General features: G+C 69.9%; 114 protein-coding genes and 1 tRNA gene (2 of these 115 running past the window's edge). 64 read left to right on the forward strand and 51 right to left on the reverse strand.

Features of this window, described 5'->3' with window-relative positions; genetic code table 11:
- From ACIOTO_RS11065 to ACIOTO_RS11075, 3 genes are all read right to left on the reverse strand, one after another.
- A protein-coding gene (locus tag ACIOTO_RS11065; protein ID WP_400857840.1) for a cysteine hydrolase family protein crosses the window boundary here: on the reverse strand, positions 1–103 show its 5' portion. 455 nt of this gene lie to the left of the window's left edge; 103 of the gene's 558 nt are visible here — the first part of the coding sequence; its start codon is at positions 101–103; the stop codon falls past the left edge of the window.
- Positions 100–1542 carry a purine-cytosine permease family protein gene (locus ACIOTO_RS11070; protein WP_400857842.1) on the reverse strand — a complete coding sequence of 481 codons (1443 nt, stop codon included), beginning with the start codon at positions 1540–1542 and terminating at the stop codon, positions 100–102. The genes ACIOTO_RS11065 and ACIOTO_RS11070 overlap by 4 nt, the downstream gene beginning before the upstream one ends.
- A 65-nt stretch (positions 1543–1607) precedes the next feature.
- Entirely contained in the window at positions 1608–2891 is a 1284-nt protein-coding gene (locus ACIOTO_RS11075) for a M18 family aminopeptidase (RefSeq protein ID WP_400857843.1), read from the reverse strand.
- 262 nt (positions 2892–3153) lie between these two features.
- On the opposite strand from ACIOTO_RS11075, the gene ACIOTO_RS11080 reads away from it, so the two are divergent.
- Positions 3154–4017: an EamA family transporter gene (locus ACIOTO_RS11080; RefSeq protein ID WP_029261075.1), complete on the forward strand. Its 864-nt coding sequence runs from the start codon at positions 3154–3156 to the stop codon at positions 4015–4017.
- Here ACIOTO_RS11080 and ACIOTO_RS11085 read toward each other — a convergent pair whose 3' ends face one another.
- Positions 4018–4674, reverse strand: a complete 657-nt coding sequence (locus ACIOTO_RS11085; protein ID WP_029261076.1) for a response regulator transcription factor — start codon at positions 4672–4674, stop codon at positions 4018–4020. It lies immediately after the preceding gene.
- Positions 4675–4900: 226 nt separating this feature from the next.
- Here ACIOTO_RS11085 and ACIOTO_RS11090 point away from each other — a divergent pair, with 226 nt between their 5' ends.
- Positions 4901–6046: a histidine kinase gene (locus tag ACIOTO_RS11090; protein ID WP_400857844.1), complete on the forward strand. Its 1146-nt coding sequence runs from the start codon at positions 4901–4903 to the stop codon at positions 6044–6046.
- A 251-nt stretch (positions 6047–6297) separates the two neighbouring features.
- On the opposite strand, the gene ACIOTO_RS11095 is transcribed toward ACIOTO_RS11090, so the two are convergent.
- On the reverse strand, positions 6298–7041 hold the full coding sequence (locus ACIOTO_RS11095; protein WP_400857845.1) for a GntR family transcriptional regulator: 744 nt from the start codon (positions 7039–7041) through the stop codon (positions 6298–6300).
- Between the two features lie 169 nt (positions 7042–7210).
- Here ACIOTO_RS11095 and ACIOTO_RS11100 point away from each other — a divergent pair, with 169 nt between their 5' ends.
- The 6 genes from ACIOTO_RS11100 to ACIOTO_RS11125 all read left to right on the forward strand — a co-directional run bounded on the left by ACIOTO_RS11100 (position 7211) and on the right by ACIOTO_RS11125 (position 13744).
- The gene (locus tag ACIOTO_RS11100) at positions 7211–8140 is read left to right on the forward strand and encodes a phosphate/phosphite/phosphonate ABC transporter substrate-binding protein (protein WP_400857846.1); all 930 of its coding nucleotides are present in this window, start codon (positions 7211–7213) and stop codon (positions 8138–8140) included.
- Positions 8141–8249: 109 nt separating this feature from the next.
- Entirely contained in the window at positions 8250–9080 is an 831-nt protein-coding gene (gene phnC / locus ACIOTO_RS11105) for a phosphonate ABC transporter ATP-binding protein (RefSeq protein WP_262001407.1), read from the forward strand.
- A complete protein-coding gene (gene phnE, locus ACIOTO_RS11110) occupies positions 9077–10804 on the forward strand; it encodes a phosphonate ABC transporter, permease protein PhnE (protein ID WP_400857848.1) in 1728 nt (575 codons plus the stop codon). Before phnC ends, phnE begins: the two co-directional genes overlap by 4 nt.
- Positions 10801–11940 (forward strand): TIGR03364 family FAD-dependent oxidoreductase, encoded by a 1140-nt coding sequence (locus ACIOTO_RS11115; protein WP_400857849.1) that lies wholly within the window; start codon positions 10801–10803, stop codon positions 11938–11940. The genes phnE and ACIOTO_RS11115 overlap by 4 nt, the downstream gene beginning before the upstream one ends.
- The gene (locus ACIOTO_RS11120) at positions 11937–12644 is read left to right on the forward strand and encodes a phosphonatase-like hydrolase (RefSeq protein WP_400857850.1); all 708 of its coding nucleotides are present in this window, start codon (positions 11937–11939) and stop codon (positions 12642–12644) included. The genes ACIOTO_RS11115 and ACIOTO_RS11120 overlap by 4 nt, the downstream gene beginning before the upstream one ends.
- 11 nt (positions 12645–12655) lie before the next feature.
- Positions 12656–13744 (forward strand): alcohol dehydrogenase catalytic domain-containing protein, encoded by a 1089-nt coding sequence (locus ACIOTO_RS11125; RefSeq protein ID WP_400857851.1) that lies wholly within the window; start codon positions 12656–12658, stop codon positions 13742–13744.
- 23 nt (positions 13745–13767) lie between these two features.
- Here the strand turns inward: ACIOTO_RS11125 and ACIOTO_RS11130 are convergent, their stop codons facing one another.
- A complete protein-coding gene (locus ACIOTO_RS11130; RefSeq protein ID WP_400857852.1) occupies positions 13768–14268 on the reverse strand; it encodes a CinA family protein in 501 nt (166 codons plus the stop codon).
- 35 nt (positions 14269–14303) lie between these two features.
- The gene (locus tag ACIOTO_RS11135) at positions 14304–14783 is read right to left on the reverse strand and encodes a hypothetical protein (protein ID WP_029261356.1); all 480 of its coding nucleotides are present in this window, start codon (positions 14781–14783) and stop codon (positions 14304–14306) included.
- Between the two features lie 187 nt (positions 14784–14970).
- Here ACIOTO_RS11135 and ACIOTO_RS11140 point away from each other — a divergent pair, with 187 nt between their 5' ends.
- From ACIOTO_RS11140 to ACIOTO_RS11150, 3 genes are all read left to right on the forward strand, one after another.
- Entirely contained in the window at positions 14971–15318 is a 348-nt protein-coding gene (locus ACIOTO_RS11140) for an ATP-dependent DNA ligase (RefSeq protein ID WP_105710515.1), read from the forward strand.
- A 125-nt stretch (positions 15319–15443) separates the two neighbouring features.
- Positions 15444–16328: an SDR family oxidoreductase gene (locus ACIOTO_RS11145; RefSeq protein ID WP_400857853.1), complete on the forward strand. Its 885-nt coding sequence runs from the start codon at positions 15444–15446 to the stop codon at positions 16326–16328.
- A 42-nt stretch (positions 16329–16370) separates the two neighbouring features.
- Positions 16371–17288, forward strand: a complete 918-nt coding sequence (locus tag ACIOTO_RS11150) for a DMT family transporter (protein ID WP_105710513.1) — start codon at positions 16371–16373, stop codon at positions 17286–17288.
- On the opposite strand, the gene ACIOTO_RS11155 is transcribed toward ACIOTO_RS11150, so the two are convergent.
- Together ACIOTO_RS11155 and ACIOTO_RS11160 are read right to left on the reverse strand one after the other, a co-directional pair.
- The gene (locus tag ACIOTO_RS11155) at positions 17260–18039 is read right to left on the reverse strand and encodes a YidC/Oxa1 family membrane protein insertase (RefSeq protein ID WP_400857855.1); all 780 of its coding nucleotides are present in this window, start codon (positions 18037–18039) and stop codon (positions 17260–17262) included. The genes ACIOTO_RS11150 and ACIOTO_RS11155 overlap by 29 nt on opposite strands.
- 66 nt (positions 18040–18105) lie before the next feature.
- Positions 18106–18378: a DUF6412 domain-containing protein gene (locus ACIOTO_RS11160; RefSeq protein WP_029261361.1), complete on the reverse strand. Its 273-nt coding sequence runs from the start codon at positions 18376–18378 to the stop codon at positions 18106–18108.
- Positions 18379–18474: 96 nt separating this feature from the next.
- On the opposite strand from ACIOTO_RS11160, the gene ACIOTO_RS11165 reads away from it, so the two are divergent.
- Positions 18475–19599 carry an NAD(P)H-dependent flavin oxidoreductase gene (locus ACIOTO_RS11165; protein ID WP_400857856.1) on the forward strand — a complete coding sequence of 375 codons (1125 nt, stop codon included), beginning with the start codon at positions 18475–18477 and terminating at the stop codon, positions 19597–19599.
- On the opposite strand, the gene purU is transcribed toward ACIOTO_RS11165, so the two are convergent.
- Positions 19596–20447 carry a formyltetrahydrofolate deformylase gene (purU, locus tag ACIOTO_RS11170; RefSeq protein WP_091027524.1) on the reverse strand — a complete coding sequence of 284 codons (852 nt, stop codon included), beginning with the start codon at positions 20445–20447 and terminating at the stop codon, positions 19596–19598. The genes ACIOTO_RS11165 and purU overlap by 4 nt on opposite strands.
- 85 nt (positions 20448–20532) lie before the next feature.
- Here purU and ACIOTO_RS11175 point away from each other — a divergent pair, with 85 nt between their 5' ends.
- Together ACIOTO_RS11175 and ACIOTO_RS11180 are read left to right on the forward strand one after the other, a co-directional pair.
- The gene (locus ACIOTO_RS11175; protein WP_400857857.1) at positions 20533–21747 is read left to right on the forward strand and encodes a cation:proton antiporter; all 1215 of its coding nucleotides are present in this window, start codon (positions 20533–20535) and stop codon (positions 21745–21747) included.
- Positions 21744–22214 (forward strand): glutaminase, encoded by a 471-nt coding sequence (locus ACIOTO_RS11180; protein ID WP_400857859.1) that lies wholly within the window; start codon positions 21744–21746, stop codon positions 22212–22214. Before ACIOTO_RS11175 ends, ACIOTO_RS11180 begins: the two co-directional genes overlap by 4 nt.
- Before the next feature lie 15 nt (positions 22215–22229).
- Here the strand turns inward: ACIOTO_RS11180 and ACIOTO_RS11185 are convergent, their stop codons facing one another.
- Genes ACIOTO_RS11185 through ACIOTO_RS11200 form a run of 4 tightly spaced genes read right to left on the reverse strand, consistent with a single transcriptional unit; the run spans position 22230 to position 25654 of the window.
- A complete protein-coding gene (locus tag ACIOTO_RS11185; protein ID WP_400857861.1) occupies positions 22230–22946 on the reverse strand; it encodes a GMP synthase in 717 nt (238 codons plus the stop codon).
- A 35-nt stretch (positions 22947–22981) separates the two neighbouring features.
- Positions 22982–23722 (reverse strand): substrate-binding domain-containing protein, encoded by a 741-nt coding sequence (locus ACIOTO_RS11190; RefSeq protein WP_036303143.1) that lies wholly within the window; start codon positions 23720–23722, stop codon positions 22982–22984.
- Between the two features lie 10 nt (positions 23723–23732).
- Positions 23733–24041: a hypothetical protein gene (locus ACIOTO_RS11195; RefSeq protein ID WP_105710504.1), complete on the reverse strand. Its 309-nt coding sequence runs from the start codon at positions 24039–24041 to the stop codon at positions 23733–23735.
- Positions 24041–25654, reverse strand: a complete 1614-nt coding sequence (locus tag ACIOTO_RS11200; RefSeq protein WP_400857862.1) for a PspC domain-containing protein — start codon at positions 25652–25654, stop codon at positions 24041–24043. The genes ACIOTO_RS11195 and ACIOTO_RS11200 overlap by 1 nt, the downstream gene beginning before the upstream one ends.
- A 153-nt stretch (positions 25655–25807) precedes the next feature.
- On the opposite strand from ACIOTO_RS11200, the gene ACIOTO_RS11205 reads away from it, so the two are divergent.
- Complete coding sequence (locus tag ACIOTO_RS11205) at positions 25808–26974, forward strand: PspC domain-containing protein (protein WP_400857863.1); 1167 nt, start codon at positions 25808–25810, stop codon at positions 26972–26974.
- The gene (locus ACIOTO_RS11210; protein WP_215070350.1) at positions 26967–27626 is read left to right on the forward strand and encodes a response regulator transcription factor; all 660 of its coding nucleotides are present in this window, start codon (positions 26967–26969) and stop codon (positions 27624–27626) included. The genes ACIOTO_RS11205 and ACIOTO_RS11210 overlap by 8 nt, the downstream gene beginning before the upstream one ends.
- 37 nt (positions 27627–27663) lie before the next feature.
- On the opposite strand, the gene ACIOTO_RS11215 is transcribed toward ACIOTO_RS11210, so the two are convergent.
- Together ACIOTO_RS11215 and ACIOTO_RS11220 are read right to left on the reverse strand one after the other, a co-directional pair.
- Positions 27664–28071, reverse strand: coding sequence for a DapH/DapD/GlmU-related protein (locus ACIOTO_RS11215; RefSeq protein WP_029261372.1), 408 nt, complete (start codon positions 28069–28071; stop codon positions 27664–27666).
- A gap of 103 nt (positions 28072–28174) precedes the next feature.
- Positions 28175–28915 (reverse strand): alpha/beta fold hydrolase, encoded by a 741-nt coding sequence (locus ACIOTO_RS11220; RefSeq protein WP_400857864.1) that lies wholly within the window; start codon positions 28913–28915, stop codon positions 28175–28177.
- 73 nt (positions 28916–28988) lie between these two features.
- On the opposite strand from ACIOTO_RS11220, the gene ACIOTO_RS11225 reads away from it, so the two are divergent.
- Entirely contained in the window at positions 28989–29684 is a 696-nt protein-coding gene (locus ACIOTO_RS11225) for a helix-turn-helix transcriptional regulator (RefSeq protein WP_400857865.1), read from the forward strand.
- A 27-nt stretch (positions 29685–29711) separates the two neighbouring features.
- On the opposite strand, the gene ACIOTO_RS11230 is transcribed toward ACIOTO_RS11225, so the two are convergent.
- The 7 genes from ACIOTO_RS11230 to ACIOTO_RS11260 form a co-directional block, all read right to left on the reverse strand.
- Positions 29712–30485 carry a DNA-formamidopyrimidine glycosylase family protein gene (locus ACIOTO_RS11230; RefSeq protein WP_400857866.1) on the reverse strand — a complete coding sequence of 258 codons (774 nt, stop codon included), beginning with the start codon at positions 30483–30485 and terminating at the stop codon, positions 29712–29714.
- Positions 30485–31333, reverse strand: a complete 849-nt coding sequence (locus ACIOTO_RS11235; RefSeq protein ID WP_400857867.1) for an EI24 domain-containing protein — start codon at positions 31331–31333, stop codon at positions 30485–30487. Before ACIOTO_RS11235 ends, ACIOTO_RS11230 begins: the two co-directional genes overlap by 1 nt.
- A 19-nt stretch (positions 31334–31352) precedes the next feature.
- A complete protein-coding gene (locus tag ACIOTO_RS11240) occupies positions 31353–31619 on the reverse strand; it encodes a Txe/YoeB family addiction module toxin (protein ID WP_029261377.1) in 267 nt (88 codons plus the stop codon).
- Positions 31616–31864: a type II toxin-antitoxin system Phd/YefM family antitoxin gene (locus ACIOTO_RS11245; protein WP_400857868.1), complete on the reverse strand. Its 249-nt coding sequence runs from the start codon at positions 31862–31864 to the stop codon at positions 31616–31618. The genes ACIOTO_RS11240 and ACIOTO_RS11245 overlap by 4 nt, the downstream gene beginning before the upstream one ends.
- Positions 31865–31907: 43 nt before the next feature.
- Positions 31908–36512 carry an ATP-dependent helicase gene (locus ACIOTO_RS11250; RefSeq protein WP_400857869.1) on the reverse strand — a complete coding sequence of 1535 codons (4605 nt, stop codon included), beginning with the start codon at positions 36510–36512 and terminating at the stop codon, positions 31908–31910.
- A gap of 127 nt (positions 36513–36639) precedes the next feature.
- The gene (locus ACIOTO_RS11255) at positions 36640–38331 is read right to left on the reverse strand and encodes an ABC-F family ATP-binding cassette domain-containing protein (protein ID WP_400857870.1); all 1692 of its coding nucleotides are present in this window, start codon (positions 38329–38331) and stop codon (positions 36640–36642) included.
- A 247-nt stretch (positions 38332–38578) separates the two neighbouring features.
- Positions 38579–39235 (reverse strand): alpha/beta hydrolase, encoded by a 657-nt coding sequence (locus ACIOTO_RS11260; protein ID WP_400857871.1) that lies wholly within the window; start codon positions 39233–39235, stop codon positions 38579–38581.
- Between the two features lie 72 nt (positions 39236–39307).
- Between ACIOTO_RS11260 and ACIOTO_RS11265 the strand changes: the two genes are divergently transcribed.
- The 7 genes from ACIOTO_RS11265 (at position 39308) to ACIOTO_RS11295 (ending at position 46661) form a co-directional block, all read left to right on the forward strand.
- Positions 39308–39913, forward strand: coding sequence for an NUDIX hydrolase family protein (locus ACIOTO_RS11265; RefSeq protein ID WP_105710493.1), 606 nt, complete (start codon positions 39308–39310; stop codon positions 39911–39913).
- A 123-nt stretch (positions 39914–40036) separates the two neighbouring features.
- Complete coding sequence (locus ACIOTO_RS11270) at positions 40037–41521, forward strand: APC family permease (RefSeq protein ID WP_029261383.1); 1485 nt, start codon at positions 40037–40039, stop codon at positions 41519–41521.
- Between the two features lie 30 nt (positions 41522–41551).
- Positions 41552–42322 (forward strand): gamma-glutamyl-gamma-aminobutyrate hydrolase family protein, encoded by a 771-nt coding sequence (locus ACIOTO_RS11275; RefSeq protein ID WP_262001382.1) that lies wholly within the window; start codon positions 41552–41554, stop codon positions 42320–42322.
- A gap of 23 nt (positions 42323–42345) precedes the next feature.
- On the forward strand, positions 42346–43110 hold the full coding sequence (locus ACIOTO_RS11280; protein ID WP_400857872.1) for an SDR family NAD(P)-dependent oxidoreductase: 765 nt from the start codon (positions 42346–42348) through the stop codon (positions 43108–43110).
- Complete coding sequence (locus ACIOTO_RS11285) at positions 43107–44480, forward strand: glutamine synthetase family protein (protein WP_400857874.1); 1374 nt, start codon at positions 43107–43109, stop codon at positions 44478–44480. Before ACIOTO_RS11280 ends, ACIOTO_RS11285 begins: the two co-directional genes overlap by 4 nt.
- Before the next feature lies 1 nt (position 44481).
- A complete protein-coding gene (locus ACIOTO_RS11290) occupies positions 44482–45924 on the forward strand; it encodes an aldehyde dehydrogenase family protein (RefSeq protein WP_400857875.1) in 1443 nt (480 codons plus the stop codon).
- A gap of 14 nt (positions 45925–45938) precedes the next feature.
- Positions 45939–46661 (forward strand): FadR/GntR family transcriptional regulator, encoded by a 723-nt coding sequence (locus ACIOTO_RS11295; RefSeq protein ID WP_051662290.1) that lies wholly within the window; start codon positions 45939–45941, stop codon positions 46659–46661.
- Positions 46662–46682: 21 nt separating this feature from the next.
- Here the strand turns inward: ACIOTO_RS11295 and ACIOTO_RS11300 are convergent, their stop codons facing one another.
- A complete protein-coding gene (locus ACIOTO_RS11300; RefSeq protein WP_400857876.1) occupies positions 46683–47750 on the reverse strand; it encodes a threonine aldolase family protein in 1068 nt (355 codons plus the stop codon).
- 54 nt (positions 47751–47804) lie between these two features.
- Between ACIOTO_RS11300 and ACIOTO_RS11305 the strand changes: the two genes are divergently transcribed.
- Positions 47805–49283: an MFS transporter gene (locus ACIOTO_RS11305; RefSeq protein WP_400857877.1), complete on the forward strand. Its 1479-nt coding sequence runs from the start codon at positions 47805–47807 to the stop codon at positions 49281–49283.
- A gap of 9 nt (positions 49284–49292) precedes the next feature.
- Here ACIOTO_RS11305 and ACIOTO_RS11310 read toward each other — a convergent pair whose 3' ends face one another.
- Together ACIOTO_RS11310 and ACIOTO_RS11315 are read right to left on the reverse strand one after the other, a co-directional pair.
- Complete coding sequence (locus ACIOTO_RS11310; RefSeq protein ID WP_400857879.1) at positions 49293–49952, reverse strand: SDR family NAD(P)-dependent oxidoreductase; 660 nt, start codon at positions 49950–49952, stop codon at positions 49293–49295.
- A 131-nt stretch (positions 49953–50083) separates the two neighbouring features.
- A complete protein-coding gene (locus ACIOTO_RS11315) occupies positions 50084–51523 on the reverse strand; it encodes a DUF6421 family protein (protein WP_400857880.1) in 1440 nt (479 codons plus the stop codon).
- A 72-nt stretch (positions 51524–51595) separates the two neighbouring features.
- On the opposite strand from ACIOTO_RS11315, the gene ACIOTO_RS11320 reads away from it, so the two are divergent.
- The 3 genes from ACIOTO_RS11320 (at position 51596) to ACIOTO_RS11330 (ending at position 53474) form a co-directional block, all read left to right on the forward strand.
- The gene (locus ACIOTO_RS11320) at positions 51596–52054 is read left to right on the forward strand and encodes an Lrp/AsnC family transcriptional regulator (RefSeq protein ID WP_091029359.1); all 459 of its coding nucleotides are present in this window, start codon (positions 51596–51598) and stop codon (positions 52052–52054) included.
- Between the two features lie 103 nt (positions 52055–52157).
- Complete coding sequence (locus tag ACIOTO_RS11325) at positions 52158–52448, forward strand: DUF4287 domain-containing protein (RefSeq protein ID WP_029260861.1); 291 nt, start codon at positions 52158–52160, stop codon at positions 52446–52448.
- A 51-nt stretch (positions 52449–52499) separates the two neighbouring features.
- Positions 52500–53474 carry a 1,4-dihydroxy-2-naphthoate polyprenyltransferase gene (locus ACIOTO_RS11330; protein WP_029260862.1) on the forward strand — a complete coding sequence of 325 codons (975 nt, stop codon included), beginning with the start codon at positions 52500–52502 and terminating at the stop codon, positions 53472–53474.
- A gap of 15 nt (positions 53475–53489) precedes the next feature.
- On the opposite strand, the gene ACIOTO_RS11335 is transcribed toward ACIOTO_RS11330, so the two are convergent.
- Positions 53490–53789, reverse strand: coding sequence for a DUF4229 domain-containing protein (locus tag ACIOTO_RS11335; protein WP_029260863.1), 300 nt, complete (start codon positions 53787–53789; stop codon positions 53490–53492).
- 9 nt (positions 53790–53798) lie between these two features.
- Complete coding sequence (locus ACIOTO_RS11340) at positions 53799–54725, reverse strand: hypothetical protein (RefSeq protein WP_400857882.1); 927 nt, start codon at positions 54723–54725, stop codon at positions 53799–53801.
- Between the two features lie 403 nt (positions 54726–55128).
- Between ACIOTO_RS11340 and ACIOTO_RS11345 the strand changes: the two genes are divergently transcribed.
- The 5 genes from ACIOTO_RS11345 to ACIOTO_RS11365 all read left to right on the forward strand — a co-directional run bounded on the left by ACIOTO_RS11345 (position 55129) and on the right by ACIOTO_RS11365 (position 60999).
- Positions 55129–56109, forward strand: a complete 981-nt coding sequence (locus tag ACIOTO_RS11345; protein WP_400857884.1) for a glycosyltransferase family 2 protein — start codon at positions 55129–55131, stop codon at positions 56107–56109.
- Entirely contained in the window at positions 56106–57452 is a 1347-nt protein-coding gene (locus tag ACIOTO_RS11350) for a polysialyltransferase family glycosyltransferase (protein ID WP_400857885.1), read from the forward strand. The genes ACIOTO_RS11345 and ACIOTO_RS11350 overlap by 4 nt, the downstream gene beginning before the upstream one ends.
- A 17-nt stretch (positions 57453–57469) precedes the next feature.
- Complete coding sequence (locus ACIOTO_RS11355; protein ID WP_400857887.1) at positions 57470–58657, forward strand: cytidylyltransferase domain-containing protein; 1188 nt, start codon at positions 57470–57472, stop codon at positions 58655–58657.
- A 93-nt stretch (positions 58658–58750) separates the two neighbouring features.
- A complete protein-coding gene (locus tag ACIOTO_RS11360) occupies positions 58751–59623 on the forward strand; it encodes an N-acetylneuraminate synthase family protein (RefSeq protein ID WP_029260868.1) in 873 nt (290 codons plus the stop codon).
- Positions 59620–60999: a DUF6716 putative glycosyltransferase gene (locus tag ACIOTO_RS11365; protein ID WP_400857888.1), complete on the forward strand. Its 1380-nt coding sequence runs from the start codon at positions 59620–59622 to the stop codon at positions 60997–60999. The genes ACIOTO_RS11360 and ACIOTO_RS11365 overlap by 4 nt, the downstream gene beginning before the upstream one ends.
- A gap of 9 nt (positions 61000–61008) precedes the next feature.
- Here ACIOTO_RS11365 and ACIOTO_RS11370 read toward each other — a convergent pair whose 3' ends face one another.
- Positions 61009–61614, reverse strand: a complete 606-nt coding sequence (locus ACIOTO_RS11370) for a TetR/AcrR family transcriptional regulator (RefSeq protein ID WP_400857890.1) — start codon at positions 61612–61614, stop codon at positions 61009–61011.
- Between the two features lie 102 nt (positions 61615–61716).
- Between ACIOTO_RS11370 and ACIOTO_RS11375 the strand changes: the two genes are divergently transcribed.
- Together ACIOTO_RS11375 and ACIOTO_RS11380 are read left to right on the forward strand one after the other, a co-directional pair.
- Positions 61717–62427: an SDR family oxidoreductase gene (locus ACIOTO_RS11375; RefSeq protein ID WP_400857892.1), complete on the forward strand. Its 711-nt coding sequence runs from the start codon at positions 61717–61719 to the stop codon at positions 62425–62427.
- Positions 62428–62458: 31 nt separating this feature from the next.
- Positions 62459–63454 carry an NADP-dependent oxidoreductase gene (locus tag ACIOTO_RS11380; protein WP_400857893.1) on the forward strand — a complete coding sequence of 332 codons (996 nt, stop codon included), beginning with the start codon at positions 62459–62461 and terminating at the stop codon, positions 63452–63454.
- A 123-nt stretch (positions 63455–63577) separates the two neighbouring features.
- On the opposite strand, the gene ACIOTO_RS11385 is transcribed toward ACIOTO_RS11380, so the two are convergent.
- The gene (locus ACIOTO_RS11385; protein ID WP_105710476.1) at positions 63578–64357 is read right to left on the reverse strand and encodes an ABC transporter permease; all 780 of its coding nucleotides are present in this window, start codon (positions 64355–64357) and stop codon (positions 63578–63580) included.
- Entirely contained in the window at positions 64354–65418 is a 1065-nt protein-coding gene (locus ACIOTO_RS11390) for an ABC transporter ATP-binding protein (protein WP_400857894.1), read from the reverse strand. Before ACIOTO_RS11390 ends, ACIOTO_RS11385 begins: the two co-directional genes overlap by 4 nt.
- 62 nt (positions 65419–65480) lie before the next feature.
- Here ACIOTO_RS11390 and ACIOTO_RS11395 point away from each other — a divergent pair, with 62 nt between their 5' ends.
- Both ACIOTO_RS11395 and ACIOTO_RS11400 read left to right on the forward strand, forming a co-directional pair.
- A complete protein-coding gene (locus tag ACIOTO_RS11395) occupies positions 65481–66467 on the forward strand; it encodes a helix-turn-helix transcriptional regulator (RefSeq protein WP_400857895.1) in 987 nt (328 codons plus the stop codon).
- Between the two features lie 87 nt (positions 66468–66554).
- Positions 66555–66630 (forward strand) — tRNA-Met (locus tag ACIOTO_RS11400).
- 34 nt (positions 66631–66664) lie between these two features.
- Here the strand turns inward: ACIOTO_RS11400 and ACIOTO_RS11405 are convergent.
- From ACIOTO_RS11405 to ACIOTO_RS11445, 9 genes are all read right to left on the reverse strand, one after another.
- Complete coding sequence (locus ACIOTO_RS11405; protein WP_400857896.1) at positions 66665–66856, reverse strand: hypothetical protein; 192 nt, start codon at positions 66854–66856, stop codon at positions 66665–66667.
- A gap of 71 nt (positions 66857–66927) precedes the next feature.
- Positions 66928–67818 (reverse strand): siderophore-interacting protein, encoded by an 891-nt coding sequence (locus ACIOTO_RS11410; protein ID WP_400857897.1) that lies wholly within the window; start codon positions 67816–67818, stop codon positions 66928–66930.
- On the reverse strand, positions 67815–69632 hold the full coding sequence (locus tag ACIOTO_RS11415; RefSeq protein WP_400857898.1) for an ABC transporter ATP-binding protein: 1818 nt from the start codon (positions 69630–69632) through the stop codon (positions 67815–67817). The genes ACIOTO_RS11410 and ACIOTO_RS11415 overlap by 4 nt, the downstream gene beginning before the upstream one ends.
- Positions 69625–71259 carry an ABC transporter transmembrane domain-containing protein gene (locus ACIOTO_RS11420; RefSeq protein ID WP_400857899.1) on the reverse strand — a complete coding sequence of 545 codons (1635 nt, stop codon included), beginning with the start codon at positions 71257–71259 and terminating at the stop codon, positions 69625–69627. Before ACIOTO_RS11420 ends, ACIOTO_RS11415 begins: the two co-directional genes overlap by 8 nt.
- A complete protein-coding gene (locus ACIOTO_RS11425) occupies positions 71256–72044 on the reverse strand; it encodes an ABC transporter ATP-binding protein (RefSeq protein WP_105710471.1) in 789 nt (262 codons plus the stop codon). Before ACIOTO_RS11425 ends, ACIOTO_RS11420 begins: the two co-directional genes overlap by 4 nt.
- Before the next feature lie 11 nt (positions 72045–72055).
- Positions 72056–73159, reverse strand: a complete 1104-nt coding sequence (locus tag ACIOTO_RS11430; protein ID WP_400857900.1) for a FecCD family ABC transporter permease — start codon at positions 73157–73159, stop codon at positions 72056–72058.
- Positions 73156–74241 (reverse strand): FecCD family ABC transporter permease, encoded by a 1086-nt coding sequence (locus ACIOTO_RS11435; protein ID WP_400857901.1) that lies wholly within the window; start codon positions 74239–74241, stop codon positions 73156–73158. Before ACIOTO_RS11435 ends, ACIOTO_RS11430 begins: the two co-directional genes overlap by 4 nt.
- Positions 74238–75305, reverse strand: coding sequence for an ABC transporter substrate-binding protein (locus tag ACIOTO_RS11440; protein ID WP_400857902.1), 1068 nt, complete (start codon positions 75303–75305; stop codon positions 74238–74240). The genes ACIOTO_RS11435 and ACIOTO_RS11440 overlap by 4 nt, the downstream gene beginning before the upstream one ends.
- Positions 75306–75474: 169 nt before the next feature.
- Positions 75475–76317, reverse strand: coding sequence for a helix-turn-helix domain-containing protein (locus tag ACIOTO_RS11445; protein WP_400857904.1), 843 nt, complete (start codon positions 76315–76317; stop codon positions 75475–75477).
- A 117-nt stretch (positions 76318–76434) separates the two neighbouring features.
- Between ACIOTO_RS11445 and arfB the strand changes: the two genes are divergently transcribed.
- Both arfB and ACIOTO_RS11455 read left to right on the forward strand, forming a co-directional pair.
- Entirely contained in the window at positions 76435–76875 is a 441-nt protein-coding gene (arfB, locus tag ACIOTO_RS11450; protein WP_400857906.1) for an alternative ribosome rescue aminoacyl-tRNA hydrolase ArfB, read from the forward strand.
- Between the two features lie 23 nt (positions 76876–76898).
- The gene (locus ACIOTO_RS11455; protein ID WP_105710465.1) at positions 76899–77198 is read left to right on the forward strand and encodes a hypothetical protein; all 300 of its coding nucleotides are present in this window, start codon (positions 76899–76901) and stop codon (positions 77196–77198) included.
- On the opposite strand, the gene ACIOTO_RS11460 is transcribed toward ACIOTO_RS11455, so the two are convergent.
- Both ACIOTO_RS11460 and ACIOTO_RS11465 read right to left on the reverse strand, forming a co-directional pair.
- On the reverse strand, positions 77185–78501 hold the full coding sequence (locus ACIOTO_RS11460) for a Fic family protein (protein WP_400857907.1): 1317 nt from the start codon (positions 78499–78501) through the stop codon (positions 77185–77187). The genes ACIOTO_RS11455 and ACIOTO_RS11460 overlap by 14 nt on opposite strands.
- Positions 78502–78561: 60 nt before the next feature.
- Entirely contained in the window at positions 78562–79176 is a 615-nt protein-coding gene (locus ACIOTO_RS11465; protein WP_400857909.1) for a TetR/AcrR family transcriptional regulator, read from the reverse strand.
- A gap of 71 nt (positions 79177–79247) precedes the next feature.
- On the opposite strand from ACIOTO_RS11465, the gene tet(42) reads away from it, so the two are divergent.
- Genes tet(42) through ACIOTO_RS11480 form a run of 3 tightly spaced genes read left to right on the forward strand, consistent with a single transcriptional unit; the run spans position 79248 to position 81943 of the window.
- A complete protein-coding gene (gene tet(42), locus ACIOTO_RS11470) occupies positions 79248–80561 on the forward strand; it encodes a tetracycline efflux MFS transporter Tet(42) (protein WP_400857910.1) in 1314 nt (437 codons plus the stop codon).
- Between the two features lie 51 nt (positions 80562–80612).
- Positions 80613–81569, forward strand: coding sequence for a hypothetical protein (locus tag ACIOTO_RS11475; RefSeq protein ID WP_400857912.1), 957 nt, complete (start codon positions 80613–80615; stop codon positions 81567–81569).
- Entirely contained in the window at positions 81566–81943 is a 378-nt protein-coding gene (locus ACIOTO_RS11480; protein WP_400857913.1) for a GntR family transcriptional regulator, read from the forward strand. Before ACIOTO_RS11475 ends, ACIOTO_RS11480 begins: the two co-directional genes overlap by 4 nt.
- A gap of 35 nt (positions 81944–81978) precedes the next feature.
- Here the strand turns inward: ACIOTO_RS11480 and ACIOTO_RS11485 are convergent, their stop codons facing one another.
- From ACIOTO_RS11485 to ACIOTO_RS11495, 3 genes are all read right to left on the reverse strand, one after another.
- Positions 81979–82821, reverse strand: coding sequence for a nucleotidyltransferase domain-containing protein (locus ACIOTO_RS11485; protein WP_400857914.1), 843 nt, complete (start codon positions 82819–82821; stop codon positions 81979–81981).
- 75 nt (positions 82822–82896) lie between these two features.
- A complete protein-coding gene (locus tag ACIOTO_RS11490) occupies positions 82897–84975 on the reverse strand; it encodes a bifunctional lysylphosphatidylglycerol flippase/synthetase MprF (RefSeq protein WP_400857915.1) in 2079 nt (692 codons plus the stop codon).
- A 34-nt stretch (positions 84976–85009) separates the two neighbouring features.
- The gene (locus ACIOTO_RS11495) at positions 85010–85816 is read right to left on the reverse strand and encodes a tyrosine-protein phosphatase (protein ID WP_400857916.1); all 807 of its coding nucleotides are present in this window, start codon (positions 85814–85816) and stop codon (positions 85010–85012) included.
- Between the two features lie 140 nt (positions 85817–85956).
- On the opposite strand from ACIOTO_RS11495, the gene ACIOTO_RS11500 reads away from it, so the two are divergent.
- Together ACIOTO_RS11500 and ACIOTO_RS11505 are read left to right on the forward strand one after the other, a co-directional pair.
- Positions 85957–86583, forward strand: a complete 627-nt coding sequence (locus ACIOTO_RS11500) for a hypothetical protein (RefSeq protein ID WP_400857917.1) — start codon at positions 85957–85959, stop codon at positions 86581–86583.
- On the forward strand, positions 86580–87122 hold the full coding sequence (locus ACIOTO_RS11505) for an RNA polymerase sigma factor (RefSeq protein ID WP_400857918.1): 543 nt from the start codon (positions 86580–86582) through the stop codon (positions 87120–87122). Before ACIOTO_RS11500 ends, ACIOTO_RS11505 begins: the two co-directional genes overlap by 4 nt.
- A 14-nt stretch (positions 87123–87136) precedes the next feature.
- Here the strand turns inward: ACIOTO_RS11505 and ACIOTO_RS11510 are convergent, their stop codons facing one another.
- A complete protein-coding gene (locus ACIOTO_RS11510) occupies positions 87137–87787 on the reverse strand; it encodes a DsbA family protein (RefSeq protein ID WP_262001349.1) in 651 nt (216 codons plus the stop codon).
- 70 nt (positions 87788–87857) lie between these two features.
- The gene (locus ACIOTO_RS11515; RefSeq protein WP_400857919.1) at positions 87858–88286 is read right to left on the reverse strand and encodes a hypothetical protein; all 429 of its coding nucleotides are present in this window, start codon (positions 88284–88286) and stop codon (positions 87858–87860) included.
- Positions 88287–88360: 74 nt separating this feature from the next.
- Between ACIOTO_RS11515 and ACIOTO_RS11520 the strand changes: the two genes are divergently transcribed.
- Genes ACIOTO_RS11520 through ACIOTO_RS11530 form a run of 3 tightly spaced genes read left to right on the forward strand, consistent with a single transcriptional unit; the run spans position 88361 to position 91234 of the window.
- Complete coding sequence (locus tag ACIOTO_RS11520) at positions 88361–88711, forward strand: PLD nuclease N-terminal domain-containing protein (protein ID WP_029260899.1); 351 nt, start codon at positions 88361–88363, stop codon at positions 88709–88711.
- A gap of 14 nt (positions 88712–88725) precedes the next feature.
- Positions 88726–90375 (forward strand): 2-succinyl-5-enolpyruvyl-6-hydroxy-3-cyclohexene-1-carboxylic-acid synthase, encoded by a 1650-nt coding sequence (gene menD, locus ACIOTO_RS11525; protein WP_400858088.1) that lies wholly within the window; start codon positions 88726–88728, stop codon positions 90373–90375.
- 16 nt (positions 90376–90391) lie between these two features.
- Positions 90392–91234 (forward strand): PPK2 family polyphosphate kinase, encoded by an 843-nt coding sequence (locus ACIOTO_RS11530; RefSeq protein ID WP_400857921.1) that lies wholly within the window; start codon positions 90392–90394, stop codon positions 91232–91234.
- A 6-nt stretch (positions 91235–91240) separates the two neighbouring features.
- On the opposite strand, the gene ACIOTO_RS11535 is transcribed toward ACIOTO_RS11530, so the two are convergent.
- The gene (locus tag ACIOTO_RS11535; RefSeq protein WP_400857922.1) at positions 91241–92494 is read right to left on the reverse strand and encodes an isochorismate synthase MenF; all 1254 of its coding nucleotides are present in this window, start codon (positions 92492–92494) and stop codon (positions 91241–91243) included.
- A 56-nt stretch (positions 92495–92550) separates the two neighbouring features.
- Here ACIOTO_RS11535 and ACIOTO_RS11540 point away from each other — a divergent pair, with 56 nt between their 5' ends.
- The 5 genes from ACIOTO_RS11540 (at position 92551) to ACIOTO_RS11560 (ending at position 97439) form a co-directional block, all read left to right on the forward strand.
- A complete protein-coding gene (locus ACIOTO_RS11540) occupies positions 92551–93114 on the forward strand; it encodes a hypothetical protein (protein WP_400857923.1) in 564 nt (187 codons plus the stop codon).
- A 56-nt stretch (positions 93115–93170) separates the two neighbouring features.
- Positions 93171–93830, forward strand: coding sequence for a class I SAM-dependent methyltransferase (locus ACIOTO_RS11545; protein WP_400858090.1), 660 nt, complete (start codon positions 93171–93173; stop codon positions 93828–93830).
- A gap of 47 nt (positions 93831–93877) precedes the next feature.
- Positions 93878–94939: a polyprenyl synthetase family protein gene (locus tag ACIOTO_RS11550; RefSeq protein WP_029260905.1), complete on the forward strand. Its 1062-nt coding sequence runs from the start codon at positions 93878–93880 to the stop codon at positions 94937–94939.
- A gap of 56 nt (positions 94940–94995) precedes the next feature.
- Complete coding sequence (locus ACIOTO_RS11555; RefSeq protein ID WP_262001344.1) at positions 94996–96369, forward strand: FAD-dependent oxidoreductase; 1374 nt, start codon at positions 94996–94998, stop codon at positions 96367–96369.
- Positions 96370–96431: 62 nt separating this feature from the next.
- The gene (locus ACIOTO_RS11560) at positions 96432–97439 is read left to right on the forward strand and encodes an alpha/beta hydrolase (protein ID WP_400857924.1); all 1008 of its coding nucleotides are present in this window, start codon (positions 96432–96434) and stop codon (positions 97437–97439) included.
- A gap of 7 nt (positions 97440–97446) precedes the next feature.
- On the opposite strand, the gene ACIOTO_RS11565 is transcribed toward ACIOTO_RS11560, so the two are convergent.
- The 3 genes from ACIOTO_RS11565 to ACIOTO_RS11575 all read right to left on the reverse strand — a co-directional run bounded on the left by ACIOTO_RS11565 (position 97447) and on the right by ACIOTO_RS11575 (position 99303).
- A complete protein-coding gene (locus tag ACIOTO_RS11565; protein WP_029260908.1) occupies positions 97447–98079 on the reverse strand; it encodes a GntR family transcriptional regulator in 633 nt (210 codons plus the stop codon).
- 290 nt (positions 98080–98369) lie between these two features.
- Entirely contained in the window at positions 98370–98858 is a 489-nt protein-coding gene (locus ACIOTO_RS11570) for a YajQ family cyclic di-GMP-binding protein (protein WP_017829222.1), read from the reverse strand.
- 13 nt (positions 98859–98871) lie between these two features.
- The gene (locus ACIOTO_RS11575; protein ID WP_400857925.1) at positions 98872–99303 is read right to left on the reverse strand and encodes a hypothetical protein; all 432 of its coding nucleotides are present in this window, start codon (positions 99301–99303) and stop codon (positions 98872–98874) included.
- Positions 99304–99488: 185 nt separating this feature from the next.
- Here ACIOTO_RS11575 and ACIOTO_RS11580 point away from each other — a divergent pair, with 185 nt between their 5' ends.
- From ACIOTO_RS11580 to fusA, 12 genes are all read left to right on the forward strand, one after another.
- A complete protein-coding gene (locus ACIOTO_RS11580) occupies positions 99489–100697 on the forward strand; it encodes a maltose ABC transporter substrate-binding protein (protein WP_105710447.1) in 1209 nt (402 codons plus the stop codon).
- 67 nt (positions 100698–100764) lie between these two features.
- Complete coding sequence (locus ACIOTO_RS11585) at positions 100765–102369, forward strand: ABC transporter permease subunit (protein ID WP_029260911.1); 1605 nt, start codon at positions 100765–100767, stop codon at positions 102367–102369.
- Position 102370: 1 nt separating this feature from the next.
- Complete coding sequence (locus ACIOTO_RS11590; protein ID WP_400857926.1) at positions 102371–103303, forward strand: sugar ABC transporter permease; 933 nt, start codon at positions 102371–102373, stop codon at positions 103301–103303.
- 68 nt (positions 103304–103371) lie between these two features.
- The gene (locus ACIOTO_RS11595; RefSeq protein ID WP_029260913.1) at positions 103372–103704 is read left to right on the forward strand and encodes a PadR family transcriptional regulator; all 333 of its coding nucleotides are present in this window, start codon (positions 103372–103374) and stop codon (positions 103702–103704) included.
- The gene (locus tag ACIOTO_RS11600) at positions 103701–104354 is read left to right on the forward strand and encodes an HAAS signaling domain-containing protein (RefSeq protein WP_029260914.1); all 654 of its coding nucleotides are present in this window, start codon (positions 103701–103703) and stop codon (positions 104352–104354) included. The genes ACIOTO_RS11595 and ACIOTO_RS11600 overlap by 4 nt, the downstream gene beginning before the upstream one ends.
- A gap of 76 nt (positions 104355–104430) precedes the next feature.
- Positions 104431–104583, forward strand: a complete 153-nt coding sequence (locus ACIOTO_RS11605; RefSeq protein WP_156027125.1) for a hypothetical protein — start codon at positions 104431–104433, stop codon at positions 104581–104583.
- A gap of 114 nt (positions 104584–104697) precedes the next feature.
- The gene (locus ACIOTO_RS11610) at positions 104698–105741 is read left to right on the forward strand and encodes an ABC transporter (RefSeq protein WP_400857927.1); all 1044 of its coding nucleotides are present in this window, start codon (positions 104698–104700) and stop codon (positions 105739–105741) included.
- Positions 105742–105809: 68 nt separating this feature from the next.
- Positions 105810–106244 (forward strand): hypothetical protein, encoded by a 435-nt coding sequence (locus ACIOTO_RS11615; RefSeq protein ID WP_400857928.1) that lies wholly within the window; start codon positions 105810–105812, stop codon positions 106242–106244.
- Between the two features lie 66 nt (positions 106245–106310).
- Complete coding sequence (locus tag ACIOTO_RS11620) at positions 106311–106958, forward strand: hypothetical protein (protein ID WP_029260917.1); 648 nt, start codon at positions 106311–106313, stop codon at positions 106956–106958.
- A 238-nt stretch (positions 106959–107196) separates the two neighbouring features.
- Entirely contained in the window at positions 107197–107565 is a 369-nt protein-coding gene (gene rpsL, locus ACIOTO_RS11625) for a 30S ribosomal protein S12 (protein WP_017201609.1), read from the forward strand.
- 5 nt (positions 107566–107570) lie between these two features.
- Positions 107571–108041 carry a 30S ribosomal protein S7 gene (gene rpsG, locus ACIOTO_RS11630; RefSeq protein WP_017201608.1) on the forward strand — a complete coding sequence of 157 codons (471 nt, stop codon included), beginning with the start codon at positions 107571–107573 and terminating at the stop codon, positions 108039–108041.
- Positions 108042–108128: 87 nt separating this feature from the next.
- On the forward strand, positions 108129–108800 hold the beginning of the coding sequence (gene fusA, locus ACIOTO_RS11635) for an elongation factor G (RefSeq protein ID WP_029260918.1). The gene runs 1443 nt beyond the window's last position; the window shows 672 of its 2115 coding nt (coding positions 1–672); its start codon is at positions 108129–108131; its stop codon lies beyond the right edge, outside the window.

The following is a 108800-nucleotide window of genomic DNA, read 5'->3' on the forward strand; positions in this document are numbered from 1 at the left end:
CCTCGGCGAAGAACGGCGAGCCCCAGGCGGAGTCCGCAGAGGCGAAGATCGCCTGCGGATCGATCACGACGAGCCAGGCGTCGTCGGGTGCCCGAGCGGTCACGCGTCCTCCTGGCGCCGGATCTTCCCGGCCCTGGCGAAGTACGTCACCAGGAACGACAGCACCAGCGCGAAGAACACTCCGAGGTTCGCGTACGCCCAGGCGCCGTCGGGCCCGCCGACGAGGAACAGCAGGTAGCCCTGCCAGTTGTTCCACGGCGCATCCTCGGCGAAGCCGTTGAGCACCAGCCCCCAGCCGATCGCGCTCGTCACGACCATGGTGCCGATCGAGGTCCAGTCCCACGCTCCGTACCGGCCGCGGCTGTCGAACAGCGCCTCTTCGTCGTAGTCCTTCTTCCGGCGCAGGATGTCGGCGATCAAGATGCCCGCCCACGAGGCGAGCGGCACGCCGAGCGTGATCAGGAAGCTCTGGAACGGGCCCAGGAAGTCGGTCGCGAAGAACACCACGTAGATGGTGCCGATCGTGAGGATGACGCCGTCGATCGCGGCGGCAGAGGGGCGAGGGATTCGGATGCCGAGGCTCAGCAGGGTCAGCCCGGACGAGTAGATGCCGAGCACCGCACCGGAGACGAGGGCGAGCACGGCCGTGAGGAGGAAGGGCACGAGCACCCACACCGGCAGGATCGAGGCGAGGGCGCCGATCGGGTCGGCGGCGATCGCGTCCATGAGGTCGTCGTTCGACCCCCCGAGCAGGAGACCGAACACCACCAGGATCACCGGGGCCACCGATCCGCCGATCGTGTTCCAGGCGACGATCGCTCCGTCGGATGCTGTGCGCTTCTGGTACCTCGACCAGTCGGCGGCGATGTTGATCCAGCCGAGCCCGAACCCGGTCATCACCATGACCAGCGCGCCGACCACCTGGCCGATGCCGCCGTCGGGGCGGGCGAGCACGGCTGCGAGGTCGATCTGCGGCGCCGCGAGGATGATGTACAGCACCGTCACGATGCCGGTGACCCAGGTGAGCACCGACTGCAGCTTCATGATCGTGTGATAACCGAGCACGGATGCCGTCACGATGAGGGCGGCGACGATCACGGTCGCGATGATCTTCAGCGCGATGCTGTCGCCGTCGCCGCCGAGCTGCGTGATCACGGTGGCGGTCGCGAGCACGGCCATGATCGCGAGGAACGTCTCCCACCCGATCGAGGTCAGCCACGAGACGATGCCCGGTACCTTCTGTCCGTGCACGCCGAACGCCGCACGCGAGAGCACCATGGTCGGCGCCGATCCGCGCTTGCCGGCGATCGCGATGAGCCCGCAGAGCAGGAAAGACACCACGATGCCGATGACCGAGACGAGCGTCGCCTGCCAGAACGAGATGCCGAAGCCCAGGACGAATGAGCCGTACGACATGCCGAACACCGACACGTTCGCCGCGAACCAGGGCCAGAAGAGGTCGCGCGGCTTCGCGGTCCGCTCGGATTCGGGGATGATCTCGATGCCCGCGCGCTCGATCAGGGCCGGCTTGATGTCCGTCATGGTCACATCCTGGCACTGCCGGGAGGCGGTCGGGCGGAGTTCTCGAGCCAGATCCTGCCCGCGGGTCAGCCCGCGAAGAACGACTGCGCGGTGCGCGTGAGGTCGTGCAGGTCCGAGACCCCGGCGAGCTCACGCGCGGAGTGCATCGAGAGGATCGGGATGCCGACGTCGACCGTGCGGATGCCGAGCCGTGTCGCGGTGATCGGGCCGATCGTCGATCCGCAGGGCACGCCGTTGTTCGACACGAACTCCTGGCCGGCCACACCGGCGCGCTCGCACCAGGCCGACCAGGATGCCGCGCCGACGGCATCCGTCGCGTACCGCTGGTTCGCGTTGATCTTCAGGATCGGACCGGAGCCGAGCACCGGCTGCACCACCGGGTCGTGCTTGGCCGCGTAGTTCGGGTGCACCGAGTGGCCGACGTCGCTCGACAGGCACCACGACGAGGCGTACGCCTGCCGACGTTCGGAGTCATCCGCCCCGAGCCCGGCGTACAGGCGCTCGAGCACGTCTTCGAGGAACGGGCCGGCCGCGCCTGAGCGCGACGCCGAGCCGAGCTCCTCGTGATCGAAGGCGGCGAGCACGGCGATCGGCCCACCGGCCGCCGGTTCGTGCGCGGCGAGTGCGACCACACCGGCATGCACCGAGGCGAGGTCGTCGAGGCGGCCGGAGGCGAAGAACGCGCTGTCCTTGCCGAAGACGGCTCCCCGCGCGGTGTCGGCGACCACGACGTCGTAGCCGCGGATGTCGGCGGCCGACACATCGGCGGATGCGGCGAGCTCGGCGAGGATGTCCGCCTCGCTCGGGTCGCCGAGTCCCCACACCGGCTGCGTCTCGGTCTGCTTGTCGAGCGCGAGCCCGTTGTTGACGCCCCGGTCGAGGTGGATCGCGAGCTGGGGGAGGCGCAAAAGCGGCCCGGTGTCGGCGAGCACCACGCGGCCGTCCGCCAGCGCCAGGCGTCCGGCGAGGCGCAGCTCGCGGTCGAGCCAGGAGTTCAGCAGCGGGCCGCCGTAGACCTCGACGGCGGCCTGCAACCACCCGCGCGAACCCGTCGTCGGCTGCGGCTTGAGCTTGAAGCCGGGGGAGTCGGTGTGCGCACCGAAGATCTGCACGGGAGTCGTCGCGGTGGCATCCGCCGGCACGACCCAGGCGATCGTGGCACCGTCGCGCACGACCACGTAGCGTCCACCCGCCTGGACGGGCCAGGCCTCCTCCTCGCGGAGCGGCGTGAAGCCGGCGTCTTCCAGCCGTCGAGCGACCTCCGCCGCCGCGTGATAGCTCGAGGGGGAGGCGGCGACGAAGTCGGCGAGGTCCTCGGCGTGGGCGAGTGCGACCGGGGTGACGGGCATGGCGGGCCTTCCTGGAGACGAGCGGTCCTTCGAGCGTAGCCGGGGTGATGCGCGGGTCCGCTTCCTGCCACGGGCTGTCGTTTCCCGGCCGTTCATCCCGGAGGGTTAGGCTCGTCTCGATAGCGCCTAGGGTTCCGGGGTCCACACCCGTCTGGTCCGAGCGGCGCCACGGTCCTCCTCCGTAGGAGGGCCGTCATCTGACAGGACAAAAGCCCGGAGGACCCTGTTCGTCGCGCCGTGCGCCGGACGGAAGGGTCTCGTCGTGTCTCCTCTCGCGTTCGTCCTCGTCTTCGGGGCGGCCATCGCCCATGCCGCGTGGAACATCATCGCCCACGGCGTCAGCAGAGCGGGGTCGCCGTTCCTCTGGTGGGGCGCGGTCGGCAGCACGCTCGTCTGGATCGGCGTCGTGCCGTTCACGGGCGGTTTGGGAACGGATGACCTCGGCTCCTTCGCGCTCGGCGTGACCGTCTCGGCCGTGCTGCACGTGGCCTACATGACGGTGCTGCAGCGCGGCTACCGCGAGGGCAACCTCTCCACCGTGTACGCGACGGCACGGGGCACCGGGCCGTTCCTCTCGGTGATCGTCGCGGTGCTGCTGCTCGGGGAGCGGCCCTCCATCGTGGCGCTGATCGGGGTGGCGGCCGTGATCGTCGGCGTCGTGGCGATCGGCCTGGTCGATCGGGGGACCGGCGCTGGCTCGCGGCGCATCGATCCCGGCATCCTGTTCGGCCTGCTCACCGGGGTCGCGATCGCCGTCTATACGATCTGGGACGCGCACGCGGTGCGGACCTGGAGCCTTTCGCCCGTCGCGTTCATGGTCGGAACGAGCCTGCTGCAGGTGCCGTTCTACTCATTCGCGGTGCGCCGTCGATGGGATGCCGTCTGGGCGCTCGGGCGCGCGCAGTGGCGGCGGATCCTCGTCTTCGGCATCCTGTCGCCGCTGTCGTACATCCTCGTGCTGACCGCGATCCAGATCGCTCCGGTGGCGCTGGTGGCGCCGCTGCGCGAGGTAAGCGTCGTGCTGGTGAGCCTGTTCGGGGTGTTCGCGCTGCGGGAGTCGCGTCCGGGCTGGCGGATCGCGGCTTCGCTCGTCGTGGTCGCGGGGATCGTCCTCCTCGCGGTCTGATCAGCGGAAGCTGACGAGCCCGGCGTGCGCGGCGGTGACCAGGATCTGCACGCGGTCGCGCAGGTGCCACTTCGACATCATGCGTCCGAGGTGCGCCTTCACCGTGCCCTCGGAGACGATCAGCGCCTTCGCGATCTCGGCGTTGGACATGCCCTTCGCGAGGCAGTTCAGCACCTCGGTCTCGCGATCGGTGAGAGGTTCGAGGGCGTCGGCGTCCGCGGCGACGGGGGTGGAGTCGCGCACGTGCTTGATCAGCATCGACGCGATCCGCGGAGACAGCGAGCTCGCGCCGCTGTGCACCTCGCGCACACCCGTGACGATCTCTTCGGCGCTCGAGTCCTTGAGGAGGTATCCGGAGGCGCCGGCGCTGAGCATGGGGAGCACCGTGTCGCTGCCGTCTAGCGTGGTGACCGCGAGCACGCGGACGTGCGGCCAGCGTTCGGCGATCACTCCGGTGGCTTCGATGCCGTCCATCTCGGGCATCTGGACGTCCATCATCACGACGTCGGGCTGCTCGCGTTCGACCGTGGCGATCGCTTCCACGCCGTCCTCCGCCTGGGCGATCACGGTGATCTCGGGGTCGCGGGAGACGAAGTGCGACAGCGCCGAGCGGACCAGGGGATCGTCATCGACGATCACGACACGGATTTCCTGCATGGGGGAAGCCTAACGGCGCGGGCGACAGGTGATGACGGTGTAGACCTTTGGCTAAAAACCTCTAGACGAGAGACAGATGTGCGCTCCGCGATTCGCCGAGAAGATGAATACAGACATCGACGAACGACTACAAAATGGAGGTGAACGTTATGACTTTCTGGCAGCAGGTTGGCAAGTTCTTTGGTCTCCACAACTAATCTAGTTGGCAAATAGGAGATAGTGAAGCATGGCCTTTGACCACTCGACCCGGGAACCCGCGGACACACTCCGCCTTACCCGCGGCGAGAAGCTCAGTGCGATAGAACGCATCGTCGTTCTGGTGATCGTCTCGATCACCATCGCCGCAGACGTCATCGGCTTCTTCACCACACCGGGTGTCAACCCGGTCGCTCTCTTGGTGAGCGTCGCGTCCACAGCTGTGTTCGCGCTCTATCTCTGGAAGCCCCTCATCGCGACATGCGCCCTCGGCGTCGTGTTCGCACTGTCCTTCATCCCTGGAGCAGAACTACAGGTCCTCACAGCCGCCGCCGTTTCGGCAGCTCTCGTCATGAGGCTCGGCTGGACCTCGCTGATCCTCTCGTACACCGGCGGATTCCTGGTCGCCGCGGCGCTCGTTCCTTTCGCCGCGGAACCCGGTGTCAACGTCAACGTCGGTCTCTATCTCGTCTTCGCCACGGTGGCCGGAGCTGTCGGGTTCGCCCTGCGGCTCGCGTTCGCCCGTGGCAGTCGTCTCGAACGTGAGCTCGAGGCGCGTGCCGAGCAGGAACGACAGGCGGTCCTCGCCGAGCGACGTTGGATCGCCGGCGAGCTGCACGACAGCATCGCGCACCACCTCACGGTGGTGGCGCTGCACGTGCAGATGCTCGAAGACCCCCAGACGAGTTCCGATTCGCAGGAGGCGATCCGTGTCGCCGCGCGCAAGGCGATGACCGATCTCCGCTTCGTGATCGAACTCGCCGACGACGGTCCGCAGTCGTCGAGCGTGCAGACCGGCGACCTCGCCGCCGCGATCGACGAGGCGGCGGAGGAATTCGAAGCCGCCGGACACTCCGTGGCGCGAGAAGGCGATCCGCAGGACGAGCGGATACCGCGAGCCGTCGAGATCGTCCTCGCGCGCATCACGCGCGAGTCCGCCACCAACATCCTCAAGTACGCCGGCCCCGGCGAGGTGCAGATCACCCTCGCCGTGGACGATGAGGTCGCGCTCCTCACGCTGCGCAGCCCCCTGCCCACCACGCCGCGCCGCGAGCTCTCGTCGAGCCGCACGGGTCTCGGTCGGATGGCGGAGCGGGTCATGGGCGCGAGCGGCGAATTCAGCGCGGGCGAAGTCGATGGATTCTGGGTCGTGTCGGCCCGGCTTCCGGTCGTCTGATGCTCTAGAGTGTGTGAGCACCCCTTCCACGATCCGCGAGAAGTTAGACGAAAGTCTAGAAAAGTCTCGACGTTCGACACTGTGGAACGCGTTGCACTCCGACGTATCCTGGAGGCTCCCCAGATAAAGCGTCCCCAGCGCTGCGATCGCGGGCGCGGTCTTTCTGGCTTCTGAAAAACTTGCGCGCTCGCGATCGCCTTCTGCGTTAACGGCCCGTTTCTCCGGCCTCCGAGCAGGGCTTACCCGCTTCGCTAGCCGCCGACCGCGCGCATGTAATGCCCGTCGGTGGAGATGCCGGATGCGGCGACCGTGAAGCGCACGACCTCGCTCAGGTAGCGGTCCTCCGAGGCCTCGAAGATCCGACCCTCCGCGTCACGGGACGTGCGGGTCAGCCGCAGGATGGGCGTGCCGCGCGGGACACGCAGCAGAGCGGCATCCTGATCATCGGCGGCCACCGCATCGATCACGTGCTGGAGGGTGACGATCGGGTGGCCCACCGACGACAGGTGCTCGGTGATCGACACCTGGTCGAGATCGACGTCGAAGAGGTGTCTGCCCGCGACCTGGGTGTAGTTGAGGCGCTCGAGCATCGTCGGGCGACCATCGAGCAGGCGCAGCCGCACGACGCTGACGATCGTGTCGCTCGGGTCGACGTCGAGCGCCGCCGCCAGGTCGCCGGCGCGACGCAGGCTCAGCTCCTGCGTCTCGGCCCCGGGGGAGACGCCCAGCTCGCGCGCCCAGCGCGTGAAAGGCACCGACACGTCCACGGCCTGATTCGCCTTGCGGGCCACGACGCGGGCCGGCCGTCCGCGGCTCGTCTCGATCAGGCCCTCGCCGCGCAGCGCCGCCAGCGCGTTGCGGATCGGCCCGCGGGAGGTGTGCCACCTCTCGGCGAGCTCCGCCTCGGTCGGGACGTCGTCGCCAGGACGCAACCCGCCGGCAGCGATCTGCGCGCGGAGGTCGTCGGCGATCTGGGTGTACACAGCTTCAGCCACATAGGTACATTACTTGATCAGGCTGACGGGCGCGAGCGTGTTCCTGGGGTGTTCATCCAGAAGAATGCTCGGTAAACGAGCTCTGAACAGATCCGAGTTAGGTACATATCTCGGCGCGGCACCTGCGAGAGTCTTCCGTGGATCACCCCTCACACCCTGAAAGGTCCTCATGAAGCTTCGCGCTCTCCCCGCCCTCGCCGGCGTCGCGCTCCTCGCCCTCGGTCTCGCCGCCTGTGCCGGCTCCGCCGAGGCAACCGGCACCCCCGGCGCCGACGAGTCGTCCACCGCCAGCGGCTTCGCGGTCGACGAGAACACCCTCGTCTTCGGCGTCGTCCCCGACTCGGTCGACACCGAGACGAACTACCAGCCCCTCATGGACTACATCGCCGACCTGACCGGCAAGACCGTCGAGTACCACGAGTCCACCGACTACGCGGCACTCATCGAGGCCGCCGTCGCCGGCAAGGTCGACGTCGCCTCGTTCTCCGGCTTCACCTACGTCACCGCCACCAACAACGGCGCCAAGCTCACCCCGATCTCCTCCATCGTCACCGACGAGGGCCAGGAGCCCGGCTACTACTCGCAGGCGATCGTGCCCGTCGACAGCGACATCAAGAGCCTCGAGGACTTCAAGGGCAAGAAGGTCTGCTTCGTGGACCCGTCTTCGACCTCGGGCTACCTCTTCCCCTCGTACAACCTGATCGAGGCCGGCATCGACCCGAAGACCGACATCACTCCGGTCTTCGCCGGCAAGCACGATGTGAGCGTGACCAAGGTCGGCGAAGGCGCCGAGTGCGAGGTCGGCTTCGCCGAGGACTCCGAGGTCGAGAAGTCGGACAAGGTCAAGGTCGTCGCTGAGACGATGGTCCCCGGCGCCCCGCTCGTGTACTCGTCGGCGCTTCCGGAGGAGGTCTCGAAGCAGCTCGTCGACGGACTCTCCGAGGTCACGATCGACGACATCATCGCCGCCGGCATCGACAGCGCCGACAGCGACTCCTTCCGCAGCGTCTTCTACGCCACGAAGCCGGTCGACGACGCCTACTACGACCTGATCCGCGACATCTGCAAGGAGACCGAAGCGGAGCAGTGCCAGGGCTGAGCCCGGCCTGACCCCTTCGTCTCACCCGGTGCCCTCCGCCTCGTCCGCCCCGCGCGGCGAGCCGGAGGGCCCCACCGCAGGACACACACCACATCACAGGAGCTCCGACATGACCGCCTCGGCATCCGACGCCCTCATCCGTCTCGACGGCGTGACGAAGACCTTCGGCACGACCACTGCCCTGAAGGGTGCCTCGCTCGAGGTCTCCCGCGGCGAGATCGTCGTTCTCCTCGGCCTCTCCGGCTCGGGGAAGTCGACACTGCTGCGCCACCTCGACGGGCTCGAGGTCCCCACCGCAGGCTCCGTGGAGGTGCTCGGCTCCCAGGTTCCCTCGCTGAAGGGCCGGGCGCTCCGCAGCCTCCGCAGCCGCGTCGGGTTCATCTTCCAGCAGTTCGAGCTCGTGCCCTCGCTCACCGTGCTCGAGAACGTGCTCACCGGCTCGCTGTCGGGTGTGCGCGGACCGCGCCTCGGGCTCTGGGGCTACTCGCGGGCTGCCAAGCTCACCGCGCTCGAGCACCTCGACCGCGTGGGTCTGCTCGACCGCGCCTACCAGCGCAGCGACACCCTCTCCGGTGGACAGCAACAGCGCGTCGCCATCGCCCGCGCCCTCATGCAGAAGCCCGACATCCTGCTCGCCGACGAGCCGGTCGCCTCGCTCGACCCGGAATCGAGCGAGCAGGTCATGGCACTGATCCGCGAGATCGCCGCCGACGAAGGACTCACGGTCGTGTGCAGCCTGCACCAGGTCGACCTGGCGATCAGCTGGGCCGACCGCATCGTCGGGCTCCGCCACGGCGAGGTCGTGCTCGACACCCCCACCACCGACCTCACCAAGGCCGAGGTCATGGAGATCTACGGTCGCGTCGCGACCACCACCGCCGAGATCCGGGCCGTGCAGGAAGAGCTGGTCGTCGCGGCGGCGCAGGTGGCGGCATCATGACGCTCCTCGCCGACCGTCCGCGCACCGCAGCGGCCTCGACGGTCGCCGAGCGGGCTCCGAAGCGACCGATCTCGCCGGAGCGCATCGCGGCGTCCCTCACTCTGGTCGCGCTCGTCGTGCTCGGCATCCTCGCCGTCCGCGAGGTCGACATCTCCATCCCGGCGATGGTGCAGAGCTGGGGCAACGCCGAGAACTTCATGGCGCGTGTGGGCGGCCTCTCGTTCCCCGAGCCCGCCGACCTGGCCTGGCTCATCGCCCTGACCGTCGGCCTCGTGCTCGTCGGCACGCTGCTCGCCGCGGTGCTGTCGGTGCCGATCGCCTACCTCGCCGCATCCAACACGACGCCGGGGAACGGCTGGCGCGCCGCCGCCCGGTTCATCGGCGTCCTCACCCGCGCTCTGCCCGACGTGGTGCTCGCGATGGCGTTCGTGCTGATGTTCTCGCTCGGCACGCTCCCGGGCATCCTCGCCATCGGCATCCACTCGATCGGCATGATCTCGAAGATGTTCGCCGACGCGATCGAGCAGATCGACGAGGGCCCCCGTCTCGCGATCCGCGCCGCGGGCGGCTCGAAGATGCAGGAGTTCAGCGCCGGCATCCTGCCGCAGGTACTGCCCAGCTGGGTGGCGACGGTCTTGCACCGCAACGACATCAACCTGCGCGGCAGCGTGGTGCTCGGCTACGTCGGCGTCGCCGGCCTCGGCCTCGAGATGTCGTACGCCTTCAAGTCGCTCAACTACGGCAAGGGGCTCGGCATCGCCCTGGTCATCTTCATCCTCTGCATCGTGATGGAGATCGTCTCCAGCATGGTCCGCGGGGCGATGCTCGGCGAGCAGAAGCACACCCGCTCCTGGATGGATCGGATGCTGCACCCCCGACTCGGCGCGCATGCCGCAGCGGCACCCGCCGGACGCCCCGCGTGGGCCGCCAGCCCGCAGACCGCGGTGCGGCGACCCTGGACGGCGCAGCGTGTGCGTCACACGATCGCCGGTGTCGTCGCCGTGCTCGTCGTGATCGGCAGCGTCGTGGTGAGCCAGATCAACTGGATGGACTTCGTCACGTTCTGGGCCAAGCTGCCCGAGGTCGCCGCCCGGTTCTGGCCGCCGTCCTTCGGAAGCTACGACGCGAGCGCGATGTTCGAGGCCATGCGCGACACGGTCGCGATCGCGCTCGCCGCGACCGTGCTCACCCTGCTCCCGTCACTGCTGCTCGGTTCGCTCGCCGCCCGCAACGTCGCTCCCAGCCCGGGGGCGCGCGGAACGGCGCGACTGCTGCTCGTCGGCATCCGCGGCATCCCCGAGCTGATCCTCGCGATCGTGCTCGTCGTCATCACGGGCCTCGGTGCGCAGGCGGGCGTCATCGCGCTCGCGATCGGCGGCATCGGACTGCTCGGCAAGCTCATCGCCGACTCGTTCGAAGAGGTGGACCGCGGCCCCGAGCGGGCGCTGCGCGCGGTCGGCGCGACGCGTCTGCAGACCTACACCTCGGCCACCGTGCCGCAGGGGATGCAGGCGCTCATCGGCCACAGCTTCTACATGCTCGACACGAACATCCGCGCGGCGACGATCCTCGGCATCGTCGGCGGCGGAGGAGTGGGGTACTACCTGCTCAATGCCAGCCAGGGTTCGCGCTACGAGACCGTGACCGCGATCGTCCTGATGATCCTCGCCACCGTGCTCGTGGTCGAAGGGCTCGCCATGTGGATGCGGAAGGTGTTCCGATGAACGGCACTCCGGACACGGCCGACGTCGTGGTCGTCGGCTCGGGCATCGTCGGCCTCGGTGCGGCCTACGCGGCGGTCCGTCGCGGGCTGCGCGTGATCGTCGTCGATCGCACCGCTGCCCCGGTCGGCGCCACGATCCGCAACTTCGGTCACCTCTGCATCGGCGCCCAGGGCGGGGAGGCGCGGCGCTACGCCGACGTCTCCCGCGAGCTGTGGCTGCGCCTCGCCAAAGACGCCGGCTTCTGGCTGCGCGAGTCGGGCACACTCGTGGCCGCCCGCCACGACGACGAGATCGCCGTGCTGGAGGCGGCCTCGCGCGAGGGCGGCATCCGCCTGCTCGAGGCCGACGAGCTCCTGCGCCTCGCCCCGCTCCGGGCGGACGGCCTCGTCGGCGGCGCGCACATCGAGGTCGACCTGCAGACCGATCCGCGCACCGCGGCCACCGCGATCGTGCGTCATCTCGCGAACCTCGGAGTGGAGTTCCGGTTCCGCACCGCGGTCACCGCGGTGGGGGCCGGCCGGGTCGAGACCACCCGAGGCCCGATCGGCTGCGGGAGCGTCGTCGTGGCGGTGAACCACGACATCGATCAGCTTCTGCCCGAGGTCGCCGAGCGGCACGGGATCGCGCGCTGCGCCCTCGACATGATGCGGGCGGCGGTGTCGTTCCGGCATCCGCTCGCCGCGCCACTGCTCACCGGCTGGTCGCTCGTGCGCTACGGTCGCTTCGCCGACGGGGTCGAGGCCACGGTGTTGCGGGAACGCCTGTATGCCGAGCGGCCCGACCTCGCGGCCATCGACCTCAATCAGATGTACACGCAGCTGCCGGATGGCACGCTCATCATCGGCGACTCGCACGCGACCGCGGTCGCTCCGGCGCCCTTCCAGCCCGAGGCCGCCTTCACCGCATTCCTCGCCGAGGCCGAGGCGCTGTTCGACGCCCCGGCCCCGCGCGTGATCGAGCGGTGGCAGGGCGTGTACGCGAAGGGGCCGCAGGAGTTCCTGATCGACCGCGGCGACGACGGCGTGCTCGTGCTCGCCGCGACCACCGGCATCGGCATGACCACGGGCCTCGGCCTGGCCGAAGAGAACCTCGCCGCCGCCTTCGGGTGGACGGCAGCAATGGAAGGAACATCATGACCACTCCTCTCGAACTCGTCGTCCTCGACATGGCGGGAACCACCGTGCTCGACGACGGCGTCGTGGAGCAGGCGTTCCAGCGCGCCGCCGAGCGCACGGGAGTCGCCGACCGGATGCCGTGGGCCGAGGCCCTCGACTACGTGCGCGTGACCATGGGCCAGTCGAAGATCGACGTCTTCACCCACCTCGCCTCGGGCGACCGCGCCGCGGCCGAGCGCGCCACCGCCGCGTTCGAGGGGGCTTACGCCGAGGTCGTCGCCGAGCAGGGCGTCTCCGAGATCCCCGGCGCGGCCGACGCCATCCAGGAGCTGAAGGATGCCGGGCTGAAGGTCGCGCTGACGACCGGGTTCGCCCCGGTGACCCGCGATGCCCTGATCGACGGACTCGGCTGGCAGGAGCTCATCGACCTCGCGCTGTCGCCCGTCGACGCGGGGCGCGGACGCCCGGCACCCGACCTCGTGCTCACGGCCCTGCTGCGTACGCAGACGTCCTCCGTGCGGGCGGTCGCCGTCGCTGGAGACACGGTCAGCGACGTCGAGTCCGGGCGTCGGGCCGGTGCCGGCTTCGTCGCCGGTGTGCTCTCCGGTGCTCACGATCGCCCAGCGCTGAGCGCCGCGGGTGCGGATGCCGTGCTGAGCGACGTGACGGCCCTCCGCGGCGTGCTCGCCCAGCGCGAGCTGCTTCCGCTCGTCACCACCTCCTGAGAGAGATCGCCATGGGAACGCTGCTGATCCGTCCGCCCGGTCACCGCCGAGATGTCGCACTGCGTCCGGCGGCGACCGCGATGGTCTGGATCGGCGAAGGCCATCCGCACGAGATGATCGCCGTGCCGGGAGTCGCGCTCGCCGACGGCGACGTGCTCGTCGCGGTCGAGATGTCGACGATCTGCGGCTCCGACGTGCACACCGTGCAGGGCCGCCGGTCGGCGCCGACCCCGCTCGTGCTCGGTCACGAGAGCGTCGGGAGGGTGATCGCGACCGGCGACACCGGCGCGAGCACGGTCGACGGCACTCCGCTGCGCATCGGCGACCGCGTGGTGTGGTCGGTGACGATCTCGTGCGCGAGCTGCGACCGATGCCTGCGGGGGATGCCGCAGAAGTGCCGCAGCCTGGGCAAGTACGGGCACGACCGGGTCGGTGCGCACGGCGACCTGACCGGTGCGTTCGCGAGTCACGTGCAGCTGCGGGAGGGTACCGCCATCGTGCGCGTGCCCGAGGCGCTGCCGGCCGCCGTGCTCGCCCCGGCGGGGTGCGCGACGGCGACCGCGTGGGCAGCCGTGGCCAGGGCTGCCCGGGACCATGACCTCGATGGTGCCGCCGTGCGGATCCACGGTGCGGGGCTCGTCGGGCTCTCCGCCGCCGCGATCGCCGCGGAGCAGGGGGCGACGGTCGAGGTGCTCGACCCCAACCCGGACCGTCGCGCGCTCGCTGCACGGTTCGGCGCGACGAGTCTGGACCGCGAGCCCGACGTCGTGATCGAAGCCTCGGGCCACGCTGTGGGCGAGGCGCTCGCCGGGGTGACCGTCGGTGGCACGGTGGTGCTGGTCGGCAGCGTGTTCCCCGCCGATCCGGTGCCGTTCGACGCCGAGAGCATCGTGCGGCGCCTGGTCACGGTCGCCGGCATCCACAACTACACGGGAGCCGAGCTCGCCGCGGCCGTCGCGTTCCTGGCCGGACGCGGGCGTGCCTATCCGTTCGGTGACGCGGTCGGCGCGGTGCGTGGGCTGCACGAGATCGATGCCGCCCTCGAAGAAGCGGCGGCAGCCGACGCCCCCCTGCGGATCGGACTGCTCCCGGGGCACTGACCCGGCCGCGGTGGTCGGTGGAGCTACACGGTCTGCTGCGGGCTTCGGCGGGGCCCGGCGGGTCGCAGGCCCTCTGCATGGAAGGCCAGGAGCCGGACGGCGGCCTCGACCGTCGTGGCGAGGACCTCTTCGGGATCGCCCGTCAGCGCCAGGCGGCGGTGTCCGACCGAGTCGGGGGTGGCCCACCCGAGGTACACCGTCCCGGGCGGATGGCCGCCGTCGGGATCCGGCCCGCCGACGCCGGTCGTCGACACGCAGAGGTCGGCGTCGAGCAGATCGCGCGCTCCGATGGCGAGCTGCTCGGCGCACGCTGCAGAGCACGGGTCCGTCCCGGGGACCAGTCCGAGCACCCGCTCCTTCACATCCGTCAGATACGCCACGACGCCGCCCGCGAACCACTCCGACGCGTCTGCCCCGGAACCGACGGTGTTCGCCAGCCGGCCCGAGGTGAGGGACTCCGCCACAGCCACACGCAGCCCCCGCTCGCGGGCGAGGTCGCTCAGTCGTTCGATGTGATCCGTCACTGCGAGACGCTCTCCGATGTCGTGCCCGTCGTCGTTCAGCGGGACTCGTCGCCGTCGTAGTCCGGACGCGGCGGCTGCAGCGGCTGATCGGAGTACTCGCCGCCCGCGCGGCCGCCGAAGGGGCGCCCGTGGTCGGCGAACTCGTCGCGAGCGAACACCAGCGTCCACGGTCCCGCCGTGAAATGCGCACCGGTGCGGAGCGTCTCGGAATCGTCACCCGGGTGCGTGGCGTCCGCTCCGGCGCTGGCGTTCATCTCGCCCTCGCCGTGCAGGGTCAGGACATACTCGTCGCGGTCGTCGTGCGTGATCGTGGCGTGCACGGGATCGGTGTCCGCCAGACGCAGTTCGTTGCCTTCGGCGGAGCCGACCCGGACCACGTCGGCCTCGAGCGCGAACTCGGTGCGCTCATCGTCGCGCGTGATGCGCAGCCGGGGGTTTCCCGCGCCCCACTCGGCGTGCGTGGTTCCGGGGGTGTACCCCTCGTCGGGGCGATCGTCGATGTGTCGTGCGTTCATGGAAATGCCCTCCTCGAGCTCGGGTGTTCGAGATTAGGGTGAGCGTGTTCGTTCTGCCGAGGGGGTTGACTTCGCGATGGCGGACCCGCATCCGCCATCGGTCTGAACAGAGGCAGAATACTGTCGCCGCGTGAGCGACAATAGGATGAGCCGTCGTCTCGGCCAGACTGCGACCAAGGAGCACAGAATGGGCAAGTTCGTCTATGAAGGCGGAGTGAAGACCGAGATCGAGGACCGCGCTCTCACACACCTGCAGCTCGTCATCACCGCGAAGCTGCGCCGTGGCGAGCCGTTCCCGTTCAGCTGGCGTGAAGACGCGAGCGTCGGCGGCGGACGCACGACGGTCTGGATCCAGCCGGGCAGCTCGCTGGTGTTCAAGTACTTCGGCAGCCGTCAGCCCTCCATCAACCGGGCGTGGATCGAGGCGCTCGCCTTCACCGCCAACGCGCCGAGCGGGCTGTACCTGGTTCCCGAACCCGCCGAGGCGGGCGTGGAACCCGGCACCGAAGAGGTCCCCGTCACGCCTCAGCTCTGACCCGCCGCACAGCTCCTCTCGCGGCGGCGCTCCTCCTGCCTCCCCGCACGGCTGTCAACCCCCTGCACTCGCGGCTGCCGATCCGGAAGAGTCGGTCGGACACATCGAGACGAGGAGGATCGGCCATGACCGACAACACTTCCGACCCCCGGCACGCGCATCGCGAAGAAGGCTTCCCCGCGCAGCAGCAGGACCAGCCCGGGCTCACGGAGCTGACACGTCCCGACCCCGATCACGGCGAGGAGAGCTATGTCGGCCACGGCCGGCTGGCGGGGCGCCGAGCGCTCATCACCGGCGGGGACTCCGGCATCGGGCGAGCCGTCGCGATCGCCTTCGCGCGCGAGGGCGCCGATGTCGCGATCGCGCACATGCCGGAGGAGCAGGACGACGCGGAGGACACTCTGGCCCTGGTTCGTGAGGCCGGACGCACGGGGGTGAGCTTCGCCGGAGATCTGCGCGACGAGGCCTTCGCCACCGACATCGTCGCCCGCACACGGAGCGAGCTCGGCGGACTCGACACGCTCGTGCTCAACGCCGCGTACCAGCACGACATCGACGGCTTCGAGAGCCTGGAGACCGACCGGATGCGGCGCGTGTTCGACACGAACCTCGTCGGTCTGCTGTTCTCCGCCCGCGCGGCGTACCCCGACCTCGAGCCCGGAGCGAGCATCATCGTGACGGCATCCGTCCAGGCGTTCAACCCGTCTCCGGGCCTCATCGACTACGCGATGACCAAGGCCGCGCAGGTGGCGTTCGTGAAGGCGCTCGCTGAGGAGGCAGGGCCCCGAGGCATCCGGGTGAACGCGGTCGCTCCCGGTCCGATCTGGACGCCGTTGATCCCCGCGACCGGCTGGGACGCGGAGAGGCTGGCGACCTTCGGGCAGGACACGCCCCTCGGACGCGCGGGTCAGCCGGCGGAGCTCGCCAGCGCCTACGTGTACCTCGCCTCGAACGAGTCCTCGTACACTTCCGGCTCGGTGATCGCGGTGACGGGCGGCAAGCCGCTCTGATCTGAGGGCGGCCGGCGGCGGGCGGCCGCCTAAGCTTGTCTGGTGCAGAAGCCCGCCGCATCCGGCCCCCTCGTGGGCGTCGCACTCGTCATCGGCTCCTGCCTCTCGCTGCCCTTCGGCGCGGCCGTTGCGGCGCAGCTGTTCCCGGTGCTCGGGCCGTGGGGCGTGACCTCGCTGCGGGTCGCGATCGCCGCGATCCTGCTCGTCGTCATCGTGCGGCCGCGGCCCGGGAAGTGGACGCGCCCGCAGTGGCTCGCCGCGGTGCTCTTCGGCGTCTCGCTGGCCGCGATGAACGGCTTCTTCTACGCGGCGATCGACCGCATTCCGCTCGGCCCCGCTGTCGCGATCGAGTTCCTCGGGCCGCTCGTGCTCGCCGCGGTGCTCACCCGTCGTCTGGCGGATGCCGCCTGGGTCGGTGTCGCCCTCCTCGGCATGGTCGCCCTGGGCATCGACGGCCTGATCGGAGCCGAGCCGCTCGACCCGTTGGGGCTCGTCTTCATCCTCATCGCGGCCGGGTTCTGGGTGATGTACATCCGCATGAGCGCCCGTGTCGGCGCCCTCATCCCCGGCAGCAGCGGCCTGGCGATGGGGCTCGTGGTGGCGGCCGTGCTGCTGATCCCGGTCGGCATCCCGGCCGCATCGACGGTCGCGATGGATCCGCAGCTGCTGCTGCTCGCCGCCATCACCGCGGTGCTGTCGTCGGTCATCCCGTACAGCTTCGAGCTGGCCGCACTGCGCCGTCTGCCCCAGCGCGTGTTCGGCGTGCTGCTGAGCCTCGAGCCGGCGTTCGCGACACTGGCCGGCTGGCTGATCCTCGGGCAGGACGCGACCCCGCTGCGGCTGCTGGCGGTCGCCCTCGTGATCGCCGCCAGCGTCGGCGCGACGCTCGGCGTGCGGAAGGACCGCCGCGACGGCGGTCCTTCCGGCCCCTTCACCGCCCCGATACCGCTGCCCGACTGACCGCCGGCGTCGGCAGCGGGAAGCGTCGGCGCAGGATGACGCGCTGCACGAGCGTCCACACGACTGTGACCGTGAGGTACAGCGCAGCCGCGAGGGGCACGAAGGCCGCGAACACCGCCGTCAGGTAGTGCAGGGACGACATCACGCGCAGCATCGTGGGGGAGTTCAGCGGCGAATCGTCGCCCTCGACCGGCGTCGGGCGGAACACCCGGCGGGTGACCTCGGCGACCGCGATCATGATGGCGAGCAGCACCCCGAACACCAGGAACGTCGCCGGAGTGGCCGTGCCGCCGAACAGCGCCGAGAACAGGCTCGTGCCCAGCGGAGCACCGAACAGGTCGTGAGAGAGCAGCTCGTTCGGATGTCCGGCGATCTCCGGCCGGAGGAACAGCGTGTAGAGGATGCCGACGACGGGGGCCTGCGCCAGCACCGGGAGCATCCCCGCGAACGGCGAGGTGTTCTCGGCCTTGTACAGCGCCATCATCTCCTTCTGCAGGCGCTCGGGGTTCTTCTTGTGGCGGCGCTGCAGCTCGCGCAGCTTCGGGGCGAGGCGCGCCCTGGTCTGCTCGGCCTTGGCCTGCGAGATGCCGACGGGGACGAGCAGCGCCCGCACCAGCAGGGTGACGAGCACGACCGCGAGGGCGGCGGCCGATGCTCCGGCGATCGGGGTCAGGAGGTCGGAGAGCCCGGTCAGCGCGCCGTAGGCGGCGTCGAGGAGGGCGGCGAGTGGGGGGAAGGCAAAGGGGTCCATGGAAGTGTCCGTTCGTGGCGTCGGGAAGGGTCGGCGAAAGCCGCGCGATCCCGTCGTGTGGACGGACTACGCGGCGGTCGCGACTCCCGGCGCCCGCGGGCGCGGATGACCGGCGGCGTCAGGATCGCTCTGCGTGAGCAGGGTTCCGACATCGATGGCCCGCAGCGGATGCGGGGCGTCGGAGGTGGCCTCGGGGCGCACGCTCAGCACGATCGCGAGCGTCAGCGCCGTCACGGCGAGCAGTGCGATGGCGAGACCGAGGGCCGCGGCATCCGGCATCGAGACGAGTCCGAGCGCGGTCGCGACGAAGCTCAGCATCTGCCCGAACCACTCGCTCATGCGCACTCCCCTCTGCAGCCGAGGGTAGCACCGGGGACCGCGGGACCGGCCGTCACGGTCGACCGTCTCCCTCCGCTGCGGGCGTAACGTCGAAGCATGAGTGACCTTCGCGCCCTGCTCGGGATCGAGCATCCGATCATCCTCGGCCCGTTCGGCGGGCTCTCCTCGACCGCCCTCACCGCCGCGGTGAGCGACGCCGGCGGGCTCGGGTCGTTCGGTCTGTACGGCTACGACGGTGACCGCGTCCGCACGACCGGGGCCGAGCTGCGGGCGGCGACCGACCGGCCGTTCGCGGTGAACATCTGGATCCCCACGGGCGATGAGGTCGAGCCGAACCCGCAGCACACGATCTTCGCGCAGGCGCTGCAGCCGTTCTACGAGGCGGTCGGCATCGAGGTGCCCGCCCGGCCGGAGCGGTACAACCCGCCTCTGGAGGAGCAGCTCGAGGCGGTCTGGGAGATCGCGCCCGCGGTGCTCAGCGTGGTGTTCGGCGTGCCGTCTGCGGCCATGGTCGATGAGGCTCACCGCCGCGGCATCCGGCTCGTGGGGACCGCGACCACCGTGGCCGAGGCGGTCGCCCTCGCCGAGGCGGGCGTGGATGCCGTCGTCGCCACCGGAGCGGAGGCCGGGGGTCACCGGGTGTCGTTCCTGCGCCCGGCGGAGGAGTCGCTGGTCGGGACGTTCGCGCTAGTGCCGCAGGTCGTCGATGCGGTCGACGTTCCCGTGATCGCGGCGGGAGGCATCGCTGACCGGCGTGGGGTGGCCGCGGCCTTCGCGCTGGGCGCCTCCGGAGTGCAGGTGGGGACGGCGTTCCTCGCGACCGCCGAGTCTGCAGCGAACCAGGCCCACCGTGAGGCGATCCGGTCCACTGCCGCCGACGAGACCGTGCTCACGCGCGCGATGAGCGGGCGACTGGCTCGCGGGGCGCGCAACCGCGTCGTGCGGGCGATCGAGGCGAGCGGCACGATCGCTCCATTCCCGATGCAGAACTGGCTCACCGGCCGCTTCCGCACCGCGGCGGGGGAACAGAACCTGGGCGCGCTGCAGTCGCTGTGGATGGGCCAGGCCGCCCCACTCGTGCGCCACGACTCCGCCGTTGAGGTGTTCGCCGAGCTGGCGGCGGGGATTCCGGCGGACCGGGCTCGCCGGTCCGCGTCCTCGACGGAGATCGACGCGCGGATCGAAGAGAACCGGAACGCCTGGGACGACGCCGACCGCTAGAGGATGACCGTGGACTTGCCGTGCACGATCACGCGGTCCTCGGCATGCCACTGCACGGCGCGGGCGAGCACCAGGCGCTCCACGTCGGCACCACGGCTCTGCAGCTGAGCCGCCGACTCGGAGTGGGTCACGCGCGTGACGTCCTGCTCGATGATCGGGCCCTCGTCGAGGTCGGCCGTCGCGTAGTGCGCGGTCGCGCCGATGAGCTTGACGCCGCGGTCTTTGGCACGCGCGTACGGGTTCGCACCGATGAACGCGGGCAGGAACGAGTGGTGGATGTTGATCACCGGCACCTCGAGACGGGTGATGAAGTCGTCGGTGAGGATCTGCATGTAGCGGGCGAGCACGACGAGGTCGACGTTTCCGTGCAGCAGCTCGAGCTGACGCTCCTCCATGGCGGCCTTGTCGCCGGAGGGGATGTGCACGAACGGCACACCGAACGAGCGCACCGACTGGGCCAGATCGGGGTGGTTGGAGACGACCATCGTGATGTCGATGTCGAGCTGGCCGCGCTGCGTGCGCCACAGCAGCTCCATCAGGCAGTGGTCGTACTTGGACACGAAGATCGCGACGCGCTTGCGGCGGGCCACGTCGTGCAGCGACCATTCCATGCCGAAGCGCTCGGCAACGGCGGCGATGTCGGCTTCGAGGGCCGGGCGCGCGGCGGAGAGTCCGTCGAGGTGGATCACGGTGCGCTGGAAGAAGCGTCCGCCCTCGGAATCGGTGGAGTGCTGGTCGAGCGAGATGATGTTCGCGCCGTGCTGGGCGAGCACACCGGCGACAGCGGCGACGATGCCGGGCTGGTCGTCGCAGGCGATCAGCAGGCGGGCGGTATCGGGCTGAGACATGGGGGCTCCTCGAGGGTGTGCATCGATTCTGCCGTGGATGCTGAGCGGGGGCGAATCGCGGGAGGCGACTCGCTACTCTGAGACCGTGGAAGCGAGTGACCTCGGCCTGGTGCTGATCCCCCTGTTGGCTGTCGCCGCGCCGCTGCTCGCCCGCGGCGTGCGTCCCGTGGTGCGGGTGCCCATCGTCGTGTTCGAGCTCGTGCTCGGCATCCTCGTCGGGCCTGCCGTGCTCGGCTGGGTCGAGCCCGGCCCCCTGCTGGAGAAGCTCAGCGACTTCGGCCTGGCGCTGCTGTTCTTCGTCGCCGGCACCGAGATCGACTTCAAGATGGTGGCCGGGAAGCCGCTCGCGCGGGCATCGGCCGGCTGGCTCCTCAGCGTGCTGCTGGGCATCGGCCTCGGCTTCTTCTTCGCTCCGGGCGAGGGGATGATCGTCGTCGGGATCGCGCTCAGCTCCACGGCGCTGGGCACGCTGATGCCGATCCTGCGCGATGCCCGCGAGCTGGACACGCCTTTCGGGCGAGCGATCAGCACGATCGGGGCCGTCGGGGAGTTCCTGCCCCTGATCGCGATCTCGATCTTCCTGAGCACTCGGACCACGCCGATCGCCACGGCCGTGCTGCTGACCTTCGTGGTGCTGGCCGGACTCGCGGTGCTGCTGGCGCATCGCGTGCCCCACGGCCGACTCCATCGCATCGTCCTCGCCACACTGCACACGTCCGACCAGTTCGGGGTGCGGTTCGTGATCCTCCTCATCGCGGCGCTCGTGGGGCTGAGCGTGATGCTCGACCTCGACATGCTGCTCGGTGCGTTCGTGGCCGGTGCGGTCTGGCGCATCATCATGACGCGCGCGCCGAAGGAGTCCGCTGAGCAGATCGAGAGCAAGATCGAGGCCATCGCCTTCGGCTTCCTGGTGCCGATCTTCTTCCTCTACACCGGTGTCACGTTCGACCTGCAAGCGCTGCTCACCTCACCCACCGCGCTGGCGCTGGTGCCGATCTTCCTGATCGCCCTGCTCGTGATCCGCGGTGCGGCGGCGCAGCTCTCGGCTCCCGCGGGGATGAGCGTCCGCGACCGGGCAGCCCTCGGGCTGCTGGCCGCCACCGGTCTGCCGATCATCGTCGCGGTCACCGCGATCGGTGTGGATCAGGACATGCTCGACACCGGCACGGCCGCCGCACTCGTCGGGGCCGGCATGCTCTCGGTGCTGCTGTATCCGCTGATCGGGATGACGCTGCGCGGCGATCGCGCGGAGGTCGTCGGACCGGCACGCGCGGGCGAGGCTGTGCAGGGGGAACTGTGACCACCGCATTGGCGCTGCTGACCGCGGCTGTGGCCGATCTCGCCGGCGCCCCGAAAGAGGGGCTGGGCGAGCAGCGCGATTCGCGGTGGCGCGGGCGCCGCATCGTGCGCGTCGGCGAAGCCTGGCATCTCGGGGCGCTGCTGCTGACCGACACGCATGCGCTGGCGACCGCCGAGGTGCTGCGGGCCGCCGATCCCGGCCGCCGCGGCTACACGGCCGAGTCGGCTCGCGAGCGGGCCGAGCGTCGGGCCGAGGCGCTGCGTGGCGGGTTCGACGAGGGCGAGGTCGTGCACGTGGGGTGGAGCGTGATCGACGTCGACGCCGTGGACGCCGGTCGCTCGTCCGGTCCGCTGGCCCTGGTCGACGGCGTCCCGTCCGTACGCTGGAGCGCCGCCGGTGGCTTCATGCCGCTGGAGGCATACCTGCGGGAGCGGGTGGCTCTGCTGCGCGACGGGGCAGCCGGCTGACTCAGGCGCGCTGACTCAGGCGAAGGTCTCGGCGAATCGCCGGAGGAGCGCCGCGCCCTCGGTGACGGATGCCGCGAGCACCTGCTGCTGCACCGCGTCGAACTCGTCGGGGTCGAAGTAGCCGGTGGTGCGGTAGAACGTCATGCGGTCGGCGAAGTCGCGGGGAGTGGGCTCGGGGTGGAACTGCGCCGCGTACAGATGCGTGCCCACGCGGTAGGCCTGCACCGGGCACACCTCGTTCGTCGCGAGCAGCACGGCGCCGGGCGGGGTGTGCGCCGCGCTCTCCTTGTGTGCCGTGAAGACCGTGAGAGCGGGCCCGCTGGGGCCGAACACCGGGTCGGCTGCACCCTCGGGCGTGACGTCGATGACCGTGGCGCTCGCGGGCTCCGGGGTGTCGGTGACGACATCTCCGCCGAGCATGCGGGTCACGACGCCGATGCTGAAGCACGTGAAGAACACGGCGACCTCGGACGCGACGGCCGCATCGGCCAGGGTGCGCAGGTCGGCCTCGACGCGCAGTTGCTCCGGGGACTTCACGGTGTCGGAGACGTTGTACGGCGAACCGCCGACGACGATGCCCCGATAGCCCCGCGCGCGCTCGAGGTCGAGCGGCGTGTGCAGCAGGTCGAGCCGGTCGACCACGTCGGCGCCGAGCGCCCGCCGGAACGAGGCGTGCTCAGCATCCGCCGCCCCGAGCTCGGGACGCACGCAGACGTAGAGGAGCGAGGCCACCAGGAGATTCTAACGAGCGCGACGACCGTCGCCGGTCACCGGGAGGAGTTGGCGGTGCGCCCGCGGACGATGCCGACGAACGTCTCGACGTCGGGCGTGGTGCGCTCGCGCGGCCAGACGAGGGCGACGGTCGAGGTCGGTCCTTCAGCCAGGATGCGGTGGTCGGCATCCTTGCGGTGATGCATGCGGGCGAGTGACATCGGGACGACCACGATGCCGACTCCCGATGCCGCGGTCGCGATCGCCTCGTGGGTCGGCAGGGCGGCGAAGCCCGCCGGCGTGGTGCCGGGGAGGTCGAGCGGTCCGAGCACGTCGTCGGTCAGGCCGATCACGACCTCGCCCTCCAGGTCGGCGGACGTGAGCTCCTCGACCGCCATCAGGTGCGAGTCGGCGGCGGCCACGACCACCGGGACCTCGTCGTACAGGGGGATGATGTGCAGCGACTCGTCCGTGAGCGGCAGTCGCACCAGCGCCGCATCCAGCTGGTCGAGGGCGGCGCGCTGCGTGGCCGCCTCGATCGGGACGAGCTCGAGCGGCACGCGCGGCATCCGCTGCTTCCACGCATCGATCCACTTGCCCGGAGTCGCACCGGGCACCGCGCCCAATCGGAAGGTGCGCGGTGCCTCGGGCTCGGACTGCGGGGCGTCGAAGACGACCTTGGCCGTCTTCTTCTTGGGCTTCTGCGGGGGGAACCGCTCGGCGGGGGCGGCCTTGTTGCGCCGTACGGGGGTGCCGCGGCCTGCGCCCTTCGCGGGCCGTCTTCCCTGATTCGCCATGCGGACAAGGCTACTCGGCGAAGGGCGCGGCCACTTCCTGCTGCGGGTGGGATGCGGCCGCCAGCTTGCGCTGTGCACGGCGGATGAGCCCGGCGGCCCCGCCGACGAGCAGCAGCACACCGGCGGTGAGCAGGACGATCGCGGTGATCGTCGTGGGCGTCATGGTCATCAGCGCGTCCGCGATCGTCTCCCGACGGGAAGGGTCGGCGAGCTGGCCGAGGGCGAGGGCCGCGATGGTCGCGAACAGCAGTCCCCAGATGATGGCCGCCCAGCGGGTGCGCGGCGCGGTGGTCGGTTCGGTGGTCGTGGGAGTGCTCATCACTGGTCTTCCTTCTTCGGCTCGACGACGGTGATGGAGATCTCGCCGCTGTTCTGATCGATGGTGACGGGCTGGATGGTGGTCGTCGACATGTTCTCCGCAGAGATGTTCTCGGAGACGACCGACTCCCCGTCGCGCCGCGTGCCCGCCCAGGTGCCGGAATCGATGACGTTGTAGTACTCCGCGTCGACGCGGGTCCACGTGATGTCCGCCGTGTCGACGGTCGCACGCAGCTGCAGCTGGACACCCGGATCGACGTAGATGTTGGTCGCGCCGGAGCCCTTCTCGATCACGATCGGCCGGGGCGCGTCGTCATGCTGATTCAGAGTCACGTTGAGCTCGCCGAACGGCTGCCGGATGTGCTCCGCACGGTAGTTCGTGACCGACGCCCAGCCGAGGCTGAAGCCCTGCAGGGTGGAGAACCCCCCGACGACGAGCCCGCTCACCAGCGTGAGCACGGTGATGAAGGCCAGGAAGCCGCTGCGTCGACGGAAAGCCCCGGCGACGATCATCCCGAGCGCCAGGATGAGGGCGGCGGCGAGCAGTCCGAGCGCGGTGCCGACTACGTCGCCACCCGCGACGAGGCCGACTGCCGCCCCCGTGATGATCGCGAGACCGAGGATGGTCGCGGCGAATGCGAAGCCCGCGCGCGGGTTCGATGCGCGGCGGATGCGCCGACGCTCGGCCGCCTCGGAGGCGAAGACGGCGGCCTCGGCCTGGCGCTCGCGGCGCAGCTGATCGCGGGCGGCGCGCTCGATGTCCTGCTGCTGGCGTCGCCACGCCTGGTCCTGTTCCTTCCAGGCGGCGTGCTGGCCGCGCCAGGCCTCGAGGGCGGCGGGGTCCTGCGAGCCGGGAGGCAGGGGGGCGGGAGGCGCGGGCGGGATCGCCGCGGTCGCTGCCGGGTCGAGCGGCGGGGCATCGGCGAGGGCGGCCGAGGCAGGCGTGTCCGCAACCACGGTGTCCGCATCCGCCGGAGCGTACGCGCCGTACGGGAGTGTGGCGTCCGTCGCCTCGGCGGTACCCGAACCACCGAGGGCGACGGACGCGGCCGGGGCCGCCGGATCTGCGGAAGCCATCGGCAGATCCGGCGCGGAAGCACCCGGGGTGCGGCTCGCAGCACGCACGATGAGGATGAGCAGGACGGCGACGAGGACGAGGCCGATGATCCAGCTCATGAGAGACAGGGCCGACCAGCCGTCGTAGCCGAGTCCGAAGAGGCGGCCGGCGAGGGGAGCGGTCGGGAACAGCCCGATGACGGCCATCGCGAGGATGCCCCACTGCACCGGCTGGTAGTCGCGGCGGAGCAGATCGCGGACGTGGACGCGGCCGTCGACGTCCGGCAGCAGCGCCCAGGCCGCGGCGTACAGGAAGATGACCGGCAGCCCGAAGAGGGCCGCGACCACGAGGACGCCGCGGACGATCAGCGGGTCGATGCGCAGTCGGGCGGCGATGCCCGCCGAGACACCGCCCAGCCAGCCCTCGGACCGGGCGACGCCGAGACCGGCGACCCAGAGGAGGAATCGCTCGGCTCCGCGAGGGATGCCGGTGCCCGGTGTACCGGTGGCCGGAGCGGCGTGGTCGGCGGGGGGCGGTGGCGCAGTCGGAATCGTCATGCTTCGATCCTGGCGGCAGCCGCGTACTGCCTGCCATGGGGGGAACCCCTGAGCGACCCCTGATTCTGGGCAGGGGAGGACCCGGAGCGGGCACGCGGATGATTGGATTGCCACATGTCCTCTTCGGCGCACGCTCCTGCGCGACCTCCGCGCGTGGCTGCACCGCCGCGCCCGCCGCTGACCCGCGACCGCGACTGCCTGGTGGCCGGCGTGAGCGCCGGTCTCGCCCGTCACCTCGGCGTGCGCGTGGGGCTGGTGCGGGCGCTGTTCATCGCGCTGACACTGTGCGGTGGCGCCGGCATCCTGCTCTATGCCTGGTGCTGGGTCTTCATGCCGTGGGCCGAGGGCGAGAGCGCACCGACGAGGCGGATGCCGGTGGCCTGGCTGCTGATCGCTCCTGCCGCCGTGGGGATGCTCGTCGTCCTGGTCTGGCGCGGGGGCAGCGACTGGCTGAGCGGGTCGATCCCCCCGGATCTCGCCGCGGTCGTGGTGGGCGGCGCGGCGGCGTTCGCGACCGGCGCCGGGCTGTGGGCCACCCTCATCGACCGGACGGACACGGCCCGCGGGCCACGGCACACGATGACGGTGCGGGTCGTCGCGATCCTGCTGCTGGCGCTGCTGTTCACGGTGCTGCTCTCCTGGCCCATCGCTCGGTCGGGGGTGGCGCTCGTGCTCCTCCCGCTCGCCGGGCTCGCCGCCGTGGTCTCGTCGGCCCTGATCCCGCGGTGGCGCGAACTCTCCGGTGAGCGGGTCCGCCGTATCCGCGAGGAGCAGCGCAGCCAGATGGCCGCGCACCTGCACGACTCCGTGCTACAGACGCTCGCGTTGATCCAGAACAGGGCCGGTGCCTCCAGCGAGGCCGCGCGTCTCGCCAGGGCGCAGGAGCGCGAGCTGCGGGCGTGGCTGTACGACGGTGACGCCCCGGCCGACAGCGACCTGCCGACGGACCTGCGTGACTACGCCGGAGCGCTCGAACTCGACTACCCGGTGCGCATCGATGTGGTCTCGGCCGGCCTCTCCGCCGAGCGTGCGAGTGGCGAGCTCGCGGCGGCGGCCAGAGAGGCGATCCTGAACGCGGCTCGTCACGCCGGTGGCGAGATCTCGGTGTACATCGAGGGCAGCGCGACGGGCGTCGACGTGTTCATCCGCGACCGCGGTGCCGGGTTCTCCCTCGACGACGTGCCCAGCGACCGCCTCGGGGTGCGGGAGTCGATCATCGGCCGGATGCGTCGCGCCGGCGGCTCTGGCGGGGTCCGCAGCGACGAGAACGGCACCGAGGTGCATCTGAGCATCACGTCCCGGGAGGAGAACCGTGGCTGACAGCATCCGCGTCGTGATCGTCGACGACCACTCGATCTTCCGCTCCGGTCTGCGGGCCGACCTCGATGCCAGTGTCGATGTGGTCGGGGAGGCTGCCGACGTGCCGTCCGCCATCGCGGTGATCGGCGCGACGCAGCCCGATGTGGTGCTGCTCGACGTGCACCTGCCGGGCGGCCCGGGCGACGACGCGACCGGGGGAGAGGCCGTGATCCGCGGCTCGGCGCCGACGACGGCCCGGTTCCTCGCGCTGAGCGTGTCGGATGCGGCGGCCGATGTCGTGCGGGTGATCCGCGCCGGCGCCCGCGGCTACATCACCAAGGGATCGTCCGGCATCGAGGTCAGCAAGGCGGTTCATGCCGTGGCCGACGGTGATGCGGTGTTCTCGCCGCGGCTCGCCGGCTTCGTGCTCGACGCGTTCGGGGCCGTCGCGGGGGAGACAGCGACCGCGACGGATGAGCTCGACCGGCTCTCGGCGCGCGAGCAGGAGGTCATGCGTCTGATCGCCCGCGGCTACGCCTACAAGGAGGTCGCGTCGGAGCTGTTCATCTCGATCAAGACGGTCGAGACGCACGTGTCGTCCGTGCTGCGCAAGCTGCAGCTCTCGTCGCGGCATGAACTCACCGCGTGGGCGTCGGAGCGGCGACTGCTGTAGTCGCTCCACCCGACCCGCTCAGGTCGAGCGCGGGGCGTCAGGCCGCGAGCCAGAGGCCCTTCTGATCCGTCGCGATGGTGAGTCCGGCGGCGACCGTCTCGTCGTCGCCGATCCTGGCGCCGCGGACGATGCGCGCTCCGGCGCCGACGTCGGTGCGGACACCCACGTACGCGTGGTCGCCGATCGCGGCTCCCTGACCGATGTGCGCGTGCGCATCGACGAAAGCTCCCTCGCCGACCACGGCGTCTTCGTCGATCCAGGCGCCGCGGGCGATGGTGGCCCCGGCGCCGACGCGCGCGCCCGGTTCGATATAGGCACCCGCCTCGATGTGCGCCTTCGGATGCACCTTCGCGCCATGCGCGACGAGACCTCGACCGTTCGCGTGCTTGCGGTACCGCAGCGTCGCTCCCTGGTCGTTCTCGATGTCGACGTAGTTCTTACCCACGATTCCTCCCGTGCTCCGGAGTTCTCCGGATATATCAACAACCACGGCACGGGCGGATTCATTCCCGCGGATGGATGTAGGGAGCGCGGTAGGTTTCGGTTCGCTAGTCGACGCGCGTCGCCGCGGAACCGATCGTCTTCGCGAGATCCGCAGGGCGGCTCCACATCGGCCAGTGTCCGGTCGGGAGATCGATGACCTCGAGGTCATCGAGGGCATCGACCTCGGCGAACATGGGGTGCCCGGCGCGGGCGAGTTCCAGAAGCTGTGCGCTGGGGATGGAGCAGCAGACGAGGGTGGTGGGGACTCGGCGGCGCGCCTCGTTCGTGAGTTTCACGGGCTGCCGGAGCACCGGCCCGGGCTCGGGGACGGCTCGGGCACGGAAGCGCTCGAGCATCTCGGGGCTCAGACCCTCGAGGCTGGCCTGCTCTCCGAGGACCTCGAAGGGCGGCAGAGGCAGCTCCGCCACCGTGTCGGGGAGCTCCGGGGCGAAGACGCTTCCCGGTGCGACGGGTCCGGAGTCGACCCAGATGATCCGACGGACGCGCTCGGGATGCCGGTCGAGGACGATGCTGAGCGGAGCGTTGGCCCCGCTGTGACCCACGAGCACCACGGGGTTCTCCACCGAGGCGTCGGCGCGGGCCATGGCCTCTTCGATCGCCGCGGCCTGATCGTCGAGGGTCCGGGACGATCGTTCGGGATCGTGCGCGTCGAGGCCGGGGAGTGTCATCGCGACGGCGTTCTGACCGTCGGCCGTCAGCCCTTCCTGCACCTCGTCCCAGGCCCAGGCGCCGAGCCAGTGGCCCGCGATCAGGATGATGGTCGGATTCCGTGTTTCTGTCGTCATGTCTCGATGCTCGCAGCAGCTCCGGACAGGTGTATGGCACTATTTCTGTCATGAATTCAACGAGGTGCCGGCGGTGAAGCGGACTGAGCGGCTCCATGCCCTGACGGAGATGCTGCGCCGCAACGGCACGCGGGGATGCAGCGCGGATCGGCTCGCCGCCGAGTTCGAGGTGTCCGTCCGCACCGTGAAGCGCGACCTCGCCGCGCTGGCGAGCAGCGGCGCCGCGGTGTGGTCGCGCCCGGGACCCGGTGGTGGCTACGGGTTGGCATCGAGCGCCTCCCTGCCGCCCATCACGCTCTCGCCGGCGCAGGCCGTGGCGCTCCTGGCGGCTGTCTCGGCGGCATCCGACGCCCCCTACGCCGACCTGGCATCGGCGGGTGTCGAGAAGATCATGGACGTGCTCGATCCCCGCACGCGGGAGAGGGCCGCCGAGCTGGGGAGTCGAGTGTGGGTCGATGGATCGCCCCCGTCCTCCCGCGCCGTCCGGTCGGTCCTCGAGGAGGCGATGGCCGAACAGCGGACGGTCAGGATCCAGTACACCTCCCTCGCCGGTGCCACGACCGCGCGTGAGATCGAGCCCGTGATGTTCGCCTCCACGAACGGCCGGTGGTACCTGGTCGGATGGTGTCTGCTGCGCGACGCGATGCGCTGGTTCGTCGTGTCGCGAATCGAGCAGGCTCGCATGACGAACACCGCCTGCAGCGGTCATACCGTGCAGGAGGTCGGGGCCCCGCCGGTGAACGCTCGGCCGGTGCACGTCGGCGGTTGAACGACTCGCGCCGTTCCTGCCTGATACTCAGTGCTGGCAGACCGGACACCAGAACGTGACGCGCTCGCGCGTCGGATCCGCGCCCTGCTCGCCGCGTCGGATGAGGGTTCCGCAGCGGCGGCACGGGCGCCCGGCGCGGCCGTAGACCCAGGTGCCCAGGCCCGGACGGTCGATGCCCGTGAAGGTGCGGTTGCGGCGGTCGCGGTTGACCCGGATGGTGCGCACACCGAGGTCGAGGAGGGCGGCCACATCCACCTCGGGTGTCGGCCGTGTCGGCAGGATTCCGCGCAGGAACAGAAGCTCCGCGGCGTACTCGTTGCCGAACCCTGCGACGTTGCGCTGATCGAGGAGGGCGACGTGGATGCTGCGGGTGTCGGCTCCGAGTCGTCGGAGGGCTTCAGCCGCATCCCAGTCGTCCGCGAGCGGATCGGGACCCAGATAGCCGACGAGCTGGTCCTCGTCACGAGTGGGCACGACCTCGATCTCGGCGATGTCGACCCCGACCGCCTCCCGCTCGGAGGTGCCGACGATCGCACGCACCTTGAAGGCCGGATGCCGCCACTTCTCGCCCTGGCGGTAGACGAACCACGCGCCGTCCATGCGCAGATGCGAATGCAGCGTGCTGTCGCCGATGCGCATGAGTAGATGCTTGCCGCGGGGGACGACGCCGTGCACGGGCTGCCCGGTCAGGTCGAGCGTCGCGAAACGGGGGACGCGGAGGTCGAAACGCGTGACCTCGCCGCCCGCCAGTGCCTCGTTCAGGCGCCGCGCGGTGCGGAAGACGGTGTCGCCCTCGGGCATCAGGAAGCTCCCGGCCTGGTCCCGAGATGCGGGGGCGGCGGAAGCGGTGACGATACGGCGTTCGGTGCGGGCGGCGGAGGTGTCATCGTCGTTCCGGAGGCCGACGCCGCCCTGGTGCTCGTGCGGGCGAGCATGTCGCGGGCGAGCATCGTGCTGCCGGCGACGGCGACCGGCATGATCGCGACCGCGCCCCCGGGGATCAGGAAGCAGAGTTGTGTGGCGACGCCGAAGCCGAGCACCCGTGCGCGGCTGCCCGAGAACAGCGCGGCGCGATCGAGGGGGCTCAGGTCGCGCGCATCGAAGGCGCGGCCGGTGAGCTCGCGCGCCAGCAGTCGGCCGGTCAGGACGACGCCGGCGACAGCGCCCAGGAAGCCGCCGACGCCCGGGATGAGGCCGATGAGAAGCACGGAGACGGCGATGAGGATGCCGAGGAGGACCAGTCGCAGTCCCTCGCCGAGCGTGGTCCAGAAGCTGCCGCCGTCGGCGGGCGGGGGCGAGCCGAGGTCGACCTCGACCGCGTGCCAGATGCGCTGATAGAAGGGGTCGCCGATGGTCAGGGTCAGCGCGCTGAAGACGACGCTCGCGAGAGCCAGGGCGGCGGCGACGACGACGAGGCTCACGGCGGCGCGCAGCAGACCGCGCCACGGCTCGATCCATCCGTCGGCGAACGGGGTGAGCCACGTGGACAGCGACGGCATGCCGATCACCAGCGGCACGAGCAGGGCGGCGAGCACGATGACGGCAATGATCGCCGGGATCAGGCCCAGCACCATGAGGCCCGGTCGCGTGCGCCAGAACCCGAATCCGCGCAGCAGGGTGCGGATGCCGGCGGCGAACTCTCGGATCATGGCTTCCAGCGTAGGGGGGTCAGTAGTGGTAGCGGGCCTGCAGGATGATGACCTGATGGTCGTTGGCGGTGTAGACCAGTCGGTTCGTCTCATCGATGCGCCGAGACCAGGCTCCGGCCAGAGCGTGCTTCAGCGGTTCCGGCTTGCCGATCCCCTCGAAGGGGTCGTCGCGCAGGACGTCGGTCAGGAGGAGGTTGATCCGCTTCAGAGTCCGACGATCCTCGGTCTGCCAATGGAGATAGTCCTCCCACCCCTGCGACGTCCAGACCAGTACTCGCGAGGTCATGCCTCGTCGAGTGGATGTTCTGCGACGTCGCCCGCCTGTGCGGCGGCGAGAGCGACGAGCAGCCGGTTCGCATTCGCGGGGGAGCGCAGAAGGTGGCTGGTCTCGATCAGGGAGTCGTATTCGGACTTCGACATGAGGACGGCGGCGCCTCGGCGGGAGACGATCTCGATCTCGGAATGATCGAGGTTGACGCGCTCGATCAGGCCGAAGAGGTCGCGGCGCGCTTCGCTCGCGGTGATGGCCATGTGCATCCCTTCCGGTACCACTTATGGTACCACTCTGGATGGTTCAGACGACCTTGCGGAGGGTGTATCCCCGCGGGGTGGCCACGAAGCCCGCCTCCTGCAGGGCGAGTGCTAGGTCGGTGCCGTACACACCCTCGCCGTTGATCTTCTCGACGGTCAGGGTGTCGAGTTGGCGGGCGCGTGCGGTGGCCGCGAGATCGGACGCGGCGGCGCGGAGCACTTCGCCGTCATCACTGAACGACAGCACGGTGCGGCCGCCGCGTTCGAGGGAGAGCACGAGGACGCCGTCGACCAGCACGACCAGGCCGCCCGCTTTGCGGCCCGGGCGGTGCGAGACCCCGTCGAGCTTGGGCCAGCCGAGGGCCGCGCCATAGGGGTTCGCGGGATCGGTGGCCGCGAGGGTCACGGCCTTGCGCGGCGGCGGGTCGGCCAGCCCCGCGTAGGTGCGCAGGCGATCGACCGTGCCCGAGGCGGCGAACTGTGCGGCGCCGAGCTTCTCGATCACATAACCGCGACGGCAGTGGCCCGCCTCTTCGAAACCGGCGAGCACGCGATAGGCCTGGGCGAAGCCACCGGGAACGCCCTCGGCCTGCACGGCTCCGCGCGTGACCACGCCGTAGCGGTCGAGCAGGAGGCCCGCGGTGACGGTGGCGCGGCGGGCGGCATCCGTCTCGAGCGCTGGCAGCAGCGACCAGCGCCCGCCGATCGACGTCGGCCGCGGCGCAGGGGAACCCGTGAAGGACACGCCACGGTAGGTGCGAGCGCGGGGAGCCCGGCGCTTGACCTTGTGCGCCTGCGAACCGCCGGCGAGGAGTGAGCGGATGGGGCCGAACGTGTCGTTCGTGACGTAGCCCGACCACGTCAGCGACCACAGCGCCTCGAGCACGGACTGCTCGTTCTCGGCCGCCGCCATGTCTTTCAGCTGCGCCGCGAAGTACGCGCCGCCGACGTCGAGTGCGATGAGGATGCGCGACTCCAACGAGTCGGACGCGATCTCGGCGTCGCGCTCGGGCAGCGTGAACGGCGCGATGTCGACCGGGTGCAGCGACACCCAGCCGTCGCGCCCCGCGAGCGTGCCGTGGCCCGACCAGATGACCTCGCCCGCTGCCGTGAGCTCGTCGAGCATGGCGGGGGAGTAGTCGCGCACCCGCGAGGGCAGGACCAGCGATTCCCACGCACTCGCGGGGATCGGCACTCCGGCGAACTGCTCGATCACGCTCAGCACACCGTCGACGCCCTCCAGCGGTCGGCCCACGTGCTGCCAGTCGGGCAGGAAGCGGGCATACGCCTCGGGGGAGACCGGCTCCACCGACCCGCGGATGGCCGCGAGCGAGCGCATCCGCAGGCGTCGCAGCACCTCGCTGTCGCACCACTCGATCGCGTCGCCGCTGCCGGCGGCCTCGGGCAGGAAGTAGCCGCTCGTGAGTCGGCCGGCGTTCTCCAGCCGCTGCAGGGTGTGGCGGGCCACCGCGGCTCCGAGTCCGAACCGGGTGGCGACGGCATCCGTCGTGAAGGGGCCGTGCGTGCGGGCGTGCCGGGCGACGAGGTCTCCCAGCGGGTCGGCCAGCGGTTCGAGGAACGCCACCGGGATGCCCGTGGGGAGCGCGACCCCGAGCGCATCGCGCAGTCGGCCCGCGTCTTCGATCGCAGCCACCCGGCTCACGCCGCCGATCGTCACCGGAATCGCGCGCCGGGCGGTGATCAGGTCGTTGAGCAGTGCGGCGGCGGTCGCGGTGTCGACGGACTCGGCCTCCGCTTCGAGCACACTCGCGGGGTCGAGACGAGCCGCGACCTCTTCCGCATCGAGCGGTCCGAGCATCCGCAGCAGGTCAGCGACGCCCTCGAGCCCGCGGGCACGGCGGTCCGGATCGAGTCGCTGCGCCTCCCGCTCGAACTGTGCGATCACCTCGGGGTCGAGCAGCTCGCGGAGCTCGACGGTTCCGAGCAGCTCGCCGAGAAGGGCGGGGTCGACCGAGAGCGCGGCGGCGCGGCGCTCGGCGAGCGGCGAGTCGCCCTCGTACATGAAGGCGCCCACGTATCCGAACAGCAAGTCGCGCGCGAACGGTGACGGCTGGCCGGGCTCGGTCTCGACCAGGCGGATCCGGCGATCGGCGATGGAGGTCGCGAGCTTGCGCAGGGACGGCAGGTCGTAGACGTCTTGCAGCACCTCGCGCAGCGTCTCGAGGATCACCGGGAACGTCGGATGCCGCCGCGCCACCTCGAGCAGCTGCGCCGACCGCTGCCGCTGCTGCCAGAGGGGCGTGCGCTTGTTCGGGTTCATGCGGGGCATGAGCAGCGCCCTGGCCGCGCACTCGCGGAACCGCGAGGCGAACAGCGCGGAGCCGCCCACCTCCTCGGTGACCAGGTGCTCCAGCTCGTCGGGCTCGAACACGAACAGCTCGGCTCCGGGCGGCTCGGCTTCGGCATCGGGGATGCGAACGATGATGCCGTCGTCGCTCGCGACCGCCGATCCTTCGACACCGAGGCGCTCACGGACCCGGGCGTTGATCGCCAGCGCCCACGGGGCGTGCACCTTCATGCCGTACGGGGAATGCAGGATGACCCGCCAGTCGCCGACCTCATCGCGGCCGCGCTCCACGGTGAGCGTGCGGTCGGTGGGGAGGGTGCCCGTCGCCTCGCGCTGCTCGGTCAGGTGCGCCATGAGGTTCGCCCGCGCCTGTTCGTCGAGCCCGGCGTCGATCAGTCGCTGCGCCGCCTTCTCGGGGGTCGCCGCCGACACTTCGCGGGAGAACGCTCCGAGCGCCTCACCGAGCTCGAAGGGGCGACCGATGCCGTCGCCGTGCCAGAACGGCACCTTGCCGGGCTGGCCGTACGCGGGGATCACGTTGACACGGTCATGGGTGATCTCGGCGATGCGCCAGCTGGTGGTGCCGAGCGTGAACACGTCGCCCACGCGCGACTCGTAGACCATCTCCTCGTCGAGTTCACCGACGCGGGCACCGGTGCTCTCGCCCGCGACGAACACCCCGAACAGGCCGCGGTCGGGGATGGTCCCGCCGCTGGTCACGGCGATGCGCTGCGCACCCGGCCTGCCGGTAAGCGTGCCGGCGTCGCGATCCCATACGAGCCGCGGCCGCAGCTCGGCGAACTCGTCGGAGGGGAAGCGCCCGGCCAGCAGGTCGAGCGTCGCTTCGTACGCCGAGCGGGGCAGCGACTGGAACGGCGCGGAACGGCGGACCGTCTCGAACCACTCCTCGACACTGATGGCTCCGAGCGCGCTCGCCGCCACGGTCTGCTGCGCGAGGATGTCGAGCGGATTGCGCGGCACCTGGATCGCCTCGATCTTGCCCGCCAGCATCCGCTCGGTGACGATCGCGGTGTGCAGCACGTCGCCGCGATGCTTCGGGAAGAGGGCGGCACGGCTGATCTCGCCCACCTGGTGCCCGGCTCGGCCGACGCGCTGCAGCCCGGAGGCGGCCGACGGCGGGGCCTCGACCTGGATCACGAGGTCGACCGCTCCCATGTCGATGCCGAGCTCGAGACTGCTCGTCGCGACGACGCAGCGCAGCACGCCCGACTTGAGTTCTTCTTCGACCTGGGCGCGCTGCTCCTTCGACACCGAGCCGTGGTGCGCCTTGGCGAGCACGGGATCGGCGCCCGCGGTCGCTCCCGCCTGCGCCATCATCGCGGCCGGAACGGTCGCGGCCGGGAGCTCGACCCCGATCCGCTCGGAGTAGATCTCGTTCAGGCGACCGGTGAGGCGCTCGGCGAGCCGACGGGAGTTGGCGAACACGATCGTGGAGTTGTTCTGCAGGATGCGGTCGACGATCGCCTCTTCGACGTGCGGCCAGACCGACCCGGTGACCTCGCTGTACTCGGCATCCGCCGCGTCCCCCGGCACCCCGGGCGGCGGGGGCGGGTTGGTCATGTCGTCCATCGGCACGACCACCCCGAGCTCGAAGGTCTTCGATGCCGGCGGTGCGACGATCTCGACCGGTGCCGAGCCGCCGAGGAAACGCGCCACCTCGTCGATCGGGCGGACCGTGGCTGAGAGGCCGATCCGCTGCGCCGGGGTCTCGATGCCGTTGAGCCGGCGCAGCGCGTCGAGGCGTTCGAGGCTCACGGCGAGGTGCGCTCCGCGCTTGGTGGCGGCGACCGCGTGCACCTCGTCGATGATCACGGTGTGCACCCCGCGCAGAGTCTCGCCCGCGCGGCTGGTGAGCATGAGATACAGCGACTCGGGCGTCGTGATGAGGATGTCGGGCGGATCGGAGACCAGTTTGCGGCGGTCGCTCGACGTCGTGTCGCCCGAGCGCACGCCGACCGTCACCGCGGGGGCGGGCACTCCGAGCCGCCGGGCCGACTGTCCGATGCCGATGAGCGGGGACCGCAGGTTGCGCTCGACGTCGACGCCGAGGGCCTTCAGCGGGGAGATGTAGAGGATGCGGGTGCGCGGCTCACCCTTCGCGGGCGGGGCGGTCTCGCTCATGCGCTCGCGGAACACGCTGTCGATCGCCCAGAGGAACGCCGACAGCGTCTTGCCGGAACCGGTCGGAGCGACCACGAGCGCGTGCTTGCCGGCGGAGATCGCGTCCCAGGCACCCGCCTGCGCGGGAGTGGGCGCGGGGAAAGCACCCCGGAACCAATCCTGCGTGGCGGGGGTGAAGCGTTCGAGCACGTCGCTCATCCCTCCATCTTCGTCGAGGCCGGGGACATCGGGGTCGCCACACCCGCACGACGACACCACGCCGGCACGAGCGGACGGGGGGATCCGATCGTGCAGGCGTGATCGCGTCGTGCAGGTGCGCCGCGCGTCACGACCCCAGCGTGACCTCCTGCAGAACCCCTTCGCCGTCGATCTCGAGTGTCAGATCGAGGTCGAGTCGGCGCAGGAACGCGTCGTCATGGCTGACGACGAGCACCGCGCCCCGGTAGGCGCGCAGCGCCTCGACCAGCTGATCGACCGTGTCGACGTCGAGGTTGTTGGTCGGCTCGTCGAGCACCACGAGGTGCGGGGCGGGATCGGCGAGCAGCAGCTTCGCCAGCGCCACACGGAAGCGCTCGCCGCCGGAGAGGGCGGACACCGGGCGCTCCGCCGTCGCCCCGCGGATCAGGAACCGGGCGAGCCGGTTGCGCAGCTCCTTCTCCGGTACCTGGGGCGCTGCGGCCGCGATGTTCTCGAACACCGATTGCTCCTCGACGAGGCCGTCGACCCGCTGCGGCAGGTAGCCGATCAGGTCGGTGTGGGCCTCGATGTGCAGGGTCGGCCGTTCATAACTCAGGACATCCGAGTCGGAATCAGGCTGACCCGTCCGATTCGGCGCAGGGGGTGCTGTTTCTCCTGAGTTGTGAACACCGCCCGCGACCAACCGCTCCAGCAGGGTCGTCTTGCCGGCGCCGTTCCGGCCGATCAGGGCCACACGCTCGGGACCCTGGATCACCCAGGCCCGCTCCTCGTCTCCGATCGTCGCGATCCGGCGGCTCCGGGACACCTGCGGATCGGGCAGCTCGATCTTCATCGACGAGTCCGAGCGCACGCGGCGCCCGGCCTCCTCGCGAGCGTTGTGTGCGGCCTCCTCCTTGGCGCCGACCTCGGTGCGGAGCCGGCCCGCCGACACCTCGGCTGCCATCTTGCGGCCGTGCGCGATGATCTTCGGGACCCGCTTCTCGATCTCGGCCTTCTTCGCCGTGCGGGCGCGGTGCGCGAGTTTGACCTCGGCCTCGATCCGCTGGCGCTTCTCCTTGCGGAGCACCTGCGCGGCGGTGACCTCGGCCTGCTTCGCGGCATCCTGCTCCGCGTCCAGCCAAGCCCGCCACTCGGAGTACGGTCCGCCGAACACGCTCAGCGTCTGGGCGTAGAGCTCGGCGGTGTCGTCCATCAGCTCCAGCAGCGACAGGTCGTGGCTGACGACGATGAGCGTGCCCTTCCAGGCGCGCACCATCGCCGCGAGCTTCGCCCTGGCGTCACGGTCGAGGTTGTTGGTCGGCTCGTCGAGGAGTGTGATCGGCGCGCGACGCAGGCGGATGCCGGCGATCGCGACGAGCACGGCCTCGCCGCCGGAGAGTTCCCCGACCCTGCGGTCGAGGAACTCCGGCGCCAGGCCGGCTTCGGCGAGCGATGCCTCGGCCCGCGCCTCGATGTCCCAGTCGTCGCCGACCGCGTCGAAGTGGGCCGGGTCGACGTCGCCGGCGCTGATCGCCCGCACGGCGTCGAGCGCCTCGGAGACGCCGAGCAGTTCGGCGACGCGGCGGTCGACGTCGAGGGTCAGTTGCTGCGGAAGGTAGGCGACCTCACCGGATGCCGTGACGATGCCCGAGGTCGGTTCGAGCTCGCCGGCCATCAGTCGCAGCAGCGTGGACTTGCCGGCGCCGTTGCGGCCGACGAGGCCGGTGCGTCCGGAGCCGAAGGCCCCGGAGACGCCGTCGAGCGCGATCGACCCGTCGGGCCAGGTGAAGGTGAGTCGGTCGAGGACGACCGACGCGTGAAGAGTGGTGGGTTGTGACATGAGTGTCTCCTGTCGAGTGCGAGGGTGCACTGACACCGAGCCCCGGCCGGGCGTGAACGTGTCACGGATGCGGAGGGGAGGGTCTGCCGTGGAGTCGGCGATCGTCGGTTCAGCGCGCGGAAAGAGGAGCGCGGAGGCGACGGATCAGATCAAAGGACTTCCAGACACGGCGGACAGGACTCCCCGACGATACCCGGGCGTGTCGGAGTTTCGCAACCCCGGGCGTGTCGCGGAGTGGTCGCGTAGCTCAGCTCTTCGCGATCCCGTCGATCCACTTCGTGAGGAAGCGGTGCACGTCGGTCAGCTCCTCTTCGGAGATGCTGTGCGTGAGCCCGGTGTACACCCGGCCGGACAGGTCGGAGTGCCCGGGCAGCCACTGCGCCGTGTGATCGACCAGCTCGGGCGGGATGACGTCGTCGTGTGTGCCGCGCCCCCAGAAGACCGGCGGGCGCAGCTCGGCCAGTGCCTCATCGTGCGGCAGTTCGCCGGATGCCACGTAGCCGCTGAGCGCCACGACCGCGCTGAAGCGCTCGGGTGCGAGTCGGAGAGCCTGCAGCGACACCGCCGCGCCCTGCGAGAAGCCGAGCAGTGCGACCGAGGGGGCATCTTCTACCGCGGCGTCGAGCCAGCGCAGGAACGCCTCGGCGGCGACCGTGACCGCCTCGGGGCTGCGTCCGTCGAGCCCCTCGATCGCGTACCAGGACCGCCCCGGCATCGGCCACGGCGGCGCGAGGGGAGCGGCCACGGAGGCGACGGCGACGCCCTCGGGGAGGTACGGGACGAGTCCGAACAGGTCGTGCTCATCCGCCCCGTAGCCGTGCAGCAGCACCAGCAGCGGCATCCGTCCGCGGTCGGAGGTCGACCAGCGGGTCGCGGTGTCGTCGATCGTCAGGTTCTCGCTCACACCGTCATCCTGCCAGGGACGACGGACGTGCACGCGGTGTCGGTCGGGGGAGGCGGCTGGTAGAAAGGACACATGGCGGTCCGCACACCTGATCCCGATCCGGAGCCCGAAGACGATGGTCTCGGCGCGTTCCCGGACGCGAACCCGCCGGCGCCCGACGGCAACCCCGGCTGGTTGAGCGAGTTCGAACTCGAAGAGGCGCGGCGCCGACTGCCGATGCTCTACGTCGAAGCGATCCCGGTGCGCACCGACGGCTCCGGGCAGGTCATAGAGATCGGCATCCTCCTGCGGTCCACGCCGATGGGGGAGATGACCCGCACGATCGTGTCGGGTCGGGTGCGCTTCGGCGAGACCATCCGCGACGCCCTGTTCCGGCACGTCGAGAACGATCTCGGTCCGATGGCGTTCCCGATCATGCCGCCGCAGCCGCTGCCGTTCACGGTGGCCGAATACTTCCCGATGCCCGGTGTGAGCGCGTTCCACGACGACCGGCAGCACGCCGTGTCGCTGGCGTTCGTCGTGCCGGTCACCGGCACGTGCGAGCCGCGTCAGGATGCCCTCGAGGTCACCTGGTTCTCGCCGGAGGCCGCGGGGTCGGATGCGGTCGCCGCCGAGATGGAGAACGGACGAGGCACCCTCATCCGTCAGGCTCTCGCCTACCTCGGCCTGCTCCGCTAGTCGGCTCTGCACCCCGCACTCCCTCCGGTCGGCCTAGGCCTTCCCGAGGGTGACTCTTGCGTCGACGAATCTAATGGGCTAGAAAGTAGACCATTAGTCCAATCGGCAAAAGGATGCTTCGACATGGATGCTTCGACAACGACGTCGCGCAGCACGGCAGCACCCCAGGAGCGCAATCTCCGCGGGAACCTCGGGGCGGTGTCCGTCACCTTCATGGTGATCGCGGCCGCAGCCCCCCTCACGGTCGTCGGCGGACTCGTGCCCATCGGCTTCCTCGTGGGCAACGGCATCGGCTTCCCGGTCATGTTCCTCGTTGCCACCGTGATCCTGCTGCTCTTCTCGGTGGGCCTCACGGCGATGAGCCGCTTCCTGCCCAAGGCAGGATCGTTCTTCGTGTTCGCGACCCACGGGCTCGGTCGCACGCCCGGGCTCGCCACCGCCTACCTCGCGCTCGTCTGCTACACGACCGTGCAGATCGCGGTGTTCTCCTACCTGGGCGCGACGATCAGCTCGAGCATCGTCCTCCTCGGCGGCCCCGAGATCCCGTGGTGGCTGCTCACCCTCGCCTCGGTGGCGCTCGTCGGCGCGCTCGGCTATCGGCAGATCGAGCTCAGCTCCCGCGTCCTCGTGGTCGTGCTGCTCGCCGAGATCGGCATCGTCGTGCTGCTGGGGATCGTCATCCTCGTCACCGGCGGTGCGGAGGGTGTGACCTTCGGGTCGTTCCTGCTGCAGAACGTCCTCTCCGGTGCGCCCGCACTCGGCCTGATGTTCGCGATCGCGAGCTTCATCGGCTTCGAGTCGACCGTCGTCTACCGCGATGAGGTGCGCACGCCGGAGCGCACGATCCCCCGTGCGACCTACGCGTCCGCGATCGTGATCGGCGTCTTCTACGCCTTCGCCGCCTGGGCCGTCGTGGTGGGTGTCGGCGAGGGAGCGATCATCGAGGAAGCGGCCGCCGACCCGACCACGCTGATCACCCGTGTCACCGAGCAGTACCTCGGCCCGGTCGGATCGATCGCCGTCGCCGTGCTGTTCCTCGGGAGCATGTTCGCCGCGGTGCTGTCGCTGCACAACGTGCTGACCCGTTACCACCACGCCATGGCCAACGCCCGGGTGCTGCCCGACCGCGTCGGCACGGTGCACGCGCAGCACGGTTCGCCGCACGTCGCCTCGATCGTGCAGGTGGCGACCTCCGGCATCGCGATCATCGTGCTCGCCCTGATCGGCTTCGCGCCGGAGAACATCTTCTCCTGGTTCGCCGGCATCGGGACGCTCGCGATCGTGATCCTGATGGCGGTCACGTGCCTCTCGGTCGTGGTCTACTTCGCCCGTACCCGGGTGCTGCGCAGTCCCTGGCACACCGTGATCGCCCCGATTCTGGGGTTCGTCGGTCTCGCCGTTTCCGCCGTTCTCATCGCTGCCAACTTCCCGCTGCTCGTGAGCGATGTCGACGCCGACGGGAACCCCGCCTGGGGCCCGATCAGCATCACCCTGGTCGGGGTCGTGGTCATCGCCCCCGTGATCGGACTCGTGCAGGCCGCGATCATGCGCGCGAAGGCACCGGAGGCGTACGCCCAGATCGTGCGTCGATTCGACGAGAACGCCTGACCCTCGACACACCCGCCCCGCACCCGAAGGATGGACATCATCAGCACCCCCGCCCTGCCCCGACCCCTGATCGGCATCTCCGGACGACGCTTGCGTGGCGCGGCGATCGGCGCTCCGCACGGTTTCGCCGACGCTCCGCTCGAGGCCTACCTCAGCGAGTACTCGACCTCGGTACTCCACGCCGGCGGGCTGCCGGTGCACCTGCCGATGGATGCCGTGCCGGCCGAGCTCGTCGAGCGCCTCGACGGCGTCGTGATCGTGGGCGGCGACGACGTCGATCCCCGCCTCTACGGGCAGACCCCGGGACCGTTCACCCCTCTGATCGACCCGCAGCGCGACGCGTTCGAGGCCGGGCTGATCGAGGCCGCCATCAGCGGCGGCATCCCGCTGCTCGGAGTCTGCCGCGGCGCACAGCTCCTCAACGTCGTCCGCGGCGGCACGCTCCACTCGCACCTGGCGCCGGGCGAGGGGGAGTCGCACGGCTCCTACGCCTACCCGCGCGCCCATCGGGTGCACGAGGTGCGCACGGCGCCGGGCAGCGTCGCCCAGACGCTCTATGGCGAGACGACCCGTGTCAACTCTTTCCATCACCAGGCGGTCGACGTGCCCGGCCGCGGAGTCGTGGTGACCGGGTGGGCGCCGGACGGCGTCGTCGAGGCCATCGAGCTCGAGGGCCTTCCGGCGATCGGGGTGCAGTGGCATCCCGAGACCTTCGGAGCCGACCCGGTCTTCGGCTGGCTGGTCGCACAGGCCGCCGCCCGTGCGACGCTCGCCGCGTCCGCCACACAGAACATCGCCTAGGCGTCACCGAACAAGGAGAAGAAATGCGACACGCAGACAAGAACGCCCTCATCACGGGCGCAGGCTCCGGCATCGGGCGGGAGACGGCCCTCCGGCTCGCCGGTGAGGGAGCGCGCGTCCTCGTGACCGACGTGTCCGCCGATGGTGCGGCCGAGACGGTCCGCCTCATCGAGGAGGCAGGCGGCACCGCCCTCGCGTCCGTGGTGGACGTGCGCTCGCGGGAGCAGATCCGCACGGCGGTCGACCTCGCGCGTGCGGCCTGGGGGTCGCTGCACCTCCTGGTGAACAACGCCGGAGTCGTCACCGAGCACTCGTTCGAGACCCTCACCGAGGAGGCATGGGACTTCGTCTTCGACATCAACCTCAAGGGACAGTTCCTCGTCGCGCAGGAGGTCGCCCCGCTCATCGCCGAGTCCGGCGGCGGGGCGATCGTGAACCTGTCGACCGTCGAGGCCCTCGTCGTCGTGACGAGCACCGGCACCGCGCAACCGCACTACAACGCGAGCAAGGGCGGCGTGCCGATGCTCACGAAGGCGCTCGCGGTCGAGCTCGCGGCGAAGAACATCCGCGTCAACTGCGTGGCCCCCGGCCCGATCGCGACGGACTTCTTCGACTACGAGAGCGTCACGAGCCCTGAGGCTCTGGAGTTCATGAAGCAACGCCTCCTGGTGCCGCGGGTGGGCGTGCCCGCCGACATCGCCTCCGCGGTCTCCTGGCTGCTCAGCGACGAGGCGTCCTGGATCGACGGCATCCAGCTCCCCGTCGACGGAGGGTGGCTGACGCGATGATCGACGACGTGCGCCTGGCTCCGGACGAGCTGGAGGCTGCCGGCATCCGCACCGTGATCGTCGCGACGCCCGACCTGCAGGGTCGACTCGTCGGCCGCCGCATCCCGGTCGAGGGCTTCGGCCGCGTCGTGGAGAACGGTGTCGACATCTGCACCTGTGCCTGGGCGTGGGACATCGACCAGGGCCTCGAACTGATCGATGCGAACAAGTTCGCGCTGTGCGGGATGCACAACGGCGTCCCAGACGTGACGCTGATCCCCGACCTCGAGACCCTCCGCCCCGCGGCCTGGCTCGAGGGGGTGGCCATCTGCCTCGCCGACCCGGTCGACGTGCACACGCACGAGCCGATGCCGCTCTCACCCCGCGTGCTGCTGAAGCAGGAGCTCGCCCGCATCCGGGAGCTCGGGCTCACCCCGCTCGCGGGGACGGAACTGGAGTTCTACCTGTTCCGCAACGACCCCAGGGAGCTGCGCCGCTCCGGATTCCGTGACCTCGACCCGACCACCCTCACGCCGTCGGACTTCATGATCCACGAGGGCAATCTCTACGAGCCCTTCTTCCAGAAGCTGCGCGCCGACCTCCGTGCCAGCGGCATCCTCGTCGAAGCCGCGCAGAGCGAATGGGGACTCGGGCAGTGGGAGATGACCTTCGAGTACGGCGACCCGCTGGAGATGGCCGATCGGCATGCGCTCTACAAGCTGGCGGTGCGCGACACCGCCGCTCGCGCGGGCATGTCGGCGACGTTCATGGCGCGGCCGCTCAACGACCAGCCCGGATCCTCCTGCCACGTGCACGTCTCGTTCGTCGACGACGAGAGCATGGCGGTGTTCTGGGACGAGTCGGCTCCGGATCGCCTCAGCGGGCGGATGCGGTCGGCGATCGCCGGCGCGCTCGAACACGCCCCCGCGCTGATGGCCTGGTACGCGCCGACCGTCAACTCCTACCGCCGCAGCAACTCGTCCGACGTGGCGGGGAGCGGTCAGACCTGGGGCTTCGACAACCGCACCACGACTGTGCGGGTGGTGGGGCACTCGCCGCAGGCGCTGCGCTTCGAGTTCCGCCTGCCCGGCGCCGACACGAACCCGTACTTCACCCTCACCGGGGTCCTGGCGTCGGCGCGCGACGGCATGGAGAAGGAGACCGTGCTGGGTGACGCCGTGGTCGGAAGCGCCTACGACCTTCCCGCCGACGGGGCCATGCCCGCGGATCCTCGTCAGGCGAGCATCCTGTTCGGCGAGAGCCCGCTCGTGCAGGAGCTGCTCACTCCCGAGCTGATCTCGCATCAGCAGGTGCTGCTCGACCACGAGTGGACGACGTTCATGGCCCGCGTCACCGACTGGGACCTGCACCGCTACTTCGATCGGATCTGACATGACGTACCCCGCCCTGCGCACCTGGATCGCCGGCGTCGCCGAGGACAGCCCCGAGAGCGACGGCACCTGGCTGCATGACCCGAACACGGGGGAGGCCCTGGTCGCCTCCGCGTCGAGCTCACTCGACCAGGTCGGCCGTGCCGTGACCGCGGCGCAGCAGGCGCACGACGACGGGCGCTGGCGCGGCCTCGCCCCCGAGCGCCGCGCGGAGAAGCTGGACGCGCTCGCCGACTGGCTGGACGAGCGGGCCGAGGAGGTCGCGCATCTCGACGCACTCAACAGCGGCGTGCCGATCTCCGTCACGCGGCTGTTCGGCGGGGCGAACGGCGCGACCCTGCGGGATGCCGCCCGGCGCGCGGTCGCGGTCGGCGACTCGCGGGCGCTCGTCGCCGAGCACGGGCCCGTGCGTCTGCACCGTGTGCCCTGGGGGCCGACCGCGCTGATCCTGCCGTGGAACGCCCCGTCGGCCATGGCGGTGAAGAAGACGGCGTTCGCGCTCGCGGCCGGTGCGACGGTCGTGCTCAAGCCGTCCTCGTTCTCGCCGTGGAGCGCCCAGCTGCTGCTGGAGGGTGTGCACGCGGTCGGCATCCCCGACGCGGTGGTGGGTCTCGTGCAGGGCAGCGGCGGCGTCGGACGCAGCCTCGTCGCCGACGAGCGCATCGCCGCGATCTCGATGACCGGCTCGACGCCGACCGGGCGCGCGATCGCCGCGACGGCCGCTCCGCGCTTCGCGAGACTGCAGCTGGAGCTGGGCTCGAACAACGCCGCGATCGTCCGCCCCGACGCCGACCTGGAGCAGACGGCGAAGGCGCTGGCCGATGGTGTGCTGAAGCTGTCGGGCCAGTGGTGCGAGGCACCCCGCCGGGTGCTCGTCGACCGTGCGCGCCGGGACGAGCTGGCAGGTCTCCTGATCGCCGAGTTCGGCCGCCGGGCGATCGGGTCGAGCCTGGACGATGCGACCGAGGTGGGCCCGGTCGCGTTCGCCGGGCGCCGCGACGAGCTCGTCGAGCAGCGGGAGCGGCTGGCGCAGGCCGGTGCCGAGCTGCTGCGCGTCACGCAGGTGCCCGCACAGGGATGGTTCTTCGAGCCGACGGTGGCGGTGCTCGACGGTCCCGGCCTCGCGGACGAGGTCTTCGGACCCCTGCTGCTCGTGGGCGGCTATGCCGACGAGGGCGAGGCGGTGGCGCTCGCGAACACCGGACAGGTCGGACTCGCCGGCTACGTGTTCGGCGCCGACGAGCACGCCGCGGCCGCACTCGGCACACGGCTCGTCGCCGGTGAGGTCAAGGTCAACGGCACGAGCGTGCTCGACATGTCGCCGGAGTCGTCGCAGAGCTTCTTCGGCGCGAGCGGACTGGGAGGGCACGGAGACGCCGATGTGCTTGACTTCTTCGTGGGGAAGCAGATCGTGGGCTCCGACCGCCCGGGTCTGCCCCTCTGATCGGAGGAGCACGGATGAGCGAGCGTGACGACGCGCCGCACGACTTCTCCCGTGCCGTCCTGCAGCCGGTCTCCGGCTATCAGGCGGTCGCCGGGTTCCTGCGGCGCGAGATGGCGCTCGGCCGCATCCGCCCCGGCGATCGGCTTCCGCCGGAGCGTCGGCTCGCGGAGCAGCTCGGCGTCTCGCGCGAGACGCTGCGTCAAGCCTTGCGGATCCTCGAGGGCAGCGGGCAGATCGTGATCTCGCGCGGTGCGTCCGGTGGGGCGTTCGTGCAGGATGCCGCCCTCGACCCGCGGCTCATCCGCGAGGAGGTGCGCACGCGTTCGGCTGAGATCGGTGAGCTCACCGAGTTCCGCTCGATCGTCGAGTCCGGTGGGGCGGCGCTGGCTGCGAACCGCCGCAGTGACGCCGACCTGGAGGCGATGGTGCTGGCGCAGCGCGACCTCGCCGCCGCCGGCACGAAGGCCGAGTCCCGCATCGCCGACACCGACTTCCACATCGCCCTCGCCGAGGCCTCCGGAAACTCCTTCGTCCGCGATGCGGTCGAGGAGGCGAGGGTTCGCATGTTCGAGCCCGTCGACCTGATGAGCTTCGACTTCGTGAAGGAGTCGAGCTGGCAGGCGCACGAGCAGATCCTCGACGCGGTGCGTCGGGGCGACGCCGAGGCCGCAGATGCCGCGATGCGCGCGCACCTGCGCACCACGCGCGAGGAATTCACGCGCGTCGTCGAATCCTGACGCCCGAGGGGCTCGGGCAGGTCAGCGCGTGGTGAGGCGGGAGAGCTCGGCGACGAACGCGTCGACGTCGGCCTCTTCGGTGTCGAAGCCGCACATCCAGCGCACTTCCTTGCGCGCGGCATCCCAGTCGTAGAAGCGGAACGAGTCGCGGAGCTGGTCGGCGACACCGTCGGGCAGGATCGCGAAGACGCCGTTGGACTGGGTCGGCTGCGTGAAGTCGACGCCCTGGATGGATCCGTCGGCGATGCCGGCCTCGATTTCGGAACGCAGACGCGCGGCCATGGCGTTCGCGTGCTTCGCGTTGCGCAGCCACAGGTCGCCCTCGAGCAGCGCGATCAGCTGCGCCGACACGAACCGCATCTTCGACGACAGCTGCATGTTGAACTTGCGCGAGTACTTCAGGCCGTCGGCCGCGTCGGGGTTCAGCACCACGATCGCCTCGCCGAGCATCGCGCCGTTCTTGGTGCCGCCGAACGTGAGAACGTCGACGCCGGCGTCGCGGGTGAACGCGCGCAGCGGCAGGTCGAGGGCGGCGGCGGCGTTCGAGAGGCGCGCACCGTCGAGGTGCAGCTTCATGCCGCGCTCGTGCACGTGGTCGGCGATCGCGCGGATCTCGTCGGCCGTGTACAGCGTGCCGAGCTCGGTCGACTGGGTGATCGAGACCACCAGCGGCTGCGCGCGGTGCTCGTCGCCCCAGCCCCAGGCCTCGCGGTCGATGAGCTCGGTGGTGAGCTTGCCGTCGTCGGTGGGGACCGTCAGCAGCTTGAAGCCGCCGATCTTCTCGGGTGCCGCTGCCTCGTCCACGTTGATGTGCGCGGTGGATGCCGCGATCACCGCGCCCCAGCGGGGCAGCATCGACTGCAGGCCCGTCACGTTCGCACCCGTGCCGTTGAACACGGGGAACGCCTCGACGCCCACGCCGAAGTGCGCCTGGAAGACCTCCTGCAGGCGCGCGGTGTACGCATCCTCGCCGTAGGCGCTCTGGTGTCCGCCGTTCGCCGCCGCGATGGCCGCGAGGACCTCGGGGTGGATGCCGGAGTAGTTGTCACTGGCGAAGCCCCGGATCGCGGGGTCATGCTGGATGCTCACCGACCCAGCCTAATTGTCCGCATCGCCCTCGCGGTCCGGGGGAGGGTCTTCCGGATGTCGGATGCCGGCCCTACCCTCGACTTCATGGAGCGCACCGCGGCCACTCGGGCATTCGGGAATGTCCTCGTCAACACGCTCATCGCGAACGTGACGACGAGCTTCCTCTGGTTCGCGCTCACGTTCTGGGTGTACATCGAGACGCAGTCCGTGCTGGCCACGGGCATCATCGGCGGCGCGTACATGCTGTTCGTCGCGTTCTTCGCGATGGCGTTCGGCACGATCGTCGATCGCAACCGCAAGCACACGGTCATGGTGATCTCGAGTGTCATCTCCGCCGCTGCCTTCCTGGTGGCCGGGCTCCTCTACCTCTGGCAGCCCGAGGCGGCACTGCTCGATCTGGGTGGCCCGTGGTTCTGGCTGTTCTCCGGGGTGATCCTCTTCGGCGGTGTGATCGAGCAGCTGCGCAACATCGCGCTGTCCACGACGGTGACTCTGCTGATCCCCGAAGACAAGCGTGCGAACGCCAACGGGCTCGTCGGCACGGTGCAGGGCATCGCCTTCCTCGTCACGAGCGTGTTCTCGGGTCTGTCGATCGGGTTCCTCGGCATGGGATGGACCCTCGCGATCGCGATCGCGGCCATGGCGCTCACGTTCGCCCACCTGCTGTTCATCCGCATCCCCGAGGGCGCTCCGGAGCCCGACCCGAACGCATCGAGCGCACTCGACTTCCGCGGCAGCGTGCGGGCGATCCGACTCGCTCCCGGCCTGTTCGCCCTGATCATCTTCTCCACCTTCAACAACCTCATCGGGGGCGTCTACATGGCGCTCATGGACCCGTACGGCCTGACCCTCTTCGATGCGCAGACCTGGGGCTTCGCTCTGGCGTTCGCCTCGACCGGCTTCCTGGTGGGCGGCGGCCTGGTGGCGAAGTTCGGGCTCGGCCCCAAGCCCATGCGCACGATGCTGCTCGTCGTGATCGCCATGGGGCTGCTGGGCTCGGTGTTCATGCTGCGCGAGTGGTGGCCGCTGTACGTGATCGGCATGTGGGCGTACATGGCGCTGGTGCCGCCGGTCGAGGCGGCGGAGCAGACCATCATCCAGAAGGTCGTGCCGTACGAACGGCAGGGGCGCGTGTTCGGCGTGGCCGCGGCGATGGAGGCGGCGGCGGCCCCGATCACGGCGTTCATGATCGCCCCGATCGCCGAGTTCCTGATCATCCCGTACATGAACACCCGCGAGGGGCAACAGAGGTGGGGCTGGCTGCTCGGCGAGGGTGAGGCTCGAGGCATCGCACTGATCTGCCTGTTCGCGGGACTGATCATGGTGGTGGCCGCGACGCTGGCCTTCTTCACCCGGTCGTACCGCAAGCTCACCGAGCTCTACGCCGAGGCGCCGGAGCAGGAGATCGACCACGGAGACACCGGCGGGGGCGAGCAGGGGGTCGAGGCGGGCGCGCAAGAGGAGCGGGCGGGCGAGCGGCGGCATGCCGATGCCCCACCCATCGTGCCGGGAATGCCGCCCGAGTCCCGCTGAGCGTCGGGCTCAGTCGAGGTCGAACACCCGGTCGTTGAGGGCGGTGGCGTCGGTGTCCCAGAGGGTGAGGATCCGTGCGGCCAAGACCTCGGGATCGAGCGACTTGGCCCGGAACACGACGGATGCCGTGCGCAGCTGCTCGCCGGAATCGCGTGCGGACTTCGCGTACCCCTGGGCGACGGCCCGGGTCCAGGCCTCGCTCGCCGCCTTCACCGCGGCGTAGTTCGCCCCGCCGGCGAGGGGCCGCGCGACCGCCGTCGACGAGACGATCGCGAACCGACCCGCACCCGATGCACGCAGTGCCGCGTCGAACGCCCGGCTCGTCGCGCGAACTGCCTCGAGCGCGGGCAGCAGTGCGGCGAAGTCTTCGTCGGACTGCCCGGCGAGGCCGCCGCCCCCGCGCCAACCCCCGACGAGGGGGACCACCGCATCGACGGAGCCGATCTGCGCCGCCAGAGCCGTCATCTCGTCGAGCGAGGTCGCATCCGCGAGGAAGACCTCCGCGCCCGCATCTGCCAACGGCTGCAGCCCTTCGGGGGTACGGCCGGTCGCGATCACGCGTGCCCCCGCGCTGTGCAGGGCACGTGCCACCGCCCGCCCCGCCGCACTGGTCGCTCCGGCGAGCACCACCGTGCGGCCGGACAGTCTCGAGTCGATGAGTTCATCCATGTCGCTCACTCTTCCGGTTCGGAGGGGCTTCTGCGGCCGGAACCCGCGGAGATATCCGCAGAACAGGTTCCGGCCGCAGCGCGGTGCGCCCCAGCGTCACACTCGGAACGCGCGCCATGCGCGCGTGGTCATCAGTCGTCCGTGCCGCGGATGCCCACGGTCGATTCGATGACGGGCTTCATCTTCTTGTGGAGGGTCTCGAAGAACATCGACAGCGGGAACTCGTCGTCCATCACGGCATCCGTGTAGCCCTTCGGCGCCCCGGCGAGGATCTCGTCCGACAGTCCGCGGGCCCACTGCGAGGCCGGGTGCGGGGTGAGCGTGCCGCGGACGAGGTCGTAGGCGGCGAGCCAGTGCGCGACCTTGGGGCGGTCGATCGAGTGCCAGTACAGGTCGTCGATCGCGTCGCCGAGCGCCACGACGGCGTCCGGCACGGCGTCCCAGTCGAAGGTGAGAGCGGTGTCGGTCCAGTGCAGCACGCCGCGCTGGTGCAGCCACGCGAACAGCAGCTGTCCGCCCACCGCGTCGTAGTTGCGCGTGCGGGTGCCCGTGATCGAGAAGCGGAAGATGCGGTCGAAGATCACCGCGTACTGCACCAGGTGCGCGTAGTCGTGCATCTCCTGCTCGGTCTCGGTCAGCTCCTCACCGGCGTCGATGCGGGCCGCGAGGGCGCGCTCGATCTTCACCGACTCGCGGAACGCCGTCATGTCGCAGCGCATCTCCTCGAGCGAGTAGAGGAAGAACGGCATCCGCTGCTTGATCATGAACGGGTCGAACGGCAGATCGCCGCGCATGTGGGTGCGGTCGTGGATGATGTCCCACATGACGAAGGTCTTCTCGGCCACCTGCTGGTCGTCGAGCATCGCGGCGGCCCGCTCGGGCAGGTCGAGGTTGGTGATCTCGGCTGCGGCACGGGTGACGCGACGGTAGCGAGCGGCCTCGCGGTCCTGGAAGATCGCGCCCCACGTGAAGGTCGGGATCTCGCGCATCGCGACGGTCTCGGGGAAGAGCACAGCCGAGTTCGTGTCGTAGCCGGGCGTGAAGTCGACGAGGCGCAGTGAGACGAACAGCTTGTTGCCGTAGTCGCCGGCCTCGAGGGCGGCGATGAACTCCGGCCAGATCGTCTCGACGATCAGCGCCTCCACCAGGCGGTCGCTCGAGCCGTTCTGCGTGTACATCGGGAACACGACCAGGTGACGGATGCCGTCGACGCGGGTCTGCTGCGGCTGGAAGGCCATCAGCGAGTCGAGGAAGTCCGGCACGCCGAAGTCCTCCGACGCCCAGCGGTCGAAGTCGACCACGGAAGCGGCGAGGTAATCGGCGTCGTGCGGGAAGGCGGGGGCGAGGGCGCGGATCGCGGTTGTGATCGCGCCGACGAGCTCGCGGGCCGCGGCGTGGTGCGCGGCATCCGGGATCGAGCCGTCCTTGATCTGCATCTCGCGGATCGCGATCGCGGCGTCCTTGAGCTGCCCCCAGGCGGCGGACTGCTCGGCGATCGACGCGTCCTCGACGACCCCGGGTTCGCCGACGATGGCCTGGACAGCGGAACTGTTGGCGGAAAGAAGGGACATCGGGACCTCCGATCGGAGTTTTCAACGGAAAGATTCCGGTATAAACGGAATACTCACGATAATCTTACAGCCATGGATGATTCTGTCGACCGTGCGATCCTGACCGCGATCTCCCGTGACGGGCGCGCCACGCTCTCCCAGCTGTCGGATGCCGTCGGGCTCTCGGTCTCGGCCGTCCAGTCGCGGCTGCGACGACTCGAGACGAGGGGTGTCATCGCCGGATATCAGGCGATCCTCGACCCCGAGCAGGTGGGCACCCCGCTCTCGGCGTTCATCGAGATCACTCCGCTCGACCCCGCCCAGCCCGACAATGCCCCCGAACTGCTCGAGCACCTCGACGCGATCGAGGCCTGCCACTCCATCGCCGGCGACGCGAGCTACATGCTGTTCGTGCGGGTCCCGTCTCCGCGCGCGCTGGAGGAGCTGGTCCGCGACGTGCGGCTCGCGGCCAACGTCAGCACCCGCACGACCGTGGTGCTGCAGACCTATTACGAGCACCGGCCGATCATCCCCGTCGGCTCGGCCGAGTAGAACGAAGGACAAGGCCTCCCGCGATGTCGGGGTGCGGTGCTAGGTTTCGGGCAGATCCCCGGCCACCCCTGTTCCTCGACGAGGACTGAGCACCAGGAGCACCATGTCCTTCCAGGCATACCTCGACAACATCGAGACCAAGACGGGGCTGACCCCGCGACAGTTCATCGAGCTCGCGACGGAGAAGGGGTTCGACCGGACGACGAAGGCCACGCCCATCGTCGCGTGGCTCAAGGAGGACTACGCGCTGGGGCAGGGGCACGCGATGGCCCTCGTGCACGTGATCACCAAGGGCCCGCAGATCAGCAGCAAGCACGTCGGCACGGGCGGTGCGCACGGCGACGCCTCCGACACGCTCTGGCTCGACGGCAAGGACAGCAACCCGAACCCCTGATCCGTCGTCCCGCTGAGGTCGGGCATCGCCCCGGCCAGTAGGATTCCCTGCGTGGCAGCATCCTCCCAGCGCAAGAAGAAGAGTCGGACCGCGAAGCACACCCCGGCCCGCACCAGCGGCAACCCGGCGCGGCGTCCGGTCGTCGAGGCGGGGCCGGTCACCGCATCCGATTGGATCGGGGCCGCGCGGCTGCGCACCCTCCCGCTCGCGATCGCCCCGGTGATCATCGGAACCGGTGCGGCGCGCAGCACCGGCCCCGAGTTCCACTGGGTGATCGCGCTCGCGTGCCTCGCCGTCGCGGTGCTGCTGCAGATCGGCGTGAACTTCACGAACGACTACAGTGACGGTGTCCGCGGCACCGACGCCCACCGGGTCGGGCCCGCGCGCCTGACGGCATCCGGGCGGGTGAAGCCGCGCACCGTCCTGATCATCGGCCTGATCTTCTTCGCGCTCGCCGCGGTCGTCGGACTCGCGATCGTCGTGCGCACCGAGCAGTGGTGGATGCTGGCCGTCGGTGCGGCGTGCATCGTCGCGGCCTGGTTCTACACGGGCGGCAAGAGGCCGTACGGGTACTACGGCCTCGGCGAGGTCTTCGTGTTCGTGTTCTTCGGCCTCGTCGCCACGCTCGGCACCACCTGGGTGCAGGTGTTCGAGCTGCCGCTGCAGGCGTGGCTCGGAGCCATCGCAGCAGGCCTGTTCGCGTGTGCCGTGCTGCTCGCCAACAACCTGCGTGACATCGACCAGGACCGCGAGGTCGGCAAGCGCACCCTGACCGTCTTGATCGGACGCCGCGCCACGCAGGTGCTGTTCACCCTGTTCGTCCTGGCGCCGTTCGGCATCGCCGTGTTCCTCGCGCTGCTGTTCCCGATCGCATGGATCTCGCTCCTCGCACTGCTGGCGGGACTCCCTGCCATCGTCATCGTCTGGGCCTACCGGCAGCCGAGGGAGTTGGTGACCGCGCTCGCCCTGACGTCGCTGACATCACTGCTGTACGCCGGCGCCCTGTTCTGGGCGTTCGTCGGCTGAGCAGTAGCGCGGCGGTCAGACCTTTGGGTCGTCGCCGGGCTCGTTCGCGTCGATCGCCTGGTCCTCGGCATCCGCATCGGCCTGGCTGCCCGATGACCGACTCTCGCGGCGCTCCGCGAGTCGGGCCGAAGCGTCGGTGAGCGGTGTGCGCAGGAACAGCATCGAGATGCTCATGCCGATGAGGGCGGCGAAGATCGCGGCGAGCCACCAGTATTCGCGGAAGATCGGGAAGAAGAACCAGAGGATGGCGAGCGGGACGAGGAACGCCAGCAGCCGCAGCACGGTGTAGACGAGGAAAGGCGCGGGCTTCTTCACCCCTCCAGTCTACGTTCGCCGCGCGGGCGGCTCGGCGCCGGTGCCCTCGATGCCGAGTCGAGCGAAGGGGATGCCGCGCACGACCCGATGCCACGGGTGCTCCCCGAGCGACCAGAGCAGCCCCGCGTCGATGTCGAGCGCCAGGTCTTCGCAGCCGACCGGGAGGGGCATGTCGTCCTGCTCCAGCGCCGACCGCGGCCCGCTCCACAGCGCACCGGGGCGCAGGCCGTCGGACTGCGAGACGAAGTGGCGGTCTCCCCACCGCACCGCTCCCTGCATGCGGGGGATGCCGGGGCTGAAGACGTGCTCCTCGGTGAACCGGCCGTCGGCGTTCTCCGGGATCGAGAACTCGCCGATCCGGCCGCGGTCGTCGGTGCGGTGCTCGCCGATGAGCACGCGCCGCAGTGGAGTGCCGTCCTCGTCGAACACCCGACCCAGATACGAGCAGCGCAGCGCGACGGGGTGCACGCGCGTGCGCACGGCGACGAGCGCCGTGGTGCGACCGCGCCGAGGTCGCCCGCCGGCGATGCGCTGAGCGGTGGCGCCGCGGACCGTCCGCACATCCGCGAGATCGAACTCCCAGATGCCGCGACCGGTCGCCGCGACGAACAGCCGGTCGTCGAACCAGGCGAGGCCCCCGGCGTGGATCGGTGCCGGCTGCAGTTCGCCCTCGTCGTCGGGGACGGCGAGCAGCACGTCGAGATGGCGGGAGCGCTCGAGGTCGACGAACGTCACGCGGGAGGCGAGATGCACGCCGTCGAGCTGTTGCCGGAACCAGCTCACCGCCACGGTGCGTCGACCCCGCCACTCGCCGAGGTCGATGCCCTGCGGGTACCAGCGTCGGGTCCAGGTCCGGGCGGTCAGCCATCGCAGGTCCAGGGTGTCGCGCTGCTTCTGCCGCACCGGACGCCACGTCGATCCGAACGGCCAGAGCATGCTCCCATCGTGGCCGATCGAAGGCGTCGTCGCGAACTCGACAACGAACCGTGCGTCGGATCTCGGCCGATGTACAGCTTCACGAAATGCGACATGTATTATGTTACGTGTCATCGCGTTGATCTCTAGGGGGAGGGAGCGCGACGACACGGAACGTCCCGGGTCCGGCTGATGGGGGTCAGCAGGGCACGAGGCGGGCGGGGCCATCTTCGGTGGCCCCGCTCTCCGAACGCCTCGCGTTCGGCAGTGCGTAGCACTGGGAGGTGTGGCTCCGTTCGGGTACGGGGCCACACCTCACTGCGTGCCTCGGCTGCTTGTGCGGACACCGGTCGTTCACCTCCGCGTCGCCGCGCGGCAACGGCAGTCTGGCACGATTCCGGGACACCACCGTCCCTGGAGTTCCGTGCGCACACCCCTCGTCACCGTCATCCTGCCCGCGAAAGACGCCGGCGCGTACATCGGGACGACGCTCGAGACGCTCACCCGCCAGTTCGAGGATGCGTCGGCGCTCAAGCTCGTCGCGATCGACGACGGCTCACGCGACGACACGGGTGCACTCATGCGCGCGTATGCCGAGCGCCTCCCGAACGTCGAGCTCATCCGGAACCCGATCGCCCGGGGGCTCGCGACCGCCCGGAATCAGGGGCTGGAACGGGTCGAGGGCGACGCCTTCTGCTTCCTCGACGGCGACGACTGGATGCAGCCGCGGCGGCTTGAGGTGCTGGTGTCGCGATTGCGCGAACTGGACTGCGACTTCCTCCGCACCGACCACGTCACGGTCAGCGGAACGCACCGGGCGCTCGTGCGTGCCCCGCACCCGTGGCGTGAACGCGTGCTCGTTCCGAGGGAGGCGATCCTGCCCGAGAATGAATCCACGATGGTCGACTACCCCTACGCGTGGGCGGGTGTCTTCCACCGCCGCGTTCTCGACGACGGGCTGGCGCGGTTCCCCGAGGGGCTGTTCACGGCGGAGGACCGACCCTGGATCTGGCGGCTCCATCTTCGCGCGCGGTCGTTCGCCGTCGTGGATGCCCCCGCGCTGCTCTACCGACGCGGTGTCGCGACATCCCTCACCCAGGCCAGGGATCGCCGCCAGCTCGACTTCGCCCGGGCAATGGACGAGGTCATCGCCGTCGTGGAGCAGGACGCGGAGGCGGAGCGCTTCCTGCCCAAGGTCGTGTGGACCGCGCTCGCGCTCAGTTCCCACCACCTGGTGCGTGCGCGTCGGATGAGCCCGCGGCTGCGCGCCGAGATGCGCGGCGGCATCCGGGACATGCTCCGCCGCCTGCCGGACGACGAACTCGACGAGACGCTCACGCGCTTCGACGGGCCGCGCCGGCGGGTGCTGGCGCGCGTTCTCCGACAGGCGGGGCGCACGGCATGACCCAGCTGTTCGCGCTGCACAGTGCGTACGGACTCGCCACGGCCGCCGCGGCGATCGACGCCGGGCTCCTCGGCCGCGACGGCGGGGCGGAGCGCATCCTGGTGCCGTTCACCTCGAGCCGGGTGCCGGAGACGGCGGTCGGCATCGCGGGCGACCCCGTGCTCGGGCCGCTGCGCGCGCGGTTCGACCGCGTCGAGCCGCTGGAAGATGTCCTCGGCCCGTTGCATCCGAGCTCGTGGGAACCCGCTGAGGCCGACCTCCCGATCCTGGAGCGGTTGCTCGTACGGGCGTGGCGACTCGATCCTCAGGGCCTGGAGCTGTTCGTGCAGAGCCCGCAGGTCGCGCCGGCCCGCACCCTGATGGCGCTGTTCCCGCACGCGCGGATCACGATCGTGGGGGACGGCCTCATGACGTACTCGCCGATGCGGGTGCGACTGCCGTATGCGGTCGCGGCGCGCATCGAACGCGTGGTCCATGCGGACGTGGTGCCCGGAGTGCGGCCGCTCGTCGGGTCTCCTCGGGCGGAGATCGTGCCGGTTCCTCCCTCGGTGTTCGCGGCGGCACTGCGGGAGACGGATGCCGGTGACCCGGGCGTCGGCGACGATCCGCCCAGCGTGCTCGTCCTCGGCCAGTACCTGTCGGCGCTCGGACTCATGACGCCCGCCGCGGAGATCGACCTGCAGAAGCAGCTGATCGACCGCGCCGCGCGGTGGGCTCCGCAGCGCATCGTCTTCAAGCCGCACCCCGCCGCACCGCCGCTGATGACCGCGGCGGTTCGCGATCGGGCGCACGTGCACGGGATCGACTTCGTCGAGTATCGCGGCCCGCTCGCGGCCGAGCTGCTCGCTGAACGACTGGATGCGCTGGCCGTCGTCGCCGGGTTCTCGACCGCGTTGCCGACCGTGCACACGCTCTTCGGTCGGGCGATCGGATCGGCGGGCAACGACCGGGTGCTGGCGGCGCTGACGCCGTTCGAGAACAGCAACCGCATACCCGTGACCCTGGTCGATGCCCTCACCCGCGACGACGCGCCCTACGGCGACCCCGCCCGCTTGCAGCTGTTGGTCGACGCGGTCGGCTACGCGATGCAGCCCGAGAACACCGCCCACCTGCGCGGTCGCGCCGAAGAGCTGCTGCACGACCTGGACCCGGTCGAGCGGGATCGGTATTTCGCGCCACGACGGCTTGCGGAGCTGCGGTTGCCGGGAGCACCGCGGGAGAGCGCCCTGAACCGTGCATTGCGCCCCGCCGGCGGAGTGGGCAGGGTCGAGGAGTGGCGGCTGCACGCCCTCGGCGCGCGGCGACGAGTCGGTCGTGCCTGGCGAGCGCTGCGCGGGCGATGACGATGACGATGACGACGATGACGATGACGACGAGGATGAACGACATGGACGAGCAGCGGCCCCTCACGGTGGCGATCATCCCCGCGCGCGGCGGGTCGAAGCAGGTGCCGCGCAAGAACCTCCAGCGAGTGGGCGGAGTCCCGCTGGTCGAGCGTGCTGTTCGGGCGGCGACCGCGGCATCCGGCATCGACCTGGTCGTGGTGTCCACCGACGATGACGAGATCGCCGCGGTCGCGAACACCGCGGGAGCCCGTGTCATCCGCCGCCCCGCCGAGCTCGCCGAAGACACGGCGACCTCGGAGAGCGCGATCCTGCATGCCCTCGACGAGCTCGAAGCAGCCGGAGAGAGGGTCGAGATCGTGGCGTTCCTGCAGGCGACGTCGCCGTTCATCCCGAGTGACGCGCTCGCCGCGGCCGTGGAGGAGATTCGTGCAGACCGCGCCGACAGCGTGTTCGCGGCCCATGAGACCTACGGATTCCTGTGGCGGGAAGAGGACCGCGGCGAGGCGGTCGCGATCAACCACGAGGCCGCGCACCGCCCGCGCCGGCAAGACCGGGAGCCGCACCACCTCGAGACCGGCGCCTTCTACGTGTTCCGGGCCGCGGGGTTCCGTGAGAGCCGGCATCGGTTCTTCGGCAGGATCCGCATCGCTGCGGTGCCGGAGTGGACGGCGATCGAGATCGACGATGCGGATCAGCTCCGGGTCGCCCGTGCTCTCGCGACCCTGCACGAGGTTCCAGGGCGCATCCCGGTGCGGGCGGTCGTGACCGACTTCGACGGCGTGCACACCGACGACACCGCGATCATCGATGCCGACGGCGGGGAACGGGTGCGGGTCAGCCGCGAGGACGGGATGGGGGTGGCCCTGCTGCGCCGCGCCGGTGTGCCCCTGCTGATCCTGTCGACCGAGGTCAATCCGGTCGTCCGCGCTCGCGCCGACAAGCTCCGCGTGCCGGTCCTGCACGGCATCGACGACAAGGAGACGGCGCTGCGGAAGTGGGCGCGGGAGAACGACGTGCCCCTCGCCGACATCGCCTACCTCGGCAACGACGTGAACGATCTACCGGCGCTGCGGATCGTGGGGTGGCCCATCGCGGTCGCGAACGCGCATCCGCTCGTCATCGAAGAGGCCCGGGTCGTGCTGAGCCGCCGCGGTGGCGAGGGTGCTGTTCGCGAACTGATCGAACGGGTGTTGTCGAGCTGACCGATGCCGGTAACCCGGTCGTCGCCCGGTGTTCATCCTCGGCCCGTAGTCAGGAGGGAGGGGTTGCACCAGCGCTCGACGACCGGAGGAATCATGACTGTCAGCATCGGCTCACGAGTGATCGGCGGCGGTCGTCCCGCCTATGTCATCGCCGAGATCGGACTCAATCACAACGGCGATGTCGACATCGCGAAGAAGCTCATCGACGTCGCGGCCCGCGCCGGCGCCGATGCGGTGAAGTTCCAGAAGCGCACGCCCGAGATCTCCACTCCCGAGCACATGCGCGACGTTCCGCGTGAGACGCCGTGGGGCGTCATGAGCTACCTCGACTACCGCCGTCGAGTCGAGTTCGGCCGCGACGAGTACGTCGAGATCGGCGATCACGCCACCATGCTCGGCCTGGACTGGTTCGCGTCGCCGTGGGACGTGCCGAGCGTCGACTTCCTCGAAGACCTCAACGTGGTGGCGCACAAGGTCGCCTCGGCCAGCCTCACCGACACCGAGCTCCTGGTCGCCCTGCGCGAGACCGGCAAGCCCGTGATCCTCTCCACCGGCATGTCGACCATCGAGCAGATCGACCGGGCGCTCGACACGCTCGGCACCGACCGGGTGGTCCTCATGCACGCGACGTCGACCTACCCGCTCGAGCCCGAAGAGGCGAACCTGCGCGTGATCGCCACCCTGCGCGACCGCTACCCCGGTGTGCCCGTCGGCTACTCGGGACACGAGCGCGGCCTGCAGATCTCCCTCGCCGCGGTGGCCATCGGCGCAGTCGCGGTCGAGCGCCACATCACGCTCGACCGCACGATGTGGGGCTCCGACCACGCGGCCTCCCTCGAGCCGACCGGTCTCGAGCACCTGGTGCGCGACATCCGCGTGATCGAGCGCGCGACCGGCGACGGCGTCAAGCGCGTGTTCGACAGCGAGCGCGCGCCCATGGCGAAGCTGCGACGCATCTCAGCATGACCGAGGCCACCGGCATCCGCGTCGTCGCCATCGCGGACGCCGACTCCTTCGTGAAGTGGGCGGCCTCGCTGCTCGGCTCGGTACCGGGCCTGCGTCCGCACCTGCTGCTCGTGCGCACCCCGCTCACGGCCAGTGTCGAACAGCAGCGCACGGCGCTCGCGGGCACGACGCTCGGCCCCGACGACATCACCCGCATCGGGTTCGCGGAGACGGCGGCCTGGCTGGCCGGGCAGCGCCCCGACGTGGTGCTGCTCGCCGGGCGCGGACCGTTCGTGCGGCTCATGGGGCGCGTCATCGACGCGCTGGAGCATCGACCGGTCACCGTCTCGGGGCTTCCCGGCATGGCGATCCCCGCCCAGCGCGGGGCGCTCGACTATCGACGCCACACCGACCTGTTGGTCGTGCATTCCCATCGAGAGGTGCGGGCCTTCGAAGAGCTCGGGCGACGCATCGGCGTGCAGACGCCCGTGGCGCTCGCGACCCTGCCGTTCGCCCGGCGCCGGCAGCGGATGCTGCGCCCGGAGCGGATGCGGGTCGACGCCGCGTCCGGTGGTCGCGGTGGCATCGCGGTCGCCGAGCGCCCGGCACCGGCACGTCCGCCTGCGACCGACATCGTGTTCGCCGCGCAGGCGCTCGTGCCCGTCGGGAAGGACGAGCGTGCCGAGATCGCGGCCATGCTGCTGCGGGCGGCGGAGGCCGAGCCCGCGCGACGCGTGGTGGTGAAGCTGCGGTCGCGCCCGGGGGAGTCGGAGACCCACCTCGAACGCGAACCCTACGCGGGGATGCTGCCGTCGCGCCCGCCGCGGAACCTGGTGTTCTCATACGACTCGATGTCCGCCGCGCTGCAGACGGCCGCCGGTCTCGTCACGGTGAGCTCGACCGCCGCAATCGAGGCCACCGCGCTCGGGGTGCCCGTCATCGCGCTCGACTCCTTCGGGGTGAGCAAGAGCCTGCTGAACACGGTGTTCGTGGGGAGCGGGCTGCTCGGCGGTCGCAGCGAGGTCGTGGCCGGGCGGTTCCGGCATCCGCATCCGGACTGGCTCCGCGACAACTACTTCCATCCCGAGGGCGAGTCGACGTGGTGGGAGCGGGTCGAGCAGCTCGTGGCTCTTCGGCGTTCCGGGGCATTGCCGGCGCGTCGTGTGCCGGCGGCTCGCGGGGGAGCCTTGCACGAGGCGTGGCATCGGGCGAGCGTGCTCGGCGCCGAGGATCGCACGGTGCCGGGTGCTGTCGCGCTCGCCGTGGGGGCTCCCGCGACTCGCGCGATGGCCGCGGTGCGCACGCGGCGTGCCCCGGCCGACGGCGGCACCTGGTCCGATGCGTCGACGGACTACACGCTCGAGCCGAACCCGTTCGACGACTCCCTCCGGCGCTGACCGGCCGTCTCAGCCTCCGAGGAGGGCGACGATCTGACGGTCGATGTCGTCGACGAGCTCGTCGACGGTCAGGTCGACGTTCGTGCTCGCCGTCAGGGTGAGGAACATGATGGCGGACACGATACGGGCGAGGGCGGCGGCACGTTCCTCGCTCGTCTTCGGGTCGCGGCGGAGGATCGACGCCACGGCGTCCTCGGTCTCGCCCACGATGCGGAGCGCTTCGGCATGGTGCCCGTCAGAGGGTTCGGCGAACACCATCTCGCGCAGGTAGGTGCGTCCGTTCTCGACCTGAACGCGGTTGCACTCGACGATCGGTCGCAGCAGTGCGACGATCGCCGCGCGCGCATCGGGAGTCGCTTCGGCCGCCGCGATGCCCTTCTCGAGGGCGACGGCGTAGTGCGCGTTCTGCACGAGCAGCAGCAGCTCGCCCTTGGTCTTCGCGTAGAGGAACAGGGTGCCGGTGCCGACATCGGCTCGCTCGGCGATCTGCTGGGTCGTGACATCGTCGATGCCGTGCTCGGCGAAGAGCTCCGACGCCGCGGCCGTGATCCGTTCGAGTTTCTGCTGCTTGTTGCGCTCGCGACGACCGAGGGCGTTCGAAGCGGACGTCGACATGCTCTTCCTCCGGGAATAGAAACTGATTACGCTCAGTTATGACGAGAGTCGCTTATGCGCACGCTCAACTATCACTCATCATCGCAAAGAAGAGAGCAGTCCATGCCTTCACTCCACGGAGCCGTCGTCCTCGTCACCGGAGCGAACGGAGGCATCGGCACGCAGTTCGTCCACCAGGCGCTCGCGCGCGGAGCCGCCAAGGTCTACGCCAGCGCCCGCACCCCGCGCACCTGGGACGACGAGCGCGTCGTCCCTCTCGCCCTCGATGTGACGGATGCCGCGTCGATCCGTGCCGCCGTCGACGCGGCGCCCGACGTGTCGGTGCTGATCAACAACGCGGGCGCCTCGGTGCCGACCGCGGGAATCCTCACCCACTCCGACGAGGACATCCGTCGGAACGTGGAAACGAACTTCCTCGGGCCGCTCTTCCTCGCGCGCGCCTACGCACCGCTTCTCGCCGGGCGCCCCGGGGCCGCGATCATCGACATCCACTCCGCCCTCGCCTGGTACGCCGTCGGCGGGATCTACAGCGCGACCAAGGCGGCGCTGTGGTCGGCGACGAACTCGCTCCGCCTCGAGCTCGCCCCGGCGGGGGTGCACGTCGTGGGGGTGCACGTCGGCTACGTCGACACCGCAATGGCCGAGCACGTCACCGACCCCAAGACCGATCCGGCCGACCTCGTCCGGGCCGTGCTGGACGCGACCGAGCGCGACGAGTATGAGGTGCTCGCGGATGAGATCTCGGTGCAGGTCAAGGCGGGGCTGAGCGCCCCGCTCGAAGCCGTCTACCCGCAGCTGCGGGCGAACGCCTGAATCCCGCGAATCATCGGAGGAGTCGAACATCATGCGCGCATTCGTCGTCAGCGCCTACAAGCAGCCGCTCGAGGAGCGGGAGGTCGCCGAACCCGAGGTCGGTGACCGCGACGTCCTGGTGCGGGTCGAGGCGGCGGGGCTCAACCAACTGGACGAGAAGATCCGCCAGGGGGAGTTCGCGCAGATCCTGCCCTACGACCTGCCCCTGGTCCTCGGCAACGACGTGGCGGGGACGGTGATCCGCGTGGGCCGGCTCGTCGACGGATTCCGGCCCGGCGACCGCGTGTACGCCCGTCCCGACGCCGACCGCATCGGGACGTTCGCCGAGCGGATCGCCGTCGCCGAGAAAGATCTCGCCCCCGTGCCCGCCGGTCTCTCGATGGCCGAGGCCGGGTCGCTCCCGCTCGTCGCCCTCACGGCCTGGCAGGCCCTGGTCGAGCGCGGCGGGGTCACGGCGGGGCAGAAGGTGCTCATCCACGCCGGCGCCGGTGGGGTCGGATCCATCGCGATCCAGCTCGCCGCGCACCTCGGAGCCACGGTCGCCACGACGGCCAGTGCGGCGAACGCGGACTTCGTCCGTGAGCTCGGTGCCGACGTCGTGATCGACTACCGTCGGCAGGACTTCGCCGAGGAGCTGTCGGGCTACGACTTCGTGCTGGACGGCCTCGGCGGCGAGAACCTCGAGAAGTCGCTGCGGGTGCTGAAGCCGGGTGGGTTGGTCGTCGGGATATCGGGACCGCCCGACCCCGCGTTCGCCCGTGCCCAGGGGTTGAACCTCGTCGTGCGGCTGGCCGTCGCGGCGCTCAGCCGCAAGGTTCGGCGGCAGGCGAAGAAGCTCGGCGTGCGGTACGAGTTCCTCTTCATGCATGCGGACGGCGACCAGCTGCGCGAGATCACGGCGCTCGTCGACAGCGGCGCGATCCGCCCCGTCGTCGCGAAGACGTACCCGTTCGACCGTCTGCCGCAGGCGCTCGCCGACCTCGCCGCCGGGGTGAGCCGGGGCAAGGTCGTGGTGACGAACGACTGACGCTCGGGGTCGGCCGCCGAAACCCGGACGCATCGTGCTGGCGCCGGCGCGTCGCGGATGGACACGCCGACGGTGCGCCGCTTCGTCTGCGTTTTCGCAGGGGCGGCGCACCGTCGGGCCGGGTCAGTTGCTGCGGCGGATGGCGCGCACCCCGACGATCAGCCCGACCACCGCGACCGCGAGAGCAGAGACCCACCCCCACAGGACAGTCACGTCGCCGAGGTCTCCGGCGAACAGCGCCCGCTCGGCCTGCACGACCCAGTTGACCGGATTGACCGAGGCCACGGCGCGCATCCATTCCGGAGCATCGTCCAGCGGCAACAGCATCCCCGAAAGGATCAGCAGCGGGAAGATCAGCGACTGCTGCACGCCCCAGAACAGCCACTCCCGGTCCTTCGTCGCCAGCGCCAGCGAGTACGACAGCGAGCCGAGGCCCACCCCGAACACGGCCAGCAGTGCGAGTCCTATGAGCAGCCCGGGGATGTCGGCGGCGAAGCCGAACGGCCAGGCGATCAGTACGATCACCAGGGCCTGCACCACGATCGGCGCGATCTCCTTGAGCGCACGCCCGACCAGCAGCGAGGAACGTGCGAGCGGGGCAACCAGGGTGCGCTCGTGCGAGCCGGTCATCATCTCGTACTGCAGGTTCGAACCGGTGGCACCGGTGCCGAACAGCACGATCATCACGAGCACGCCGGGCACGAACCAGGCCAGGGTCTCGCCGGCCGGCTGCCCGGAGTCGCCGATCAGCAGCGGAGCGAACAGCCCGAGGAAGACGAGCGGCTGCAGCAGGCTGAAGATCAGGGTGAACGGATCGCGGACCACGGGCTTGAGCTCGCGCGTCAGCACGTTGCGGGTGTCGCGCGCGAGGTTCGGGCGCACGAGCGTATCGGTGGCGGTCATGAGAGGACTCCTGTCGTGCTGTTCGCGGAGGTCGTGCTGTTCGCGGAGGTCGTGCTGGTGTCGGCGGAATCGGATGCGTCGCCGGTGGCATCCGCTCCTTCGCCGGCGTCGCGCAGGGTGCGGCCGGTGAGGGCGAGGAACACGTCGTCGAGCGTGGGCGGGACGCCGGTCGCGCGGCGGACGAGGATGCCGGCGGCGTCGAGCTCGCGCACGATCACCGGCAGCAGCCGGTCGCCGTCCTGCACCGCGAGCGAGATGGACTCGCCCTCGACCGTGACCTCGGCGGAGCTGAGGCGAGCGACCACCGCGCGGGCGCTCGCCGCTTCGGCAGCATCCGCGAACCCGAAGGTGAGCACGTCGCCGGCCAGTGTCGCCTTGAGGGAGGCGGCGTCGTCGTCGGCGATGATGCGCCCCTTGTCCATGACCATCACGCGCTCGGCGTAGCGGTCGGCCTCTTCCAGGTAGTGCGTGGTGAGGAAGACCGTGGTGCCGTGCTGCGTGCGCAGGTCGAGGATGTGCTCCCACAGGTTCGCCCTGCTCTGCGGGTCGAGTCCGGTGGAGGGCTCATCCAGGAAGATCAGCGGCGGCGCATGCATGAGCCCGAGTGCGATGTCGAGTCGGCGCTTCTGCCCGCCGCTGAGCTGCTGCACGGTCCGCGTCGCGAAGGAGGTGAGGTCGAGCGACTCGATCAGCTCGTCGGCCCGCTTCGCGCTGTCCCTCCGCGTCATCCCGTAGAAGGCGCCCTGGCTCAGCAGTTCGTCGCGCACCCGCTGCGAGAAGCTTCCGCTGGTGAGCTGGCCGACGTAGCCGATGCGGGCGCGCACCCCGGCGGCATCCGTGCGGATGTCGTGGCCGACGACGCGTGCGCTCCCTGAGGTGGGCGGGATGAGGGTGGTCAGCATCCGCAGGGTGGTCGACTTGCCGGCGCCGTTCGGGCCGAGGAAGGCGACGAGTTCGCCGCGCACGGCGGTGAAGGAGACGTCGGTCACGGCATGCACCGGCGACTTCTTGACGGTGAAGACCTTGGTCAGGCCTTCGGTCTCGATGAGGGATTCGTTCATGGGGAGAGCGTAGAAACCCATGCGGACAGATCCTGTCCGCATCATCTGGCAATCTGATACGCATGACCGACACCACCTCGCGTGCACTGGCTCTGCTCAATCTGCTGCAGACGCACCGGCACTGGCCGGGCACCGAGCTCGCCACCCGGCTGGGCGTGACCGAGCGCACCGTGCGCCGCGACGTCGACCGGCTGCGCGAGCTCGGGTACCGCGTGGAGTCCACCCCGGGCATCGCCGGCGGCTACCGACTCGAGGCCGGGAGTGCGGTGCCGCCGCTGCTGCTCAACGACGACGAGGCGGTCACGATGGCGATCGGACTGCGGGTCGCCGCCACGCAGCAGCTCGTCGGCGGTCCCGAGGTCACGCTCACGGCACTCGCGAAACTCGAGCAGGTGCTGCCGTCGGCGCTGCGTCAGCGGGTGAACGCGCTCGCCGCGTCGGTGCAGGCGCCGCGCATCGGCGACGGTCCGGTCGTCTCGCCCGAGGTGCTGGGGGAGATAGCACTCGCCACCCGCGACACCGAGCGGCTGCGGCTGCGGTACGTGGATGGCGAAGGGCGCGAGAGCATGCGCCGGGTCGAGCCGCACGCCCTGGCGCCGGCCGGTCGCAAGTGGTTCCTGCTCTGCTGGGACCTCGACCGCGAGGACTGGCGCACGTTCCGCGTCGACCGCATCGCTGCCGTCGAGCACACCCGCGTGCTGTTCGCCCGCCGTGACATCACCGACGAGGAGATCGAGGAACGCGTGCTGATCGCCTCGTCGTGGTCGCCGCAGAAGGTCGAGGCAGCCGCGGTGATGGAGCTGCCGCTCGCCGAGATGCAGGAGCGCTTCGGCCCGTGGTCGCAGGGAGCGACGGCGGTGGGCGACGACCGCACGCGGTGGCCGTTCGGAGGCTCGGACTGGCGCGAGGCCATGTATGCACTGCTCTGGATCCCCGAGGGTGTCGAGTACGCGGTGGCGCTCGCCGAACCGCACCGGAGCGAGCTGCGCGAGGCCGTCGCCCGGCTGCTGCGCGCCCTCGACGCCCCGGAGCCCGATGACGCCGCGTGACCGGCATCCGTCATCCTCGGACTCATAGGGTTATCCCAGGCAACGGTCCTGGCGGGTCAGATCACGGCCGGGTAACGTCATTCCCATCGCGGCGATCCGGGCGGTCCCGGGCCTCAGCTCATACCTGATGGCGTTGCGGGTTCGACTCCCGCCATCGCGTCCACTTCAGGTCAGCCGCCAGCCGCCAGGCGGAATCGTCAGCGGTTCCGTCGCTTCGAACGGATCGTGAGCGCCTGAGACAGCACCACGCAGGCCATCGCGACGACGGTGAACCACAGGGTCGGGCTCAGCACCTCGGTGAGGATCAGCACCGCGCAGGTCAGCCCGAAGAGGGCGCCGAAGGCGAGCAGCCCCCAGCGGATGCCGGTGCTGGTTCCGTTGCCTCGCATCACTTCACCCTGCCAGTCGGGTGCGTCGATGTCGACCGACGAGGCTCTTAGGGGGCGTCGACCTCGGCCCCTCACAACCCCAACTGATCCAGCCGCTCCTCGAAGCGCACCTGCACATCTTCGGGCTCGTCGCCCTCGGCATCGGCCCAGATCGCGTCCAACTCCTTCTGCACGGAGTCGGGGAGCGCGGCGAACTTCTCGTTCCACGCGGCCACGGGTGTCCAGTAGCCGACGACCTTGAAGCGGGTCGCGGGCAGGCCGAGTTCCTTGCGCAGGTACTTGCGCACGTCGCGCAGCGCCACGGTCTCGCCGGCCACCCATACGTACCCCTCGTCGAGGGGGAGCCGGTCGTCGACGATGCCTCGCACGAGCGGGCCGAGCGCGCTGGGACCGTGGCCGTTGCCGCCGACCACCCAGGTGACCTCGACGTCGGGGCCGACCTCGAGCGGCACGCGGTCCGCCTCGCTCGGCACCTCGAGCACGACCCGGGTGCGCACGCCCGACGGCACCTCGGCGATGATGCGCGCCACGGCGGGAAGCCCGGTGAGGTCGGCCACGAGCACCTGCCACGTGATGTCTTCCGGCGGCGAGTACAGGCCGGTCGGGGAGTTCAGCCCGAGCACATGCCCCGGCTCCGCGCGCGCAGCCCACGGCCCCGCGACGCCCGCCTCGTGGATCACGAAGTCGATGTCGAGCTCGCCGGCATCCGGGCGCACGCCGCTGATCGTGTATGTGCGCATCGGGGCTTCGGGCGCGCCCTCCGGTGTCTCCCACCAGTCGCCCGCGGGCACGGGAAGCGAGACATCCTTCGGGTCCTCGCCGTGCGGGAAGAACACCCGCACGTACTCGTCGCCGATGCCGGTGCTGAGGAAGTCGGTGATGCCGTCGCCGCCGAGTGTGACGCGGACCAGGGTCGGAGTGAGGGTGGTGGTGCTGCTGACGATGCCGCGGTGGATGCTCACGGAGTCTCCGTCTCTGTGGTGGGGGTCTGGCCGGCAGGGGTGTGGCCGGTGGGGGTCTGGGGGTGGGGAGTGCTGCGGGTCTGGGCGAGCCAGGAGTCGCGGTAGAGACCCGCCGTGGCGATGAGCTCGTCGTGCGTGCCGCGCTGCGTCGGCCTGCCGTCGGCGAACACGACGATCTGCTCGGCGGTGACGGCCTGCTGCAGCCGGTGCGCGATGAGCACGGCGGTGCGGCCCTTGCGCAGCGCCGCGATCGCGTCTTCCACGGCTTCGCGGTGATGGAGACCGACGTCGGCGGTGGCCTCGTCGAGGATCACGACGTCGGGGTCGGCGAGGAACGCCCGCGCGACCGCGAGCTGCTGGATGCGTCCCTCGTCGAGCGGCACGGCGGACTCGGATGCAGCACCGCCGTCCCGCTCGAGGACTATCGCCTCGACCGCCCACTCCGCTCCGACCGCCCGCAATGCGGCGACGATCTCGTCGTCGCTCGCCTCCGGGGCGACCAGCCGCAGGTTGTCGGCGATCGTGCCGCGGAAGTGGTGCAGCTCCTGCGACAGGTAATACGGGGCATCCGCGCTCGACGCGAGGTGCACGCTGCCCGAGGTCGGCGGATGATGCCCGGCGATCACACGCGCGAGCGTGCTCTTGCCCGACCCCGAGGTGCCGACCAGCGCCGCCGTGGTGCCCTGGTCGACCCGCAGGTTCACATCGCTGATGCCGCGACCGGTGGTCGGATAGTGGAAGGTCAGGTCCCGCACCTCGATGCCGACCGATGCCCGTGGTGCCGCATCCGTCTCCTCGTCCCGTGGGGCCGAGGCGGGCGCGAGGTCGATGACCCCGACGAGTCGCGCGAGCCCGATCGCCGCACGCTGGATGTCGTTGAGCCCGAAGATCAGCTGCCCGACCGGGCCGAACAAGCGGTGGAACAGCAACGCGGCCGTGGTGACGGCTCCCACCGTGATCGCGCCTGCCGACTGCAGGAGGAACCCGGTGCCGAGGATCGCAGCCAGCCCGACGAGCTCGCCGCCGTTGATCCACCGGAACAGCCGGTTCGTCACCCGCACGCCCTCGATCTGCATGTGGATCGATGCTTCGGCGCGCTCACGGACCCGCTCGAGCGCGGGCTCCTGCTCGTTGAACGCGGTGAGCGTCTCGATGCCCTCGACTGCGTCGAGCACGGCCTGACTGCGCGCGGCCTCGCGCACCCGTACTTCGCGGAACACCACGCGTGACCGCCGCAGGAACGCGCGGGTGCCGAGCACATAGAAGGGTGCCGAGGCGATTCCGGCGAGGGCGAGCCACGGGTCGAGGGCGGTCAGTGCGACCACCGAGACCCCGATCGCGAAACCCGCCGACAGGAGGGTCGGTGCGACGTTGCCGCCGGCCTCGGCCACGGCATCCACGTCTCCGGTGACCCGGGAGAGCAGGTCGGCGCTCTCGCCGTCGTCGACCTCGCTGACCGGCAGCCGCATCGCCGAGGCGAACACGTCTTCGCGAAGGGTGGCGAGCATGTCCTGCACCAGACCCGTGAGCACCCGCACGGCCCACAGCATCACCACGGCCGCGCCGATCGCACCGAGGCCCGCCCCGGCGACCCACCCGGAGATGGTCGCGAAGCCGGCATCCGACGAGACGGCATCCACGATCCGGCCGAGGCATGACGGCATCACGATCCCGAGAGCGGATGCCGCGAGGAAGAGGGCAGCGACCGCCGCCGTCCGGCCCGGATGCTGCCGCAGCAGCCCGCCGACGACGGCCCGTACACGAGCCCCGGAGGAGATGGGCAGCAGAGCGATGGTCGGGGTCGTGTCACTCATGGGGAGCATCCGATCCGGGAGAGGGGAGGTCGATGACCCGGTCGCAGGCGTCGAGCAGCACGGGGGAGGTGGTGATCACGATCACGGTCTCGTTGTGCTCCGCGAGGGCGCGGGCGATGTGCGCCTCGGTGAGGGCATCGACGGCCGAGGTCGGCTCGTCGAGCACCAGCACGTCGGCCTCCGCGTGCAGGGCGCGGGCGATCCCGATGCGCTGGCGCTGTCCGCCCGAGAGCCGTCGACCGGCCTCGCCGACCTGCGATTCCCAGCCGCCCACCTGCGCCACGGTGTCGTGCAGTGCTGCCATTTCGATGAACGGCGGATGCGCGGGTCCGTCCGCCCCGTGGCCGCGCACGGCCTCGCGCAGAGACCCGCTCACGATCGTCTGCTCGTGTGGCGGGGCGACGACCCGACGGCGGTACTCGACGGGGTCGAGGGTGGTCAGATCACGGAGTCCGCCGTCGACGGCGACCGACACCAGCCCGGGCTCGGCGCGCGAGCGCAGCCCGAGCAGGCGGGAGAGCGCGCGGGCCGCGTCGCTGTCGGCGGGACGGATGCCGAGCACCTCGCGCTCGCGCACCTCCACGAGCGGGGATTCCGAGCCGGCGCGGAAAGCCAGCACGACATCGCCGGCCGGTTCTGCCGGAGAAGATACGGCGGGCGCATCGAGCAGATCCTCGGCGTCGATCACCTCGGCGAGGCGCTTGGCGGAGGCGAGCTTGTGGATCCAGTTGCTCGGGAACGAGCCCGCGTACGCGAGATACCCGCTGATGAACTGGGCGAGTCCGAGCACGGTCACCAGTTCGCCGATGCTGATGCGTCCCTCGGCCGCGAACCACGCAGACATGCCGGCGAGGGCCGTCGTCGCGACCGCGGCCAGGGTGCCGCTCACCGCTTCGTACGAGGCGAGCGATCTTCCGGCTGCCGTCGCGGCACGTCGAGAGGTGTCGCTCGCGGCGATGTACCGCCGCACGGCCTCTTCTCGCGCACCGATTCCCACGAGCACCCGGAAGCCGCCCATGAAGTCGGCCGCGACGGCCCCGGCCTCGGTCGCGGCGTGCTGCTCGGCGAAGCCGCGACGCTCCAACGGGCGCGAGACGACCTGCATCACGAACATCATCGCGATGGTCGAGCCGAACACCACGATCGTCGCGACGGGCGAGATCACCAGCATCGCGAGTCCTGCCCCGATGATCGCGGCGATCGTCGAGCACTGCTGCGCGACCGACCAGGCGACTCCGGCCACGCGGTAGGTGTCGGAGGTGACGAACGTGAGCGCTTCGCCCGGAGTGACCGCGCGGCGGGAGAGCCGGGGGCGCAGCATGCGGGAGAGGGTGAGGTGTCGCAGCGCCTGCTCGCCGTAGCCGTAGATCGAGACCATGAGCCGCGAGGCCGCCTGGTAGCTCGCGGTCAGCACGAGGAACGTGCCGACCAGCACGCCGAGCCAGAGCGCGAGGGCTGCGGGGTCGGCGGGCAGCACGGCGCGGTCGATCGTCGCTCCGATGAGGACGGGAATGGTCGCCTCGGCGAGCGAGTGCACGATGAGCAATGCGGTCGCCCCGGCGAGGGCGATGCCGCGTCCCTCGGACTTCAGCGCGATCCCGAACAGCCTTCGCGGAGTGGATGTCACGGCGTCCGCCGTCCAAGCGGCAGCACCAGCGGAGTGCCCGACACCGGGTCCGTGATGACTTTGCAGGGCAGGTCGTACACGGCCTGGACGAGCTCGGCGGTGATGATCTCCCGCGGGTCGCCCTGTGCCACGATCGCCCCGTCGCGCATCGCCACGAGGTGCGTCGCGTAGCGGGCGGCGTGGTTGAGGTCGTGCAGCACGGCGACGAGCGTCGTGCCGTCGCGGTGCAGGTCGGCGAACAGCTCCATCAGGTCGATCTGGTGCGCGATGTCGAGGAACGTCGTCGGCTCGTCGAGCAGCAGGTGCTTCGTCTGCTGGGCGAGGGCCATCGCCACCCAGACCCGCTGCCGCTGCCCGCCCGAGAGCTCATCGACCAGGCGTCGCGACAGGTCGGTGACCCCGGTCGCGGCCATCGCCTCGGACACTGCGCGCTCGTCGGCGCTGCTCCAGGTGCGCATGGCGCTCTGGTGGGGGAACCGACCGCGGCCCACGAGGTCGGCGACGGTGATGCCGTCGGGGGCGATGGACGACTGCGGCAGCAGGCCGAGCTTGCGGGCGGCCTCCTTCGGCTTGAGCGAGCGCAGCTCATCGCCGTCGAGGAGCACCGCGCCGGTCGTCGGGCGCAGCAGGCGGGCGAACCCGCGCAGCAGGGTCGACTTTCCGCACGCGTTCGGTCCGATGATGATCGTGAACGAGCCGTCGGGGACCTCGAGGGACAGGTCGGAGATGATGGGGGTCTCTCCGTAGCCCAGCGTGATGTCGCGGGCCAGCAGCGAAGCGGTCATGGGTGTTCCTTTCAGGTGCGGCGCGCGTACTGGGCGGCCAGCAGCCAGGCGAGGTAGATGCCGCCGACCGACACCGTCACGACGCCGACCGGCACGGCGACGAGCTGGGCGACGGCATCCGACACCACGACGAGCGCGGCGCCGGTCAGCATCACGGGCACCGTGCCCATCGGGGTGTTCGAGCGGGTGAGCCGCTGCGAGATCTGCGGGGCCGCGAGGGCGATGAACGAGATGGGTCCGGCGGCGGCGGTGACGAGAGCGACCAGGGCCACACCGAAGACCATGGCCGCGAGGCGGGTGTGCCCGGGGCTGATGCCGAGCGCGGTGGCCGCGTCGTCGCCCATCTCCAGCACCGGCAGCGTGCGGGCGAGGGGGAGGGAGAGCACGGTCACGATCGCGAACACGATCGCCGCCGGGATCAGCTGGTCGAAGCCGAGTGAGGCGAGCGAGCCCGCGCCCCAGGTCGCGGCCATCATCGCCTTCTCGACGCTGACCGAGATGAGGATCCACGAGGTGAGCGACCCGAGTCCGGCCGAGACGCCGATGCCGACGATGATCAGGCGGAACGACGACATGGTGTTCTTGTTGGCCAGCACGTAGACGAGCAGCGCGGTGAGCAGACCGCCGACGAGGGCTCCCGCCGCCTTGAACATGTAGGTGTTCAGCTCGAGCACGACCATCACGAGCGTCACGCCGAACTGGGCTCCGATGCCGAAGCCGATGATGTCGGGGGAGCCGAGCGGGTTGCGCGTGAGGGACTGGAAGATCCCGCCGGCGAGGGCCAGCGCTGCTCCGCACAGCACCGCGGAGAGCACGCGCGGTAGACGCCACTCGAAGACCACCTGGCGGATGTCGGGGTCGGATGCCGGATCGACGATGGCGCGCAGGACTGAGGGGAAGTCGACCTCGTAGGCGCCGATGGTCATCGAGGCCAGGCCGGTTCCGACGATGACGATGACGAGCACGACGCTGACGATGACGGAGCGCACCGGGATGAGGGCGGCGATGCGCCGGGTCTCGATCCGGATCAGGCGACGCCCGTGATCGACCGGGGCGAACTCGGTGTGCGAAGAGTCGATGGTGGGCAGGGCGACGGGCTTCTGGTCGATGCTCACAGTCCGCTCACCCGCTTCCGGCGCACGAGGATGATCAGGATCGGGGCTCCGAGCAGAGCGGTCACGATCCCGACGCGCATCTCCCCGTTGGGGAGCACGATGCGGCCGAGGATGTCGGCGAACAGCAGGAACGCCGAGCCGATGACCATCGAGTAGGTCAGCACCCAGCGTTGATCGGGTCCGGTGAACCAGCGGACGACGTGCGGGATCATGAGCCCGACGAAAGCGATGGGGCCGGCGGCGGCGACGCTGGTTCCCGCCAGCAGGGTGACGGCGATGATGACGAGGATCCGCGTCACGCGCACGCGTGCGCCGAGCGCCTGCGCGAGGTCATCGCCCAGGGCGAGGGCGTTCAGCGAGCGCGCGCACAGGAGGCCGATCAGCAGACCGATCGCGATGAGCGGGGCTGCCCACGCGAGCTGGTCGAGGGTCCGTCCGCCGATGGAGCCGATACCCCAGAACCGCATGACCTGGAGGGTGCCGAGGTCGCGCAGCACGATCGCGGTGGTGAATCCGGTGAAGGCCGCGCCGAGGGCGACTCCGGCGAGGGTGAGCTTCATGGGGGTCGCACCCGATGCCCCGAACGAGCCGAGCACGTAGACGAGCACGGTCAGGACGAAGGCGCCGGCGAGGGCGAACGGCACGTAGGCGCCGGGTGCCGTCAGGCCGAGCACGCCGACCGCGAAGGTGACGGCGAAGGAGGCGCCGGCGTTCACGCCGAGGATGCCGGGGTCGGCCAGCGGGTTGCGGGTGAAGGCCTGGATGAGTCCGCCGCACACGGCGAGGGCGGCACCGACGACGATGCCGAGCAGCGTGCGCGGCACCCGCAGTTCCATGACCATCAGGTGCAGCGGGTTCTCGTCGTCGTAGGAGAAGAGGGACTGCAGCACGGTGAGAGGGTCGATCGCGCGGCTGCCGATCGCGAGCGAGGCGATGACGGCGACCACTAGCACCGCGGTGGAGACGATGAGTCCCAGCACCAGCGTCCCGTTGCGGTGCGGGGAGTCGTCGCTGCGACTCCCCGCACCTGTGTTCGAGACGTCCGTGTCGTCTTGCGTCGCCAGGGACATCTCGCGGGTCACTTCCCGTCGATGGTCGGCTCACCCTGCAGTGCGGCTGCGAGGTCGTCGACGTACTTCGGGAGGATGTACTTCAGCGACAGCACGGTCGGTGCGCTGATCGCGGAGGCCTCGGCGTCGTTCGCGTAGATCACGTACGACCCGGCGGCGATCGGCTCCCAGCGGGAGACGACCTTGTTCTCGACCGTGTACTTCCCCTCATCCGCGCTGCCGCCCCAGGCCGCGAACAGGTCGGCCTGCACGTCGTAGAGGTTCTCGAGGCTGACGCCGGTGTACCAGTTGTCGCCCTCGGCACTCGCGAGGAAGCTGTCCATCGCCGAGGTGGAGGTGAAGCCCAGCGCCTCGGTGATGCGCACGCGCGGGTCGTACTCGAGGTAGACGCCGAGGTCGGTGCCGCCCTCGTTCAGGGTCAGGCCCCAGACGAAGGTCTTGTCCTGGAACTCGGGGTGCTCGCCGGCGAGGGTGGTGATCTGCTCCTCGGTCTCGGCGATCAGCTCCTCGGCCTTCGCGTCCTCCGACAGGGCCTTGCCGACCGTGCGGGTCATGCCCTCCCAGGTGCCCGGGTTCCACGGACCCTCGATGTACGGCACCGTCGGAGCGATCTCGCTCAGGCGCTCGTACTCGATGTCGGTGACGCCCGAGTAGAGGCTCAGGATGAGGTCGGGCTTGAGCTCCTTGATGGCCTCGTAGTTCGGGCCGTCCTCGACGAAGGGGATGATCTCGGGGGTCTCGCCGTATTCCTCGGTGACGTAGTCCTCGAACCAGGGCTGGTAGCCGCTCTCGTCGGCGCCCCAGACCTCTTCGATGCCGACCGGGTTGGTGCCGAGGGCCGCGACGATGTCGGGCGTCATCCAGCCGAGGGCGACCACGCGCTGGGGCTTCTCGGGGATCACGGTCTTCCCGTGGCCGTGCTCGATGACCACCCCGTCGACGGCGGCCGACGTGGGTGCGGATCCGGCGGCTTCACCGGATGCCGTGCACCCCGCCAGGGTGAGGGCGGCGGCGACGGCCGCGGCGACGAGGGCTGACCCTCGGCGGATCTTCGGGCGCGCAGAAGCGTGCGACATGGTTCTCCTTCGGGAAGGGGGGGAGGGGTGTGCCGCGTCAACGCGGCGAGAAGTTAGGTAAGCATGCCCTAACAGAAAGATGTTAGAACGCGGATGACTCGCTCAGTGTCGCCGGAGCGACGAGTTGTGTCGCGGATCCGACAATGGCGGTCGGAAGAACCGTGAGCGGTCAGCGCCAGTACAGCTGATGGGCCGCGTCGGCCTGCACACGTGCGACGTGCTGGCGGGGAGTGAGCCCGAACCGTTCCTTGAAAGCTGCGGAGAATGCGCTCGTGGTCGCGTAGCCGCAGCGATGCGCGGCGGCGCCGATGGGGGTGCCGTCCACGATCAGGCGTGCCCCCAGAGTCATCCGCACTCCCGTGCGCCAGCGGCCGAAGCTCATGCCGACGTCGTTCTGGAAGATGCGCAGGACCGTGCGTTCGTGGAGCCCGTGCGCGAGGAACAGCTCGACGGAACCTCGCGGATCGCCGGGGTCGGCGAGTACGGCCTGCACCAGTGCGGCGACGCGCTCGTCGGCGGGCATCGGCACCTCGCCCCACTCGCTCGCGGCTTCGGGCAGCGGCCGCTGCAGCATCTCGATGAGCACCGACTGGATGCGCACGCGCAGGTCGGTGGGCATGTCGTTGATGCCGAGGTGGAGGAGCATCTCCTGCACCGCCCGCGGCACCAGCACGCGGGTGATGTCGTCGATCGGGGCGATCAGGGCGGAGTCCGGGATGTACGTGTAGCAGCCGGTGGAATCGGGCTCGTGATGGGCGGTGTGCGGGGTGTTCGCGGGGATCCACACTCCCTGCCCCGGGGCCAGGCGCCACCGCGCGTCCTGCAGGTGCACCCAGACCGTGCCGCGGTAGCACCAGGCGAGCATCGGGTCGGCGTGGCTGTGCGGAGGGGAGAGTGGGCGGGAGCCGGTGTCCTCGGCCGTGACGACACCCGTGCCCATGAGATAGGGCTCTGCCACCGTCGACGGGAACGAGGGGCTCGCCGCCCAGTCGTCCTGCCGGAATGAGTTCATCGTGCTCCGCGTGAGGGCCGCGTGCGCTGCCGTGGAGTGGATGCTGCGCGGCTCGTCGTACCCCGCAATGCTAGCCGGACTGCAGCGGGAGGCTGCGTGAGGCCCGATGATGGAGACATGCCTTCCGCCCATCGCCCCGGTCTGCGGGTCTCGTCGGGTCTCACGATCCCCGAGGCCGAGCTGTCGTGGCGCTTCTCGCGGTCGTCGGGTCCGGGAGGGCAGGGCGTGAACACCGCCGACTCGCGTGCGGAACTCGTGTGGGACGCGGCGAACTCCACTGCGCTCACGCCGCATCAGCGCGAGCGGCTCCTCGATCGGCTGAGCGGCCGTCTGGTCGACGGGGTGCTGACGATCGCGGCATCCGAGCACCGTGCGCAGCTGCGCAACCGCGACGCCGCGCGCGACCGGCTGGTCGCGCTGGTAGCCGAGGCGCTGCGCCCGCCGGCGCCCCCGCGTCGTCCGACCAAGCCCAGTCGCGGGTCGAAGGAGCGTCGCCTCAAGGCCAAGCAGCGACGTACCGACGTCAAGAGTCTGCGCCGCCGACCTCGCGAGGATTGAGTCCGCGCGGCAACCAGCTCTCGATGCCGTCGAGCAGCGCGTATGTGCTGGCCGGCGAGCTCGGGCGTGCGGCCGGAGATCATGCCGCGGCCTTCGCCCGCTACGAGGAGATCATGCGCCCCTACGTCGCGACTGCCCACACGCTGGCACCCGGTGGTGTGGACGGCTTCCTCCCGCGCGGTCGATTCATGCTCCGGATGCGGGTGTTCACCGCTCGGCTCATGCACCACTGGCCGATGCGGCAGATCGTCGCGCGGATGCTCGACAAGTCCGAGGCGATCGAGCTCCCGGACTACGCCTCGACCTCGGTCACTGTCGCCTGATCGCGGTCTCGTCGCCGTCGATCGGCTCCGCGCGCAGCGGTCCGAGGCGGTCGACGTCCGGCAGGGGTGGTCCTGATCTCGGAGTCCGCGCCGCAGTATCAGCTCCGCCGACGCGGTTGCTGCGTTCGGTGAGCGCGACGAGGGCCAGGTGGCGATCGGCGGTCCAGCACACGAGCCGTCCGCGCTGGTCCTTGGTGCGGGACAGGATGTCTGCGTCGGCCAGCAGCGTGAGGGCTCGATGGGCGGCCGTGGTCGAGACGCCGTGGCGCTCGGCGACCGAATCGAGCGTCAGGACCGGCTCGGCCGCAAGGTGCTCCAGGATGCGGAGGGCCACGGAGTCGCGTCTCGGCACGGCAGGCGCGAGGCCTTGCGCGCGGCGGTAGGTGATGAAGTCGGCCTTGATCTGTGCGTCCAGCGAGGCGATGTCATCCGCGAGGCGCACCGCGTTGGTGGCGGCGATCTCAGTCGCCCTCGCGAAGCCGAGCACCCATTCGTCGAGGCGCGGAGGGTCCGCTCGGAAGGCCGAGAGGCCGGCGATGTATGAATCCGTATCGCCGGCGAAGACGGTACTGATCGGGATCAGTGCATGGCGCACGGCATCCGCACGTCGCAGTACCGTGTGGATGAGCGCCCGCCCGGTGCGCCCGTTGCCGTCGATGAAAGGGTGGATCGTCTCGAACTGGGCATGGGCGATGGCGGCACGGACCACGGCATTTCCTGAGGTCTCGGTGAGGAATCCGGCAAGGTCGGACACCAGTCGTTCCACCTCGGACTCGGGCGGGGGGATGAACTCGGCACGCAGGGGGCTCCACCCGGCTCCCCCGACCCAGTTCTGCTCCGTCCGGAGCCCGCGCTCGAGGGAAGGCTCGATCACGTGTTGCAGATCCTCGATGTCGGAGACGCTGATGACGTGACGGTGATCTGCGAGCGTGTCGATCGCGTCTTCGGTTGCGCGGACGTTGGCGATCACGTCGAGCGCGACGCGGGGACCGTGATGGAGGAGCTCGGCCACCGCGAGGCGCTTGGGTGTGATGCGGTTGCCTTCGATCCATGATGACGAGATGCTCTCCGACCGGATGAGCAGGTGGTTCAGATAGGAGGATCGGGAGCCGATGCGCTCGTCGGCACGCGCGAGTACGGTGAGGGCGTCTTCCGCAGCGGCCTGGGCGTCGGGGCCGATCGGAGGGAGTGCAGACCCGAGTTCATCGGGGATGTAGGCGCGGTAGCGTCCGGCCGCGCGGTCGCGTCGGCTCAGCTGACCGTACCCGGTCGGGTTCCACAAGCGTTCGACGAAACGTGCCATGGTCGCCTCCTAACGTGGGCGACCGTGTCGCTTGATTAACTTTAGCGCATCTAAAGTTAATCAAGTCCGGAGTTCGGCGATCTTCGCCTCGATCGGCGCCCAGCCGCTGTCGAGCAGCCGGAATCCTGCGTCCAGGGTGTCGAGGGGGTCGTCGCTGTCGTTGACGAGCAGCTGCATCTGCAGCACGAACCGGGCGTAGACGCGGATCTCGGCGATCGGTTCGGCGAGACCGAGTTCTTTGGCGATGGCGTCGGCGAGGGCGTCTTCGTGCCGGAGCCACATCTTCGCCGCGTAGTCGCGCAGTGCCGGGGTCTCGTTGAGGAAGCGCAGGAACACGCGGGTGACGTCGTTGCCGTGTTCGTCGACGTTCGCGCGGAGTTCCGCCGTATAGAAGTCGTGGATCGCACGGTTGATCGTGGTGCCCGTCGGCCGGTCTCGGACGGTGGAGACGAGGCGGTCGCGCTGCTCGTCGTCCTCGTCGAAGACGAGGGCTTCCTTCTGCGGGAAGTGCGCGAAGACGGTGGTGGGGGAGACGTCGGCGGCGTCGGCGACCTCGCGGATGCTCACGTTGTCGAAGCCGCGCTCGAGGAACATCATCGTCGCGACGTCGGAGATCGCCTTGCGGGTCGCGGCCTTCTTCCGTTCGCGGCGCCCGAGGGGCTCTGGGGTCGTCATGGTCCTCACCTTATCGTGAACCGACCACAAAGCTGGCTTGACACCAAAACTGGTATGACTACACTTTCGGTATGACTTCACCTAACACCCTCACGCGCCGGGAACAGAACCGCGCGTGGATCATGCTCATCGTGCTGACGATGCTGACTGTCATCGGCATGACGGTCGTCCTCCCCGTCCTGCCCTTCGTGGTGCTCCAGTACGTCTCCCACGAGAGCGACCTCGCCATCTGGGTGGGCGTGCTCGAGGCGGTCAACGGACTCTGCGCCTTCCTGGCCGCACCGTTCCTCGGCCGCCTCTCCGACCGGTTCGGCCGTCGACCCGTCATCATCGTCGCCGCCTTCGGGGCCGCGTTCTCGATGGCGCTGTTCGGCATCGGCGGCGCGATCTGGGTCCTCGTCCTCGCCCGCGTCATCCAGGGATTGACGGCCGGAGACCTGCCGGCCCTCTTCGCCTACCTCGCCGACATCACCCCGCCCGAGCAGCGTGCCAAGCGCTTCGGCCTGCTCGGTGCGCTGTCCGGCATCGGGACCATGATCGGCCCGGGGATCGGCGGTCTGCTCGCCGCCGTGAGCCTCCAACTCCCGGTCTTCCTCACAGCTGCGGTCGCCCTCACGATCGCGATCCTCAGTATCTTCCTGCTCCCCGAGAGCCTGAAGCCCGGCAACCGCATCGCCACGATCAAGCTCCGTGACGTGCAGCCCTTCGCGGTGTTCAAGGAGGCGTTCGGACGCAAGGAGCTGCGCGGGCTCATGATCGGCTTCGGCCTGCTCGCCCTGCCGTTCGGCTTCTTCGTGAACAACTTCAGCGTGCTGGCGCTCGACTCGATCCAGTGGGGGCCGACGCAGATCGGACTCCTGACCGCGGCGGTCGGCATCATCGACATCCTCATCCAGGGCGTGCTGCTCGGCATCCTGCTCCCGCGCATCGGGGAGCGCGGTGTGATCGTGAGCGGCATCGTCGCGCAGATGATCGGCCTCGCAGCCCTCGCCATCGTGGCGTCGATCTTCGCCCAGCCGTGGGTGTTCATCGTCGGCGCCCTCATGCTCGCCGCCGGCCAGGGTGCTTCGCAGGCCGCGATGGACGGCGCCATGTCGAACGCCGTCGGCGACGACGAACAGGGCTGGCTCGGCGGGGCGACGCAGTCGCTGAACGCGGCGATGGGCACGGCGGCCCCGCTCATCGCGGGCGCGCTCTACGCACTGGTCAGCCCCGCCGCCCCGTACTGGCTGGGCGTCGCGATCATGATCGTCGCCGTGGTCGTGGTCAGCCGCGCTCACATCGCGAACACCGCCAAGCGCCCGGTCGGCGCGGATGCGGATGCGGATGCCCCGCGGGAGTCCGTCGTGCAGCGTGATCCGTCGGCTGGTGTATTGACAGATTGATACACTACGGGCAGACTCTGTATCACCTGAGTGATACACGGAGGCAGAACCATGGCGGGGATCGCGCTTGTCGGATACATCGTTTGCGTCGCGGCGGTGGTCGCCGTCGTGTGGTTGGTCGTCCGTGGCCGTCCACGGCGAACCGAGCCGCTGGCGGCATCCGTCCAGTCGCTTCTCGACGCGGCCAGGCGGCGGGCGGTGATCGCCGTCGTCTTCTCCGGCGTCGTGATCGTCGCCCTCTTCCTGGCCGGGTCCTTCCTGCAGTCTTTGGCGGGCCTTCCGATCGCTCTCGCCCCTGCCCTGGGCGGCTCTGCGGGCTTGCTTCTCTACTCCGCCACCCCGCCTCGTGCGGTCGTGGTCGCCTCCGGCGCCGCACGCGAAGCATCCCTGACGCCCCGGACACCCCTGTCGTTCGTGCCCCCGGTGGGGACGGGCCTGCTCGCGGCGGCCGTGATCCTCCAGGTCGCGTTCCTCATCTTCACGGGGGTGACGTCGAGTCCGGACGGATCGGGCCGCTACCGGACCATCGCCTTCCAGACCGCGGACTCCGCCAGCGCCAGCAGCCCCTACCCCGGTTGGTTCTATGGTGTTCCTCTTCTCGTGGCGACGGTGGTCCTCGTGGCAGCCACGTTCCTCGCACTCTGGCGCGTCAGCTCCACACCCGCACTGCCCCAGCGCGAGCGCGCCGACGTGGATGCCGGCTGGCGGCGGGCGACCAATCGGATCATCCTCGCCGTCGGCGGCGCGATGCTCCTGCTCCAGTTCGGCGGTACCGCCCTCCAATCGGGGTCGGCGATGCACAACACCTATTTCGAAGGCGTCCCCCCGATCTGGGACGTTCTCGGTCAGACGCTCGCGGGAGCGGGACTCGCCCTGATGATCGGCAGCATCGTCGTCCTCACGCTCGCCACGCTCTGGGCCTTCACGCTCCCGGACGCGGCGCTCGCCGCCGGAGCACCGGCCGGTCCGCGGAACGCCGAGACCGCGCCTGCGGGACTGCCTCGATGATCACCTTCGATCCGCAGAGCAGCGTCGTCCCCTTCGAGCAGATCCGCGGGCAGATCACCGACCTGATCCGCTCCGGGGACCTCGCCGACGGCCAGAGACTGCCCTCCATACGCCAACTCGCCGCCGATCTGCGCGTCGCGGCCGGGACGGTGGCGAAGGCCTACGCGACCCTCGAATCCGAAGGTCTCATCGAAACCAGCAGAACTCGAGGAACCCGAGTCGCGCCGGGGAAAGCACATCCTCCAGAGGTTCAGCGTGCGGCGAAGCGCTACGTGAGCACCATCGGCGATCTCGATCTCGACCTCGACCAGGCCCTCAGCGCCGTCCGGACCGCCTGGCTCGCACTGCACCCCCAGACGCCCGCGGCGCACTGAGCCGATCTGGGGCCTTCGGGCGTCGCGTGGCTTCGTCAGCGGACATCCGCCGGGTGGGCGACCGGTCGCGGGAGTTCCCGCAGCCGCACGATCGATGCGAGCAGCTCTTCGGGGGAGGTGCCGAGGCTCCCGAGCGCCTCGGCGGCCGCCGCACTGAACCCGCGGGTGTCGATCGGCAGGCGAGCGACGTTCGTGACGAGCCCCTTCTCGTTCGTGACCCAGTTGCCGGCCGAGGCGTGCCAGGCGTGCGCGGTGAGCATGGTGGTCGTGGTCCCGCACAGCGACACGTAGGCGACGTCACCGGACTTCGCACCCTTCAGGGCGGCGTTCAGCAGGAAGTCGACCTGCCAGAGGTTCGCGAGGAACGCGTCCCGCAGTGCCTCCGGGTAGGGGGTTACGCTGCGAGCCAGACCGACCAGGATCCCGTCCGGATCCCGCAGCGGCACACTCGTCGCGACCTCGCCGGCGTAGGCGACGTCGAGGAAGCCGAGCGGATGCCCCGGCTGGGGGTGGAAGGCGAACTCGCCCCTCGCGGCGCGAGCGCACTGCTCCGCCACCCGGTCCACGTCGCGGAGGATGAGGTCGACCGGCACGCCGTCGACGATCAGCCAGGCGCCGCCGTCGACCCATGGACCCCAGCCGCCCCGTTCGGCGATCTCGACGGGCGCACCCGTCCAGCTGCTCGCCACACGCCCCAGGCCCGCGCGGTCGACGTCCGCGTCGACATAGAGACCCAGGTCGATGTCGGAGTCCGGGCGATGCGTTCCCCGGGCTCGGCTGCCTCCGAGTGTGACGGCGCGCACACCGGGCACGCCGGTGAGTTCGTCGGCCATGGAGCGGAGGCGGTCTTCATCGAGCACGACACCGATCGTACTCACGTCGTGCCCGCCGGGTGCGGGGCGGGTGATATCCGGAAATCCGCATAGCGTTGTGTTATCCGGAAAACGTAATAGTCAGTCCTTTCCACCGCCGCGGACGAGTTCGAGTCCGGCCCCGGCGAACTGCCGAAGCGTGGCATCCGGCAGGAACGCCCGCGTGAGCGCGCCGCCGATGCGGGTGAGATCGCTCTCGTCGCGGAACAGGAGGTACATGGTCTCGTAGCGCGGGTGGAACTTCTGCTTGAAACGGTGCAGTGAGCCGAAGCCATAGACCGGCTCCAGGGCATCCGCGAGTCGCTCGCTCAGCGCGGCGATCACACCGGCATCCGGCGGATAGTCGTGGGCGAGGGGAGCGCCGGAGAGCGACATGATCTCGGCCCCCTCCTCGGAGAACTGCTTCGCCGAGGATCCGATGAGATATTCCATCACCGGTCCGAACCCGCCGTCGCGGCGGCGCATCAGATCGAGCGTCCACCCGCGCACCGCGCCGTCGCCGCCGTACACGGGGAGCCACGAGAGGAAGCCGTCGATGTCGCCGTTGGGGGCGACGGCCAGCGCGAGGCGCACCTCCGGGTCCTCCGCCTCATCGAGCGTGCCGAGGGTGAAGCGCATCTCCGGCAGATCCTTGTCGCCGACCCAGGCTTCGGAGATCGCCCGCAGCTGCTGCTGCACACCCCAGGACTCGGCCTTCAGGTGCGTCATCCGGAAGGTCATGTCGTCGCGGCCGGCTCTGTTGAGCGAGGTGCGCACGGAGTTCCACCGCTTGCCCGTGAACTCCAGCCCCGGCAGGTCGACGATCGTGTCGTCGGCCACGACGATGCTGCGCCAGGTCGAGGGCACTGCGGCCCGGGTGGCCTCATCGGCGCTGAAGAAGCACGGCACGAGACCTGCCTGCTCAGCGGTGCGGATGAACTCCGTCACGGCCTCGGCGCGAGAATCCGCCGGGCCGATCGGGTCGGCGAGCGCCAGAGCCACGCCGTTGCGCCGCTGGTACGCGACGATGCCGCCGGTCACCCGGGCGTAGCTGTTGCCGTCCCAGGTCGTCATCCACGACAGCGTGCCTCCGCCGTGCGTGCGCAGCTCCTTCTTCATGTCGTCCGCCGTGGGGGAGGGCTGGATGCCGAGCTTCGTCTTGCGCCTGGCCCCGAACGCCCGGCGCACCCAGATGAGGTAGACGAGCATGACCAGCCAGAGGAAACCGTTCGCCAGGGAGAGCTCGGTCTCACCGTCCCAGCGGAAGTCCACCTGGGCCTGGCTGAAGACGGTGATGAGGGTGAGCACGAGCGCCGCGACCAGGACGTTGAAGATTCCGAGCAGCAGTGCGAGCACCCAGGTCCAGCGGCGGCCGCGGCGCAGACCGTTCACGAGCACCAGGATCACGACGACGTCGATCGCGAGGTCGATGAAGCCACCCGATGCGGGTTCGGTCGGGCCGAACGGGCCGTCGGTGGGGAGGAGGGTCGTGATGATCTCGACTGCGCCGAGCACGAGGATGGCTATCACCGCGATCAGCCTCTGCTCGCGGACGGTCGTGTGCCGCACGCGCAGCGAGCGGTCGACCACGAGGATCAGCAGCACGGCGAGCAGGTGCTCGAGGTCGGCGATCTTGCCCCAGAACAGCATCGCGATGAACACGAAGCCGAGCAGGATCAGCCAGCCGCGCACCCGCCACGGTGGGCGGAACAGGCCGACCGCCGCGGCGATGCAGGCCATGGTTCCGCCTGATGCTCCGACGTCGAGCGCCCGCGCCTGGGTCGTGGCCCACTCCCAGGGGAACTGCGAGAGCAGGAGGAGCAGCAGCGCGGTGGCGAAGATCGCGAACAGCTGACCGATCCAGTAGTACGCGAGTGCGACCCGCGATCCGCGCCGGAACTCCAGGTACGCCATGCCCCAGAAGCCGGCGATCGTGAACACGTAGACCCACGGCTGGTTCACGAAGAACGTGCCGGTCAGCGGGGTCCACCACTTGCCGTCGACGAGGTTCGGCAGACCGTAGGCCACGGTCGGGAACAGCTTCGTGTCCTCGAACGGTGCCCAGAGCCCGTTCCACACGACCCCGACGATGAGGATCAGCAGCGCCATGATCAGCGTCGCCGGGATGCGGCGGACGACGGCGATGGCCGGGTGGGGCGTGGGGGAGCGCTCCTCAGTCATGCGCTCAGCGTAGCGAGGGGGCTCCGTGCTGTGGCTACTCTCCGCGCAGCACCCGGCGGAGGTCCGCGATCTCGTCGTTCGTCATGCCGCCGCTGCGCAGGTAGCCCGAGACGTCGCCGTGGTTCGCGTCGATCCACTCCAGGGCCGCCTCGATCGCCGAGGCGGGAGACTCGGTCGCCAGCGTCTTGAGGGCGGGAGTGAGGGGGACGCCGAGGGAGGTGATGAGTCCGGTGAGCGCCTCGGCGAAACCGAGAGCCAGGTTCTTCTCCGTCTGCGTGTAGTCGTCGACGATCGCTTCGCGCGGCACGCCGGCGACCGACAGCAGGATCGCCGCGGCGAGTCCGGTGCGATCCTTGCCTGCCGTGCAGTGGAACAGCACGCCGGGGCGGTCGGTGCGCGACGCGGTGAGCACGGTGCGCGCCACCGTCGCGAACTGCACGGCGCTCGCCTCCAGGATGGCCACGTACAGTCCCTCCAGCGTCGGCACCTGCTTCAGCACGTCGGCGACCTGGGTCACGGACAGGCTCGCACCACCGACCGCGGGAAGCAGCTGCTTCACCATCTCGTCCATGGCGCCGCCCTGCATCGGCAGGGGCAGCAGGGTGACGCTGCCGTCTTCGGGAAGCCGGTCCGCCGCGCGGGAGCGCTCGCCGTCGGTGCGCAGGTCGATCACGGTCCCGATGCGGAGGTCGACGAGTTCCTGCAGCCCCTCGTCGGTGAGCCCTGCGAGGGCGTCGGAGCGGAAGAGGAGACCGGAGGCGAGGGTTCCGCCGCCGGTGAGCGGGAGCCCGGTGAGCTCTCGAGCGTTGTGCGTCCCCTGCAGAATCGACGTCAGTTCCATGGTCGTCCGGGCCCTCTCCCTGATTTTGGTCTCAGCGTATCGGGAGTGCACATCCGGCGTTCTCACCGTTTCGGGGTGGGCGTGGACGTTTCGTCCTGTGCTGCACATATACAGGTATGGAGCGAATCGAGGAGAACGAGATGCGCGGCATCGGGGATGACGATCTGGACCGCGCGCTGCAGGTCGCGGGCGAGCTGATCGCGCCGCGAACGCCGGAGCTGGAATGGGAGCTGGCGAGGCTCTCGGTCGCGACGAGAACGCGTGGTCGGCGAACTCGGTCCCATCGGGTCGGAGCGATCGCGGCCGCCGGTGGTGTCGCCCTCCTGTTGGCGGGCGGCGCAGCGGCCGCGGCCACAGGCCTCTGGCGGCCGTGGGCGGAGACGCCGGACGGGACGTTCACCTATGTGCTGCCCAGCGGGATCGAATGCGAGGAGCGGGTGGGCGAGATCACGGCAGAGAATCCCGAGGTGCGCGCGGCGATCCAGAGCATCTTCCGGGACACCGACGTCGTCGCGGCGGCCGATCCCGTGCAGTGGGAGCGTCGGCTGGAAGCGCAGCCCGACGTCACCGAGACCGCCCGCTCGTGGATCGAATCGGGCCGCACCACCCTCCCCACAGTCGACGACGTCATCGCGCAGATGGCCATGTCGCGCGCGGTGAACGACGTCGTCATCACCGAGCTCGAGGAGCGCGGGTTCGACCCCGAGCGGCCGGACAACATGATCGCCTCGAGCGGGCAGGCGATCTGCACGGAGGAGGGCCGGTGAACCCGGTGTCGGGAGGGGGCGCCCGAGCCCGTGCCCTCGATTGCATCTCGGCATGCTCGCCGGATCTGCTGGCGTATTTCGAACGGAGAACGGCGAGCGCTGACGCCGCCGATCTCCTGTCCGAGACGATGCTCACGGCATGGCGGCGTATCGACGACCTGCCGAAGGACGACATCGAGGCGCGGATGTGGCTGTTCGGGGTCGCGAGGCGGATCCTCGCGAACGCCGAACGGGCAGCCGTGCGGCGGTGGAAGCTCGCGGAGCGACTGCGGGGCCACCTGGCCACCCATCCGCACACGCACGACGACGCCCAGGCGATCGATGTGCGTGATGCGGTCCGCCGGCTCCCGGACGATCTGAGGGATCTGATCGGGCTCGTGCATTGGGAAGGCTTCACGCTCGAGGAGGCGGCGCGCATCATCGGTATCCCCGCGTCCACGGCGAGGGGGCGGTATCGGAATGCTCGGCGCCGGCTCGCTGACATGCTGCTGTCGCCCGAGGCTGCCGGCTCAAGCGCCTCGGTCTCCGAGGGCGCCTGAGCCGGCGTGCCGTGTCAGCCGTTGACGGCCTTCTCGATCGCCTGCTCGAGGTCGTCCCACTCCTGCAGCTCGACCTTTCGGCCGTCGACGAAGAACGACGGGGTGCTGCTCACCTCGAGCTTCTCGCCGTCGCTCTTGTCGGCCTGCACGCGTTCCGCGGTGGCGGGGTCGGCGATCGCGGCGTCGTAGGCAGCCATGTCGAGGCCCAGGTCCTCGGCGAAGCCACGGAACACCTCTGGTGTCTCCTCGGGCTGCTCGCCCCACTGCGCCTGGGTCTCGAACAGCCGGTGGTACATGTCCTCGAATCGGTCCTGCTGCGCCGCCGCCTCGGCGGCGAGGGCGGCCTGGGTGGAGTTGATGTGCCCCGGCAGCGGGAAGTAGCGGACGACGTAGGTGATCTCGCCGTCGAACTTCTCGCGGAGCTCTTCGACGATCGGGTAGAACGCCCCGCACGCCTCACACTCGAAGTCGAGGAATTCGACCACGGTGACGGCGCCCTCGCCGCCGTCGTCGAGCACGTGCGAGTCGGTGCGCACGGTCTGCCGCTCCTCGCCTTCGGGTGGCGCGGTGGTCGCCTTCTGGTTGAGGGCGAACACGATGCCGACGATCAGCAGCACGATGGCGACGGCGATGGCGATCAGGGTCGCTTTGACAGAGTTCTTCATGGGGTCTCCAGACACAGGGGTACGACGGGGAAGGATGCCGCGCGAGGCGGCTCGCTGCACGCGTCGGGGGTCAGGTGCGGGAGATCGAGAGCTGTGTCAGGGAGAGGGCGGGGACGACGAGGCGCGGGCCGGCACGGCTCGGCGACGTCAGGCGGGGAGCGCGGGTGCCGAGGGGCCGGGAGCCCCGACCGCGGAGCCGGAGGAACAGCAGCACCAGTGCGACGCCGCACAGCACGGCGAGCACGCAGACGCCGATGTCGGAGGAGAGCACGTCGATGGCCGTCGCGCTGTCGGGGCCACCACCGGCGGCCACGGTGTCAGTCGGAGACGAGACGCCGGACGCGAGGCAGAGGGTGGCGTGCACATCGGCCGGGCCGTGGGAGCTGGACCAGGCGCCGATCACCAGCAGGAGCGCGAGGCCGACGGCGGTGATCGCGCGGGCGATCAGCGTCCGATCAGCCCGCGCTCGCAGCATCCGATCCGGCGGTGAGGGCAGCATTTCCCGCGCAGTCTAGCAACGGTGCCTCTGTCTCTCCGGGGCCGGGCCACCGCTGACACGCCTACACTGGAGGGGTGGCGAGACTACTGATCGTCGGCGGCTTCCTCGCCGCCGTGTTCTGGGTGTACAGCATCGTCGATTGCGCAGTGCAGCCGGCGACGCGGCACCGGGGTGTGTCCAAGGCCGCCTGGATCGCGATCGTGGTGCTCCTCCCCGTGATCGGTGGAATCCTCTGGTTCGTGATCGGCCGGCGCCGTGCGAACGATTCCGGTACCCGCCCCGTCATCGCGCCGGACGACGATCCTGCGTTCCTGCGCAGCATCAGCAAGACCGAGCAGGATGCCCGCATCCGCCGCCTCGAAGAGGAGCTCGCCCGTCTGGACGAGGAGACCGACGAGCCTCCCGCCTCGGACCCGCGCCCGTGACGTCGTCGCCGGCGATGGAGGCCGCGGCTGCCCTGCTCGCCGACCTCGTCGCGAACGGTGTGCGCGACGTCGTGCTGTCGCCGGGCTCGCGCTCGCAGGCGCTCGCGCTCGCCGCCGTGCGCTTCGCCGATGACGGGCACGTGCGCGTGCACGTGCGCATCGATGAACGCGTCGCCGGGTTCACCGCGCTCGGGATCGCCCGGGAGACGGGTGCGCCCGCGGCCGTCATCTGCACCTCGGGCACGGCCGTCGCCAACCTGCTTCCTGCGGTGCTGGAGGCTTTCCACGCCGGTGTCCCGCTGCTGCTGCTGACCGCCGACCGTCCGCCCGAACTCCGCGGCGTCGGAGCGAATCAGGCGACGCGCCAAGAAGGTCTCTTCCACCCCTGGGTGCGTGACCAGATCGATGCCCCGGTGCCGGGGGACGGTGACTGGGCCGGACTCGCCGAGCGTGCTGTGGCGGGCGCGATGGGAGCGCGCGAGGTCGATGGCGCGCTGCCCGGCGTCGCGGGCCCCGTGCACCTCAACCTCCCCGCCAGGGAACCGCTCTCGGGCGACCTCACCGCGACCACGGCAGCCTCGGGCGACGCTCCCCGTCCGCTCGCGGAGGAGCCGTTCGCACTCGAGCGCGGTCCGCGGACCGTCGTGATCGCGGGCGCCGATGCGGGAGCGGATGCCGAAGAGGTCGCCCACGCAGGAGGCTGGCCCCTGATCGCCGAGATCGTGAGCGGTGCGCGCTTCGGGCGACAGGTCGTGCACGGCTACCGTCGGCTGCTGTCGCGCGACGAGCTCGGCGGGCGCATCGAACGGGTCGTCGTGCTCGGCCACCCGACGCTCAGCCGTGAGGTGGCAGCACTCCTCGCCCGTACGGATGTCGACGTGATCGCGGTGCGCCGAGGCGGGGAGGATCTGAACCTCAACCACCGCACCCGTGCCGTCGGCGCCGTGTCCGTCGCACCCGGTCCCGCCGATCGCGCCTGGCTCGGCGACTGGCTCCAGGCCTCGGCCGCCGAGGTCGTCGACCTGAGTGAGAACGCCCCCGACCCCGACGGGCTGGCCTCCACGGATTTCGCCGCCCGCAGGGACGCCGTCAAGGCCGAGCTCGACGCCGTCCGCCGCCCGCTCGACCGTGCACTCCTGGTCGACGCCGTGTGGCGCGCCACCTGGCCGCACGACCGGCTGGTGTTCGGCTCTTCGCGGCTGGTGCGCGTCGCCGATCAGGTGCTCGGCGGCAAGAAGGTGCCCGTGCACGCCAACCGCGGACTCGCCGGGATCGACGGCACCATCGCGACGGCGACCGGCATCGCACTCGCCAGTCAGGCAGCCGGAGCCCCCGGTGTGACGAGGGTGCTGCTGGGTGATCTTGCCTTCCTGCACGACGTCGGTGCGCTGCTGCTGCCTCCGGACGAGACCGAGCCCCGGCTCCAGGTCATCGTCGGCAACGACGGCGGCGGCACCATCTTCGATTCCCTGGAGGTCGCAGGGTCCGCGTCGCCGGCCGACCTCGATCGCGCTTTCTACACCCCGCACACCGTGCGCCTGGAGCACCTCGCGTCGGCCTACGGCTGGGAGTACCAGAGGGTCACGACCCGCACGGCGCTCGACCAGGCGCTGACCACTCCGCGCGGCGGCCGTCAGATCATCGAGGTGCCGCTGCCGCGTTGACTGGCAGGATGTGCGTATGGACGCGCACCGCTGGACGCAGACGCTACGAGTGGGCGAGGGATTCCGCCTCGCCGATCTCGACCCCGATACCAAGCCCGGATACGTCGGCGGCAAGTCGCACGGCGCCCGTGACCTCGCGGCGGGGCTCGAGAAGCTGAACGATCTGCAGGAGAGGTTGTTCGCCGAGAGTCGGGTCGGGGTGGCGAAGGATGCCGTACTGCTGGTGCTGCAGGCGATGGACTCGGCCGGCAAGGGCGGGATCGTGCGGCACGTGGTCGGCGGGGTCGATCCCCAGGGCGTCGCGCTCGCCGCGTTCAAGGCGCCGACACCCGAGGAGCGCAGCCACGACTTCCTGTGGCGCATCGAGAAGCGTCTGCCGGAGCCGGGCTTCATCGGGGTGTTCGACCGCTCCCACTATGAAGACGTCCTGATCGGCAAGGTGCGTGAGCTGGCGGACGCACCGGAGATCGAGCGCCGCTACGACGCCATCAACGAGTTCGAGGCCCGCGTCGCGGCATCCGGCACCCGCATCATCAAGGTCATGCTGCACATCTCGCCCGACGAGCAGAAGGAGCGGCTGATGGAGCGGCTCGAACGCCCGGACAAGTACTGGAAGTACAACCCCGGCGATGTGGACGAGCGGATGCTGTGGCCGCAGTACATGCAGGCGTACCAGACCGTGTTCGACCGCACCTCCACCGAGGCGGCCCCGTGGCACGTGATCCCGGCGAACGCCAAGTGGTACGCCCGCCTCGCGGTGCAGGAGCTGCTGCTCGCAGCCCTGGAGGACATCGACCCGCAGTGGCCGGTCGCCGACTTCGACGTCGAGGCCGAGAAGAAGCGCCTCGCCGCGAGCTGAGCGCGCTCAGGCCAGCGCGTCGACCAGCGGCCGGAACTTCACCCGCGTCTCGAGCAGTTCGCTCTCGGGGTCCGAGCCCGCGACGATCCCTGCGCCGGCGTATGCCGTCACCCCGATCTCCCCGGATCCTGCCGTGAACTGTGCGCAGCGCAGGGCGATAGCCCATTCGCCGTTGCCCGCGGCGTCCACCCAGCCGACCGGGCCGGCGTAGCGGCCGCGGTCGAAGGGCTCGAGCTCGCGGATGGCGGCGATGGCCGCGGGCGTCGGGGTGCCGGCGACGGCGGCGGTCGGATGCAGCACCTGCACCAGGTCGAGCGCCGATTCGCCGTCGGCGAGCTCGCCCTCGACGTCTGTCGCGAGATGGAAGAGGTTCGGCAGCTTCAGAAGGAAGGGCTGCTCGCTCGCGGCCAACGCCCGGGTGTGCGTCCGGAGCGAGGCGAGCACGCTCTGCACGGCGTACTGGTGCTCGTCGAGATCCTTCGTGCTCGAGGCGAGGTGGGAGGATGCCGCGGTGTCGGCGTCCGCATCCGCTCCCCGGCCGATGGTACCGGCGAGCACACGAGCGGTCACGGTGCCGTCGTGCACCGTGACGAGGGTCTCCGGGCTCGCGCCGATCAGCCCGTCCACGGCGAAGGCCCAGGTGTCGGGGTAGCCGGTCGACAGGGCACGCACGAGACGGCGCAGGTCCGACCCGGCCGGGACGCTGCCGGTGAGGTCGCGCGCGAGCACGACCTTGCTCAGCTCGCCGTCGGCGATGCGGGTGAGCGCGCGGCGCACCGAGTCCTGGTAGCCCTGCGGGCTCTGGGCTCCCGGGCCGACGGTGCCGGCCCAGTGCGGACCGTACGGCTGGGTCGCGAACGGCTCCTCGGAGACGGGCGATGCGGCGAGGCGGATGCGGGTCTCCCAGAACCGATCGCCGTGGCGCCCGAGCACCTGACTCGGCACGACGAGCACGCTGTCGGCCGCCGACTCCTCGTCGAAGGCGAACGCGCCGAAAGCCACCAGCCCACTGCCGGGCAGGCCCACGGGGTCGGAGATCTCGGCCTGTGCCACCATGCCTCGCCAGGCGTTCGCGAGCGCCGCGGTGCGCGACAGTCCGGCCGCCGACGGCTGACGGACCTCGGCGAGCGGTTCTCCGACCGCGACGATGCCGTCTCCGCGCCGCAGCCAGGCGAGCGGGCGGGCGGGATCCGCGTAGGCGAGGAGGTCTTCGACCGGGTCGATCTCTCGGGTCTCCACGACCAGGTGGGTGGTGTGCACGCATCCAGCCTATGCCGCTCTCACGGCACGGATCTGCGCCGACGTAGGGTGAACGGATGAGCGCTGCACGCCCCGCACCCGGCACCGAGATGGTCTTCCAGTGGCGCAAGTGGGACGGGTCGCCGCACTGGCGGCACGAGTGCGTGTATCTCGGCGCCGACGAATGGGGCGACTGGATCGGGCAGCCGGTGGGTTGGCACAGCTTCCGGCCCGGGGCCGAGTTCCATGCGGGCGGACCCAACGTCACGCTCGTTCCGGCGAGCGGCGACCACGCCGTGACGGTGAACCGTCGCCACCGCCGCGGCATGCGGATCTACATCGACCTGGGGTGGGACATCCACTGGTCCGACGACCCGCTCCTCGCGACCGGCATCGACATGGACCTCGATGTCGTGCGCGTGGCCGGGGCCCGGGGCACCTGGGTCGACGACCGCGACGAGTGGGCCGAGCACAGCGTCCGCTACGGCTATCCCGTCGACGTCATGGAGCATCTCGAGACGCTCGCGCTCGCCTTGGAGGATCGGGTGCGCGCGCAGGTCGCACCGTTCGACGATGCCACCGCCGATCCGTGGCTCGACCGCCTCGAAGCCCTGGGCCTCGCGCCTAGACTGAACGCGTGACTTCGAACGAGAAGAACCGCGCCGATCTCGGCAAGGACCCCGCCCGCGTCAGCGGCATGTTCGACCAGGTCGCCGCCGGGTACGACCGCACCAACACGGCCATGACCTTCGGCAACGACGTGCTGTGGCGCGCGGCGACCACCCGTGCGGTCGCCCCGAAGCCGGGGGAGCGGATCCTCGACCTCGGTGCAGGTACCGCGTCGTCGTCGGCGTCGCTCGCCCGCAGCGGCGCCGAGGTGGTCGCGGCCGACTTCTCACCGGGGATGCTCGAAGAAGGCCGGCGCCGCCACGGTGCGATGCGCAACCTCTCGTTCGTGCAGGCGGATGCCACGGCGCTGCCGTTCGCGGATGCCGAGTTCGACGCGGTCACGATGTCGTACGCGCTGCGTAACGTCAACGATCCGAAGAAGGCGCTGCGCGAGCTGTATCGGGTGACCAAGCCCGGCGGCCGGCTCGTGATCAACGAGTTCTCCACGCCTCCGGCGAAGCTGTTCCGCGGCGCATACCGGTTCTACAACGCGCAGGTGCTGCCCCGTGTCGCCCGGGTGGCAGGCACGAACGGCGACGCGTATGACTACCTGAACGAGTCGATCCGCGAGTGGCCCGACCAGAAGAAGCTGTCGGCCTGGATCCGCGAGGCGGGGTGGGGCGACGTGGCCTACCGCAACCTCACGTTCGGCATCGTGGCCCTGCACCGAGCGCGCAAGCCCGCGTGAGCGCCGCGCACGCAACTGCGGCATCCCGGCGCAGGTAGGCTGGGACCGTGACTTCGAGCCCCATCGCCCCGGGTTCACGGCTGGCCAGCCGTCTGGGGTTCAGCGACCGCGTGTTCATCGGCCCTGCCGCACGCAAGGTCGCGCGCGCGATCGAAGACGGCCTCGAGCTCGTCGAGACCGGCCTCGCCCAAGACGTCCGGGTCGCCGACCCGCTGGCCGATGCGGCCAGCCGCTATCTGTACGAGGCGGGCGGCAAGCGCATCCGTCCCGTGCTTACGCTGCTCGCCGCCCAACTCGGCGACGGCAACACCTCCGAGGTGATCGATGTCGCCAAGGCGCTGGAGATCACCCACCTGGGCTCGCTGTATCACGACGACGTCATGGACGGCGCCGACCGCCGTCGTGGCGTGCCGGCGGCGCATGCCGTGTGGGGCAACAACATCGCCATCCTCACCGGCGACATCCTCTTCTCCCGCGCCAGCCAGCTGATGTCCCGGCTCGGTGAGCGCGCCATCCGGCTCCAGGCCGACACGTTCGAGCGCCTGGTCCTCGGCCAGATGCACGAGACGCTCGGGCCGCAGCAGGACGACGACCCGATCGCGTTCTACATCCAGGTGCTCGCCGACAAGACCGGCTCTCTCATCGCCGCCGCCACGCAGGGCGGTGTGATCTTCTCTAACGCGCCGAGCGAGTACGAGGAGCCGCTGCGCGTGTACGGCGAGAAGATCGGCGTCGCGTTCCAGCTGCTCGACGATGTGATCGACCTGTCGGCCAAGCCCGAAGAGACCGGGAAGGTGCCGGGTACCGATCTCCGCGCCGGCGTCCCGACCATGCCGTACCTGCTGCTGAAGGCCGAGCCCGATGACGCCGCCGTCGACCTCGCGGCGCGCATCGATGACGGGGTGGCCCTCATCGCCGATGGCGCCGACCCCGCGATCCTCGACGGCCCGCTCGACGAGCTGCGCGATCACCGGGTGACGCAGAAGACCCTCGAACTCGCGCACGCGTGGACGCGGGATGCCGTCGACGCGCTCGCACCGCTGCCGCGTGGGACCGTGCGCGAGGCGCTGACCCGATTCGCAGAGACCCTCGCCGAACGCTCCAGCTGATCGCACGTGACCGTCGGGTCGCGCGCCGGTTGCGTCGGCATACGAAAGGACCTCCCATGACCAAGCTCAGACTGGCCATCGTCGGTGCGGGCCCCGCCGGCATCTATGCCGCTGACATCCTGCTGAAGGCCGAGCGCAAGTTCGACGTCTCGATCGACCTCTTCGAACAGCTCCCTGCACCGTATGGACTCGTGCGCTACGGCGTCGCCCCCGATCACCCTCGTATCAAGGGGATCGTCAACGCGCTGCGAGACGTGCTCGACCGCGGGGACATCCGCCTGTTCGGCAACGTGCGCTTCGGTGAGGACATCACCCTCGACGACCTGAAGAAGCACTACAACGCCGTCGTCTTCGCGACCGGCGCGATCCGCGATACCTCGATGGACATCCCGGGGATCGATGCGGTCGCCTCCTACGGTGCCGCCGACTACGTCAGCTGGTTCGACGGACACCCGGACGTGCCGCGCGAGTGGCCGCTGGATGCCGCATCCGTCGGCGTGCTCGGCAACGGCAACGTGGCGCTCGATGTCGCGCGCATGCTCGCGAAGCACGCCGAGGATCTGCTCGTCACCGAGGTGCCGGCCAATGTCTACGAGGGTCTCAAGGCCAGCGAGATCACCGACGTGCACGTGTTCGGCCGCCGCGGCCCCGCGCAGGTGAAGTTCACGCCGCTGGAGCTCCGCGAGCTCGGCGAGCTGCGCGACGTCGACATGGTCGTCTACGACGAGGACTTCGACTACGACGAGGCCTCGAAGGATGCGGTCGCCAGCAACAAGCAAGTCATGGTCATCGACCGCATCCTGCAGTCGTGGCGCAAGCGCGACTCGGTGAACAATGCCGGGGGCACGGCCTCGCGCCGTCTGCACCTGCATTTCTGGGCGCGCCCTGTCGAGGTGCGCAAGGACGAGAACGGCCGCGTCGCGGCACTCGTCTACGAGCGCACGCAGCCCGATGGGCAGGGCGGTGCGGTGGGAACCGGGGAGCTGCGCGAGGTGCCGATCCAGGCGCTGTACCGTGCGATCGGATACTTCGGCTCGCCCCTTCCCGGTGTGCCGTTCGACAAGAAGCACGGCGTCATCCCGAACCGTGAGGGCCAGGTGCTCGCGAAGGACTCCAACGAGCGGGTCTCCGGCATCTACGCGACCGGGTGGATCAAGCGCGGCCCGGTGGGTCTGATCGGGCACACGAAGTCCGACGCCATGGAGACCGTTCGGCACATCATCAACGACCAGGGCTCCTGGTGGCACCCGGAGGATCCGTCCGAGGAGGCCGTCGTCGAGCTGCTGCGGGAGCGCGGCGTGCGCTGGACCGACCTCGAGGGGTGGCACCGTCTCGACGAGCATGAGATCTCCCTCGGCGCTCCCGAGGAGCGCGCCCGCGTCAAGGTCGTGCCGCGCGACGAGATGGTGCGCGTCTCCCGGGGCGAGTAGGAGGTTCGCCTCCGCCGTCCCCGGTCTCGTCGGCTAGCCTGGCGACGACGGGGGAGGAATGCATGACCGAATGGATCCGGGATGTGCTCGGCGATGAGTTCCAGCAGCTGACCCTCGACCTCGGTACCGATGAGCAGGGTCCGGTGGTGGCCACCCTGGTGCGCGCGCTCCCGGCCGAGCCGGACCTCTGGAACCGCATCCGTGGACGGTGGCCGTTGCTCGACGGCGTCGACGTGCTCTACGTGCACGGTTGGTCGGACTACTTCTTCCAGAAACGGCTCGCGCGTTTCTGGACCTCGCGGGGTGCCCGCTTCTTCGCGCTCGACCTCCGCAAATACGGTCGCAGCCTCCGCGACGGACAGACGCCCGGCTACGTCGCCGACCTCGCCACCTACGACGAGGACATCGGGGCGGCGCTGGAAGCGATGGGACGGGGGCAGGGCGGAATCGAGTCGTCCCGGCGTCTGGTGCTGCTCGGACACTCGACCGGCGGGCTCGTCCTGAGCCTCTGGGCGTCTCGTCATCCTGGTGCGGCGGATGCGGTGATCCTGAACAGCCCGTGGCTGGAGTTCCAGTTCGCGCCGGCGCGGGCGGCGATCGCGCCCATGGTGGAGCTGCAGGCTCGCATCCGGCCCATGGAGGCGGCGCCGCAGGTCGACCTGGGCTTCTACACCCGTGCTCAGCTGGAGGTCGCCGACCCGGATGATCCGATGGAGGTGAATCCGCTATGGCGCCCCGCGCAGACCATGGCGGTGTACGCGGGCTGGTTGCACGCGATCCTCTCCGGGCACAAGGCCGTGGCCGCAGGACTGGGGATCACGGCTCCGGTGTGCGTGTTGCTCTCGGCGCGGTTCGTGCCCCCGACGCGGTGGTCGGAAGAGCTCACCAGCGCAGACTCCGTGCTCGTCGTCGACGACATCGCGCGCGCGGCGCTGCGGCTCGGGGCGAGTGTGACGGTGGAGCGCATCGACGGTGCGCTGCACGACGTCTTCCTCTCGCGCCACGACGCGCGCGAGGACGCCTACCGACGCCTCGAGCGTTGGGTCACGGGCTGGCGCGCGGTGATCTGATCTCGCGTCACAGGTAGTACATCGTCCGGACGAGGCGCTCCGCCTCATCGCCGTCGCCGTCGCGGACGGCGCCCGCGAAGGCGATGTACACGTCGCGCATCCGAGCGCGGTCCGTCACGGGGACCACCCAGTCGCGGAGGTTGCGGAATAGAACCATGCTCGCGTCCTCCATCAGCGTTCGGTGCTGCGCGTTCCCGCTCCGATCTCCGAGATACGAGAACACCGCCCATCGCGCGTCCGAGGTCGTCTCGGGGTGTTCGAGGGACGCGTGCATCGCGGCCACGAGGCGCACGACGTGATCGCGCTGCGCGTCGCTGATGCGCGGCACGGCCAGCCGGGCGGCTATCGCCGCCTGGTACCCGGCGAACTCGAGCGACTGCGCGATCGTCTCCGACGTCACCTCGGTCACCTCCGTGTACCGGCTCGGATACATCGTCACCATCCCCAGCCGCTCCAGACGCTGAAGTGCTTCGCGAACGGGAGTTCGTGACACGTGCAGCTCTTCGGCCACGTCGACGTCGCGGATGCGTTCGCCGGCTTCGATCGTGCCCTCGATGATCTGTCTGCCGAGGTGGTGGAACACCTCTTCGGCCAGAAGCTGCTTGCTCTCGCCGACACTCGTCGATCCGATAATGCTCATGGACCTGCCCCCAGTTGCCCTTCATTTCCCGAGCATCCCCATGATTCGCCCCGGGTGGGCCACCGCATCATGAGGTCGCGTCGGTTTCCAACACGATCTACGCCTGTCGACGCGTGTGGGGGCACACGGCTGTCGGCGACCTCTCCAGTCTTGGCCACTCGGGCCGGTATTCCGGTATGCGATCCTACTGCGCGGCTCCGGAAGACCGAAGTCGCGCCGGCGGGCAGACGAAAGGCCCCACTCGGTCTTTCGCCGAGTGGGGCCTTTCGTCGTACAGGCGGGAGGTTCGCCTAGCGGTAGTTGATGAACTGCAGGTCGAGATCGAGGTCGGCGCCCTTCAGCAGCGCGATGACCGACTGCAGGTCATCGCGGCTCTTGGACTGCACGCGCAGTTCGTCGCCCTGGATCTGGCTCTTGACGCCCTTGGGGCCCTCGTCGCGGATGATCTTGTTGATCTTCTTCGCGTTCTCCGAGGAGATGCCGTCCTTGAGCGTCGAGACGATGCGGAACTCCTTGCCGCTGGCGAACGGGTCGCCAGACTCGAGGCTCTTCAGCGAGATGCCGCGCTTGATGAGCTTGGACTGGAACACGTCGAGCACGGCCTTCGCCCGCTCCTCGGTGTTCGCGATGATGAGGATGCTCTCGCCGCTCCAGGCGATCGACGCACCGGTGCCCTTGAAGTCGTAGCGCTGCTCGATCTCCTTGCGGGCCTGGTTCAGGGCGTTCTCCGCCTCCTGGTGATCCACCTTCGAGACGATGTCAAATGAGCTGTCAGCCATGGTTTCATCCTACTCAGGGGCTCAGTGCGTACACATTGTCGGAGATCCTGGTTGCTCCGTCGGGAGTGGGGTAGTCGTCCGGGACCACCATGAAGTGACCTGCGGGTCCGCTCATCCCGATGGGCCCGCGTTCGCCTCCACAGGCCATGCCGCCTGCGGTCTCGTCGAGGTGGGCGAGCACGCAGACCGTCCCCTCGTCGGCGCCGTGCAACAGCCAGATCGAGCCGCCGGAGTGCTCACCGACGAACCGCGCCGATGAGAGATCCGCGTCGTCGACGGAGTACTGCGCGGCCACGGCGTCCGGCAGCGCGTCCGCCGGTTCGGCCTCACGATCCAGCACGGCGTAGTTGGTGGCGAACGCGGTGCACCCGCTCAGGGCGATCGCCGACAACGTCAGGAGGAGACCCGCCGCTGTCCGCGCGACGCGAAGGGAACGATCCGTCATGGCCCCAGTCTACGAGCGCTCCGTCTCGCGTCCCATGGAAGCGTTTTCACAAGCCTTGCTTCCATTCATCCCGGTCACGGCTTGGTATCGACGCTCTTCTTCGTTGCAAAAGGAGTCGTATCCGATGCATACTGTAAGCGCTTGCAGTCTGTGCAGGCCACCAGCACCGAGAGAGGCACACACCAATGAAGGTGAACAAGAGGGGCATCGCCGCCGCAGGCGCGATCGCCATCGTTTCGACTCTGACGCTTGCCGGCTGCTCCGCAGGGACCAGCGGCGACGACACCTCCGACTCCAAAGGCAGCGGCAAGCTGGTCGTCTGGGTCGACGCCGAGCGCGTGGACGCGCTGCAGACCGCGGCGGACTCCTACGAGGACAAGACCGGCGTCAAGGTCGAGCTCGTCGGCAAGTCGGTCGACGACATGAAGGACGACTTCATCCAGCAGGTCCCGACCGGTAAGGGCCCCGATGTCGTCATGGGCGCGCACGACTGGCTGGGGGAGCTCTCCACCAACGGCGTCGTCGCGCCGATCGAACTCGGCGACAGCTCGGAGGACTACCTTCCCGTCGCGCTGCAGGCCGCAACGTACGAGGGCACCGTCTACATGCTGCCGTACGCAGTCGAGAACATCGCGGTGCTGCGCAACGCCGACCTCGTCCCGGCCGCCGCGACCAGCTTCGACGACATGGTCTCGAAGGGCACCTTCGTCGTCGAGCAGGGCACCGAGGGCAACCCGTACCACCTGTACCCGTTCCAGACCGCGTTCGGTGCTCCGGTCTTCGGCACCGACGACTCGGGGAGCTATGACCCCACCGACCTGCAGCTCGGCAGTGCGGGCGGTTTCGCGTTCGCCGACTGGCTGGGTGCGCAGGGCGCCGCAGGCGTGCTGAACACCGACGTCGACGGCGAGATCGCCAAGCAGCAGTTCCTCGACGGCACGGCAGCCTTCTGGCTGACCGGTCCGTGGAACGTGGGCGCCGCAACCGACGCCGGCATCAACGTCGCGATCGACCCGATCCCGAGCCCGACCGGTGAGACCGCTTCGCCGTTCGCCGGCGTGAAGGGCTTCTTCGTCAGCTCCGAGTCGAAGAACAAGGTCGCCGCGAACGACTTCCTCGTCAACTACATCGGCACCGAAGACGTGCAGCTCGAGCTGTTCAAGGCCGGCAACATCCTGCCGGCGCTCACCGCAGCCGCCGACACCGCGGCGTCCGACCCGATCATCGCCGGCTTCCAGGCCGTCGGCGAAGACGCCGTGCCGATGCCGGCCATCCCGGCCATGGGCGCGGTGTGGGAGTTCTGGGGCGTGGCCGAGGCCGCGATCATCAACGGCGCGGACCCGAAGACGACGTGGCAGAAGCTCGTCGACGACGTGACCGCCGCGATCAAGTAACAGCACCCACTGGCCCTGCCGGGGTGGACGCTCCGGTCCGCCCCGGCAGGATCATGACGAGGACGACATGACAGACATCGACGAGCGCACTGCTCCTCCGACCCGACGCCAGCGACAGGCCGCGAAGATCGCCGAGGCCGCGTCCGGCCCGATCGGCTGGATGCTGCTGAAGATCCTCCTGCTGGCCGTCGTCGACGCGATCGCGCTGTACGCGGCGTTCGTGCTCTTCGCCCACCAGGAATGGCTGATCCTCGGCATCGTCGTCGTGGTGGCCGTCTTCGTCAACTACATCTACTTCTCCCGCAAGCGCATCGCGGCGAAGTACCTGACACCCGGCATCATCTTCCTGATCCTGTTCCAGGTGTTCACGCTGCTCTACACCGGCTACATCGGTTTCACGAACTACGGCACCGGGCACAACGGCACGAAAGACCAGGCCATCTCCTCGCTCCTCGCGTCGGCGCAGGAGCGGGTCGAGGACTCTCCCACCTATCCGGTCACGGTCGTAGAACAGTTCGGCACCTATGGTCTCCTGGTCACCGACCCGGACTCCGGCGACGCGCTTCTCGGCACGGCCGAGCAGCCGCTCGAAGAGGTGGACGCGCAGTTCGAGGGCGGACAGGCCGTCGCGGTCGACGGGTGGACGACGCTCCCGCTGGCCACCGTGTTCACGCTCTCCGAAGAGCTCGAGAAGCTGTCGGTTCCCTTCAGCGATGACCCCAATGACGGCGCCCTGCGGGCTCCGGACGGCCAGAAGGGGTATCTGTACGTCTCGACGCTCGAGTACGACGCGGCCGCCGACACCATCACCGACACCACCACCGGCACGGTCTACTCCGACACCGGCGAGGGAGCCTTCACCGCCGATGACGGCGAGCAGCTGCTGCCGGGATGGCAGACCACCGTCGGCTTCGACAACTTCGTGCGCGCGGTCACCGACTCCTCGATCCGCGGACCGCTCATCGCCGTGACGCTGTGGACCTTCGCGTTCGCGTTGATCTCGGTCGCCACGACGTTCTTCCTCGGGCTCCTGCTCGCGCTGGTCTTCAACAACACCCGGATGCGGTTCCGCAACGGGTACCGGATCATCCTGATACTCCCGTACGCGTTCCCGGCGTTCCTGTCGGCGCTCGTCTGGGCCGGCATGATGAACGAGAGCTTCGGCTTCATCAACCAGGTCATCTTCGGGGGAGCGGACATCCCGTGGCTCACGGATCCGACGCTGGCCAAGGTGTCGGTGCTGCTGGTGAACCTGTGGCTCGGATTCCCCTACATGTTCCTCGTCTGCATGGGCGCCCTTCAGGGCATCCCGGAGGACGTGAACGAGGCTGCCGTCATGGACGGCGCGAACCCGTGGCAGGTCTTCCGCCGCATCAAGCTGCCGCTGCTGCTCGTCACGGTCGCGCCACTGCTGATCTCGTCCTTCGCGTTCAACTTCAACAACTTCAACCTGATCTACATGCTCACCAAGGGCGGGCCCCGCTTCAGCGACGTGTCGATCCCGGTCGGGCACACCGACATCCTGATCTCGATGGTCTACAAGGTGGCGTTCACCGGGCAGACCCGCGACTACGGGCTGGCTTCGGCGTTCACCATCCTGATCTTCATCGTGGTCGCGACGATCTCGATCATCAGCTTCCGCAAGACCAAGGCCCTCGAGGAGCTGAACTGACATGAGCACCGCCAGCCCCGCCACCACCGCCTCCACCGCCTCGAAGACCGATGAGCGCACACCCGGCCCGCGTCGCCGCAGCTTCGGCGCCTGGTTCGCCGATACCGGATGGCGACACCTCGTCGCGATCGTCGTGAGCGCCTTCGCTCTGTTCCCCCTTCTGTACGTCGTCTCGGCGTCGCTGAATCCGAAGGGGACGCTGACCGGATCGAACCAGCTGTTCTCCGCGATCGGGATCGACAGCTACGTGCGCATCCTGAGCGACCCGCAGAACCCGTACGGCACGTGGTTCCTCAACACTCTGCTGATCGCCGTCGTGACTGGGGCGGTCACGGTCTTCATCGGCGCCTGCGCGGCATATGCGTTCTCGCGCATGCGCTTCGCCGGGCGCCGTGTCGGGCTCGTCACGATCGTGGTCGTGCAGATGTTCCCGCAGCTGCTCGCCGTGGTCGCGATCTTCCTGCTCATGTCGACCCTGGGGGACTGGTTCCCCGCCATCGGGCTGAACACCCACACCGGCCTGATCCTGGTGTACCTCGGGGGAGCGCTCGGCGTGAACACGTACTTGATGTACGGGTTCTTCAACACGATCCCCAAGGAGATCGACGAGGCAGCCCGCATCGACGGGGCCGGTCACGCGCGCATCTTCTTCACCATCATCCTGCGCCTGGTCGCGCCCATCCTCGCCGTCGTCGGACTCCTCTCCTTCATCGGCACGGTCAACGAGTACGTGATCGCGAGCGTGATGCTCGTCGACGTGGAGCAGCAGACGCTCGTCGTCGGACTCACCAAGCTCGTGGCGAATCCGCGCTACGCGGACTGGTCGGCATTCTCGGCCGGCGCGGTGATGGCCGCCATCCCGGTGATGATCCTGTTCCTCTTCCTGCAGAAGTACATCGTCGGCGGTCTCACGGCGGGGGCGACGAAGGGCTGACCCTCGGTGGGGTTCACCCGCGGGGCTGGTGTCGCCGGTAGCGTGCATGGCATGGTAGCTTGTCATGCATGACAGCTGACGTCGGATCGCAGATGCGCAAAGGGGTGGTCGAGTACTGCGTGCTCGGACTCCTCGCGCGTGAGCCGATGTACGGCTGGCAGCTGGCCGATGCACTCACCGGCGCCGGACTGATCGCCAGCATCGGCACGCTCTACCCGCTGCTGGGACGGCTGCGGGACAACGGCTGGGTCAGCACGTTCGACCTGCCGTCGGAGAGCGGACCCGTGCGCAAGTACTACCGGCTCACCGAGTCGGGTACCGAGCAGCTCGAGCGCTTCCGAGTGCAGTGGACCCCGTTCGCCCGTGTCGTGACGGGCATCGTCGGAGAGGGACGACCATGACAGAGACGACAGCAGACACACTGCGCGAGGAGTACCTCGCCCGGCTCGACGAGGCGATGCGCGGGCTCCCGCACGGCGTCGCGTCGGACATCCGTGGCGGCATCGTCGAAGAGCTGCAGGGCCTCGACGCCGCGGATACCGCCGCGCGGATCGCTCGGCTCGGTGATCCGGTGGCCATCGCGAGGGAGGCGCAGGACGAGGTGCCGGCGAACCCCGCGATCGTGGTCGCTGCGCCGGTCGCGGCCCCGCCCGCGCCCCGACCGCCGGCGACCTCGACGCGCGGCTTCGCGATCGCTGCCGCGCTGACGCTGAGCTTCGGCGGTTTCCTCGTCCCGGTGCTCGGCTGGTTCGTCGGCGCGGTACTCGTCAGTATCAGCACCCTCTGGAAGACGTGGGAGAAGGTCGTCGCGATCATCGTGCCGTTCGTCTTCGGCGCGGTCTCGTTGTTCCTGGTGCAGTTCATGAGCTTCGTGGAGTTCAGCTCGACCGGCAGCTCGTCCGGCACCGGCACCCCTGCCGATGAGGTCGTGAACAACCCGCTGCTGCCCGGCTTCAGTGCCTGGCACGTCCTCCTTCTCCTCGGGTTCCTCCTCATCCCGGCGTCGGGTCTCTGGCTGCTCTGGCGGCTCCGGGGGCGCGTCGCTCGCTGAGTCACGCCCCGCCACACCGCGTGCATGCTCGGCGTTGCGCCCGGCCAGTATCCCGGTCGGGCCATACCGTGGAGACATGGCACGGGTGGCGGGGCGCAATCTGGCGATGAGCTGGTTCGCCGGCATCGTGTGCGCCGGAATCATCGGGGCGCTCGTCTGGCTGTCCCTCCCGATCCTTCCGACTCTCGCGGAGTTCGCGGGAACCGCGCTCCGCAACGCCCTTCCCTGACGGCTCGCGAGGGGACGCCGACGCGTGTATCCCGACACGTCGGCACGCCTGCGTCGACGGCCGTCGGCCCGGCGGTACCCTCACAATGCACATATCCGACGAGAGGCGCACCCCATGAGTGACCCCGACGCTCCCCAGCCCGAGAAGCCGACTGACGTCGACGACGTCGTCGGCAGCGCGAACGCCGGTCTCGACGCCGCCGCCGCGGCGGGTGCGGATGTCCCCGGTTCCGCCGATGCGCCGGACCACAAACCGGCAGAGGCCGTCGACGAGAAGATCGTCGACCCCGATCTCGCCGCGTTCGAAGCCGCGGAGCGCGACCACCCGGGAACGTTCGCGTCCCCGCCTCCCGCCGTCACTCCGGCACCCATCGTCGAGTCGCGCGAGACCGCGCGCGACGTCCGGGCGGATGCCGACGCGGAGACCGAATCCTTCTACCCGGAGCCGATCGTGGGCGAGCCCGTGCCGTTCGGGCACGAGCAGTCCGGCCTGGCCGGTGCCGCCTACGCCCAGTACGGTGACGACACCGAGACACGCATCGTGCCGTCGGAGCCGCTGATCGGTGCGACGGGTGTCGCCGCGGCAGCGCAGCCTCAACCCATCTTCGTGCAGGCTCCCGAGCCGCCCCGCGACCGCGGCAACCGCGGCACCGCCGGCCTCATCGGCCTGCTCGCGACCCTGGTTTTCGCCGTGCTGTACCTCGGCACGGCGCTGGGTCTCGGCGCGATCGCCGGCGAGGTGAACGGCGAGAACATCGGTGAGGCCGCGCTGGCACCGCTGATGACCTGGGGGTACTGGACGCCGGTCGTCGTCTTCTTCCTCGGCTTCTGGCTGCTCGGCGCGATCATCAACCGCGGCCGCTGGGGCCTCTGGGTGGTCTTCGGCATCATCGTCGGCGTCATCGCCTATGCGGGCCACATCCTCGGACAGCTGTTCGAGGCGCCGTTCTGGAAGCTCACGTCGTCTCAGGGCCTCGATCTCGTCGGCGAGCAGCTGCTCGCCCCGCTCGCCATCGCCGCATTCGTGTTCGCGCGCGAGTTGACCATCTGGTTCGGCGCATGGGTGTCGCGCAGCGGCGCTCGCAAGACCGAACTGAACGCCGAGGCGCAGCGCGAGTACGAGCGCACCCTCGAAGCCGGTCCGACGCTGTCGAGGTAATCACGAACTCCACCACGCCGAACCCCCGCGGGCCCGAGTCCGCGGGGGTTTCGGCTGTCCTGGCCGTGGTGCTCGCGACGATCGGCTTCTTCGCGCTCGCGGTGTTCGGCCTGGGGGCCCTGAGTGTGGCCACCGATACCGACATCATCGCGGTGCGAGGGTTGGGGCAGGCGCCGGGCGCCGTCGGGATGCTGGCGGCGGTCGCGGTCTTCGCGCTCATGCTGTGGTCGACGCTCCGTCGTGGCCATCCCTCCTTCGTGGCGACGATCGCGATCGCTCTCCTCGCAGCTCTGGCTCATCTCGCGGCGGTGTGGATCACGGTCGTCCTCGGCTCGTCCGACTTCGTGATCGCGACTGCGGTGGCGGGGGATCTGGTCCGCGGTGGTGCGAGTGCGGTGCTGGTGGTCGCGGGGCTGATAGCCGGCTGGGGTGGCATCGCCCTCCGTCGCACTCGTGCCGAGCAGCCGCGCTGGCCCTGGGAGCGCGAAGAAGACGAGGAGTGACGCGGCCGCCCCGCCGCGATGCGCGAAATCGCGGTCACGACGGGCGGCGCGCCGTACGCTGGTGGGGTGGAGCGCTCATTGGAGACGCAGGTGGACCAGGCCGTCGAGGCCTGGTTGCGCTGGGTGCCGCGCTGGGAGCCGGCGACCCACCGCGGTCGCGTCGCGCCATGCCGCCGCTGTCTGGGATCGCCGATCCTCTCGGCGGCGGGAATCGGTGCGAACACCCCGCACGGTGTGCAGCACGGACTCTCGACGCGCATCAAGACCATCGTCGATCACGCCGTCGCGGACTACACGGCACGGAATCTCCCCATGCTGCAGCGCGAGCTCGATCAGCAGGCCGCCCGGAACCGCGCCCGCAGCTACCGCCCTGCCGAAGACCTCGATCCGGAATTCGACGGCCTCCCGCTCGACCCCGAGCCGGTTCCCGGCGCGCCGTTCCTCTTCACCATCGCCGGGCTCGCCGATGACTCCGCCGCGGAGCTGCCGGCGTTGCCACCTCTGACCGAGGAAGCCAAGATCGCCCTCCGGCAGGAGGTCGCCCTCGCCGACGAGTACGCCAATATGGTCGGGCGGGAGATCTGCGGCATCCTGCTTCGCCACCGGATCTACATCCAGGCGGCCATCTCCCAGCACGTGGAGCCGCAGATCGAGGCACTGCTCGCCGAGCTGACGGAGTCGCTGGATTCGCCGTTCGACCCCGACCTGCCGTGATGCTCCGAGCGCCGCTCCGCCGTCACACCGGACTTGCGTTCATTTGACCACCACGTTACGCGGCATTACACTTGACCAGGTGTGTGCACGTCTTGACGTGCGCACTGGGCGTCGGCACCATGCCGGTCCGCCCCCACGGCATACCCACCACACCAAAAGCGCGTCGATTCCGGCGTGCCGGTGGGTCATGATGTGAAACCCATCACGCTGTCACCGTGCAGCACTATGAGGAGAGAACGTGCCAACCATTCAGCAGTTGGTTCGCAAGGGTCGCTCGCCCAAGGTCACCAAGACCAAGGCGCCGGCGCTCAAGTCGAACCCGCAGCAGGCCGGGGTCTGCACCCGCGTCTACACCACCACCCCCAAGAAGCCGAACTCGGCGATGCGCAAGGTCGCTCGTGTGAAGCTCCGCAACGGCACCGAGGTCACCGCGTACATCCCCGGTGAGGGTCACAACCTCCAGGAGCACTCGCTGGTGCTCGTCCGTGGCGGTCGTGTCAAGGACCTCCCCGGTGTGCGTTACAAGATCGTCCGTGGCGCCCTGGACACCCAGGCAGTCAAGAACCGTAAGCAGGCTCGTTCCCGCTACGGCGCGAAGAAGGGTTGAGTTAGATGCCTCGTAAGGGACCAGCCCCCAAGCGCCCCGTCGTCAACGACCCGGTATACGGCGCACCGATCGTCACCTCGCTGGTGAACAAGATCCTCGTCGACGGCAAGAAGTCGCTGGCCGAGTCGATCGTCTACGGCGCCCTCCGCGGCGTCGAGGCGAAGAACGGTCAGGACGCCGTCGCCACGCTCAAGAAGGCGCTCGACAACGTGCGCCCGACCCTCGAGGTCCGCAGCCGCCGCGTCGGTGGCTCGACCTACCAGGTGCCGGTCGAGGTCAAGCCTCACCGCGCCAACACGCTCGCTCTGCGCTGGCTCGTGAGCTACGCGAAGGGCCGTCGTGAGAAGACGATGACCGAGCGTCTGCAGAACGAGATCCTCGACGCGTCGAACGGCCTGGGTGCCGCGGTCAAGCGCCGCGAGGACACGCACAAGATGGCCGAGTCGAACCGCGCGTTCGCTCACTACCGCTGGTAACCAGCTTCGCCCGCCCTTCGGCCACTCGCCGAAGGGCGGGCACCCCCTCTTCGCAGTACGACTGCTCCAAAAGATAAGGACACTCCTGTGGCACAAGACGTGCTCACGGACCTGAGCAAGGTCCGCAACATCGGCATCATGGCGCACATCGATGCCGGCAAGACCACGACGACCGAGCGCATCCTGTTCTACACGGGCGTCAACCACAAGCTCGGCGAGACGCACGATGGCGCGTCGACCACCGACTGGATGGAGCAGGAGAAGGAGCGCGGCATCACGATCACGTCTGCCGCCGTGACCTGCTACTGGAACAAGAACCAGATCAACATCATCGACACCCCCGGCCACGTGGACTTCACGGTCGAGGTGGAGCGTTCGCTCCGCGTCCTCGATGGTGCCGTCGCCGTGTTCGACGGCAAGGAGGGCGTCGAGCCCCAGTCCGAGACGGTCTGGCGTCAGGCCGACAAGTACAACGTCCCCCGCATCTGCTTCGTCAACAAGATGGACAAGCTCGGCGCGGACTTCTACTTCACCGTCGACACCATCATCAACCGCCTGGGTGCCAAGCCCCTCGTGATCCAGCTGCCGATCGGCGCGGAGAGCGACTTCATCGGCGTCGTCGACCTGGTCGAGATGCGTGCGCTGGTGTGGGCCGGAGACTCCAAGGGTGACGTCACGATGGGCGCCTCCTACGAGATCCAGGAGATCCCGGAGAACCTCAAGGAGAAGGCGGCGGAGTACCGTCAGCAGCTCCTCGAG

It is taken from the genome of Microbacterium sp. NPDC087592, from assembly GCF_044743585.1.
Taxonomy (GTDB): Bacteria; Actinomycetota; Actinomycetes; order Actinomycetales; family Microbacteriaceae; genus Microbacterium.

What these genes read in the sequence shown, in the direction of transcription:
- ACIOTO_RS11070 (WP_400857842.1), bottom strand. Translation starts at nt 1,542, where the DNA reads ATGACGGACATCAAGCCGGCCCTGATCGAGCGCGCGGGCATCGAGATC.
- ACIOTO_RS11075 (WP_400857843.1), bottom strand. Translation starts at nt 2,891, where the DNA reads ATGCCCGTCACCCCGGTCGCACTCGCCCACGCCGAGGACCTCGCCGAC.
- ACIOTO_RS11085 (WP_029261076.1), bottom strand. Translation starts at nt 4,674, where the DNA reads ATGCAGGAAATCCGTGTCGTGATCGTCGATGACGATCCCCTGGTCCGC.
- ACIOTO_RS11090 (WP_400857844.1), top strand. Translation starts at nt 4,901, where the DNA reads ATGGCCTTTGACCACTCGACCCGGGAACCCGCGGACACACTCCGCCTT.
- ACIOTO_RS11100 (WP_400857846.1), top strand. Translation starts at nt 7,211, where the DNA reads ATGAAGCTTCGCGCTCTCCCCGCCCTCGCCGGCGTCGCGCTCCTCGCC.
- phnC (WP_262001407.1), top strand. Translation starts at nt 8,250, where the DNA reads ATGACCGCCTCGGCATCCGACGCCCTCATCCGTCTCGACGGCGTGACG.
- phnE (WP_400857848.1), top strand. Translation starts at nt 9,077, where the DNA reads ATGACGCTCCTCGCCGACCGTCCGCGCACCGCAGCGGCCTCGACGGTC.
- ACIOTO_RS11115 (WP_400857849.1), top strand. Translation starts at nt 10,801, where the DNA reads ATGAACGGCACTCCGGACACGGCCGACGTCGTGGTCGTCGGCTCGGGC.
- ACIOTO_RS11120 (WP_400857850.1), top strand. Translation starts at nt 11,937, where the DNA reads ATGACCACTCCTCTCGAACTCGTCGTCCTCGACATGGCGGGAACCACC.
- ACIOTO_RS11125 (WP_400857851.1), top strand. Translation starts at nt 12,656, where the DNA reads ATGGGAACGCTGCTGATCCGTCCGCCCGGTCACCGCCGAGATGTCGCA.
- ACIOTO_RS11135 (WP_029261356.1), bottom strand. Translation starts at nt 14,783, where the DNA reads ATGAACGCACGACACATCGACGATCGCCCCGACGAGGGGTACACCCCC.
- ACIOTO_RS11140 (WP_105710515.1), top strand. Translation starts at nt 14,971, where the DNA reads ATGGGCAAGTTCGTCTATGAAGGCGGAGTGAAGACCGAGATCGAGGAC.
- ACIOTO_RS11145 (WP_400857853.1), top strand. Translation starts at nt 15,444, where the DNA reads ATGACCGACAACACTTCCGACCCCCGGCACGCGCATCGCGAAGAAGGC.
- ACIOTO_RS11155 (WP_400857855.1), bottom strand. Translation starts at nt 18,039, where the DNA reads ATGGACCCCTTTGCCTTCCCCCCACTCGCCGCCCTCCTCGACGCCGCC.
- ACIOTO_RS11160 (WP_029261361.1), bottom strand. Translation starts at nt 18,378, where the DNA reads ATGAGCGAGTGGTTCGGGCAGATGCTGAGCTTCGTCGCGACCGCGCTC.
- ACIOTO_RS11165 (WP_400857856.1), top strand. Translation starts at nt 18,475, where the DNA reads ATGAGTGACCTTCGCGCCCTGCTCGGGATCGAGCATCCGATCATCCTC.
- purU (WP_091027524.1), bottom strand. Translation starts at nt 20,447, where the DNA reads ATGTCTCAGCCCGATACCGCCCGCCTGCTGATCGCCTGCGACGACCAG.
- ACIOTO_RS11190 (WP_036303143.1), bottom strand. Translation starts at nt 23,722, where the DNA reads ATGGCGAATCAGGGAAGACGGCCCGCGAAGGGCGCAGGCCGCGGCACC.
- ACIOTO_RS11195 (WP_105710504.1), bottom strand. Translation starts at nt 24,041, where the DNA reads ATGAGCACTCCCACGACCACCGAACCGACCACCGCGCCGCGCACCCGC.
- ACIOTO_RS11200 (WP_400857862.1), bottom strand. Translation starts at nt 25,654, where the DNA reads ATGACGATTCCGACTGCGCCACCGCCCCCCGCCGACCACGCCGCTCCG.
- ACIOTO_RS11220 (WP_400857864.1), bottom strand. Translation starts at nt 28,915, where the DNA reads ATGACGACAGAAACACGGAATCCGACCATCATCCTGATCGCGGGCCAC.
- ACIOTO_RS11230 (WP_400857866.1), bottom strand. Translation starts at nt 30,485, where the DNA reads ATGCCCGAGGGCGACACCGTCTTCCGCACCGCGCGGCGCCTGAACGAG.
- ACIOTO_RS11235 (WP_400857867.1), bottom strand. Translation starts at nt 31,333, where the DNA reads ATGATCCGAGAGTTCGCCGCCGGCATCCGCACCCTGCTGCGCGGATTC.
- ACIOTO_RS11240 (WP_029261377.1), bottom strand. Translation starts at nt 31,619, where the DNA reads ATGACCTCGCGAGTACTGGTCTGGACGTCGCAGGGGTGGGAGGACTAT.
- ACIOTO_RS11245 (WP_400857868.1), bottom strand. Translation starts at nt 31,864, where the DNA reads ATGGCCATCACCGCGAGCGAAGCGCGCCGCGACCTCTTCGGCCTGATC.
- ACIOTO_RS11250 (WP_400857869.1), bottom strand. Translation starts at nt 36,512, where the DNA reads ATGAGCGACGTGCTCGAACGCTTCACCCCCGCCACGCAGGATTGGTTC.
- ACIOTO_RS11255 (WP_400857870.1), bottom strand. Translation starts at nt 38,331, where the DNA reads ATGTCACAACCCACCACTCTTCACGCGTCGGTCGTCCTCGACCGACTC.
- ACIOTO_RS11265 (WP_105710493.1), top strand. Translation starts at nt 39,308, where the DNA reads ATGGCGGTCCGCACACCTGATCCCGATCCGGAGCCCGAAGACGATGGT.
- ACIOTO_RS11270 (WP_029261383.1), top strand. Translation starts at nt 40,037, where the DNA reads ATGGATGCTTCGACAACGACGTCGCGCAGCACGGCAGCACCCCAGGAG.
- ACIOTO_RS11275 (WP_262001382.1), top strand. Translation starts at nt 41,552, where the DNA reads ATGGACATCATCAGCACCCCCGCCCTGCCCCGACCCCTGATCGGCATC.
- ACIOTO_RS11280 (WP_400857872.1), top strand. Translation starts at nt 42,346, where the DNA reads ATGCGACACGCAGACAAGAACGCCCTCATCACGGGCGCAGGCTCCGGC.
- ACIOTO_RS11285 (WP_400857874.1), top strand. Translation starts at nt 43,107, where the DNA reads ATGATCGACGACGTGCGCCTGGCTCCGGACGAGCTGGAGGCTGCCGGC.
- ACIOTO_RS11290 (WP_400857875.1), top strand. Translation starts at nt 44,482, where the DNA reads ATGACGTACCCCGCCCTGCGCACCTGGATCGCCGGCGTCGCCGAGGAC.
- ACIOTO_RS11295 (WP_051662290.1), top strand. Translation starts at nt 45,939, where the DNA reads ATGAGCGAGCGTGACGACGCGCCGCACGACTTCTCCCGTGCCGTCCTG.
- ACIOTO_RS11305 (WP_400857877.1), top strand. Translation starts at nt 47,805, where the DNA reads ATGTCGGATGCCGGCCCTACCCTCGACTTCATGGAGCGCACCGCGGCC.
- ACIOTO_RS11310 (WP_400857879.1), bottom strand. Translation starts at nt 49,952, where the DNA reads ATGGATGAACTCATCGACTCGAGACTGTCCGGCCGCACGGTGGTGCTC.
- ACIOTO_RS11315 (WP_400857880.1), bottom strand. Translation starts at nt 51,523, where the DNA reads ATGTCCCTTCTTTCCGCCAACAGTTCCGCTGTCCAGGCCATCGTCGGC.
- ACIOTO_RS11320 (WP_091029359.1), top strand. Translation starts at nt 51,596, where the DNA reads ATGGATGATTCTGTCGACCGTGCGATCCTGACCGCGATCTCCCGTGAC.
- ACIOTO_RS11325 (WP_029260861.1), top strand. Translation starts at nt 52,158, where the DNA reads ATGTCCTTCCAGGCATACCTCGACAACATCGAGACCAAGACGGGGCTG.
- ACIOTO_RS11340 (WP_400857882.1), bottom strand. Translation starts at nt 54,725, where the DNA reads ATGCTCTGGCCGTTCGGATCGACGTGGCGTCCGGTGCGGCAGAAGCAG.
- ACIOTO_RS11350 (WP_400857885.1), top strand. Translation starts at nt 56,106, where the DNA reads ATGACCCAGCTGTTCGCGCTGCACAGTGCGTACGGACTCGCCACGGCC.
- ACIOTO_RS11355 (WP_400857887.1), top strand. Translation starts at nt 57,470, where the DNA reads ATGACGATGACGACGAGGATGAACGACATGGACGAGCAGCGGCCCCTC.
- ACIOTO_RS11360 (WP_029260868.1), top strand. Translation starts at nt 58,751, where the DNA reads ATGACTGTCAGCATCGGCTCACGAGTGATCGGCGGCGGTCGTCCCGCC.
- ACIOTO_RS11365 (WP_400857888.1), top strand. Translation starts at nt 59,620, where the DNA reads ATGACCGAGGCCACCGGCATCCGCGTCGTCGCCATCGCGGACGCCGAC.
- ACIOTO_RS11370 (WP_400857890.1), bottom strand. Translation starts at nt 61,614, where the DNA reads ATGTCGACGTCCGCTTCGAACGCCCTCGGTCGTCGCGAGCGCAACAAG.
- ACIOTO_RS11375 (WP_400857892.1), top strand. Translation starts at nt 61,717, where the DNA reads ATGCCTTCACTCCACGGAGCCGTCGTCCTCGTCACCGGAGCGAACGGA.
- ACIOTO_RS11380 (WP_400857893.1), top strand. Translation starts at nt 62,459, where the DNA reads ATGCGCGCATTCGTCGTCAGCGCCTACAAGCAGCCGCTCGAGGAGCGG.
- ACIOTO_RS11385 (WP_105710476.1), bottom strand. Translation starts at nt 64,357, where the DNA reads ATGACCGCCACCGATACGCTCGTGCGCCCGAACCTCGCGCGCGACACC.
- ACIOTO_RS11390 (WP_400857894.1), bottom strand. Translation starts at nt 65,418, where the DNA reads ATGAACGAATCCCTCATCGAGACCGAAGGCCTGACCAAGGTCTTCACC.
- ACIOTO_RS11395 (WP_400857895.1), top strand. Translation starts at nt 65,481, where the DNA reads ATGACCGACACCACCTCGCGTGCACTGGCTCTGCTCAATCTGCTGCAG.
- ACIOTO_RS11405 (WP_400857896.1), bottom strand. Translation starts at nt 66,856, where the DNA reads ATGCGAGGCAACGGAACCAGCACCGGCATCCGCTGGGGGCTGCTCGCC.
- ACIOTO_RS11415 (WP_400857898.1), bottom strand. Translation starts at nt 69,632, where the DNA reads ATGAGTGACACGACCCCGACCATCGCTCTGCTGCCCATCTCCTCCGGG.
- ACIOTO_RS11425 (WP_105710471.1), bottom strand. Translation starts at nt 72,044, where the DNA reads ATGACCGCTTCGCTGCTGGCCCGCGACATCACGCTGGGCTACGGAGAG.
- ACIOTO_RS11440 (WP_400857902.1), bottom strand. Translation starts at nt 75,305, where the DNA reads ATGTCGCACGCTTCTGCGCGCCCGAAGATCCGCCGAGGGTCAGCCCTC.
- ACIOTO_RS11445 (WP_400857904.1), bottom strand. Translation starts at nt 76,317, where the DNA reads ATGAACTCATTCCGGCAGGACGACTGGGCGGCGAGCCCCTCGTTCCCG.
- arfB (WP_400857906.1), top strand. Translation starts at nt 76,435, where the DNA reads ATGCCTTCCGCCCATCGCCCCGGTCTGCGGGTCTCGTCGGGTCTCACG.
- ACIOTO_RS11455 (WP_105710465.1), top strand. Translation starts at nt 76,899, where the DNA reads ATGCCGTCGAGCAGCGCGTATGTGCTGGCCGGCGAGCTCGGGCGTGCG.
- ACIOTO_RS11460 (WP_400857907.1), bottom strand. Translation starts at nt 78,501, where the DNA reads ATGGCACGTTTCGTCGAACGCTTGTGGAACCCGACCGGGTACGGTCAG.
- ACIOTO_RS11465 (WP_400857909.1), bottom strand. Translation starts at nt 79,176, where the DNA reads ATGACGACCCCAGAGCCCCTCGGGCGCCGCGAACGGAAGAAGGCCGCG.
- ACIOTO_RS11475 (WP_400857912.1), top strand. Translation starts at nt 80,613, where the DNA reads ATGGCGGGGATCGCGCTTGTCGGATACATCGTTTGCGTCGCGGCGGTG.
- ACIOTO_RS11480 (WP_400857913.1), top strand. Translation starts at nt 81,566, where the DNA reads ATGATCACCTTCGATCCGCAGAGCAGCGTCGTCCCCTTCGAGCAGATC.
- ACIOTO_RS11490 (WP_400857915.1), bottom strand. Translation starts at nt 84,975, where the DNA reads ATGACTGAGGAGCGCTCCCCCACGCCCCACCCGGCCATCGCCGTCGTC.
- ACIOTO_RS11495 (WP_400857916.1), bottom strand. Translation starts at nt 85,816, where the DNA reads ATGGAACTGACGTCGATTCTGCAGGGGACGCACAACGCTCGAGAGCTC.
- ACIOTO_RS11500 (WP_400857917.1), top strand. Translation starts at nt 85,957, where the DNA reads ATGCGCGGCATCGGGGATGACGATCTGGACCGCGCGCTGCAGGTCGCG.
- ACIOTO_RS11510 (WP_262001349.1), bottom strand. Translation starts at nt 87,787, where the DNA reads ATGAAGAACTCTGTCAAAGCGACCCTGATCGCCATCGCCGTCGCCATC.
- ACIOTO_RS11515 (WP_400857919.1), bottom strand. Translation starts at nt 88,286, where the DNA reads ATGCTGCCCTCACCGCCGGATCGGATGCTGCGAGCGCGGGCTGATCGG.
- menD (WP_400858088.1), top strand. Translation starts at nt 88,726, where the DNA reads ATGGAGGCCGCGGCTGCCCTGCTCGCCGACCTCGTCGCGAACGGTGTG.
- ACIOTO_RS11530 (WP_400857921.1), top strand. Translation starts at nt 90,392, where the DNA reads ATGGACGCGCACCGCTGGACGCAGACGCTACGAGTGGGCGAGGGATTC.
- ACIOTO_RS11540 (WP_400857923.1), top strand. Translation starts at nt 92,551, where the DNA reads ATGAGCGCTGCACGCCCCGCACCCGGCACCGAGATGGTCTTCCAGTGG.
- ACIOTO_RS11545 (WP_400858090.1), top strand. Translation starts at nt 93,171, where the DNA reads ATGTTCGACCAGGTCGCCGCCGGGTACGACCGCACCAACACGGCCATG.
- ACIOTO_RS11555 (WP_262001344.1), top strand. Translation starts at nt 94,996, where the DNA reads ATGACCAAGCTCAGACTGGCCATCGTCGGTGCGGGCCCCGCCGGCATC.
- ACIOTO_RS11560 (WP_400857924.1), top strand. Translation starts at nt 96,432, where the DNA reads ATGACCGAATGGATCCGGGATGTGCTCGGCGATGAGTTCCAGCAGCTG.
- ACIOTO_RS11565 (WP_029260908.1), bottom strand. Translation starts at nt 98,079, where the DNA reads ATGAGCATTATCGGATCGACGAGTGTCGGCGAGAGCAAGCAGCTTCTG.
- ACIOTO_RS11570 (WP_017829222.1), bottom strand. Translation starts at nt 98,858, where the DNA reads ATGGCTGACAGCTCATTTGACATCGTCTCGAAGGTGGATCACCAGGAG.
- ACIOTO_RS11575 (WP_400857925.1), bottom strand. Translation starts at nt 99,303, where the DNA reads ATGACGGATCGTTCCCTTCGCGTCGCGCGGACAGCGGCGGGTCTCCTC.
- ACIOTO_RS11580 (WP_105710447.1), top strand. Translation starts at nt 99,489, where the DNA reads ATGAAGGTGAACAAGAGGGGCATCGCCGCCGCAGGCGCGATCGCCATC.
- ACIOTO_RS11585 (WP_029260911.1), top strand. Translation starts at nt 100,765, where the DNA reads ATGACAGACATCGACGAGCGCACTGCTCCTCCGACCCGACGCCAGCGA.
- ACIOTO_RS11590 (WP_400857926.1), top strand. Translation starts at nt 102,371, where the DNA reads ATGAGCACCGCCAGCCCCGCCACCACCGCCTCCACCGCCTCGAAGACC.
- ACIOTO_RS11595 (WP_029260913.1), top strand. Translation starts at nt 103,372, where the DNA reads ATGACAGCTGACGTCGGATCGCAGATGCGCAAAGGGGTGGTCGAGTAC.
- ACIOTO_RS11600 (WP_029260914.1), top strand. Translation starts at nt 103,701, where the DNA reads ATGACAGAGACGACAGCAGACACACTGCGCGAGGAGTACCTCGCCCGG.
- ACIOTO_RS11605 (WP_156027125.1), top strand. Translation starts at nt 104,431, where the DNA reads ATGGCACGGGTGGCGGGGCGCAATCTGGCGATGAGCTGGTTCGCCGGC.
- ACIOTO_RS11610 (WP_400857927.1), top strand. Translation starts at nt 104,698, where the DNA reads ATGAGTGACCCCGACGCTCCCCAGCCCGAGAAGCCGACTGACGTCGAC.
- rpsG (WP_017201608.1), top strand. Translation starts at nt 107,571, where the DNA reads ATGCCTCGTAAGGGACCAGCCCCCAAGCGCCCCGTCGTCAACGACCCG.